A 113,535-nucleotide genomic window follows, 5' to 3' on the forward strand; every position below is an offset into this window, starting at 1 on the left:
GGTCCGCGTCCATGTAAAGACGTTGATTTGTGGCTTGGGGGGCAGGGGCCATAACACCGCCGCCAGAACCAACGGCAAGACGGGCGGTTTCAGCGGCCCGTTTTAGCGCGGCTTCGGTCAGTTCGGTGGAATGGGCATAGCCCGTTGTTTCCCCTTTGACGGCGCGCAGGCCAAACCCTTCGGCCGCGTCATAGCTGGCGGTTTTGAGGCGATTGTCGTCAAATAGCAGGGATTCGGAGCGCCGCCGTTCTAAGAACAGTTCGCCGTCATCTGCCCCGTCTGTGGCGTTGCGCAGGATTTTAAGTGCGGCATTTTCGTCAATTTGCGTATCGAACGGACGAAATGGGCTTTGATCGGTGGCCAAAGGGGCGATTCCTTCTATTTGAGGGGTGTGCGAGCGAAAATGCCACGGTATGCGGCAAATAGAACGCTTGTCCTTTAGCCCTTAATATTGTTTTTAGGGCGCAGTAGACAACAGGGGATTCTGGTGTGCGTTTTGCATGCCATGCCCAAGCGGCGCAACCGCCGCAGTAAGATAGGAATGGATCATATGCGAGCTGTGACCACATTTAACAAAATTGGTGTGACGCTAGCGGGCCTGATGGCTTCGGGTGCGGCATTTGCACAAGACGAAGTTTTGCCAGCTTTGGAAACTAAGGGTATCCCTGTTCAGGATGGCATTGGGTTCCAAGCACCAGCCACTGAATTGATGCGTGACGTGATCTGGTTGGACACGTTCTTGCTGTGGATCATCACAATCATTTCCGTGTTTGTTACGATCCTGCTGTTGATTTGTCTCTTCAAGTTCAACGAGAAGCGCAACAAAACACCAGCAACGTTTACACATAACTCCGCTTTGGAGGTTGCTTGGACTGTTGTTCCGATCATTATCCTTATCGCGATTATCCCACCGTCCCTGACATTGTTGTTCAAACAGCAGGAAATTCCTGAAGCGGACGTGACCATCAAAGCAACAGGCAACCAGTGGTACTGGACCCATGAATATGTGGATCATGATTTCGGGTTTGACAGCTTTATGTTGGCCAAAGACGAACTGGCGGACGCGGGTTACGAACAGGACGAGTATCTGTTGGCAACTGATACAGCGGTAGTTGTACCAACAGGCAAGACCATTGTTGTTCAGGTTACTGGGTCCGATGTGATCCACGCTTGGACCATCCCAGCGTTCGGCGTGAAGCAAGACGCGGTACCGGGCCGTTTGGCGCAGCTGTGGTTCGAAGTCGATGAAGGCAAAGAAGGTATTTACTTTGGCCAGTGCTCAGAGCTGTGCGGTAAAGACCACTCTTACATGCCGATCACTGTGAAAGCCGTGTCCCAAGCGGACTACGACGCCTGGTTGGCCGCAGCCAAGGCGGAATACGCCGAAGGCCCAGCAACAGTGAAAGTTGCTGACGCGAACATGACCAAAGTACTGGAAAACGAAGCAGCAAACTAAGCTGCTTCGTCCCCAATCCGAAAGCCAATGGACGATCCCATGAGCGACGCAACTGCAAATGATTATGGCGATGACAGCCAGTTCGAAGACTACTTCGCACTGCTGAAGCCACGTGTCATGTCGTTGGTGGTGTTCACGGCGGCGGTTGGGTTGTTGGTGGCCCCTGTTGGGGTCAACCCTGTGATTGGGTTTGCATCCATTCTGTTTATCGCATTGGGCGCTGGTGCATCTGGTGCGCTGAACATGTGGTGGGATGCCGATATCGACGCGATCATGAAGCGCACAGTGAAACGCCCTGTGCCTGATGGGCGCGTGACACCCAAGAATGCAATGATCGTCGGCTTGTGGTTGTCTGTGATTGCTGTTGGCATGCTCGCGCTGACGGCAAACTGGTTTGCTGCGGCGCTGTTGGCGTTCACCATCTTCTTTTACGCGGTGATTTACACCATGTGGCTGAAACGCTGGACCCCGCAAAACATCGTGATTGGTGGCGCGGCTGGTGCGTTCCCTCCGATGGTGGGGTGGGCCGTGGCGACAGGTGGCGTGTCTGTTGAAAGCGTGGCGATGTTCATGCTGATCTTTATCTGGACACCGCCGCATTTCTGGGCGCTGAGCCTGTTTATGAATGATGATTACACCAAAGCAGGCGTGCCGATGCTGACCGTGACCCATGGCACACGCGTGACGCGCAACAACATTCTTGGCTATACGGTTGTGTTGTTTGTTGTGGCCATTGCCACAGCCTTTACAGGCATTGGTGGACCGATTTATCTGGCAACGGCCCTGATCCTGAATGTGATGTTCCTGATGGGTGCGGTGAAGTTGTGGAAGCGCACGGATGCTGATGCGGATGGGGATGAATACGGTGCAGAGCGTAAGTTTTTCCGCCTGTCGCTGGTGTATCTGTTCGCGAGCTTTGCTGCCCTGTTGGGCGATGCGGCGCTACGCAAATTTGATTTGCTGAACGCATGGCCGGTGGTGATCTGATGGCGATTAAAGCGGAACATCCTTTGCATGGGCGGCGCAAGCGATCCAACATGTTGTTGGGCGTTGTGCTGGGTGGTTTTGTCGCCTTGGTCTTTGCCATTACAGTTGCGAAGATGATGAACGGGCACAGCATGGAAGCGTTCGATCACACGACACGCTATAGTATTGAGCCGAAAACAGACACAAACGAAGGGGCAAGCGAATGAGCAATCAGGCAAAACCGCAAAACCGTTCCTTGGTGTTTAAACTGGTCACTTTGGTGTCTTGTATGCTGGCTTTGTCGTTTGCGTCTGTGCCGCTGTATGACTGGTTTTGCCGCGTGACTGGGTGGGGTGGGGTGACGAACGTTGCATCTGGCCCAAGTGCAACCGTGTTGGATCAGACCGTAAACATCCGCTTTGACGGATCGCTAGAACGCGGCATGCCATGGACGTTCAAGCCCGTTGTGCGCGAAATGGAAATCAAGATCGGGGAAACAGGATTGGCGTTTTATGAGGCGCATAATCCAACAGATAAACCGATTGCTGGCACAGCCAGTTTCAACGTGTACCCGTATTCAACGGGGACATATTTCAACAAGATTGCCTGTTTCTGTTTTGAAATGCAGGTGCTGCAACCAGGTGAAACTGTGCAGATGCCCGTGACTTTCTTTGTTGACCCTGACATGTTGAACGATAAAGAAGCAAAATACGCAAAGACGATTACATTGAGCTATACGTTCCATGTGACGGATTTGCCCGAAGACGAAGTATCCGCGTTGTCTGACGACACGGATGCGCAAGTAAACTAAGAAGAATGCGATAATAGGGACGAACCACCATGGCGCATGAAAAAAACCACGACTACCACATTTTGCCGCCGAGCATCTGGCCGCTGTTTGGCGCGTTGAGCGCATTTGTTCTGCTGTCTGGCGGGATCTGGTACATGAAAGACCACTCCATGCCATGGATGCTGTTGATCGGCTTTGTCATGGTGCTTTACACCATGTTTGCTTGGTGGTCCGAGGTTGTAGATGAATCCCATGTTGGCGATCACACACCGGTTGTTGTGATCGGTCTGCGGTATGGAGTGATCATGTTCATCATGTCCGAAGCCATGTTCTTTGTGGCGTGGTTCTGGTCCTTCTTTAAGCATGCACTGTATCCGATGGGCCCAGATAGCCCAGCCATTGATGGTGTTTGGCCACCTGCAGGGATTGAAACCTTTGACCCATGGCATTTGCCGCTGATCAACACACTGATCCTGTTGTGTTCTGGCTGTTTGGCCACTTGGGCGCACCATGCGATTGCACATGACAACGACCGTGAAGGCCTCAAAAAGGGTCTGTGGGGCGCGGTGATCTTGGGCGTCATCTTTACGATTTTCCAAGCCTATGAGTACAGCCACGCGGCGTTTGGCTTTGCTGGAAACATTTATGGCGCGAACTTCTTTATGGCGACGGGTTTCCACGGTTTCCACGTTGTGATCGGGACTATCTTCCTCGCGGTGTGTCTGATCCGTGCCTACAAAGGCCACTTTACACCAGAGCGTCATGTTGGGTTCGAAGCGGCTGCTTGGTACTGGCACTTTGTGGATGTGGTTTGGTTGTTCTTGTTTGCAGCCGTGTACATCTGGGGTGGCTAAGGCCAGCCGCCTGTCACGGTTCTGACAGGGATAAGAGTTTAGGGGAGCGCGGGCTGAAGGGTTCGCGCTTTTCCTTTTGCGGGGCTGCATTTGGTGGCCGCATCTGATTTGAGTATTTGGAGACCAAAGAAACATGACTGTTCGAATGATCTTGCCGCTGTTGTTTGGTGTTGTGGGCGTTGCAGTTTTGTTGTGGCTGGGGTTTTGGCAGCTGGATCGGTTGGCGTGGAAAGAAGAGCGTCTGGCCGTGATTGCGGCCAAGATAGCCGCAACGCCCGAGCCGTTGATTGACCATTTCAAATCTACCGCGCCAAAATCTGAAACGAATTACACGCGGGTAAAATTCGAAGGCGTGCTGACCGACAAAGAGGCGCATGTTTTGACATCGGTGAAGTATTCAGGCCCTGGCAGCCAATCAGGACCTGGGTTTCGGGTGCTAAAAGAGGTGGTTTGGAACGGTAAGAACTTTCTGCTTGATCTGGGGTTTGTGCCAGAGGCGCAAAAGAACGATCCGCGGGCCACGGGACCCGTGCGGGTGATTGGCAACATCCTTGACCCTGATGATTATGATGCTTCGTTCACCCCTGACCCCGATTTGGAGGCGAACATCTGGTTCGCGCGGTATTTGCCACAGATGGCCCAAGAGCTGGAGGTTCTGCCGTTTATGGTGGTGGTGGAACAGGCAGAGGTGCTTAAAGATGACGTTTGGGTTCCATTTGATGACGTAACCCCGTTGCCCGTGTCGGTGAATATCCCTAATGATCACCGCGAGTATGCAATCACGTGGTTCTCACTTGCGTTCGTGTGGTTCGGGATGACCTGTTACCTGTTGTGGCGCATTCGGCAAAAAACGGTTTAAGCGATGAAATATATCTCTACTCGTGGGCAAGCGCCCGAGCTGACATTTGAAGAGGCGATGCTGACAGGGTTGGCGCGCGATGGCGGGTTGTATGTGCCGTCCGAGTGGCCAACGTTAAGCCGCGAACAGATTGCTGGGTTTGCGGGTAAACCCTACGCGGATGTGGCGTTTGAGGTGATGAAGCCGTTTGTGGGCGATACGTTCACGGATGCGGAGTTCCGCGAGATTATCGGCAAAGCCTATAGCAGCTTTGCGCATGATGCAGTGTGTCCCGTGAAGCAATTGGATAGCAATCATTTCCTGCTTGAGCTGTTCCACGGGCCGACGCTGGCGTTCAAAGATGTGGCGATGCAGTTGATTGGTCAGATGTTTGAAGTGGCGCTGAAGCGCAGTGGCAAGCGGGTGACGATTGTTGGGGCCACATCGGGGGATACTGGGTCTGCGGCGATTGAAGCGTTTCGAGGCTTGGACGCGGTGGATGTGTTTATCATGTACCCCCATGGCCGCGTGAGTGAGGTGCAGCGGCGCCAGATGACAACGCCTGTAGAAGACAACGTTCATGCGCTGGCGGTCGATGGGGATTTTGATACCTGTCAGGCGTTGCTGAAAGACATGTTCAACGATTTTGAGTTCCGCGATGGTGTGAAGCTGGCGGGTGTGAATTCCATCAACTGGGCGCGGGTTTTGGCGCAGGTGGTGTATTATTTCACGTCTGCCATTGCCATTGGTGCGCCTGAGCGGAAGGTTTCGTTTTCTGTACCGACGGGGAATTTTGGTGATGTGTTTGCAGGCTATGTGGCGAAACGCATGGGGTTGCCGATTGAACGATTGGTGATTGCGACGAACCAGAATGACATCCTGCATCGCACGTTACAGACGGGGGATCACACCAAGACGGGTGTGGAGCCGTCGATCAGCCCGTCGATGGATATTCAGGTGTCGTCAAACTATGAACGGTTGGTGTTTGATCTGTATGACCGCGAAGGCAGTGCGGTGGCGCAGTTGTTTGAGCAGTTGAAAGATGTTGGATCGTTCAAACTGTCCCAAGGGGCGCTGAGCCGAATGGCGGATGAGTTTGAATCTGGGCGGGTGGCCGAGGATGAAACATCTGCGGCGATTGCGGATTTCCACAAGCGCACAGGCGAAGTGTTGTGCCCGCATTCTGCTATTGGGGCCAAGATTGGCGATGAGATGGTTGGCGATGTGGCGATGATTACGCTCGCCACCGCGCATCCTGCCAAGTTTCCAGCTGCTGTAGAAGCCGCCTGTGGGGTGAACCCACCCCTGCCACCGCATATGGCGGATTTGTTTGAACGGGATGAGCGCGTCACGCGCGTTGCGGGTGATTTGGCGGCAGTAGAGGCCGTTATTCGAGAAGGAATACGTGGTTGAGCGTACAGATACACACATTATCCAACGGGTTTCGCGTTGTAACGGAACATATGCCAGGGCTGAAATCAGCAAGCCTTGGGATCTGGGTTGGGGCCGGTGGCCGGCACGAGCGGCCAGAGCAAAACGGCATCGCGCACTTCCTTGAACATATGGCGTTTAAGGGTACGAAAAAGCGGAATGCGTTGCAGATTGCCGAGGCGATTGAAGATGTGGGTGGGTACATCAACGCCTACACCAGTCGCGAGATGACGGCCTATTACGTGCGCGTGCTGGAGCCTGATGTGCCGCTGGCTATGGATGTGATTAGCGATATTGTGCTGAATTCTGTGTTTGATCCTGCGGAAGTGGAAATCGAGCGCGGTGTGATCCTGTCTGAGATTGGGCAATCGCTCGACACGCCAGACGATGTGATTTTCGATTGGCTGCAAGAGGTGTCTTATCCTGATCAACCGCTGGGGCGGACGATTTTGGGACCCGAGGAGCGGGTTCGGTCGTTCACGCGCGACGATTTGCAGGCGTTTGTGGCCGAACAATACACGCCCGATCAGATGGTTTTGTCGGCGGCGGGTGCGGTGGATCACGATCAACTGGTGAAAATGGCCGAAGCCGCGTTTGGCGGATTGCAGCGGCGCGATGCGCGGGTTTTGCAGCCCGCCCTTTACAGTGGTGGAGAGCATCGGGTGGTAAAAGATCTGGAGCAGGCGCATTTTGCCATGGCGTTTGAAACGGCGAGTTATCGCGATGATGAGATTTACACGGCGCAGGTGTTTTCACTGGCGCTGGGTGGTGGCATGTCGTCCCGCTTGTTCCAAGAGGTGCGGGAAAAACGTGGGCTGTGTTACACGATTTATGCGCAAGCGGGGGCCTATGCCGATACGGGCAGTCTGACCATTTATGCCGGCACGTCTGGAACAGATGTGGCGGAATTGTCCACACTGTGCATTGATGAATTGCGCCGTGCGGCGGATGACATGTCAGAGGCCGAGGTGAACCGCGCGCGCGTTCAGATGAAAGCGGGCATGTTAATGGGGCTGGAAAGCCCATCGTCGCGCTGTGAACGGTTGGCGCGGATGGTGATGATTTGGGGGCGTGTTCCATCGCTTGATGAAGTTGTGGCCAAGATTGACAATGTGAACACAAGCGGCGTGGCGGAGTATGCGGCGCGGTTGTGTGCCAAAGGTATGCCGTCGCTCGCACTTTACGGGCCAGTTTCTGAAGCCCCTGACGTTGGCATTTTGGCGGAGCGTTTGGCCGCGTAAATCGTGACATTGCGTTTTGAACATGTGTCCCTTTCGATAGAGGGGCGGGCGGTAATTGGGCCCATTTCACTGTCCCTGAGCGAGCGGCGCATTGGCGTTGTTGGCGTGAACGGTGCAGGGAAATCCAGTTTTATGCGGTTGATGGCAGGGTTGGTGAAGCCCGATGTGGGCCGTGTATTGCTGGATGGGGCAGATGTTTATGCGGATCGCAAAGCGGCACTGCGCGGCATTGGGGTGATTTTTCAAAACCCAGATCATCAAATTTTATTTCCCACTGTGATCGAAGAAATGGCGTTTGGATTGCAGCAGATGGGCGCGGATAAAGCATCGGCGCAGGACCAGGCCCGTGCGGTATTGCGGGATCATGGACGAGATACGTGGGCAGAGCGGAATTGTCACACGCTGTCAGGGGGGCAGCGGCATTTTCTGTGCCTTATGGCCGTGCTGGCGATGGCACCGTCAATGATTGTGTTTGATGAACCCTACGCAGGGCTGGATATCCCAACATCGGCGCAGTTACATCGCGCGATTGAAGCTCTGGATCAGCAAGTGGTGATGATTACGCATGATCCCCGATTGCTCGATGGGTTTGATCGGGTGATTTGGCTGGATGCTGGCAACATCGCTCAGGATGGGCCACCTGCGGAAGTGTTGCCTGTATTTGAACGCGAAATGGCGCGGCGGGCAGCATGTTAGCCCTTTCGATTGAACAGCACAGTTGGGCGCATCGCGTGCCTGTGGGGTGGAAGTTGGCTGCCCTGTTTTGTGCTACTGCGCTGGTGTTTCCACTAACGGATTTGCGCTTGTTGATGGGCTGTGTGGCATTGGCCATCGCGCTATACCTGAGTTTGGGGCGTGCAGCGCTGATGATAGGGGTGGCGGCGTTAAAACCTGTTTGGTGGTTTGTGGTTATTATCGCCCTTTATCATGGAGTTATCGGTGATTTCTCCCGCGGCATGGTGATTGTTGTCAAAATGATCGCGCTGCTGGGGCTGGCAAATTTTGTGACGATGACCAGCCGATTGAGCGACATGATGGATTGGGTGATTTGGGCGCTGGCCCCGTTGCGATTGGTAGGCGTGAAGCCCGAGCGAATTGCGCTTGCTTTTGCCTTGGTGATCCGCTTTATTCCCAGCCTGAACCAACGCGCAAGCGTGTTGCAAGAGGCATGGCGGGCGCGGGCAAAACGGCGTTTGGGCCTGCGGATTGTGGCACCTTTGGTGATATCGGCGCTGGATGATGGGGAAACAACGGCCGAGGCGCTGCGCGCGCGTGGTGGTGTGGAATAAAGGACCAAATTCATGGAACGAAATATCGTTTTTATCGCAGTTTTTGCAGCACTGATTGCCGCGCTAGGGCTGTTGCCTAAAATCACATTAGCAAGCGGCATTCCGATCACGGCGCAAACTATGGGGATTATGCTGGCGGGGACCGTTTTGGGCGCACGTAATGGCGCACTGTCCGTGCTGTTGTTCTTGGGTCTTGTGGCTATTGGTTTGCCGTTGCTGGCAGGCGGGCGCGGTGGATTGGGCGTGTTCACAACCCCTTGGGCTGGTTTTTTGTTTGGGTGGCCCATTGCAGCGTTTGTGACTGGGGCTGTCATGCGTGCCACGTGCGCAATGCCCGTGAGTTTGGCGGCGGTTTTCGCCTCAGTGGTTGGCGGCATCGGATCGCTGTATCTGATCGCAGTGCCGTATTACATGGTGATGACGGGTACGGGATTGATGGGTGGAATTGCCACTGCGATGGTGCCGTTTTTGCCAGGTGACTTTGCCAAAGCGATTGTGGCGGGTTTGATCACGGCTGCGATTTTCCGCGCGCGCCCTGCGGTTTTGATGTCCCGTTAAACCCGCAACAACAGGGCGCTGCCGATGCCGCCAGCGGCGGCGATGGCGGCGATGCCTGTGCCGCCATTTTGCAATTCGTAAAACAGGCGCACGGCGTTAATGGCCCCAGATGCGCCGATAGGGTGGCCCCGTGCCAACGCACCGCCCCCACGATTCATAGTTGCGGGATCAAGCTGTGCGCCGCGTTGGCAGGCGATGGCTTGCACGGCGTAGGCTTCCATAATTTCAGAAGTGCTTAGATCATTTGGGGTGAGGTTTGCCGATTGCAGCGTGTGTTTGATCGCAGCGACTGGGGCTGTGGCGGGCGTTTCAGGGGCTGCGCCAAGGGTGATCCCGCCGACGACTTCTGCGGGGTTTGCACCAGTACAACGGGCAGCGGTTTCTGCATCCACAATCAGGACAAAGGCGGCGGCGTCTGCTTTGATTGCGGTGTTTGCCGCTGTGAGCATACCTGTGATCGGCGTGGCGCGGGCAGTGGTTTTTGTGGTGAGATTGCGGGTGAAGGCATCGGTGGTGAGCCCTGCGGTTGGGACGATTTCACGGCTTAAATCGAAGGCGCGGGCTTTGGCGTGGCTTTCGATAGCAAAGGCGTCTTGTTCATCGCGCGTGATCCCGAGGGTTTGGGCCAATTGCGCGGCGCTGTCATGTAGATCTGGATCGCGGTTTGGCCATGGGGTGAAGGGCGGTCGGTCGTATGGTTCTGGGCCGTTTGGGGATTTACGGGCCCGTATCGGACGCATGGAATGGCTTTCGGCGCCTCCTGCCAGAACGGCGCGGGCGGCGCCAGATTGCACCATACGTGCGCCAAGCAGAATGGCATCAAGGCCACCGGCACATTGGCGATCTATGCTGAGACCTGCGATGGTTTCGGGCAGACCTGCGGCAAGTGCGGCCAATCGAGCAGGGTTACCGCCGCCATAAAGCGCGTTCGCAAGGATCACGTCTTCTGGTGGGATTGGGCAGTGGTCAATGCAGGCCTGTAGCACTGGTGCGGCGAGGTCATGGAGCGAGATATCCGCGAACGCGCCACCTTCTGGGGCAACGGGTGTGCGATAGGCGGCGATGATATAGGCAGGTTTCATGACACCCCCTTTGACAAGCTGGGGTAATCGGTTTTGCCAGAAGACAAGGTGGGAAGGCTTGGTACGGTGCGCTGGGTTTTGAGCAGCGGATGTTTTGGAACGTCTGTGGTCGTGAACCCGTGCAGGACATGACCGCGCAAGGGATCGGGCAGGGCGATCACCGCGGCGTTTTTTGCGCCTGACTGTATCAGTTGGGATTCGATGTCATCAAGGGACACGGATTGATCCGCGATGGTAACGATGCGATCTATGCGCCCCTTCAGGGTGAGAAAACCGTCAGTGTTTAAGGAACCAAGTTCGCCCACTGTAAGCCAATCGCCCCGCCAAACAGTGTGGGGGGCAGAGCCTTGCGCGTAATGGTCAAACAACATAGGAGAGCGCACCCAGACTTGGCCAGTTTGATCGGCGGGACACAGTGCGCCGCTGGGGGTTCGGATTTCGATTTCTGCCCCTGGGAAGGCTGTGCCAACGGAGCCAGTCGGAGCAGATGGCGAGGCGAGGGTGATAAAGCTTGTTTCTGCCGCGCCGTAAAATCGTGTGACCGTGGCGTTGGGAAAACGGGATGCCACATGGGCCTGAGTTGCGATATCCATTGGGCCACCGCCAACAATAACATGATTTACGCTGTGTACCGTCGTGCGGATCGTACGCAGTTGTGTGGGCGTTGCGTAAAGATGGGTTATGGCATGTGATCCGAGATCGCTGCCGCCAATCAAGTGCATTTTCGCGCCAGTGACCAATGCTTCGACCGTAGCGTAGAGAGTGAGGGAATGCGACAAATCCCCAACACTCGCCACCTGTGATGCGGGGGTGAGGGACAGATGCGATTGAAGGATGCGAATGGAGTGAAGCCAGCTGTTGGTGGATCGGCGGATCAGTTTGGGCGCACCCGTTGTGCCGCCTGTGCGGGTGAAAAATGCTCCTGCCGTATCTGGCGCAGTGTTGGCAGCGCCGATGACGGGGGACTGGCCTTTTGCAATAGCGTTAAAGAATCCAGCCAGTGCGATGTGCGGCGTGTCAGGATCATTTGTGCGTGCCGCGGGGATGTCAGTCGCCAATCGTGCGGTGGTGGTGCCCGATTTATCGCGTAACGTTGCAAGGGGATGCCAAGTGAAGCTGTTCATGGGCGCGGTGTACTTCGGTGCTGCGAAAGGCTCAAGCGGTGACGGTCTATGGTAGGCCAATGAAGTGTAAAAACGGTTTTAAACTGGGCGCGAGTGATTTAAGAGCAACCCGACCCAGATCAGAGGAGTGTCCCGCATGTTTTCCAACAGCTTTACCGACAAAGAGACTATGGCCGAATTGGCGGCGAAAATGTTGCTGGAAATTGAGGCGGTGAAGTTTCGCGCGGATGAACCTTATACGTTTGCTTCCGGGCTCGCGTCCCCTGTGTACATTGATTGCCGCAAGCTGATTTCTTACCCTGCAATTCGTCAGGCGCTGATGGACTTCGCGGTGGCCACACTGTACCGCGATGTTGGGTTTGACCAGTTTGATGCGGCTGCGGGCGGCGAAACGGCAGGTATTCCGTTTGCGGCGTGGATTGCAGACCGGATGAACCTGCCCATGCAATATGTACGCAAAAAGCCCAAAGGATATGGGCGCGATGCACAGATTGAAGGGGATATTTCCGAAGGCCAGCGCGTGTTGTTGGTGGAAGATTTGACCACCGATGGCGGTTCAAAGTTGCGCTTTGCCGAGGCAATCCGCAAAGCAGGCGCACATTGTGATCACACATTGGTGGTGTTCTATTACGACATCTTTAAGAATACCCATGAAATGCTGGCCGAGAATGGGCTGAAACTGCATTACCTCGTCACTTGGTGGGATGTTCTGAAGGTGGCCCGCGCTGAGGGTAAATTTGATGCGGCCACGCTCGATCAAGTGGAGGCGTTTTTGAATGCGCCGCTGGAATGGTCCAAAGCAAATGGCGGTGTTTATGAGCTGCCGTCAGCGGGTTAAGCGCCGATTCACCCCTTGGTACGAGAGCATTTTCCCCGCGCGGTGAAGTCGTCGTGAAATCCAAGTGGTTTCGCGTAAATCAGCAAAAGGTTTTTCTTTTTTAAGAATGTGCCTTTGTATTGCATTATTACTTCATCGCCCGATGAACTGCGCAAACGCCCCGTTTTCCATATGAAAATGGCCCGTTTGTCTGTGTTCACGCGCAACGGAACCGTGGGGGCCGTTTTGGCCGAATGGAGCGTATACGGATCGGCAACCGTTACGCTTTTTTGTGCTACGTCCAATTCAAATTGAACCGACTCTGGAACCCAGCCGTTGGTTTGTTTGGCATTGATTTTACAAAAATAAGACTGAGCCTGCGCAACGGTTGGCAGAGCCAAACAGATCAGGATTGCGGTGGTTTTAAGGGCGGTGGAATTGGCGAAAGTCATTATTGTAGGATCATTTTTCTCAATCATAGATGAAAAAGCTTAGGGCGCTATACCTCCTAGCACAAGGAGAAGTTGAATGTTTCGCAAGTGCCAAGAAAACTGTGGATAACGCGATGATTTCTGGGGATGACTTTGGAAAAGTCCAAAGTTTTTCTTTACATGAGGCCCAATAACGCACACCATATATTGTAAGGAAAGCGGGATTAACCCGTAAACCTTGTGACGGCCCCTAGTGGTGGGGCCTGCAAGAGCAGACAGTTGAGGGCAGCAACATGGCAAGCGTTGAGCAGTATCTTGAGGCATCCGACCTCCATCCGATAGACGTGGTTGAAACTCTGGCCGAGCATTATGACTGGGCGTTTGATCGGGTAGGCGAAGATCAAATCGCGATGGCCATTGAAGGGGCGTGGCGTACCTATTCCATCACGTTGGCGTGGTCCGCCTATGATGAAACGCTGCGAATGATTTGCACCTTTGAAATGGACCCACCCGAAGACCGATTGCCGATACTTTACGAGGCTATGAACCTTGCCAATGATAAATGTTGGGCCGGGGCGTTTTCCCTGTGGAAAGAACAGCGTTTGATGGTCTATCGCTATGGCTTGATGTTGGGTGGCGGCCAGATGGCAGTTCCTGAGCAGATTGACCAAATGCTGAGCGCCGCAGTTGTGGCCTGTGAGCGGTTTTATCCCGCGTTTCAATTGGTAGCATGGGGCAATGAGGCCGCGGAACCCGCGCTCGAAATTGCGATGTCAGAGGCCTATGGCCGCGCCTGATCCGGGCTAGTAGTCGTAGCCTGCGTATCGATTTGGTTTGTCCGCATCCGCGTCTTTGCCAATAAAGGATGCCCAGACTCCCCCTGGCCGCCAAATCCCATCCATTTGCGCCTGTTGCGTGTCTGGATCCAATCCCAATCCTTCGGCGGCGTAGCGATAAAAGAATGCTGAAACCCGCGCGTTATAGATGCAGTGTACGTGCAGTTTTTCCCCAGCATGAGCCTGAAGCGCGGCGACAAAATCTGTGAAATTGGTTTGTGTTGGTGCATCGAAGTCCACAGGGATGTAGGTGTAGCCAAGGCCAAGGTCCGCCAATGTTGCAGGTTCATCATCAAGCGCACCCTTGTTGTGGTGGGGGCCAAGATTGATCACATGCGTCACCCCTAGGGACTTGAGAGAGGCAAATTGTTCTTCGCTCGGTTGGCCAGAAGTGGTGATCCGTGGCGAGAGGATGCGAAAATTCAATATTTCGGTGTTGTGGGTCATGCGCGGGTCTTTGGGCTGAATTTGAGGATGGCTGGAAACCGTAGGAATGCAAAGGAAACCTTGGCTTTGGGGGGGATTCCTTAACAGAGTGTGAATCATGACGCGTCATACAACACGCGTCATAGACAACGCTTCTTAAACAACGCGTCGTGCATGACGCGTCTGAGTTAACGATTTGATAAGGTATTGTTTGGAAAGAGCCTCCGCGGCTGTTTCCAACGCATGTTCCATCGGGGCAGCGGGTTGATTTCCCTTTTGTCATCGCGCAGGGTCGCGGTCGCAACAGGCGCAGATTTTGGAGGAATATCATGTCTTTGGATCGGGTGAACAGCGGCGGCTTGGTGCTGCTTGGCTGTGGCAAAATGGGATCGGCCATGCTGCAAGGCTGGTTGGCTCAAGGGGTAGACCCGAAGGCGGTGGCGATTTTGGACCCGAACCCATCCGACTGGGTCCGTGGATTGCAACAGGAAGGTGTCGCGTTAAACGGAGATCTGCCAAAGGCCCCCGCTGTGTGTATCGTTGCGGTCAAGCCGCAAATGATGGGCGATGCCTTGCCCAGATTGCAAGCGCTTGGCAATGGAACCACCGTATTTATTTCTGTGGCTGCGGGCACGCCGATGTCTGCATTTGAAGCGGTGCTCGGTGCGCAAACCCCGATTATTCGCGCCATGCCAAACACCCCTGCAGCGGTTGGCAAAGGGATTACGGCGCTGATCGGAAACACTCTGATCAGCGAGGCGGATATGACAATGGCTGAAGGATTGTTGCAGGCGGTTGGGCAAACCGTGCGTTTGGATGAAGAAGGGCAGATGGATGCGGTCACCGGTGTGTCTGGATCAGGTCCTGCCTATGTGTTTCATCTGATCGAAACACTGGCAGCAGCAGGTGCGGCGCAGGGATTGCCAGAACCTTTGGCAATGAAATTGGCCAAGGCCACGGTTGCTGGTGCGGGCGTTTTGGCAGAGCAAGCAGATGAAAACCCAAGCCAGTTGCGCATCAATGTGACGTCTCCTGCGGGGACAACGGCGGCCGCCCTTGAGGTGTTGATGGATGCACAAAACGGTTTCCCTGCCCTTTTAAAACGCGGTGTAAAAGCCGCAACAGATCGAAGCAGGGAATTGGGCACATGAGTGATGACATCACATTTGACGACTTTCTAAAGGTTGATATCCGCGTCGGAACCGTGGTTCAGGCCGAGCCTTTTCCCGAGGCGCGCAAACCTGCAATCAAGCTTTGGGTCGATTTTGGCGACGAACTTGGCGTGAAAAAGTCATCTGCCCAGATCACCAAGCATTACACTGTAGAGAGCTTGATCGGGCGTCAGGTGATGGCGGTGGTAAACTTTCCACCCCGTCAAATCGGGCCGATGAAGTCAGAGATTTTGGTGCTGGGCTTGTCCGATTCTGAAGGGGGGATTGTATTGCTGCATCCTGATCAGGATGTGCCCAATGGGGGGCGGATGCACTGATGTGCGGCCATTGACGTTGAGTATTTAAGGACGAAGAAACATGAGCGGATTACCCACAGTTTACATCACGCGGCCTTTGCCAGATGCGGTTCTTGAAGAGGCGCGCAATCATTTTGATGTGACGGTGCGCACGCAAACCCTGCCCATGTCGGATGCAGAAACGGCGGCAGCTTTGGCGGGGTATGATGCGGTTTTGCCAACATTGGGCGATCCTTTGTCGGCGGGGGCCTTTGGCGGAACCATCCGTGCCAAGATGTTGGGGAATTTCGGCGTGGGTTATAACCACATTGATGTGGCCGCAGCGCAAAAGGCGGGCATGGTGGTGTCAAACACGCCAGGTGCCGTTACAGATGCCACTGCGGATATTGCAGTTTTGCTGATGTTGATGACGGCACGCCGCGCATCCATCGGCGAAGCAGCCGTGCGTGATGGCACTTGGGAAGGCTGGTATCCAACGCAATTCCTTGGGTTGCATGTGTCGGGCAAAACGCTGGGCGTGATTGGCATGGGGCGGATTGGCAAAGCGATTGCAAAGCGGTGTCATTATGGGTTTGGCATGGATGTGGTGTTTTACAACCGCTCCCGCGTGGCCGATTGCGGCGTTCCCGCGCGGCAATTGGATACAATCGCCGAAGTGATGTCTGCGGCGGATGTTGTGTCGCTCTCTGTACCTGGTGGCCCGGCGAACCATCATATGATCGGCGCGGCGGAGTTGGCGGCGATGCGCCCGCATGGGGTTTTGGTGAATACGGCACGCGGTGATGTGGTGGATGAGGCTGCGTTGATTGCCGCGCTGCAAAGCGGAGCGATTGGGGGAGCTGGGCTGGATGTGTACGAAAATGAGCCGTCCGTGCCAGAGGCGTTGCGTGCATTACAGAATGTGAGTTTGCTGCCCCATCTTGGTACGGCTGCATTGGAAGTGCGGGTCGGTATGGGCTTGATGGCCGTTGAAAACCTGCGAGCGTTTTTCGCGGGGGAAGATGTGCCAAACGCGGTTAATCCTTAGTAAGGGTCCCGCGATAGGCCGCGATAAGCCCTGTAAGAGGTGTCTTAAACTGTACATCAAAGGTGAATTTGCCCTCTGGGGCAGATTCATAGCTGCGCCCTTGCGGCAAAAGCGCGGTAGGGAGCGGTAGGCCAAAAAACGCCCAGCGGCGTGGGACCAAATCCAGTTCACCGTTTTTTAAAACCAGTGCGAGGGACACCGTGATCGGGCCAAACCGTTCGGTCAACAGGTGGGCGTTGCGTCCGTGGCCTTCTGCTTGGATGGAATGGAATGTTTGACCGCCGAAATTACGTTCCCATTTTTCGGTTCCGTTTTGTGGCGTGAAGGTGACGGTGACGGGGACGTCGCGGCCCGCTTTGGGCAATCTTAAAATCCATGCGGCCAGTTTGGCGAGTGGATTTGACCCTCGGGTCACTGTAGCGGTGCCAGACCATGACTTAATGCCCTTTGGTGTATGCAAATCTCGCAGGGGAGCTGGTAGCTCGTCAAAAGCGGGACCAAGGATGCGATGATAAAGCGGTGCAGTCTCGTGCAGTGTTTCACGGATGCCAGTGGTGATGCTACGACGGGTAAACAGTGCATCGTAGTCGGAAAGTTCGAGGGCATGGGTGGCCGCGCGGGCCCCAGTGGGTGGGAATTTCCCCTTTACCATATTGCGAATGATCGACTCGATCGCCATGGACGGGATCAAAGGGCCATCGTCCCCTTCGGCCAGTAGGTTCCAAGTGCGTTCGACTGGGCCACTGGGTCCTGTGCCTGTGACGCGCACGAACATGCCGCCACGATGTTCACCGAATTTCATCAGGTTCAGGATTTTGTAAAACAGGGGCGCCGCTGAAACGAGGTTTGGCAAGAGCCCACGACCGCGAACTTTGGCAAGGAGATTGAGCATACGATGTAGGATTTCAGGCACAGGTCCCGCGCCCATCCAGATGCTATCGAGGTTGGGATAATCAGGGGGGATGACCTGAAGGTCTGGCACATCCACAAGCGAAAAGTGGATGTTGTAAAGTGGCAGTTCACCAGGGGGCGCGATGGTGGTGCGTCGGCTTTCGGTGAGCCCTTTTGCGGTGGTGCGCGCGCCGTTTCGTGTTAGCGCAATGGGATGCCCTGCGTATCCAACAACCGCGCGCATAACGTTGAGCCCGATCCCTGCATAAGGGGAAGGCGCAATGCCACCAGTGATGGTTTCAACGGTGATGTCCTTGGCCAGTTCGCGCACCACAGCGGCGGTGAGGACAGGGAAAGAAGAGACACCAGAGAGGGCGAAAACCCCGGCGGTTTTGGCCTGTTCATTCAGCGTTGAGAGGCCCGCGACAAAGTCGGACGCATCGGCGAAATCCACGTAAGGCACACCGTGTTCGATTGCGGCGCGGGCCACAAAATAACGATCATCGCCGTAGTTTTGAAACGGACCCGACGCATCGACAATCAAATCAGGTGTGTCGATGCGTAGGTGCTGTGCGATATCTGCCCGATCAAGAAGGACCGGCGTGAGTTTCGATGCCCCTTGGTACGCGTCACAAAATGCCTGTGCTTTGGTCAAGGAACGCCCTGCGATCAGAAGGGAAAGCTCGGGCAAATCCGCAAGCAGTTGTACCAATCGCCCGCCAAAAACGCCGTATCCGCCGAGGATGAGGATTTTCATAGAACTCCCCTTTCAAAAGCAGATTACGCAGATCATATCGTGCAGACGATAGGGCGTTTGGGCGCAGGGTTGAATGATGGGCCATTGAAAAGGCTGGGAAATTTGAATTGAGACCCTGCAAATATGAAGCGTCTAAAAAAGCGTCATATATGAAGCTTCTATTTTAAGCGTCTAAAATGCAGGGTGTTCAAACGGCTTGGCGGCCCTGCACATTACACGATCTAAAGCATCCTGCCAAAAACTTGAATCATTCCCGTAATGCCACCTTTGGCAGGATGCTCAGTGTTGGTTCGCTGCCTTGTCGCGGGCCGTAACAACTGCGTGGCTCGGGATTAACGTTTGGTGCTATTGCGTTGTTGGCTTAAAACCTCTTCCACCCAAGTGGGGACCAGTTGCGTGGCGGGGCCTGTGCGGCTTTCGTCAAATGCACCAGAGCTGGTTTCCAGATTCAGTTCCAGCGTTCGCAGGCCTAGCGCGTTGGCCGATTGCACAAAGCCAGCGGCAGGATAAACCGTGCCAGATGTCCCGATGGAAACAAATAAATCGGCGGTGCGAAGTTTGCTTTCAATGCTATTCATACCTTGGGGGATTTCGCCAAACCATACGATATCGGGGCGCGTGGACGGGGCCGTGCATTTGGGGCAGGGATCTGTGGTGTGCATTTCTGTGGGTGCAGGCCATGTGTGGCCACAGGCCGAACACGTGGCACGATTGAGCGCACCGTGCATGTGCAGCACGTTTTGGCTTCCACCCCGTTCGTGCAGATCATCGACATTCTGGGTGACTATCAGCACGTCACCCGTGTGTTGACGTTCAAGTTTGGCCAGTGCGCGGTGTGCGGCGTTTGGCTCTGCCTGTGCCGCATTTGCGCGACGGGCGTTGTAAAACCGATGCACCAAATCAGGATCAGCGGCGAAGCCTTCGGGGGTTGCCACTTGTTCGATGGGGTATTGTTCCCAAAGCCCGCCTGCATCGCGGAACGTGCCGATGCCGCTTTCGGCGGAAATGCCTGCGCCAGTGAGGATGACTATGCTCATTGTTTGGGCCTGTGTGTATGTGTGGGAAAAGGAGTGTCTAATGACCTACCGTATTCAATTTGTCTGTCTTGGCAACATATGCCGATCCCCCACTGCCGAAGGCGTCATGCGTGGATTGGTAACGCAGGCTGGCGCGGATATTGAGGTAGAGAGTGCGGGGACCAGCGGGTGGCACAATGGCAAGCTGCCAGATGCACGCTCCATGGCAGAGGCAAAGCGGCGAGGGTATGATTTGTCGTCGCAGCGGTCATCTCAGGTGAGCCAGGCGGATTTCGACAGGTTTGATCTGATCATCGGTATGGATCATTCCAACATGGCAAATTTACGCGCCATTGCGCCTTGTGGGGCCAAGGCCGAGATGAAGATGTTGTTGGATTACTTACCCGAACAGCCGCTGCGCGAGGTGCCCGATCCCTATTACGAAGACGGGTTTGATCAGGTGTTTGATCTGATCGAAGCGGCTTGTCGTGCGGTGTTGGCGGATGTAACCGCTAAAGAATAAGGCCGAGCGCGAGGCCGATGACGCCCAAAAGATGGGACAAGATCGTCAGCATCATGCCACCGGCACGAAAGACGAGCGGTTTTTTTTCGCCAAAAAAGTGGATCGCGTGGGCGATGCGGCCCAGAACCAATAAGGCGGCCAAAACCATGGCCGTCGGGGCAGAGTTCATCGCTTCGTTCAAGCCAATTAGGATCAGGCCCAATGGGATTTGTTCGGCTGCGTTCGCATGGCCGCGTATCTTTTTGGCCAAAACAGGATCGCCATTGTCCCCCATTGCGATGCGTTCCTTGCCGCGCTGGAGGCCGATCTGAAAGGTCATAAAGATATACATCGCTCCAAGAATAACAGCGGCAGCGGCGGTCACGTTCAGGGGAAAGTCAGACATATGTGTTTCCTTTGCAGATACAAAAAAGCCGGGGTCGAGCCCCGGCTTTTCTTAAGATGTGTTGGCTTATTCTTGATTGCCGAACAGCTGTAGCAACATCATGAACATGTTGATGAAGTTCAGATACAAGCTGAGCGCACCCATGATGGCGGATTTGCCAAGCCATTCTGTGTCGCCGTGGTGGGCGTGAACAAGGTAAGTGTTTTTGATGTTTTGCGTGTCATAGGCGGTGAGGCCAGCAAACACGAGCACACCAATGATGTTCACAGCAAAAGCCAAGCCATCAGACTGCATCCAGATGTTGAGGATGGACACACCGATGATGCCGATCAGGCCCATAAACAGGAAGCTGCCCCAACCAGAAAGATCTTTCTTGGTGGTGTAGCCCCAAAGGCTGATGGAGGCGAACATGATCGTTGTTGCAAAGAAGATCTGTGCGATTGTGATTTCAGCGAAGACTGCGAAAATCCAAGAGATCGACAAGCCCATGACGGCCGCAAAGGCCCAGAACACGATTTGTGCTGTGCCCATGGACATGCGGTTGATCATGGCAGAAAGGCCAAACACAAAAGCAAGCGGTGCGAACATGATAATCCAGCGGATCGGGCTAGAGTACATGGCCTGAAGCATGCCTGTTGAGAAAATTGCGGTTTCTTCGCCGTTGATCGCGCGGGCAAAGTCTGTGCCCACGAAGTAAGCGACGATACCTGTGATGAACATGGCCACGGACATCAGCCCGTAAACTTTGTTCATGTGCGCGCGCAGCCCAGCGTCGATCTGGGTGGCATCGACACCCACACCTGCATTTGCGCGGCGGACTGTCTCGTATTGTGCCATTTGGTTTTCTCCTTGAAAAAACAGTTAAAACGACAGCCGAACAATTGCCCGACTGTTTCACTAATGAATATCGGCGTGTTCGACCATTTTTTCAAGGTTTTTCGTTGGATTTTCGCGAAACATTTTCCGAAACAAATCTTAACGCAGCCAATGGGTTGGAACGTCCCAAAAGGCGCGATTTGCTTCGTCTTGGGCCTCTGTTGGGGTGCGCCCAATGTCATTTAGACGTTCTGGGGGCAGGTTTTTGAGCGCATGGCGTTCCTGTGCCACGCGTAACATGGCACGCAGTTTGCGTGTGGGGCCTTTCGCGGGGGTTAGACTGCGCAAAATACCAAGAGTCGCGGAAGAAAACATAAGATCGTCCTTTCAGTTTGGCGATGCAAAATGAGTTTCGCATCAAATTTCTTGATATTGGTGTGACACAGGGGTATTCATTTGAAAAACGAATGTTTGTGAAGTTTTACATCAAGGAGCGTGATATGGCGCGAAATCTGGATTTAACCGCATTACGCAGTTTCGTGGCTGTGGCGGACACAGGCGGGGTCACACGGGCGGCGGCGCAGTTACACCTGACGCAATCGGCGGTGTCGATGCAGCTCAAGCGGTTGGAGGAAAGTTTGGGGCAAAGCCTGCTCGACCGATCCAATCGCAGTGTCACGCCAACGGCCCAGGGAGAGTTGTTGTTGAGTTATGGGCGGCGGTTGCTGGCGCTCAATGACGAAGTTTGGACCCGCATGACCGATCAAAAGTTCCAAGGGGAAGTAATCTTTGGCGTACCACATGATATTGTGTACCCGCATATTCCGATGGTTTTGAAGAAATTCTCAAAGGCGTATCCGCGGGTGAAGGTGAACCTCGTGTCGTCTTTCACCTCTGAATTAAAGGCGATGTTCGCCGCAGGGGATTGTGATGTGGTTCTGACCACGGAAACAGGCCGCGATGAGGGGGCGATCAAGCTGACGGATTTGGATCTGGTCTGGTACGGCGCCCCCAATGGCACCGCGTGGAAGGAACGCCCGCTGCGTGTGGCATCGGAAAAACAGTGTATCTTTCGGGCCATTTCGCTCAAGGCGCTGGATGATGCCAATATTGATTGGGAAATGGGTGTGGATACCAGTTCGTCCATGACGGTCGAAGCATCCCTGAGCGCAGATTTGGCAGTTCATGCACGGTTAAAAGGGACGGGGGCGCAGTATCTTGAAGAAATCGACCATGGGGGCGCTTTGCCCGAATTGCCAAAATTTCAGGTCAATATGATGGTGGCTCCCACATCCCAAAGCCTGATTGCGTCTGAATTGGCTGAAATGGTACGAGCGGCCTATTGCAAAGATGTAGACCGCGTGTCGGACGTGCGCTTGGCGGGGTAACGTGGGCTGATCTGGGCGAGCTCGCACGGGCAAAAGGAGCCATCTGTGGTGCAGATAATACAGACAGACCTGCCAAAAGATGCCTTGTTGGCGCGGTATGCGGAGCAGGGGCACACGGATTGTTTTGCTGCCGATGTGGGGCGCGATGTGGTGTTTGCGGACTTTGTTGAAGGGTTTTACACCAGTTGGTTGTTTAAGGTGGAGCGGGTCATCCTTCGGCTGGCAAACCATCCATCGATAGATGCTGAGGCCGTGGAATTGGCGGCGGGTACGCGCGAACAATTTGCGGCGTGGACTGTCGAGGACCGCGTGTCGGATCAGATTTTGATGTGCGATATAAGCGGGCGCACGCGATCTTGGCTGATGGTGGAACCGAGGGGTGGTGGCACGCGGCTGTATTTCGGATCGGCGGTGGTTCCAGATCAAAAAACAGGAAGGATGGGTTTCCTGTTCCGCGCTTTGATGGGGTTTCACAAACTGTATTCGATTTTGTTGCTAAAGACGGCCGCGCGCAATTTGTGAGCCGTGGGGTCACGGTTGGCATTCCACGGATCGGGGATTAACCTAAACTAACCTAACCTGATCGCAACGCAGGACGCCACAATGCTCCAGTTTTCGCTTCTCGATCTGTCGCCAATTCCCGAGGGAAAGACCGAGGCAGATGCTTTGGCCAATACAGTGAAATTGGCGCAGGCGGCGGAGCGGTTTGGCTATCATCGGTATTGGATGGCGGAGCATCACAACATGCCAGGCATCGCCAGTGCAGCCACATCTGTGGTGATCGGGCATGTGGCGGGGGCGACAAACACCATTCGTGTGGGGGCTGGTGGGATCATGCTGCCCAATCATGCGCCGTTGGTGATTGCAGAACAATTTGGCACGCTGGCCACGCTGTATCCTGATCGTATTGATCTGGGGCTTGGGCGAGCGCCTGGTACGGATATGGCCACCGCGCGGGCTCTGCGCCGTCATATGGCCCCAGAAGACAGCTTTCCCCAAGATGTGGCAGAGCTGATCGGATATTTCGGTGACTCGGACGGGGCGCGGGTGCAGGCGATTCCGGGGCGTGGGACGCATGTGCCAGTGTGGATTTTGGGATCAAGCCTGTATGGAGCGCAATTGGCAGCACATTTGGGGCTGCCCTATGCGTTTGCATCGCATTTTGCCCCTGCCATGCTGGAAGAAGCTGCCGAGATTTATCGGCGGTCTTTTCAACCGTCAGATTGGTTGGCACAGCCTTATTTCATGATGGCGGCAGGGGTTTGTGCCGCAGATACGGATGAAGAGGCGGTGCGGTTGCGGTCCTCTCAATTACTGGCGTTTGCGCGGTTGCGTACGGGCGTGCCTGGCAAGTTGCCTTTGCCCGTTGACGATATTGCTGAACACGTTCCAGCCCATGTGCTGGCAGGGGTCAATCAGGCGCTGGGTTGTTCGGCCACAGGATCAAGAGACACCGTGGCCGCACAATTGGCGCAGTTGGTCGATGCGTTTCAGCCAGATGAATTAATGGTAACTGGTATGATCCATGATCCACGCGCACGGGTGCGATCGTTTGAGATTGCGGGGGAGGTGTTGAAGGAGATGGTTGTGGGCGGATGAGGTCTGGAAGGCCGGACAACAAAGGGCGCGAGCTTGTTGACGAACGCCGTAGGGAGCAAAGACGATGTTTGCATTCTTCGCGCTTGTCGTCAGTCTTAAAATGACGGAACCTATTGGTTTAAAGAGAAAACGGATTCAATGTAGTTATGATCGTTCGACTGGCCAAAGAACAAGATCGCAAAAAGTGGGATGCTCTGTTCGAATCCTACTGTGAGTTTGGCGGAGGCGAACAGAAATCTGAAACGAATTATGGCGCCAGGGCAGTTTATGATCGGCACGCCACGAAAAGTAATTGGATCACCTACCACCTGAACACTTGAGCACCGTTACTTCGGTCGCCAAGCGGGCTTTCGTTCATTCCTCCTCGTCATTCCACCGTCACCACAACCTTACCCGTTGCTTTGCGGGTGCGCAGCAGATCTAGCGCTTCGTTGGCTTGATCGAGCGGTAGGACGTTGCTGACGTGGGGTTTGATTTTGCCTGCTTCGTGCCAGTCCAAAAGGGTGGCGAGGCTGTCGCCGAGGACTCTGGGGTTCACGCGTGAGTAGCCGCCCCAGTAATAGCCGATGACTGTCAGGTTTTTGACGAGTAGGTGATTGGCGGGGATTTGGGGCACGGTGCCAGAGGCAAAGCCAAGGGGGATCAAGCGGCCATCGGGGTTGGTGGCCCGCATCGCGGCGGTGAACTGATCGCCGCCCACGGGATCATAGACCACATCCGCGCCGCCAAGCGCTTTGACCGTGGTGCGAATGTCATCGGTTTCCGAATTGATGAGATGATCCGCGCCTGCCTGTTTCGCGATGTCGAGTTTTTCCGCGTTGCGGGCCACGGCGATGACTTCGGCGCCCATGAGTTTCCCAAGCTCAACGGCGGTCAGGCCAACGCCGCCTGATGCACCAAGCACCAATAGGCGTTCACCCGCTTGCATGCGTGCGCGGTAATCAAGCGCGAGGTGAGCTGTGCCATATCCCACAGGAAAGGCCGCTGCGTCGATCATGTCCATGCTGTCTGGGATCGGCAGACAGATATCGGCAGGAATCGCGGCATAGTCTGCTATTCCACCAAATCCTGTATAAGAAATGACCCGCTGACCAACGGAAAGATTGGTCACATCCGAACCGATTTTTTCGATTGTGCCCGACAATTCCATCCCCAGCGTAAAAGGCAGGGGTGGTTTTTCCTGATATGTGCCCTTGAGCAGCAACAGATCGCCAAAATTCAACGCACAGGCGGCCACGCGCACAAGCATCTGATCCGCACCAATATCAGGGGTGGGAATGGTTTGAAGGCTGAGAGGTTGGCCGTGTTCGGTCACTTGCATGGCACGCATTGGAAGGGTCCTTTGTGGGGTTTTCTTAAGGGTCGGCTTTGCTGTTGGCGAAGATGATCGTCAATATTGCAAATATTGAGACTTTATTTTGAGTTTATTTGAATGTTTCTTTGCAAAATGCAAAAATCCGTCAGTGAAATGCAAAAAAATGTCGAACATGTTAAATAACCACCTTTAGATTGTAGGGGAAATGCGATAGGCCTCTTTAGATTAATATCTGTTCGCATTTTCGTACCCGTACGTTCCGTCTGAACTTTGTATGGTCCTATAGCATTCAACAGTACGAATTCTAAAGAGGGACGGGCCCATTTTGTGCCCAAGAAATACGGCTGAGGGGCCGAGCAAGGGAGGAAGACATGAAACATCCAGTGGATATTCATGTGGGAAAGCGCGTGAGACACCGCCGTTGGATGCTGGGCGTCACGCAACAGCAGCTGGGCGATAGTGTTGGCATTAAGTTCCAGCAAATTCAAAAGTACGAAACAGGCATGAACCGCGTCAGCGCATCACGCCTGTGGGACATTGCAGAGGCATTGGATGTGCCTGTCAGCTTTTTCTTTGAAGGATTTGCAAAAGACGACGCAGACACCGAAAGCGTCGTGGCAGATGTAACCGCAAGCAAAGCCCAAGGGGATTTGCTGTCTGACAAAGAAGCGTTGGATTTGGTGCGGTCCTATTACGCTATTCCAGAAAACCAACGGCGCAAGCTGTTTGATCTGGCCCGCGTGCTGAGCGCATCTGATTGATCTGAGCCAGCGAATATGAAACATCGGTTGGGTGATCCCAACCGATGAGGCTTTTCGTGACTCAGAACGCCCCCTTGTCCCAAGACTTGCAAACTGAACTCTTGTCTGTGGCTCATGCCATGGCCGATGCGGCGCGCCCCATTGCGATGCAGTATTTCCGCGCAGATGGGCAGGGCATTGAAAACAAGCTAAAGGGCGATTTTGATCCTGTCACGGTGGCCGATCGGGCCATTGAGCGGGCCATGCGCGATATTTTGGCGGCGCGTCGCCCTGATGACGCGATTCTGGGTGAAGAATACGGTCAAAGTGAAGGCAGCAGCGGGCTCACGTGGGTGTTGGACCCGATTGACGGCACGCGGGGGTACATTTCTGGCACGCCCACTTGGGGTGTTTTGATTGCCGTGGGTGGGGCCGCTGGACCGCAGATCGGGATGATTGATCAGCCGTTTATTCAAGAGCGGTTTGTGGGCGCGCCTGAAGGGGCCAGTTGGCATTTCCGCGAACAGATTAGGCCGTTGGCTGTGCGCTCTTGTGCGGACCTCGCGTCGGCGATTTTGTTCACAACCTTTCCCGAAGTGGGCACGCAAAGCGAACGAGACGCGTTTGAGCGGGTGCGCGACTGTGTGCAGCTGACGCGGTATGGCACGGATTGTTATGCCTATGGTTTGGTGGCTGCGGGGCAGGTGGATTTGGTGATTGAGGCGGGATTAAATGCCTATGACATCCAAGGGCCCATGGCTGTGGTCGAAGCGGCCGGAGGTATTGTCACCGATTGGGAAGGCGGGCCCGTTCACGAGGGTGGGCGTGTTATTGCAGCGGGCGATGCACTGATGCACGCCGCCGCACTAGAACTGCTCAAGGGCTGTGATTAGGGCTGAATACCGCCCCAAATGTTTAGTGTTTCCAAGGAAATGGCCCCTGTCACGATAATCGCGACAAGAGCGGCCCAAATCACCAACGACGCCGCAGTAACGATCAATGCACGTTTGCCCAATTGTGGGTTTGCGGGGGCGGATGGGGATGTGCCAGGCACCACATCGCCTTTTTCTTCTTGGCTCGGTTGATAGAGCGGAAGGACCACAAACAGGGTCATAAACCAGACAACAGCAAATAGGACGAGAGCGGCTCCGATGGTCATTAGACTTGCTCCAACTCTACCAGAGTGCCTGTGAAATCTTTGGGGTGCAGGAACAAGACAGGTTTGCCATGCGCGCCGATTTTTGGTTCGCCAGTTCCAAGCACGCGTGCGCCTGATGCCTGCAATTTGTCACGGGCGGCGATGATATCGTCGACTTCGTAACAAATGTGGTGGATGCAACCTGATGGGTTTTTGTCCAAAAACCCTTGGATCGGGGAGTTTTCACCGAGCGGATAGAGCAGTTCGATTTTGGTGTTGGGCAGTTCGATAAACACCACTGTAACGCCGTGATCTGGTTCGTCTTGGGGTGGATTGACCTTGGCGCCAAGCGTATCGCGGTATTGTGCGCTGGCGGCCTCAAGGTCTGGAACGGCGATGGCAACGTGATTTAAGCGACCGATCATGGCGGGCTCCTTTGTCTGTGTTTGGCCTTGATATGGCGCGAGACAACCCGTTTGGCAACGTGACAAAGGGTGACACCGTGTAGAAACGGATTTTGAATCGCGCGAAACAGCGTTTTAAAACAAATCTTGTTAAAATAGCGGCTTGTTAGGAACCTGTTAGGGTTGTTGTCGTTGCATGAAAGTCTCGCACTCGCTCAGGGAATCAGTTCATGCCACTAGAGACAGACCCTTTTTCTGCCCCCATTTCCAAACGCCGCCCGTTGTTGGGCATTACAATTCTGTTGATCGAAGACAGTCGATTTTGTTCCGAAGCGGTTCGATTGATGACCATGCGCAGCGGGGCGCGGTTGCGCCGTGCGGATTGCGTGCGATCCGCCCATAAACATCTGGCCATGTATCGCCCTGATTTGGTGATTGTTGATCTGGGATTGCCCGATGGCAATGGGTTTGAATTGATCGCAGAACTTGTGGATCAAGATCTGTCCGTATTGGCGATCAGCGGAACCGTTTCCGAAGACACCCGCGCAAAAGTTATGGCGGTTGGGGCGGTGGGGTTTCTGCCAAAGCCCATTGGAAACATGAAACAATTTCAAGATGTCATCCTCGCGAGCCTACAAGGAACCGCCAGTGTTCCAGGCTTTGTGCCGTCGGTTGTGGATGCTGCGCCCGATTTGGATCAACAGGCGCTGTTGGATGATCTGGATCACATTCGCGATGTATTGGAAGAGGCATTGCCGAACGCCGACATGAGCAAAGTGACCTATTGCGCCCAATTTGTCGCCAGCATTGCGCGCACGGCGCAGGATCAAGAATTGATCAATGGTGCGGCGGCGTTTTTTCAAAACATGGAACAGGGCACTGCCACGATGCGCACGGGTAAAACCATGCTGGATTTGGTTCAAAAACGACTGGCGCGCATGCCACGCACGGTCACGGGTCGATCAAACGTTGCCTAAAGCCGCCGTTTGATTTCCCGTTCAAAGACAAAGAGCGACGAAACTTTGGTCATGGTGTCGGTTTAAGGATGGTTCTTTGAAGCAGAATCGCCGTTAATACGGCCCATGAAAACCGTAGAAAATCATCTGCGCGGCATTGGTATGCCTGCGCAAACAGGTTTGGCCGAAGGCGATATTACCGCTGATGCCAGCCTCGTCACTGCCTTGTTGGCCCATTGTCCCGTTCACGCGAAAACACCTTTGGTGGATTGTCCTGAACTGGCGGCGGACCTGGGTATCAAATCGCTGCATATCAAAGATGAACGCAATCGCATGCAGGTTGGCAGTTTCAAGGCGCTTGGCGCGGCATTTTCCATTGCCAAAGCGGCCCATAAGAAAATTGGCGATGCGATTGCTGATCCTGCGGTGGCGAAAACGGCCTTGAACGGCACCGTTTTTGTGACTTCGAGCGCGGGCAACCATGGTGTATCCGTTGCTGCTGGGGCCAATGTGTTTGGGGCCAAAGCGGTCATTTACCTGTCCGTGCATGTGCCATCTGGGTTTGCGGATCGGTTGCGGGCCATGGGCGCGCAGGTGGAAATTGCAGGTGATGATTACGAGGCCAGTATGGCCGCGGCTATGCAAGCCGCCGTCGACAACGGCTGGACCTTGCTGTCTGACAGCACATGGGTCGAAGACACCACAGGGCGCGATATCATGGAAGGGTATCTCGCGTTGTGTGAAGAAATGATCGACCAATACGGCGACGCGCCAAGCCATATGTTTTTACAAGCGGGTGTCGGTGGTTTGGCCTCTGCTGCGGCGGTGGCCGCACGCAAAGCTTGGGGGGATGGGCCGCATATCACGGTGGTGGAACCCACAGCCGCCCCTGCGTTGCAGGCCAGTATTGAGCAGGAAAAACCAGCCCTTACCGTTGGTCCGCCGTCTAATATGGGCCGTTTGGATTGCAAAGAACCATCCCATTTGGCACTGAAGGCGCTGGCGCGGGATGCAGATGCGTTTTTGACCCTGGATGACGATTACGTTGCCACGGAAATAGCGCGATTAGCGCCGTTTGATCTGGCCACCTCCCCATCGGGGGGGGCTGGGTTTGCGGCAACCGTTGCAATGGCAAGTGAACTGGGACCAGATGCACGGGTTCTCTTGGTGCTGTCAGAAGGCCCATCGGATGACTGATTTTCCTGCCGCAGAGTTTGGGGCGCGTCTCGCGCGTGCCCAAGCCGCGATGGCGGCGCAGGGGTTTGATGCGCTGTTGCTGAACACCGAAGCCGAAGTGCGGTATTTCACGGGATTTCGCAGCCTGTTTTGGCAAAGCCCGACGCGACCTTGGTTTGTGATTGTACCCCAATCGGGTGAGCTGATCGCGGTGATCCCGTCCATTGGGGCCGAATTGATGGGGCGGATGTGGGTAAATGACATCCGCACATGGCCCAGCCCACGGGGGGAAGACGAAGGTGTCAGCCTGTTGATCGAGGCGCTGGGCGGTTTTGATCGCATCGGTGTGCCGATGGGGGAAGAGGCGAGCCTGCGCATGAGCCTGACAGATTTTCGCAATGTCGAAGCGGGGATAAAAGGGCGGTTTGAAGATTGTTCGAGCCTGATCAAAGCCCTGCGCACGGTGAAATCCGCTGCGGAAATCGACGTGCATCGCAAGATTTGCCGTATCGGTTCGAACGCCTTTGCGCGGTTGCCCGATGTGGCGGGCGCAGGTGATCCGCTGGCCGAGGTGTTTCGCAAGTTTAAAATAACGCTGCTGGAAGAGGGGGCAGAGGATGTGCCTTATCTTGTCGGGGGCGCAGGTCAGGGCGGATATGGCGATGTGATTTCGCCGCCCGATTATACGCCGCTGGTGGACGGGGATGTGTTGATGCTTGACACAGGGTCCACGCTGCAGGGGTATTTCTGCGATTTTGACCGCAATTTCGCGGTTGGCCATGCCGTGCCTGACGCGCAAGCAGCGCACCAAAAATTGTGGGATGCGACCGAAGCAGGGCTTGAGGCCGCGCGGCCAGGTGTGACCTGTTCTGAATTGTTCACTGCCATGTCCAAGGTTCTGGGCGGGGCGTCAGATATCGGGCGGATCGGACATGGTTTGGGGATGCAGTTGACGGAATGGCCGTCCATCGCGGCCCATGACCATACGGAACTAAAAGCGGGGATGGTGATGACCTTGGAGCCATCTTTGATGATTGATGAGACGCGCATGATGGTGGTGGAGGAAAACATTCTGATCACCGAGGGTGCGCCCGAACTGCTGACCACGCGGGTCAGCCGAGATTTGGTGGTGATCTGATGGCACAGGCGTTTGAAACGGACACAGGGTTTGGCGGCGCTGGGCCGCTGGGGTTAATTGTGTTGACCACAGATGAAACGATGGAGCCTGAACTGGCGTCTGTTTTTGGACCAAGTCGCGTTCCTGTCTATCACAGCCGCATCCATTTTGAGGAAGAGGTCAGCCCAGAAACGCTCGGCCAGATGGAACAGGATTTGCCTGCCTCTGCGGGGATGCTGTCGCAAAATGTGGCGTTTGGGGCGATTGGTTATGGCTGTACGTCAGGTGCGACGGTGATCGGGCCTGAAAAGATTGCGCGCCTTGTGAACGGGGTGCATGCGGATGTGCCTGTGACAAATCCGATTTCGGCGGTGGTGGCCGCGTGTCGTGCGCTCCATGCGAAAAAGATCGGGTTTTTGACACCCTATGTGGCGGATGTTTCGGCGATGATGCGGCAGTTGTTGGAACGTGAAGGGTTTGAAATCGCCGATTTCCTGTCGTTTGAAGAAGGCCGCGACAGCGTTGTGGCGCGGATTTCCGAAGCATCCACCTTGGACGCGATCAAAAAGGTCGGGGCGAGCGATTGCGATGTGGTGTTTGCGTCCTGCACGAACCTGCGCGCCTTTGGGATCATCGAAGAGGCCGAAGCGGCCATAGGCAAGCCCGTGATATCAAGCAATTCGGCGCTGGCGTGGCATATGGCAAAACTGGCGGGCAAAGAGGTGCGCGGGCCTGGTCGACTATTTGCGGTTTAGGGGCGTGTTGCTGGGGCGGGTTTTGGATATTTGGACCAAGAAAAAGGCGTGATAGGCGCGATTACCCGTGCCTTTGCGCATTTCGCGGGTTTTCCTTGGGCGCGGCCGAGGCTAGATAGTCCTGAACATTAAATTTTCGGGACGACGACCATGCCGATGGAAAAGAATTTTGATGCCGCGCGTGCGGAAGCTGCCATTTTTAAGAAATGGGAGGATGCTGGCGCGTTTCGGGCGGGAGCGAACAAATCCCGTGATGAAAGTTTCACGATTATGATCCCGCCGCCCAATGTGACGGGGGCGCTGCATGTGGGCCATGCGTTTAACAACACGCTGCAAGATATCATGGTGCGCTGGCATCGGATGCGTGGCTTTGACACGCTGTGGCAGCCAGGCCAGGACCACGCGGGGATTGCCACACAGTTGCAGGTGGAAAAGCAACTGGCGGCAGACCAATTGCCCACTCGGGCTGAGATGGGACGCGAGGCGTTTCTTGAGAAGGTTTGGGCGTGGAAAGAGGAAAAAGGCGGCACGATTATTTCTCAGCTGAAACGCCTTGGGGCGTCTGCGGATTGGGAGCGCAATGCGTTCACTATGGATGAGAATTTCCATGATGCGGTGCTGAAGGTGTTTGTAGACCTATATAACAAAGGTCTGATTTATCGCGGCAAACGGCTGGTGAACTGGGACCCGCATTTTGAGACGGCGATTTCTGATCTTGAGGTGGAGAACATAGAGATCGACGGGCATATGTGGCACTTTAAATACCCGTTGGCGGGGGGTGAAACCTATGAATACGTGGAAAAAGACGAGGACGGGAATGAGACCCTGCGCGAAACGCGGGATTACATTTCCATTGCCACCACGCGGCCTGAAACCATGCTCGGCGATGGGGCGGTAGCGGTTTACACCAAGGATGAACGTTATGCGCCATTGGTTGGCAAGCTGTGCGAAATTCCTGTTGGGCCGAAAGAACATCGCCGTTTGATCCCGATTATTGTGGATGAGTATCCTGATCCTGATTTTGGGTCTGGCGCGGTGAAGATCACGGGCGCGCATGACGCGAATGATTATGGCGTGGCGAAGCGCAATAACATTCCGCTCTATCGGTTGATGGATACCAAGGCGCAGATGCGTGATGATGGTGGCCCCTATGCGGAAGCGGCGGCTAAGGCTAAGGCGATTGCTGAGGGCGCGGAATTTACCGAAGCTGAGGTTGAGCAGATCAATCTGGTGCCTGATGCGTACCGCGGAATGGATCGGTTTGAGGCGCGCAAGGCGGTGATCGCGGACATTGATGCCGAAGGCTTGATGATCGAAGTGGAAGACAAGAAGATCATGCAGCCGTTTTGTGATCGCTCCAAGGTCGTGATGGAGCCGATGCTGACGGACCAGTGGTATGTGGATGCGGCCAAGCTGGCGGTGCCTGCGCTCGAAAAAGTGAAGGACGGGACCGTTCGGATTCTGCCCGAGCGGGACACGAAGGTGTATTACCACTGGATGGAGAACATCGAGCCGTGGTGTATCTCGCGCCAGTTGTGGTGGGGACATCAGATACCGGTTTGGTATGGGCCTGCACTGACCCGACTTGAAGGCGGTGGGTGGCAACATGACTACGGTAATCCAGTTATGTTTTGTGCGCCATCGTTCGAAGAAGCGGTTTCTCAGGCAAAGACAAAGTATCAAGCGAGCGGTCAGAAGTTCGAAATCGTTGGAGAAGCAGTAGATTGGGTCGACTCACAAGAGAAGAGTCTTTTAGCCACGGATAGCACCTCTCGCTTTTTCCTTTGGCGCGACCCTGACGTCCTCGACACATGGTTCTCTTCTGGTCTTTGGCCTATCGGGACGCTCGGTTGGCCGAATGAGACTGAGGAGCTGGAGCGATATTTCCCGACCTCTACGCTGATCACGGGTGCGGATATTCTGTTCTTCTGGGTGGCGCGGATGATGATGATGCAGTTGGAGGTGGTCGACGAAGTTCCGTTTGATACCATCTACTTGCACAGCCTCGTGCGCGACGAGAAGGGCGTGAAAATGTCCAAGACGCTGGGCAATGTTGTGGATCCGCTGGATTTGGTGGATGAGTTTGGCGCGGATGCGTTGCGCTTTACCATGACGTCTATGGCGGCGCTGGGTGGGACGTTGAAGCTGTCTAAGGATCGTGTGAAGGGGAACCGCAATTTCGGCACCAAGCTGTGGAACGCTGCGCGGTTTGCGGAGTTTAATGAGGCGTCCCCTGTTGAGGGGTTCGACCCTGCATCCGTTGAGCAGACGTTGAACAAATGGATCGTGGGCGAGACCGCTAAAGTGCGTGAAGTGGTTGATACGGCGTTGGAACAGTATCGGTTTAATGACGCGGCCAACGGGCTTTATGCTTTTGTTTGGGGCAAGGTTTGCGATTGGTATGTGGAGCTGTCCAAGCCGTTGTTGCAGGGCGATGATGCGGCGGCGGTGGCCGAAACCAAGGCGACGTTGTCTTGGGTTTTGGACCAGTGTTTGATCCTGCTGCACCCGATCATGCCATTCATCACCGAACAACTGTGGGGTGATATTGCAGAGCGTCAGAAGATGCTGATCCATGCGGATTGGCCGACCTATGGCGCCGAGCTGGTAGATGCGGATGCGGACCGCGAAATGAATTGGGTTGTGAGCCTGATTGAGCAAATCCGATCTGTTCGCACTGAAATGCGCGTGAATGCTGGGGCGAAAATTCCGATGGTTCAGTTGGCGTTGGATGATGCTGGCAAGGGCGCGATGGAACGCAATCTGCCGATGATCATGCGTCTGGGGCGAATTGAAGCTGTCACCACAGCGGATGAAGCACCAAAGGGGGCTGTTACCTTGCCAGTGGAAGGTGGGTCGTTCTGCCTGCCGTTGGCCGATGTGATCGACATCGAAGAGGAAAAGGCCCGTCTGCAGAAAGGTATGGACAAGCTGACCAAAGAAATCGGTGGGCTGACAGGCAAGCTGGCGAATGAAAAGTTTGTGGCCAATGCGCCCGAAGCCGTGGTTGCAGAGAACCGCGAACGATTGGAAGCGGCTGGGGTTGAGCTGGATACGCTCAAGGCGGCGTTTGATCGGGTTGCTGCGCTGGGGTAATTCCAATCCGAATTGATTTAAAGAGGCGCTTTCGAGCGCCTTTTTTTGTTTTGGGACTGCTCAAAAAAAAGCCCCAGCACAAGGCTGGGGTGAAAGTGGGCTGCGAGCAGTCATGCAGCCGAGGCAGGGGTGGGACGAGCAGGTCCCACCGGACAAAACTTAGGTCAGGTTCGGGTCCCGTGGGACCAAGGCGCCAGAGTGCGGGTCAAAGCGCAGTGTTAGGATAGGACGGCCATCTTCGACTGGGGCCGCGTGGATCATGTTGTACTCGCGCAGATCGAGGACCGTTTTAGGGCGATGCAAACGCTTTGAGTGGTTCAGGTACTCGGTGGATTTGATCGGTGTCATTTCAATGTTCCTTGTCAGTTGGTGACACAATATATGGTATGTGGCAAAATTATGACGACAAGGGGTTGTGGGTAACATTTTTGAGATATCACATAAGTTATTGAAAATAAACAATTTTAATGTGAAATTAAATTATTTACCTTGATAAGCGTACATCTTGTGGGTGTGTAACGCGATTTGAAAAGACACCACTAGGGTGACTATTTGTTATGTTAACTGTCTGATTTGGCGGTGAGAATTGACCGAAATTTCTGCCGATTCCTAGCGCACCAACTTATCAATGGCCCGCATTCCGCCGAGCGCCTTGTCGTAAACCAGCGTCAAAATGCGACGCGGGGCGGGGGATTTCGCAACCTGTGGAATGGCACGCACGGATGCCACCGCGGCGGTGGTTGCAAGAAATGTTCGACGTGTGAGCATGATGGCCCCCTTTGATGCTTGTAACAGAGATGGGGAGTGGTGGCCCGATTTCAAGGTTTGCTGCCTCTTGAAGGGGCGCAACGGATGGTGTTGAAAGGGGCTAAGAGCATTGCAAAAGGAACATAGAATGGCAGGACCCGTGTACACAGATTTGGTGGCAGGATTGCCTGCGACCGTGCCATTTGTTGGCCCAGAAACGCAGGAACGGGCCCGTGGGCGCGGGTTTTCTGCGCGCTTGGGGGCCAATGAGAATGTGTTTGGGCCAAGTCCTTTGGCGATTGCGGCCATGGCGGATGCAGCGGCAGATGTATGGCAATACGGCGATCCAGAGAATTTCGACCTGAAGCAGGCGCTGGCGACCCATCATCGAGTCGGCATGGAAAACATCGTTGTGGGCGAAGGCATTGACGGTTTGCTGGGCTATCTGTGCCGCATGGTGGTAGAGCCGGGCGTAAAGGTTGTGACGTCTGAAGGGGCCTATCCCACATTCAATTTTCACGTGGCCGGGTTTGGCGGCGAGCTGGTAACAGTACCCTATGACGGAGATTACGAAGATCCCGTGGCGGTGATGCAAAAAGCCGCCCAAGTGGGTGCGCGGTTGGTGTATTTGGCCAATCCTGACAATCCCATGGGCACGGTGCATTCTGCCGAGGTGATCGAAGCGGCAATTGCGGCAGTCCCTGACGGGTGTTTGTTTGTTCTGGATGAGGCCTATGTCGAATTTGCGCCTGATGGTCATGCGCCCAAGCTGGATATTGATGATCCGCGTGTGATCCGAATGCGCACGTTTTCAAAGGCCTATGGCATGGCGGGAACGCGTGTGGGCTATGCCATTGGGCATGAGGACGTGATCACAGGTTTTAACAAAATCCGCAATCATTTTGGTGTGTCGCGGATCAGCCAAGCGGGCGCGTTGGCGGCGTTAAAAGATCAGGCGCATCTGCGCAATACAGTGGCCGCTGTGGCCGCTGGCCGTAAGCGAATTGCAATGATCGCCGAAGAACAAGGATTGTCTGTTGTGCCGTCCGCGACCAATTTTGTTGCGATTGATTGCGGGCAGGACGGTGTCTTTGCCAAGGCGGTTCTGGATCAGTTGATTGCACGCGACATTTTTGTGCGTATGCCATTTGTGGAACCGCAAAACAGGTGCATTCGGGTGTCGGTCGGCCAGCAGGCGGATTTATCCTTGCTTGAGCTGCAATTCCCACTGGCGCTTGAAGCGGCGTCTGAAGGCTAGGTTATAAGATCGTCGTGAGCATCGCGAGCGCGGCGATTTCCGCGATTTGCTGACAACCGCCGAGCACATCGCCTGTGTACCCTTCAATGCGCCGCCATGCGAGCCAGCACAGCGGCAGACAGGCAAGGATCATCACAATCAGCATAGGAAGAGCCAAGAGGCCAATGCTGATGACACACAGAATAACGGTGAGCAGGGTTGCTATAATGGCAATAGGAGCCGTGACGAGCCCAACAGTAGCCGCGAGCCCGTCTGGCCGTGACAGGGGCATACCGTACATCACCAAAACCATTGGCAGGCGCGATGCCGTGCCAACTGCCACAAAAGCCCACAGCCAATCCACCGTAATCACCGCATCATACCCCGACCAGCGGGCCAGCAGCGTTACACCCAGTGCCGCCGCACCAAAAGCACCGATGCGGCTGTCCTTCATAATCTCGAGCCGTTTTTTCAATGTGGTGCCGCCACCAAGCCCATCTGCACAATCAGATAGTCCATCTTCGTGCAATGCACCTGTCAGCAGCATCAACGTGCCAAGCGCCACAGCCGCAGCGATTCCCGTTTGCACGCCAAAGGCCGCAAGAGACAAGGCAATGACACCCGCAATAAGCCCGAGAACCGCACCCACAAAGGGATAGGCCCAAGCGGCCCGCGCAGCCCGTTCGCCCGTTTTGGCGTGATCGACGGGCAGGGGCAGGCGGGTCAACAGAGTAAATGCAGCAGGGATGTCGATGGGTTGTACATCTAATTGGGTCAGCCAGTTCTTTGTTTTATCCATAATCTGTCCCTTTTGGCGCCAATGGTTGGCTTGTGTCGTGCAAGGTGCAAAAGCCTTCGCGAATCTGATTTCCCTGCTTTGAATTTATGGGTAAAGACGGGGTCAAACAATGATACTTCTGTGCCCGAACGCGCGCACAGTCAAAGGGACACCGACCATGACACAGCCATTTTCGAGCCTGAGCGATTTTGAAGCCATTTTAAAGACCGCTGCGGGGCCAGATGAACAGGCATTGGGCGCGGCTGAGGCCCGCAATGGCCAGTTAACAAAACCTCCAGGGGCGCTCGGTCGTCTGGAAGATATTGCCATTTGGTATGCGGGCTGGCGCGGGGAAGCTGCGCCTAAGATCACGTCTCCGCAGGTCGTTGTGTTTGCTGGAAATCATGGAGTAGCGGCACGTGGTGTTTCTGCCTTTCCAGCCGAGGTAACCGCGCAAATGGTGCTGAACTTTCAACACGGTGGTGCTGCGATTAACCAATTGTGTGAAACCTTTGGCGCCACGTTGGATGTAATTGCGCTTGATCTTGACTCACCAACGGCGGATTTCACGGCGGGCGCAGCGATGGGCGAGGACGACGTCGTAGCGGCACTGTTGGCAGGCTGGAACGCGGTAAAGCCAGATGCGGATTTGCTGGTGGCGGGTGAAATGGGCATTGGCAACACCACATCAGCGGCGGCGATTTGCCATGCACTTTATGGGGGCGAGGCCGAAGACTGGGTTGGTCGCGGCACAGGCGTTGATGATGCAGGGCTGGCGCTAAAGGCCAGGGTTGTACGCGAAGGTTTGGCCGCCAATCCAGAAGCTGAAAACAATGGCTTGCAGGCGTTGCGCTGTTTGGGTGGGCGCGAATTGGCAGCCATGGCTGGAGCGGTAGCTGCGGCGCGGCATCATGGCATCCCCGTTGTGATAGATGGGTTTATTTGCACCGCGGCGGTGGCTTGTTTGGAGGTCGCACAAATAGGTGCGCTCGATCACGCCGTGGCTGGGCATCAATCCCATGAAGCCGCTCACGCGCGGGTTTTGGCTGCCATCGGCAAGGAGCCGATTTTGTCGCTCGGCCTGCGGTTGGGCGAAGGATCGGGCGGGGCGTTGGCCATTGGTGTGATGAAGGCGGCGCTGGCCTGTCATTCTGGCATGGCCACTTTTGCCGAAGCAGGCGTGTCTGAGGGATAATTCCATAGACCCTAGTCAGAGTTTATTAAGGTTGACACCCTAAAGTCAGCGCAAACGTCTTTGTTTGGGCTGTATCCCGTTTCATTGAAACAGAACGGCCCGTCACATGGTGCGCGGGGCTCGGGCCCTGCGCAACAGCAGCGCGAAGGGCCTTTGGTGAACCAAACAAGCAAAAAACGATACGATACTTTGAAAAAGTTTGACGCGGCCTATGCGCCGGCCGGGATGTTGCGCCGATATGCAAAGGCGCGCAGTGGCACGATTTGGATGCGAGTGTGTGTTGTCGGCGCGGCTTGTTTGCTCTTGGCGATTGCGGCGTCACCGTTGACATCTTTGCTGGTGGCGTTGGTGGCGGTTCCGTTGGATTTCGTGGAATATTGGGTGCTGCGTAAATGGTTGAAACGGGATGTTTTTGATCAAAAAATTGTTGGGCGCAGCATAATAATTGCTAGTTTTGTGCAATCCATTGGCATTGGGTGCGGGCTGTTTTTGACTGGCATTTACTCCAATGAAATGCGTTTGCTGGCTTGGACCGTGTTGATGGGTGCGGTGATCAATTCCATGCTTTTGGCTCAATATCACCGCCCTTCGCATCATCTGCGAATTGTCGGGCTGAGCGGCTTTGCTGGCGCGGTTTTGGTGCAGTCTTGGATGATTGGTAACATATCGCTAGTGATGATGGTGTCAGAGGCTGCGATGCTTGCCGCGATAGGGGGGATGTTGTGGGGGTTGTTTACACATTTGGCCCATCGCGAGCAGCGAATGCGCCATGCAGAACGGGCGTTGCTGAGCCGATCTGAATATGCCGAACGGTTGGCGTTGGTGGCCAAACACGCATCTGATTCCATCATCCTGATGGATGCCGCTTTGAACATAAAATGGGTTAACCCGCAGTTTACCAATGTAACGGGCTATGCTCCCGAAGATGCCATTGGGCGCACGCCTGCACAGCTGTTGAACCATCCAGATACCTCGCCTAAAGCGATCCAAAAATTGGTCGAGGCGGGGCGCAATAAACGACCCGTGCGGCTGCGTATTTTGAACCGCACCAAAGACAATCGGGCCATATGGGTGGAAACCCACCAAACACCTGTGATTGATTCAAACGGCTCTATCGAGGCATTTATTGCGGTTGAACGGGATGTCAGTGATGTGGTGGCGCGAGAAAATCAATTGCGTGTGGCCCTGCTCGCGGCAGAAGATGCGGATCGCGAAAAGACCGCTTTTCTTTCGCGTATGAGCCATGAGTTGCGCACCCCTGCCAATGGTATTTTAGGGGGGATTGAGATGTTGCAAGAAACATCATTTGATCTCAAGCAGACCGAAGCGCTTGATATCATTGACGCTTCTGCGCACCGCTTGATGAGTCTGGTAGACAATATCGTTACAATTGCAGGCACGCAAAGCAACAGTATCGAAACCCAGTTTGAAGACATCGACGTGGATGAAATTGTTGGTTCGGTGCTGGGTAAATATCAGATGATCGCGGGGGAAAAAGGGATTGATATGATCGCAAACGTGACCGAAACGGCGCGGGTCACACTGCGCACGGACCCTTCGTTTGTGCATGGAATCTTGGATCGGCTGGTCAGCAATGCGGTGAAATTTACCGCCAAAGGATCCGTGACACTTAAGGCTTGGGTGGAACAGGACAATTGGCTGCACATCGCGGTGGAAGACACCGGCGTTGGGATACCCGATGAAAAAATTGGTGAAATATTCAAACCGTTTGAGCAAGTGGACGAGGCAGACACGCGCAATTTCGATGGTGCGGGGTTGGGGCTGGCAACGGCTAAAAATCTGGCCACATTGTTGGGCGGCCGTATTGTGTTTCGCCAAGGATCGAACGGTGGCAGCCGATTTAAGCTAAAGATTCCAGTGTTTGTGGATCAGGAGCGCCCCCATCGATCCCGGTACGTGCCGAAATTGAATGAGCAAACTACGGCTGTGGTCATGACGGGAGAGCCATTGGTTGATGGCGTTGAGTGTGCGGTCCCTAAAAAAGGGGTCGTCCCATCAATCAAGGAAGCACCCGCACCGCAAATGCGACTGCTGGTGGCAGAGGACAATCGCACCAATCGTTTGTTGATCAAATCCATGTTGAAAAACGCGGGTCACGCCATTGAATTTGCACAGGACGGGGTGGAAGCCGTTGAGCGATATGTTGAAAACCGCCCTGATTTTGTGCTGATGGACCTGAGTATGCCGAACAAAAACGGGTTTGACGCAACACGTGAAATTCGCGCCCTAGAAGCCAAAGACAGCCTGCGCCGATGCCCGATTGTGGCGGTGACCGCGAATGTCACCGAAGCCGACCGGCGCAAGTGTTTTGATGCGGGCATGGACGCGTTTCTGCCAAAACCGTTGAAAAAGGCACTGCTGTTGGAAACCATTGGCACGGTATCTGCCTGAAGCTGGTGATTTTGGCTCATGCCTTTCGCAGTGTCGCATGAAAGAGAGTTGACAGTATCGCCGCTTTCGCGATTTATTAGTGTGCAAACGATCTTTCGCCAGAGTCTGTATGTATCTTCAGCCAACATCTCTCGATCAAGCGGTGCGCGATGCCCAGACGAAGGGTGTGAAAATATTGGCGGGCGGGACAGATTTTTATCCCAGCCACGGCGATGTATTACCTGATTTCCCCATTCTTGACATAACTCGAATTGAAGAGCTGGCAGGGATCGCGAAAACTCCAAATGGGTGGCGGATCGGGGCGACCACAACGTGGAGCCAAATCGTTCATGCGGACCTGCCCCCTGTATTTGACGGGCTGAAACTGGCGGCACGGGAAGTTGGCTCTGTTCAAATTCAGAATGCAGGCACGATTGCGGGAAACCTGTGCAATGCAAGCCCTGCTGCGGATGGGGTGCCGGCACTCTCAACGCTGGATGCGCGTGTGGAACTGGCGGGGCCCGACGGCACGCGTCTTTTGCCGCTTGATCGGTTTTTAAGGGGCGTGCGCCAAACTGATTTACGACTTGGCGAAATTTTGACCGCGATTCACATTCCTGATCTGGGCGATGCGGTGTCGAGCTTTCTCAAACTTGGCAGTCGCAGCTATTTGGTGATCTCCATAGCGATGGTGGCTGTTGTTTTGCGCATAGAAAACGGATGCGTCGCAGATGCGCGCGTGGCCGTTGGAGCCTGCGCCCCCATCGCACAGCGGTTGCATCTGCTTGAGGCGGATTTGATCGGAATGAGTGAGGCAAATGGCGTTGTCCAGCCCCTGCATTTAAACGGGTTAACGCCCCTCACAGATGTGCGCGGATCGGCGGAGTACAGGCTCGACGTGGTGGTGACTTTGATTGAACGTGCGATACATGCGGCGCTGGAGTCGGCATAATGGATGGTTCGGGCGTACCCTTGATCCGATTTGTGTTAAACGGTGAAGATGTGTCCTTTGACGCCCCAACAGGGGAACGTTTGTCGGCCAGTTTGCGCGAACGATGCGGCGCAAAAGACGTTAAAATCGGATGCAACGCGGGGGATTGCGGAGCTTGTACCGTGCTTGTGGATGGGGCGCCAACCTGTGCGTGTTTGATGGCCAGCGCACAGGCATCTGGCCGAACTGTGGAAACCGTGTCGGGCCTGCGCAACGGCGATGAAGGCAAAGCACTGGCCGAGGCTTTTCAAAATCACGGTGCTGCGCAATGTGGGATTTGTACTCCTGGTATGATCGTGTCTGCCGTGGCTTGGATGCGCTCTGGTGTCGGGCGTGCCGAAGACGCGCTTGGCGGCGTATTGTGCCGCTGCACGGGGTACCGCAAGATTTTGGATGCGGTAAACGAAGCCGCCCAAGGCGGGGCGCCTGCTTTGAACGGATCGGGCGAAATGGGCAGCGCGATCCGCCGATTGGACGGCGCGGATAAGGTTTCAGGATCCGAAAAATTCGGTGACGATGTTGCTGGGCGAAATGCGGCTGTGGTGCATGTGGTGCGCGCGCCATTTGCGCGTGCTGGTTTTCGTTTTGGCGATTTAGAAGGATTTCGCACCAATACCGATGGGATTTTGGCGGTCCTAACGGCGGCGGACGTGAAAGGGCGAAATTGTTTTGGAGTGATCCCGCCTTTTGCCGATCAACCAGTCTTTGCCGTGGATGAAACACGATTTCGCGGGGAAGCGGTGGCCGCCGTTGTCGGTACAGCTGATGCCATTGCGCGGTTTAATGACAGTGAGTTTCCAATCACTTGGGAGGAACTGCCAAGCGTCACAGACCCCGTAAAAGCCATGCAATCAGACGCACCAAACCTGCATTCGGGGCGCAAAAACAACGTGATGATCAAAGGATTTGTTGAATGTGGCAACAGCGATGCTGCACTAAAAAATGCCGCCCATCGCGTGTCTGGCAGCTTTGAAACGGGGTTTGTGGAACACGCCTATATCGAACCCGAAGCTGGGTTTGCCGACAGTGTTGACGGCCGCGTTGAGGTGCATGCCTGCACGCAAGCTCCAGTGATGGACCTCGAGAGCCTTGAAGACATTCTTGGCATGGATCGCAGCCAAATTCGGGTGGTGCCAACTGGGGTGGGTGGCGGTTTTGGCTCAAAGCTCGACCTTTCGGTTCAGCCGTATTTGGCGTTAGCGGCCTTGGCCGTGCAGGGACCTGTGCGGATCAATTATTCGCGCCGCGAAAGCATGCAAAGCACCACAAAACGGCATCCTGCGACCATGCGCGTTGAAATCGGCGCGGATGCGGATGGAATGGTTTCGGGAATGCGGTTTGATGGGATTTTCAACACAGGCGCCTATGCGTCATGGGGGCCCACGGTGGCAAATCGCGTGCCGGTCCATGCCTCTGGCCCGTATGTGGTGCGGGATTACCGCGCAGAGGCGGTGGGCGTACATACCCATTGCCCACCAAGTGGTGCGTTTCGCGGGTTTGGCGTGCCACAGGCCGCGATTGCGCAGGAGGTTTTGTTCGATGAGCTGGCTGCCAAATGTGGGATTGATCCGCTGGAATTCAGAGTTCGAAATGCGCTGAAAAACGGTGTGCCGACAGTTTGTGGGCAGGTTTTTGACCAAGGAGTCGGCATTGGCGCGTGTTTTGAGGCGTTGCGAAAGCCATGGCACGATGCGCTGGCCGAGGTGGCAACATTCAACGAAACCGCGAGTAATGTGCGGCGCGGTGTTGGCATCGCGGCGGGATGGTATGGATGTGGGAATACGTCTTTGCCCAATCCATCGACGATCAAAGCGGGTGTGCGAAAAGATGGTACATTTGTGCTGCATCAAGGGGCAATGGATATTGGGCAGGGGGCAAATACCGTTATTTCTCAGATATTTGCGCAGGCGTTTGGCTGTGATGTGCATCGATTGGAATTGATTGGCGCAGACACGGATGTGACGCCAGATGCGGGAAAAACCAGTGCATCGCGCCAGACGTTTGTGTCTGGCAATGCAGCGCGGTTATCAGGGCTCGCCTTGCGGGCAGAGATTTTGCGGCACTGCAATATGGACAGCGCGACAGCACGTATTGCGGCAGGTGACGGTGTGGTTTTGGTTTCTGATGGTTCAATGGTGAACGAAATACCACTCGCATCGCTGACCATGGACACAGATGGATATGTGTTTCGGGCCGAAGAAACCTATGATCCACCGACCAAACCGCTCGACGAAAATGGTCAAGGTGTTCCTTATGCGCAATTTGGCTATGCGGCCCATCTGGCGGTTGTTGATGTGGATATGGATCTGGGCACGGTGACACCTGTTCGTTTTGTTGCGGCCCATGACGTGGGTCATGCGGTCAACCCGATGTTGGTTGAGGGGCAAGTTCATGGGGGCATTGCGCAAGGGCTCGGTATGGCATTGATGGAAGAGTATTTTCCAGGCCGAACCGAGAATTTGCATGACTACCTGATCCCGACAATTGGGGACATCCCCCCCATTGAAACGGTGATTGTAGAAGAGCCAGATGCGCACGGTCCTTATGGCGCAAAAGGGTTGGGAGAGCATGTTTTGATCCCAACAGCGCCCGCATTGATGAACGCGATTAACAATGCGGCGGGGGTTCAGATGCGGCGCGTGCCTGTCACACCGTCGCGATTGCGCGCGGCAATTCTGGAGGCGCAAAATGGCTGATCGGCCCGAAAAAATCCGCTGTGATGCCTGCCCTGTGCTGTGCTTTATTGCCGAGGGGCGAACGGGTGCTTGCGATCGTTATGCCAATCACGGCGGAGATTTGGTGCGGCTCGACCCGTTGACCGTGATCGAAAATGGTGGTCCCGCTGTGCCCTTTATGGGTGCGGATTGGGATGGAGATATCGTACAGGGGCATCGCCCGTTTGTGACGGCGATTGGGGCGGGTACCACCTATCCTGATTACAAACCTGCCCCGTTTATTGTGTCCGCTGAAACCCGTGGTGTGGACATGGTCACGGTCGTAACCGAAGGAATTTTCAGCTATTGCGGCGTGAAAGTGAAGATCGACACGGACCGCCATATCGGCGAAGAGCGCGCCATTGTCCGTGCAAACGGAGAGGCCATTGGCCATGTCATGACATCCGAATATGGCAGCAAAATGCTGTCCCTCGGTGGTGTAGATCACCTGACAGGTGGGTCCAAAAAGGAAGGGCGGGTCACTTGTGATGCTTTGTTGTCTTTGTGCAATTGTGAACCTGTTGAATTAACGATTGACGATGGTGCAGTCGTAATTGTGCAAGCTGGGAAAGCCCCTGTGATTGACGGCGCGCGTGAAAACTTGATGCGAGTGGGCTGTGGCTCGGCGGCGATTGGTATGTTCGCGGCACAGTGGAAAGGCCACGCAGATGAGGTGATCGTGGTAGATGATCACATCACTGGCGTTCTGTCGGAACATCAGGCGGGCGTATTGTTGGACATCCCGCCAAGTGGCATTCGTGTGGTCGGGCGCAGATCGACGCCAGGGCGATATTTTCAGGTGGCAGAACCAGGCACGGGGTGGGGCGGAACAGATATCGAAGACCCGCTGAAAGTGATCAAATCTATCAATCCAAAGGTGGCTTGGCCGGGATTGCGGTTGTTCATGGTGTCCACAACGGGTGAGCAGTGGGCCTATTTCGAACTCGATACCGATTTGGTGCCCCAAGTGGCAGAACCCTCTGCAGAATTGCGTGCGAGTGCAGAACGGGTTGCGGAGAATTGCGAGCCATCGGTGTGTTCGGTGGTGTTCATGGGTGGCGCGGGCGGGTCTTTGCGCGCAGGGGTGACAGAGAATCCGGTGAAACTGACACGATCCGTGCGCGAAACGTTAACGCAAGTGACCATTGGCGGTGCGGATGCGTATTTGTGGCCAGGGGGTGGGATCACCGTGATGGCAGATGTAACGCAAATGCCATCAAACGCGTTTGGGTATGTGCCAACCCCTGCGCTGGTCGCCCCCATAGAATTCACCATGCGTCGCGAGGATTACGCGGCGCTTGGCGGGTTTATTGATGAAATTCGGGATGTGGATGACATTCTGAACGGGCAAGAACGCCGTGTTGGCGCAAAGGCTGCTGAATGATTGCCGCGCGGATTTCTGGTGGGCGGTTGCATTTGCAGCATGGGCCGATTGACCTGATTATCGGGGCGGACGGTGCGCGCGAGGCTGCTTTCGCGGCGGCAGAGGCGCGGTTTTCAACTGTTTTACAAGAATTGGTGGCGGAATTGCCCCTTTTGCGCACAGCCATGCCCGTTGCGCCCAAAGGCGATGTGGCACGGCGGATGGCACAGGCAGCATCAGGCCATATGGGGTTCGTGACCCCGATGGCAGCGGTGGCTGGTGCGGTGGCGGATGAAGTTTTGTCGGCCATGAAACCATTCGATATATCAAAGGCTTATGTGAACAACGGTGGGGACCTCGCCATACATCTTGACCATGGACGCTTTGACGTTGGAGTGGCGGGGTTGGACGCGACAGCGCTGGGGAAAATGACGATCCAAGCGGGCGACGGCATTGGGGGCATTGCCACAAGTGGGCGCGGAGGGCGCAGCTTGTCCCTAGGGATTGCCGATAGCGTTACGGTTTTGGCGAAAACGGCTGCTGCGGCGGATGTGGCGGCGACTTTGATCGCAAATGCGGTGAATGTTGATGCACCGCAAGTGGAACGCTGCAAGGCCTGTGAACTGGATCCTGATAGCGATTTAGGGGAGCAATTGGTTGTCACAGGTTGTGGTGATTTAACGTTAAACCAAATTGACACAGCCTTGAACGCGGGGGAGGCATTTGCGAAAAACTTGGTTCGGTCCAAGCGTATCCAATCTGCCTTTATTGTGTTGCAGGGGCAATCTCGTGTTTTTGGAACAAAGGAGTTGGCCCATGCCTGATGTGGTGGTTCGAAAAATCGTAACTGTGGTCGAAGAGATTCACCACGAGTTTGGCCCAATCCCCGAGCTGCCTTTGCGCAGAGCGGCTGCGATTGCGGTGATTAAAAACCCCTACGCCGGTGCCTACCATACTGATATCGCGGAGTTTATGGAGGATTTGAAGCCTTTGGGCTTGCAAATGGCACAAAAGGGGTTGGAGGCACTGGGCGATGAACCGTCTGCCGTTGAAGGCTATGGGAAAGGGTCCATTGTCGGCGTTGATGGGGAATTGGAGCATGGGGCGTTGTGGCATGTTCCAGGCGGCTATGCGATGCGCGAACTGCTTGGTAATGCGGCGGCGATTGTGCCGTCGACCAAGAAAGTTGGCGCGGTTGGCACGCGGTTGGATGTGCCGATTACCCACATCAACGCAAGTTATGTGCGCAGCCATTTTGACGCCATGGAAATCGGTTTGAACGATGCACCGCGCGCTGATGAACTGCTGTTTATTTTGGTGATGAGCACGGGGCCGCGCATTCATGCGCGTGTCGGTGGTTTGGCCGCAAAAGATGTTGAAGGAAAGGATGGTCTGCGATGAGTGCAAAGATCAGAAAGACCGCCGTTTGGGTGGAAGAAACGCACATGGAAATGGGCAAAACCATTGATCCAAACACCCGCAAAGCGGTGGCTGTCGCCGTGATCGAAAACCCGTTTACGGGCCAATATGTTGAGGATTTAGAACCGCTTATGGAAATTGGCGCTGAGCTGGGAGCCCTGCTGGGGGATAAATGCGTTGCAGCGCTTGGGATCAAACCCGAACAGGCCGAAAGTTACGGAAAGGCGGCGATGGTGGGCGAAAACGGAGAGTTGGAACATGCGGCTGCGATCCTGCATCCACAACTGGGTGCGCCGTTGCGAAAAGCGGTGGAAAAGGGCGCGGCGCTGGTTCCGTCATCCAAGAAAATGGGTGGACCAGGGCAGGATTTGGATGTGCCGCTGGGCCACAAGGATGCTGCCTATGTGCGCAGCCATTTTGACGGAATCGAAGTGCGGATGAACGATGCACCGCGCCGCAATGAAATCCTTGTGGCGGTGGCAGTCACTGACAGCGGGCGCCCGCTGCCGCGTGTGGGCGGACTGACGCACCAAGACGCCGAGGGCAAGGATGGGTTGCGTTGATGAGCTATCGGCTGGATGAACAGGTCGGATATATTCTGCGTTTGGCGAGCCAGCGCCACGCGACCATTTTCAACAAACATTCTGAGCTGGGTCTGACGCCAACGCAGTTTTCTGCACTGGTGCGCGTGGCAGAAATGGGCAGTTGTTCGCAAAACCTGCTTGGGCGGCGCACGGCGATGGACGTGGCCACCATTAAAGGGGTGGTTACGAGGCTGAAAGCAAAGGGTTTTGTTGCGCTGGGAGCGGATCCTGGGGATAAGCGACGCACGGTGGTTTCTTTGACCCCAAAAGGGCAGGAAATGATCGAAGACTTGCATAAATTTGGCCAAGCTGTAACGGATGAGACGCTGGCCCCCTTGACGGCGGACGAGCGCAGGGTTTTTCTGGATATGCTGACGCGGTTGACGTGACGCCGCGCGTAAGGAGTGCGCTTATGGCCGAAGAGTTTCCGCTGACATCGACCCATTGGGGTGTTTACCGATCCGAAGTGCAGGACGGTAAGTTGGTTAAGCTGCACAATTTCGAAGATGACGACGACCCAAGCCCGATTGGCAACGGAATCGTTGATGCACTTGATGCGCCGAGCCGGGTTACCGCTCCAATGGTGCGCAAATCGTGGTTGGAAAATGGTCCGGGGTCCCGTGGTGATCTGCGTGGCAAAGATGCTTTTGTCGAAGTGACATGGGATGAAGTGAACCGTTTGGTGGCCGATGAATTGCGCCGTGTGCGCAAGGATTTTGGCAATAAGGCGATTTATGCGGGGTCTTATGGGTGGGCATCGGCAGGGCGGTTTCACCATGCGCAAACCCAAATGAAGCGGTTTTTGAACTGCATCGGGGGGTATACGTCATCCAAGAACACTTATTCCTTTGCGGCGGCCGAGGTGATTGTGCCCCATGTTTTGGGAAATTATCGCGATAACATGAACCGCACCACCAGTTGGCGTTCCGTTGCAGCAGAGGGTGAATTGGTTGTGGCTTTTGGCGGAATTCCCGTGAAAAACGGCCAGATCGAAGCAGGTGGAACAGGCCGCCACGTACAACGCGAAGGCCTGCACATGGCGCGGGATGCTGGCGTCGAATTTGTAAATATCAGCCCACTGCGATCCGATATGGAAGCGGAATTGGATGCGGAATGGTGGGCGGCACGGCCCACATCTGATGTGGCAATCATGTTGGGCATGGCCCATACGATTTACACCGAAGGGCTGCATGATACAGCGTTTTTGCGCGATTATTGCAGCGGTTTTGATCGGTTTGTGCCGTATCTAATCGGGGAGTCAGACGGGCAGCCTAAAGATGCGGATTGGGCGAGCGCATTGTCGGAGATTCCAGCGAATGATATTCGCAATCTGGCCCGTAAGATGGCCCGCAAACGCAGTATCGTTTCTGTCAGCTGGTCGCTGACGCGCAGCCATCACGGCGAGCAGCCTTTTTGGATGGCAATTACCTTGGCTGCGATGCTGGGTCAGATCGGGCTGGAAGGCGGTGGCGTGGCGTTTGGCTTTAGTGCTGAGAACTCCATCGGGAGCGATGCGCATCTGACCCCGATTGAAGAATTACCGAAGGGCAGAAACGGCGTGGGGGATTATATCCCTGTGGCCCGTGTTGCAGAATTATTGGAAAATCCAGGTGGAAAACACCATTATGACGGTGAAACCTTGCAGTATCCTGACATTAAGGTGGTTTGGTGGTCTGGCGGGAACCCGTATCACCACCATCAGGATTTGAACCGTTTGGCCCGTGCGTGGGAAAAGCCAGACACTATTATCGTGAATGATTGGTGTTGGACGGCGACGGCGAAACGGGCGGATATTGTGCTGCCTGTGACAACACATGTGGAGCGTGAAGACCTGCAACTGGCACAGCGTGATCCCTATATTGTGGCGATGAAAAAGGTGGTGGAACCGCCTAAAGATGTGCGCAACGATCATCAGATATTCAAAGGAATTGCCGCCGAACTCGGGGCCGAAGAAGACTTCACGCAAGGCCGTTCTGAAGAGGAATGGTTGCGCTGGATGTGGGACAAAACGCGGCAAAACCCAGAGGCCGAGGGTTTGGGTTTGCCCGATTGGGACGAACTGCAAAAGATGGGGTGGTATAAGACGCCAAAGCAGGAAAAACCAACGGTGATGTTGCGGGCGTTTCGTGAGGACCCATTGGCAAACCCTTTGGGCACGCCATCGGGCAAGATCGAGATTTATTCCGATGTTGTTGCAGGGTTTGGCTACGACGATTGCCCCGGTCATGCGGTCTGGCGCGTGCCTTATGAATGGCTTGGGGATGTGGGCGACCATCCGTTGCATATGATTAGCAACCAACCCCGCAACAAACTGCATTCGCAGTTGGATCAGGGCAATGTGTCTGCTGCGGGCAAGATCAAGGATCGCGAACCTGTGGTATTGCATCCCAAAGATGCGCAATCCCGTGGGATTTCTGATGGGGACGCGGTAAAGGTGTTTAACGCGCGCGGTGCCGCGTTGGGCGTCGCAGTTGTTTCAGACGAAGTGCGCAGCGGCGTGATTGTCATGTCCACAGGGGCATGGTGGGATCCAGATGAAAACGGCATGTGCCGGCACGGAAACCCGAATGCGTTGACGCGAGATGTGGGAACATCGCAGTTGGGGCAGGGACCAACTGCCCATTCCTGTCTTGTGGATGTAGAAAAGTTTAATGCTGAACTACCTCGTGTGCGGGCCTTCGACCCCCCTGAAATCATTTGGAGAGAGTGATGACACCCGGCAAAGCGTTTTTAACCCCAGAGGAAATACGCAGCTTTAACGGGCGGTCAGATTGGTGGGGGCTTTGGCTGGTTGTGCATTGCTGGGGTGTGATTGCATTGGCGTTGGCGGGCTTTGCCTTTTGGCCGAATGTTCTAACGTTTATTCTTGCGGTTATGGTAATTGGATCGCGTCAATTGGGTTTGGCCATTTTGATGCACGAGGCGGCCCATGTGGCGTTGTTCAAAACGCGAACATACAATGAATTTGCGGGGGAATGGCTGTGCGGGCGGCCCATTCTGGCAGATGTGTTTGAATATCGCCGCTATCATTTACAGCACCACCAGCACACGCAAACGGATAAAGACCCTGATCTGAACTTGTCACGTCCATTTCCCACGACAAAGGCCAGCATGTGGCGCAAAGTGTGGCGGGATATTTCTGGGCAAACGGGTTTCAAACAGCGTTCTCAGCAGGTCATGATGGCGTTTAAGCTGGCGGGTGACACAGATGATGTGAACGCGGATGATCTCGCGCAGGCGTTTTCAGGGCCTGTTTTGGGCCGCGCGATCATCGCAAATGCCGTGATTTTTGCGATCATGTGGGCGGTTGGTGCATGGTGGTGGTGGTTTGCGTTCTGGATGCTGCCACTGTTGACGTGGTTTCAATTGGTTTTGCGCATTCGCAATATTGCCGAACACGGGGTGGTGGAGTTTTCAAACGATCCCTTACGCAATGTGCGCACCACACAGGCGGGGCCGATCATGCGGCTGTTCTTGGCGCCTTATTACGTGAATTACCATCTGGAACATCATTTGATCATGCATGTGCCGTGTCGTCATTTGCCCCGATTGCATCAGTTGATGATTGAAAAGGGGCACGGGGATGCCATGCGAATTGGGCGCAGTTACTGGGATGTGATCAAACTGGCGGCGTCAAAACCTGCGTGAGCGGATCAGTTGTGTGAGTCTTTCGTGCAACGTTGCAGATTTTCGATTTTCTTGCCTGTTGTTTGACGCGTCTTCGTCTTTCATTGTGATCTTGTCCGATTAAGAGACACATAACAAAAAATTGGTCCGGACCTGATACAGGAACAGAGACCAACAAGACGAGGCAGAAATGACACAAAACCCTTATGCGCAGTTGCCTGCGCACAAGTTTTGGCGAACAGGTGTATCCCAAGTAGGTGTTTCTGAGTACGAGAGTTTTTGGCGTTCAAAGTGGGATCTTCCTGAAAACGCAAGATTTAGCACCTATGGATCGTGCTTTGCACAACACATCAGCCGTGAACTCCGCGAACGTAAAATGGATTGGGTGAACACAGAACGTGCGCCCGCCCGCACGCCGCCCCCTGTGGCGCAGGCGTATAACTATGGTGTGTTTTCATCACGCACGGGTAACATTTATACAACGCGGCAATTGCTGATGTGGTTGGTCTTGGCCAACGATCCATCCCAATGTGCATTGATCGAAACATGGGAACAGGACGGGCGCTTTTACGACAGTCTGCGCCCTGCCATTGAACCCGATGTGCCCTGGCACTGTGGCAGGTTCGTTTGATGCGAATGTGCATGTGTTTAAAAACTATCGCTACCCCGAAATTGTGGCCGACTTTGACCATGCGCTAGTGATGATGCAAGGCATGAACCCAGACATCAATGTGTTGCTAACTGTGTCCCCCGTGCCGTTGACAGCGACCGCGTCCGACGATCATGTTCTGGCCGCGACAACCTATTCAAAATCGGTGCTGCGTTCGGTTGCAGGGGATTTGGCTCACGGCCATGACTGCGTGGATTATTTCCCATCTTACGAGGTTATTTCCGGAACCCCGACCAAGGGCATGTTTTACGAACAAAACTTACGATCTGTGGCACGTGAAGGCGTGGATGTGGTGATGGGATATTTCTTTGGCGGGTTGCGGCTCGGCCAAGACGCCGTTGAACGTGTGGATGATGTGGCCGCGCGTATTGATGCGATGATCGAACAGGAAGAAGCGGACGAATTGGTCTGTGAAGAAATGGCGTTGGAGTTGTCAAATGCAAGCTGAGGTTTTGATTATTGGCGACAGCCACACCGACACACTGGCGCGCGGCTGTGAGCGTTTGGGCATAGAATACCACCATGTGCGGGCCAGTGGTGGCGCGTGGTTTGAGGGCAAATATGCTTTTCATCCTGGCCGTGGGTTGATTGCACAACCCGGCCCACCGAAGAAAAAACTGAACGCCGTCAAAGAACAGATGGGTGTTGATAACATCTTTGATGCGGGATTGCCTGTGATTGCGTCCTTTGGGTTTAACATGGGGATGCTGATGTCAGCGGTTTCGGCGTTTGACCATGGTATTGCTGCGGCAGATGGCAGTTGCGGAGAAAACGCGCAAACGGTTTTGTCGCGCGGATTTGCGCAGCAATATATTGAGGCGAGCAACGGTAAAAACTTTCGTATTATCAAGAATATAGCGAAAGTAGCAGATTTAACGATGGTGGTGCCACCACGGGCCGATGCACGGCACAATCGGTTGCAATTTGTTGAGCTGATCTGTGATCGGATGGTGCAATTGGGCGCGGATGTGTTTGACCCAAGCGTGATGATCACAAAAGATATGACCACGGCGCTTGATCGCAAATGGCTAAACGAAGACGGCGTTCACGCCTGTCCAGACTATGGTGAATTGGCCGTAAAGACCCTTTTGGACCACGGCGTGTTTGGGCAAAAAAAAGCGGCCGCGTAAGGCGAGGTAATTGCCCACAGGCCCCAATGATGGCAATGGGGCGGCGGCGTGAAACGCCCCCCTATGCCTGACTGTTGTGTTGCCTTTGGAATGGTTTCCAAAACGGGGTTAACGTTTGTAGGCTTTCATGGCGTCTGTCACCGCATCAAGGGACTGGATTGCGCCAGATTGCAGGTATTCCATCGCCTTGAGCGATGCGTTGTGCGCCTCGATGCTTGACCCTGCAACACAGTCTTCAATCACACGGCAAAAATAATCGGATTGATGGGCATCAACAAACGTATAATGCACGCAAACATCTGTAAGCCCGCCAACAAGGATAAGTGTTTCCGCCTTTAACCCTTTGAGAAGTATTTCAAAATCAGTTCCAAAGAAGGCAGAGTAACGGCGTTTTCGGATCAGAAAATCATCGGGACGAAAATCCATCTCTTTGACAGCGATGGCGGTTTTGGGATTGTCTTCAAGGCAATGAATGTCTTCGTCCCCGTCCAGTTCGCGGCCAAAATCAACGAGGCTTGGGTGATGCACCTCTTGAATGAAGATCACGGGGATATCGGCAGCGCGGGCCGCATCAATGGCTTTGCGGGCCTCTAACATGCGGTCTTTGTAGCCAGGCATATTGTCGATGCTGCGCACTGCGCTGTCGTCGATAAAGGTCGAGGCCTGAATGTCGATGACGATTAAGGCGGCGCGACCTTCGATCAGGGCGCGTTTTGGGGTGTTTGCGTTTGCCATTGTGTGTCGGTCCTGATTGTGAGGCTAGGGGGTTCACACCCCCAGATCGCAGTGGGAAATATTGAAAACAAAAAAGTTGTTTCAGTTTTTTAACCTTAGGAAGGTGATGTCACAACTTCTGGTATGCGGTTTGCAGGGGGCGTGTTGCGCGACCGTCCGCTGGTGACTTTGCCGTCGATGATGGTCATGCCAACACCAGGCAGATTACCGAGTTGGATGCTTTCCAGAATGTTTTTGCCAGGTGCGTGCTGCGCTTGATCCATCAGCACAAAATCCGCGGCTTTGCCGACCTCGAGTAGTCCTGTGTCCAATTCTCGGCGGCGTCCTGTGTTGCCATTGGCAAAGCAAAAGGCGGTTTCTGCGGCGACATTTCCAAGGCTTGAGAGCATGGCCACCATGCGCAAAATGCCAAGGGGTTGCACACCTGATCCTGCAGGGCCATCAGTGCCAAGGATGACTTGGTCGAGTTTGCCCAATTCGCGTGCGGTGTTGAGCGTGAGCAGAGCAGCGCGTTCGTTGCCGTTATGGACGATTTCAAGCGCCGCCGTGCAGTTTTCGCACAGGCAAACGATTTGATCGTCAGGCAGGGCCGAGTGCCCACCATTGATGTGGCCAACAACATCTGTACCCGTTTCAAGCACCATATCCGCGTCGATCAAGCCTGAGCCAGGGATGGACGGGCCGCCCGTGTGGATCGTGGATTGGATGCCGTATTTGCGCGCCCAGCCAACCATTTCTTGGGCGGTTTTGCCGTCTTTCACGGTGCCAAGGCCCACTTCACCAAGCAGTTTCACGCCCGCATCGGCCAAGTCTTTGAAATCCTGTTCGACCATGCCGTGTTCGATCACGGGCGCACCAGCGTGGACTTTCATACCTGAGGGGCGGAAATTTTCGTACCAACGCTGTGCTGCGATGGCCATCGCTTTTAGGCCGACAATGTCTTTCGGGCGGCCTGGCATGTGGACTTCGCCAGCGGAAATAAGGGTTGTGACACCGCCGTTCAGCGTTGAATCGATCCAGTGGAGCTGCTGTTGGCGTGGGGTGTAATCGCCCACGACCGGGTGAATGTGACTGTCGATCAAACCAGGGGCGCAGGTCACACCCATGGCATCAATCAGTGTGTCGGCTTGGTCGATATCCATATCCTTGCCATAGCCGATTTCCGTGATCTTTCCGTCCATTGCGATAATGCAATCCGCATCCGCGATAGGGGCCTCGATTTTGCCCGAAAGCATCAGGCCGATGTTTTTGATCACGGTTTTTGTCATCTTAGGCTCCTGAGGCGCGGAAAAGTTCAAAGGTCAACGTGTCGCCGCACAGCTCTGGATCAAAATGTGCGGTGGGTTCACCAGCGGCGGCCATTAACCCGCATTTGTGCCACCGAGCGACCCGTTTGGCCGCAGGTTTGGCGCGCGCATCGCCCAATTCAGCATAGGTGTCTGCGATGGCAGGGGCCACCATGCCTATGCCAAATCGCGCGTCATAGCTGTTGATCTCCAAAAGCGTCTTTTCAAGTTTTTCCAACGCGGTTTGATAATGATTGAGAGCGGTTTTCGCATCGCCCGCATCGCGTGCTTCATGGCCTTTGATCACATCGGCACGGATGGCATCCAGCAGGGCTTTGTCGCGCACTTGTTCGGGGGTGGGGTCGTAAATGCTCAGCCGTTTGATTTTAATGGGTTCATCATTTACGGATTCGCTTGGAATTTCAAAAACCACCCTTGGGGCGGCTTTGGGCTTTGGCTCTGTTGTTTCGCCGTCAGATTGCGCGAAGCTGGCTGTGGGAAGTGCAAGAAATACTGCGGAAACGGTGGAAAAAGTGACTTTTTTGAGCATGTTACACTCCTAAATAGCGGTGTAGTTTTTCTGGTTCCGCCCGCAAGTCTGCGGTGTCGGTTGTTTCCAGACTACGGCCATTTTCGACAAATACAACTTGATCGGCGATATTTAGAACCGCATCGACGCGCTGTTCCACAAGGACCACAGCAAGGTTCTGTGCCTTCATCTTCAGCACCACATCGCGGATGAGATCAATCATAGACGGTTGTAAGCCTTCGGTTGGTTCATCAAGCAGCAGGACAGATGGTTTGATCGCCAGCGCACGGGCCATGGCGAGCATTTGTTGTTCCCCCCCTGACAGAGTATCCGCCTGTTGTTTCAAACGATCCCGCAGACGGGGAAACAAGGTGAGGAGCTCTTCGCGCACATCCGATTTGTTGGGCGTGTGCAAAAGGCCCACATCAAGGTTCTGCGCCACAGTGAGTTCGGAAAACAGGCGGCGGCCTTGGGGAACATAGGCGATGCCGTTTTGCGAGATTTTGTGCGGAGGGATAGTGGACAGGTCAGTGCCGTTGAGGGTGATTTGCCCTGATGTGAGCGGCAGCAAACCCATAATGGTTTTCAGCGTTGTGGTTTTGCCCGCGCCATTGCGCCCCATGATGCAGGTGATTTCGCCCGCATTGGCGGTAAGCGAAAGGTCAAAGAGGACCTGCACCGCGCCATAACCCGATTGGATGTGAGAGAGGCTAAGCATGACCCGTCCCCAAATACGCCTCTTGCACGGTTGCATTGGCGCGGATTTCGGACGGGGTGCCGTTGGCAAGCACCATGCCTTGATCCAACACAGTGATGTATTCCGCCACGGCCATGACGACATTCATGTTGTGCTCGATCAGCAGGATCGTCGTTTCTGCATCCATGGATTTGATCAGCTGATTGAAATCTTCAACCTCGGATTCCGCTAGCCCTTGGGTGGGTTCATCTAGGATAAACAGGCGGGGGTCTTGGGCCAGTCCCATGCCGATTTCAAGGATGCGTTGGTGGCCGTAGGACAGATCGCTGGCCAATTGGTCGGCGCGATCTGTGATGTTCAGGCGTTGCAACACTTCGTCAGTTTTCGATTGGACGGCGCGTTTGTTGCGGCCCAATCGCCGCCGCGCGGCGAGGTTGATGTTTTCGCGTACTGGCAAGCCAGGAAAAACCGATGTGATTTGAAAGGTATAAGCCATGCCAGCGCGGATGCGTTCGTGGGCGGGCAGGGTGGTGATGTCTGTGCCATCAAAGATAACGCTGCCGCGTGAGGCAGGAATGCGGCCGCAGACCATGCCGACGAATGTGGATTTTCCTGCACCATTTGGGCCGATGATCGCACGGGTTTGGCCCGCTGGTAGATCGAAATCCACGTCTGTGTTGGCGGCAACACCTGCGTAGGTTTTGGTCAGGCCACGGGTAGACAAGATCATGGCAGCCACCCCGCGTATTTGTTGCGCAGAGTGCCCACAATGCCGTGGGGCAGAAACAGGGTGACAAGCACAAGCACCACGCCGACAACGATTAGGTAAGCGGTGGTTTGGCCCGAGGCATAGTCGATGAGATAGGTCATAAACAGCACGCCGATGAACGGACCTGTGGTTGTGCCCGCTCCGCCAACCAAGACCCAAAGGAGCGGTAGGATCGAGAATTGAACGGTGGCGAAAGTGGCCCCTGTGTTTCCAAACAATAGGGCGTAAGCACCGCCGCTTGCGCCTGAGATAACGCCAGACAGGATCACCGCCTTGAGCTTGATCGCGGTGACATTGTAGCCAAGCATTTTGGCGCGTTCCTCATTTTCGCGGATGGCGATGAGGGTGCGCCCAAACGGCGAGCGGATGAAGTAAGCGAGCAAGAGGAGCGTGGCGGAGAAAAGGATGAGCGCGGTGTAGTAGCGAATTGTCTGGTCTGTTAGGTCAAGGCCCATCAATTGGCGGGTGGCTTGTTGCAGGGCAAAGCCTTCGTCGCCACGGGTATATGTGCCGAAATAAAGGATGGTGAGGTAGCCTGCTTGCGCAAACATCAGCGTGACGATCATAAAGGCCACCCCGCTCGTGCGCAGGACCAGAAAGCCGATCACTGTGGCCACAACCGCCGAAGCGAGGAGTGCGGCAAGGAATGCAGGGGCAGGGGTCCACCCGCCTAAGTGCATCGTCAGGCCGAGGCCGTACATACCCGCGGAAAAAAACAGCGCATGGCCAAGCGAAAGGAGCCCTGTGTAGCCAAACAGGATGTTGTATCCCATGGCATAGATCGCCAATACCATAACCCGCGCGAGGTTACCTGAGTGGTATTGGGGCAGGATCATAAAGGCGATGGCGAGGATCGCTAGAAGGCCATAATGCAGTGCGTGTGTTTTTGTGGTGTTCGTCATGCGGTGGACTTCCCCATCAACCCCGTAGGTCGGAACACAAGCACAGTAGCCACCAACAATGTGGCAAAGATTTTCGCCAGTGTGGGCGTGAAGAATACCGAAATGATGCTGTCTGCCATGCCGATCAGGATCGCGGCGATGATGGTTCCAGGCAAGGAGCCTAGGCCGCCGATAATCACGACGATGAAAGCGAGGAGCAGCGGGTCATGACCCATAAGGTAATAGGCCTGTTGAATGGGAACGACGAGAACCGCACCAACGGCGGCAAGCCCTGCGCCAAGGCCAAAGACAACGGAATAGACGGTTTTGACGGGGATGCCAAAGGCCTGAGCCATATCGCTGTCTTGTTGGGTAGCGCGCATAATAAGCCCTGCTTTGGAGCGTGTGATCGCAAGCCAAAGCGTGATCAGGATAACGCTGGCGGCAACGATAACAAACAGTTTGTAAGAGGTGATCGACAGACCCCACGGATAATAAAACTCCAGCCCTTTATCGCTCCATTCAAACCACGGCAGTGCGATGCGGGTATTAAACGGCGGTTCAACGGGGCGCGGGTTGGGGCCAAAGGTCATCAGCGTGGTTTGTTGCAGGATGTAAAGCGTGCCAATGGTGGCCACGATGGTGCGTTCTGGATCGTAATTAATACGGCGCAGAATCAGCCGATCCACACCTGCGGCAAGCGATCCAACGAGCAAGGGGGCGACGATGATCGCCGCCACAAATCCAAGCGCGGGATTACCCCCAAGCGCGGTGGCGATGTACCAAGCCAGCACCGCACCCACCATGTAAAATTCGCCATGGGCCACGTTCACCACGCGCATCACGCCAAACACAATGGAGAGGCCCATCGCGGTGAGTGCGAGAACCGCAGCCGTGACGCCGCCTTCCAAGATAGCCAGCAAAAGGTGGGGGCCGAAATCCATGATTTAACTTTTCATGTGGAGTTAAAAAGGCCCACCGCACGGGGAGAAACATGCGGTGGGCTTGGCAGCATCACCCGCAGATTAGAAGCTCTGCGTGGTGTAATCGACTTCGTCTTCGTACATCGTATCTTCGATGGACGTAGTATGAGCGAGGGCCAGTTTTCCGCCTTCAACCTTGGAAATATATTGATGCCCAAAGGTCTGGTGCGTTTTGCCATTGAAGATTTTTGCACCCTGAGGGTGGTCATCAGATAGGTCCATATTGGACATAGATTCCACGGCCTCAATCAAGGCTTGGCGGTCGCCCGCGCCTTTGTAATCGGCCATTTCCATGCCGCGTTTGACGATGTTGAGTGTTTCCCAGCAGCCAAACATATGAGCATATGTGGATACGTCCTTGGAATCAGAAACAGAGGCACCGTTTTCGTCGACGCCGACCGCTTTGCGGTAGTTGGCATCAAAATCGTGGTTGGTGTCTTGGGCATAGCGTGGGTTGCCTTCCCAGAAGTAGGTGCCTTCGAGGAATTCGAGGCCGGGGGAGGCGATATCGACCGCTTCCAAGCTGTCGATGAAGCCAAAGATTTCTGGTTTGCTTGGGCCAAAGAATTCGCCCATTTCCTTTACAAACGTCAGAACGGCAGGGCCGACCATGACATGGTAAATCACATCGGTATTACGCGGGATTTTCGGGAAATATTTGGTAAACGACGTTTCGGTGGGGGGGATCGCGATTTTTGCAACGACTTCGCCGCCCTGAGCTTCGATTGCTGCAGAAAAGTAATCGCGGTGATCATGGCCAAAGGCAAAGTCAGGATAGATCATCGTGACCTTCTTGCCCAGATTTTCCGCCACAAACGGCGCCATGGCCTGTACCTGTGATTTCACGTCCGTGATGCCAGGCTGCATGGTCCAGCGATTGAGCGCGCCAGACGCCACATGGTGGCCTTCTGAAACAACAAAATACGGCATTTTCAATTCCCCTGCACGAGGCGCAGAGCCGTAAACCACGTGGGAAAACAATGTACCAAAGGCGATGTCGGTGTTGTGTTGTGTTGCGAATTTCTCAACAACTTCGGCACCGCGTTTCGGATCCGTTCCATCGTCCTCGGAAATCACCTCAACAGGGCGTCCGTTGATGCCGCCCATGTCGTTGATGCGTTTGACGGCGGCTTGCGTGGTGCGATCATACCAACGGCCGTAGGACGCGCCGATGCCCGTGCGGTGAACCTGAAAACCGATTTTAATAGGTTCAGAGCTTTGCGCTTGGGCATATCGGCCCAGAAGGGGTGTGCTGGCCAATGCTGCGGCCCCAGTGCCAAGCAGTTTGCGGCGGGTGAGAGTTGGCTTAATCAGTTTTGTCATTGTGACCTCCCGAGTCGGCTGCTGATCGCTGCTTTTTCTGAAGTTTGTATGTGTGCTAACAATTTGTCTACTTTTTTTTCGCCAAACTGGAAACTGTGATGGGGCCGTAGCGTCATGCTAGCCTGTTGTTTTAATGCGGATTAGCCTGATCGATATGAGGATCAATCAAAGATGACAACGCAACGGCGTGATCTGCGGCGGGGGGCCACAATTTGGGGCGGCGCGGTGTTCCTCGTCTGTGTTTTGCCGCTAATTTTTTCGTCTAACAGCGCAATTCTTGTTTTGACCCAGATGGCAATTACTATTGTCTTTGCAATGTCTTACAACATGGTTCTGGGGCAAGCTGGATTGCTGAGCTTTGGTCATGCGGTTTACATGGGCGTGGGTGGTTTTGCCGCTGTGCATGTGATGAACGGGGCGCTGGGCAGTGCGGTGTATCTGCCGATTTTACCCTTGTTTGGCGGGTTGTTTTCCCTTGGCGTTGCAACGGTGATCGGCGGGTTTTCGACTCGGCGTGGCGGCACATCTTTTGCGATGATTTCCCTTGGTGTGGTGGAGTTGGTGGCATCCTTCTCCATCATCGTCGTGGCTTTCTTTCGCGGTGGTGGCATGTTGTGGGACCGTACAGACGGGCCGCAGATCCTCGGGTTGGATTTTGCGCAACACCTAGACGTGTATTTTCTGGTGACAGGCTGGATGCTGATCAGTGTGGCGGCCATGTATGTGTTCACCCAAACCCCTATGGGGCGGCTGGCAAATGCAGTGCGCGACAATCCTGAACGCGTTGAATTTGTGGGGTATTCAGCAAGATGGGTGCGGTTTATTTCGTTTTGCGGGGCTGGATTTTTTGCAGGGGTCGCAGGGGCGCTTTCTGCCATTGCTTTTGAAATTGCCAGTGCAGAAAACCTGACGGTTCAGGCCTCTGGCACCATTTTGTTGATTACGTTTCTGGGCGGCATTGGCGTGTTTTATGGTCCGATTTTAGGGGCCATTGTGTTCACGCTGTTGCAAACCGTTCTTAGCCTGCACACAGACTTATGGGAGCTGTATGTGGGCGTGTTGTTCTTGGCCACGGTGATGTATTTTCCAGGTGGGTTGGCGGGGCTGTTGGCTTTGCACTTGTTGCCTGTTCGACTTGGTAAAATGGGAATGTTGTGGGGGCCATACCTGCGCGTTTTGCTGCCATCGGGGATTGGCGTGTTAGGCTGCGCCGCGTTTGCAGAGATGCTCTATCATTCGCAGAAATCAATCGTAGATGGCAGTGAAATGCCGCTGTTTGGGATGGTGGTTGATACGGATCACTTTCTGCCGTGGGCGGGTGCCTGTGGTGTTGCAATCCTTGGAATAGCGGTGGCACGGCGGCAACGACCGATCCTCGCGGATGCGTGGAATAGGGCGACAATTGTGGATTAAGCACCTTTGGGTGTGGCAAGCAACCACAAGCCCAAAACCGTGTAGCCAATCATGAAAACCGACAAGGGAATTTGGCTGATCAACACGCCACGCCGCGTTGAAAAATAATCTGCGGCCACGCGATGGGACAGCAGGATCGCGATGATGTGGCCGATGACAATTGCTCCTGCTTGGGTAAGGAAAATTACCCGCTGTGTGGCCAGTGTGTTGAAAAATCCAGTGGTGACATAAAATTGGCCAAGCCCAAGGAAATCCGCCCCTGTTTGCCATGGATCGGACAAAGCTTTGACGGTGTATTGAATGTCTACAAGGAGGCTCGGTAAAAAATGGGCAAAGTGGTACACGAAGGCAATGGGCAGGATGGTCAACGCTTGCCGGCAAAACATTTCGCTGCGGTGTGATGCAGGGGTGGTCAGGTATATCAGGCCGTAAAACAACGCAATCAACAGCAGATTTGCCGCCAGCAACCCTGCGATTGTTTCCCCAATGATGGCGGATCGTCCTGGAAATTCCAGCGGGTTCAGGCCCAACTGCGCCAGCCAGAAAAACGTTTCGTTAAAACCATCAAATGTCCCTGTGCCAAGCAGAGTAAGCGAAAACAGCGCGAGTGTGATGGGTGGTGTTTTGGCGGCCACAATGCGCCAGCCCGGAAAGCCGAAATGAAACCGTTCATCGCGGCCAAAGGCGGAAATCTGTGCAAGTAGAGCCAGAAACACGGTGATAAATTCGCCCCGTTTCAGCCAATCCCGCCCAAAGATCACCATCATCAAAAACGTGAAAATCCAATAAAGGCTGCCAAGGATCGCAAGCTGGATCGGATCCGTGGCCGCGGGGTTGGAAATGCCGAAGGCGTTGAAAGCAAACAGCAACCAGATTGCGGGCCAATACCCCAAACTGGTGGGCAGTTTGGCGGGTGGGTCTCCATCCCCCATCAGCACAGAATAGAGCCCCGCCCACGGGTTCACCCAATCCCAAAGTTGGCCAAACTTGCCACAGAAAATCACGAATAGGATCCAAAACAGGGTCCAGGTTGTAAGCGACATCAGGTTTGCCAACGGATCACTCGGCCCAAACAGACCGATCCAAATGAGGCAAGCGAAGATCATGCTCGACACAAGGCTTGGCAAAACGGTGAAGGGGGCTGGGGCACGACCAAAGGTCAGCGGCGTGAACAATCGGGTCAGTTGTCCATGATTAAGCCCTGCAGCAAGCAGGATCGTAACAACCACCGCGATTGCGCCTGCGGTGATGTAAATTTCTGTTGGTAACAACAGGATCAACCCTTGAGAGCCTGCATGGGCGAGGACCAAGGTGGGCAGCAAAAACAACAAAAGAGTACAGAGCGCGCGCATCATGGGGCGACGTTAGGGGAGTTTGCCTGCGATTTGAAAGGTAAAAACGATGGATGGTGTTTTGCATCTGACCACGCGGCTTGCGCAGCGCATATTCTGTGTTACGGATTTCAAAGTAATTTCTGAAAGGACTCGACATGGCACAGGGGCTCTATCCAAAACAGGCAAAGCGGTCTTCTTATGACGTGGTCATTGTGGGCGGGGCCATGTACGGTGCGTCTGTGTCGTGGTGGCTGACCGATTGTGCGGGGTTTGATGGCACAATTTTGGTGATAGAACGGGACGCGAGTTACGCGTTTTCCTCCACCGCGCACACCAACAGCTGTATTCGCCAGCAATTCAGCGCACCGATCAACATTAAAGTGTCTCAATTTGGGGCCGAGTTTATTAAAAATTTTCGCAGTTTTATGGGCGGGGATGAGCGCGTGCCCGACATCCTGCTGCAAAGCTATGGCTATATGTACATGGCCAATACCGAGGCTTTTGCGAACACTTTGCGCGATGTGCAGGTTATTCAACAGGCCGAAGGGGCTGGGACTAAGTTTTGGTCGCGCGACGAAATTGCTGCCGCCTATCCGTTTTACAATCTGGATGGGATTATTGGAGCCAACCACAATTTGGTGGATGAAGGGTATTTCGATGGGGGCACGATTTTTGATTGGTGGAAACGATCAGGGCGCGAGCGGGGTGTGGAATACATCGAAAACGAAGTGGTTTCGATGCAGAAAAACGCCGCTGGCACGGCGGTGGACAGTGTAACCTTGAAATCTGGCGAGGTAATTTCTTGTGGCACGGTCGTGAACGCATCAGGGCCGCGCGCGGCCCGTACCGCAGCGATGGTTGGCGTTCCTCTGCCCGTTGAGCCGCGCAAAAGGTACACTTATATTTTTGATGCGGAAAAACCGCTCGATCAGGATTTACCCCTTACGATTGATCCAAATGGGGTGCATATGCGCACCGATGGGGCCTATTATCTGGCGGGGGGCGGTGCGGATGAACACACCGAGGAGGCCGCAGACTATGATGATTTTGAGCAGGACCATTCCTTGTGGGAATCAAAATTCTGGCCTGCCATCGCCAACAGAATTCCGCAGTTCGAAGCCATCAAGTTGGTGAATTCGTGGGCAGGGCACTACGCCTATAACCTGCTGGATCAAAACGCCATCATCGGGCGGCACACAAAGATTGATAACTTTGTATTTGTGAACGGGTTTTCTGGCCATGGCTTCCAGCAATCCCCCGCCATGGGGCGCGGCGTGGCCGAATTGATCGCCTATGGCGAATATCGGTCCTTGGATTTGACGCCCTTTGAATACAAACGGATCGAAGACAACGCGGCGTTTTTGGAAAAAGCCGTGATCTAGGGCAGGGTAGAACTGCTTTACAATCCCTATGTGTCGTGCGTTACTAGGTCAGTCTTTCTGACACATCTTATCATCGTTTGTACCCTGTTGGACAGGGAGGGGCGACTTGGCTGGAGGGTTTGGCATGCAGATTTTTATCAATGGGTTTGGGCGTATTGGGCGCACGTTGATGCGCCAGCTGATGACGGATGCGCATAAAGATATTGAAATCGTTGGGATAAATGACATCGCGGCGCTTGATATGTGTGCATATTTGCTGCGTTACGATTCCGTTTTTGGGCCGTTTCCACAGTCAGTTGAAATGGCCGAGGGGGCGATTGTGATTGCGGGTCGGCGCATTCCTTTCACATCTGAACGGGATATTTCGCGGTTAAACTTGTCAGGCGTTGACGTGGTTTTAGAATGTGCAGGCACGGCGCAAACACGTGATGTGGCGGAGCGGGGGCTACAGGCAGGAGCCAAAGCGGTGTTGATTTCTGGCCCATCTGCAGCAGCGGATAAAACCGTTGTGCTCGGGGCGAACGAGCAGATTTTGGGGGATGCCAAGATCGTGTCGAACGCCTCTTGCACCACCAACGCCATTGCCCCGTTGTTACAGGTGCTTGAAGGCCATTGGGGTGTGGCGCGTGCGCATATCACCACGATCCATTGTTATACGGGCAGCCAACCCACCGTTGATGCGCCCGCAGCGAGTTTTGCGCGCAGCCGCGCGGCGGGGGTGTCGATGGTTCCCACAAGCACCAGCGCAGCACAGCAGATTTTTGGGGTGCTGCCTGCGTTTTCTGATCGCTTGAGCATCGCAGCCGTGCGCGTGCCAGTGATCAGCGTGTCCGCCGTTGACGCGGTGGTTCAGCTGAAAACGCCGCTGGCAGACCCTGTTGAAACAATAGCGCGCGCCATTGCAGAGCGATCCGACGTGATTGGGGTGACGGATGATCCCGTTGTGTCCACCGATATGCGCGGGCGGCCTGAGAGCCTGATCCTTGCGGCGTTAGAAAGTCAAATTGTCGGGGCCAATCAAATCAGGCTGTATGGTTGGTATGACAATGAATGGGGGTTTTCCGCACGAATGATCGACATGGCAAGGCTGATAGCAAAACGGAAGTGATGCCTGAGAGCGAACGCTCATTCAGTTTGACATGTTCAGTTGGTCCGTGTCGGTCAAGGCAAGCCATAAATCCATACACTGACGTTCGATCGTTTCGAGGTCTTTTACAGGGTCAACATCAGGGTGTTCGATTGACGTGCGCAGCAACTGTGTATCCTGCAGGATTTTGGCGATCCGCGGTTGCAGGGTATGTGCGTAATTCGCAACGATCACTTCGGTTAAATTGTCCACATTTTCGCGCCAGCGCCCTTCGTCAGAGTTTTTGAACCCTGATTTTTCAATGGCGGTTTGCACCTTGGATTTCAGCTCCCCCGCAGACAGATCAGATTTGGTCACATAATCTTTGCAACCCGTTTTCATGGCCTCAACCGCGATGGTGGATCGGTCATCCCCAGTAATCATGATCGTAGCAGCATTGGCGTTTTTGGGATGACGTTGGATCAGTTTCAGCGCGTCCAAACCCGTGCCATAAGTCAGGTTATAGTCGATCAGAACCACATCAAATTCCATCGCATCCAAACACTGTTTGAGCGATTTGAGCGTGTCAGCCTCGTTCAGAACAAATGGAAGACCAGCCATGTTGAACAGCCGGCGGATTTTGGCGCGGTCGAATTTGTCATCGTCCAAAATCAGCGCATTGATTGTGTTGTTGGTGGGAATACTCACTGCATTTGAACTGTTGGTTTGGATCGCACTCATCAGAAATCACCTCTGTTTAAACACCATTTGGCCAAGCAAACTGAGGCCATAGGGACGCCGAATTTCACACACCGCGTGCCACCCCTTCATGCCGTTCCCCGCGTTGCGTTATGTCTTGGATGACAGAACTGTGCCGCAAAAACGTTAACGAGGCCTTAACTTGCGCATTATTCGCCGTGGCCCCAACGAGGTATTCCCTTAAATTCATTGAAAATTCCGCCTAAATGGCGGCGTTGGTTTGAGGCCGATGGGCACGATCCATTAACTTGGCAGCTCGACAACTTTGGAAAACGCGTCAATCATATCGAGCGCTTTGACAAAGCTGTCACCGAGATCGTCTTTGACGATGTACCCTGCGATATTGTTGGAATAGGCAGCGGCCACATCTGTTGGGGCGTCTGACGTGGATAAAACAAAGATGACAGCGCGGTGAAGACGGCTGTCTTTGCGGACTTCTTCAAGAAATTCAAAGCCGTTCATACGGGGCATGTTCAGGTCTAAAATAACAAGAAATGGGGGCAGAAATTCCCGTTCGCCCTGTTCACCGCGCAAGATTTCCAATCCTTCTAAACCGTCCTTGGCCACCGCAATCGGATTGACGATTTTGAGCTTTTTGATTGCCCGTTTGACCGCCATCACGCTGACCATATCATCGTCAATGATCAGAAACTTAACGGCGGTTAAATCTTTGGGGTCTTGCATGGCTGGCTCCTTGGCGCGGGTTAGGCAGCGGTTTTAAGATCAGTGCGAATGATGGAACGTTTTGGCAGGTCGAATACAAAAGTGGCTCCGCGCCCCGTAGTGGGATCAGAATGCAGTTCGATGGTGCCATCATAGTGTTCAACAGATTTACGAATGATTGACAGGCCCAGCCCCGATCCTTCGACTTCGTCCCGCGGTTTGAGCGTTTCAAACAGGCCAAACACGCGGTCTTGAAATTCTGCTGGGATGCCTGGACCATCATCTGTCACGGATATCTGGATGCGGTTTTGTTCAATTCCCGCATGCACGGTAATCGAGCCCGTTTTCTGGTCATGATGTTTGACGCTGTTGCTGATCAGGTTCAACAGAATTTGCCGCAATGGCGTGGCGTAGGTCAGTACTTTGTCAGGGGTGCCAGTATAGGTGACATTAAAATTGCCCTCTGGATCGACAAAATCTGCAATCTCTTGCACCACGTCTTTGATAGACAGGTGAATAAGGTCTTTTTCCTCTTGGCCGACGCGGGAATATTCCAGCAAATCGGACAGCAAAGCATTCAGCCGTTCCACCCGATTTTTCAACAGCGCCATATTGGCCGCGCCGTCTTCGGAAAAGACGTTTTCGTCGTCTTCCAATGTCCATTCCAATAAGTCCTGAATGGCACGAAGCGGGGAGCGTAGATCATGGGCCGCCGCATAGGCAAATTTTTCCAGCTCTTGATTGGACCGATGCAATTCGGTCGCGTTCACCTTAAACACATCCAGCGCTTCGGCGATCGCGGCAAGTTCGTCTTTGCCTTGAACTTGCACATCGTATTGCGTGTTGCCCTCTGCAATAGAGGTCACAGCTTTGGTCAGGCGGGCCATGCGTTGGCTGATTTGGCGTTCAAGAATAACCAGTGTCGCGCTGCCGATGACGACAAAGGAAATGAACAGCGTGAACGCCATGCCGATGATCAAGGTGCGGGCGGATTTTGATAAATCGGTCCGCGCCGCAGACAATTGCTGGCCTGCATTTGCATTCAACAGTGCAGATAAATCGGAAATCTGGCGGATCGGCGCGTCTTGGGCCAGCAAAAGCGCATCTAAACGGTCTTGCTCGGCTTTCTTTTCATAAACCTCTTGAACCAATCCGTTTTCAGAAAACAGGGTGCTGCGCAAATCTGACAAAGAGCGTGCAAGGGCAAGACGCGACGGGTTTTGGGGCAATTGCCCTGTCAAAACAACGATGTTTCGCAAATCAAAGCGCAGCGTTTGCACATTGGTTTCGATTGCACGGCGCGAGTCGAGGTTTTGCAACGTGTCTGCCTTGGCCAACAGCGCATCAACCTGCAGTGTTATGGCAGTGATTGTATTGGCAATGGCCAGATCATTGCTGATGTTGCGCAACAAAAATGCCCCCTGTTGATCCGTGGTGCGTTCGGCCTGTGCCATGGTGTTTTCGGTGCGCTGAGCGGCTTCAAAACTTAGGGTTTCCAGATCGGAACGCATGGTTTCACGCAAGCGATTTAACTGGTCCGTTAGGGCTGCAAGATGCCCTGCATGCAACAAATTGGCCTTTTTTGCAGCGATGCTTTGTTCAGCACCTTGGTCAATCTCTTGCAACGCGGTCGCCATGGCACGACTGTCATCGGGGGACAAATCTGTTTTCGCCATTTTTGCAATTGTTTCGCGCAGTTTAATCAAGGTTGTTTCAAGGTTTGATTGAAACGGCGCAAGGTCCGCCAATGACTTTGCCGTGTTCGCGCGTTGGAGCAAAAGAAGCATGTTCTTCAACTCTCGCTCGGTGGTTTCGGTCAACAGAAACACCCCAACAGCAGATTGGGTGAGGTCCGCAACAGAGCGATTGAGCGTGCGCATCTGGTACATAACAACAGCCATTTGAGCGATTAGCACGCAAATGATAATGCAAAACGTGATGCGCAACCGTGGCACAATGCCCGAAGAGATCAGCTGAAAACCTTGCCGCACGTCAAATCACCCGCCCAAATTTCCCTAAAAGTTGAGTATTACTGAAGCGTTAAGGTTTGGTTAATTGTCTTGGGTCATAGATTGCGGATGATTTCCCAAGGGCTGCTCTCATGATCAAACGCAGGGTGAACGTGTATCACATGCCCCAAAATATGCCACGTCGCCGCGTTTTGGGTGCGCTGGCCGCTTGTGTTGCTTTGCCGTTCACAGGGGGGGGCACACGGGCCACGACACCCCCTGATTTCGAACAAAAGATTGCGGATCGCGTGCGGCACTTGGCAGGAGAGTCTGCGCCACAGTTGCGAATATTGCTGCCCAACGGGGCAGGGGGAAACGTGTGGCCAGTGATCCAGAAATTTGTGGATATGACTGGGGTTGCGGTCACAGTCAAAGAAACTCCTGTAGATGATATTAACACTGAATTGCTGTTGGATTCGTTTAGCCAAGCCAAGCGGTTTGATGTGGCTCTGCCTGCCACCTTTGGCCTGCCAGATTTGGCCTCTGCAGGGGCGATATTACCGATCACGGCGTTTGCCAACATTTATGAACCTGCGGGATTTCGGGATGATATCCTGTATGGTGTCGGCGACAAGTTTGACGAAGAAATCTATGGATTTCAAACGGATGGCGATGCCTATGTGATGTTTTATCACAAAGAATGGTTACAAGATGAAACCGAACAGGCGCGGTATGCGGATCGTTTCGGGGCCCCGTTATCCCGCCCAGACACTTGGGGCGAATTGGATCAGCAAATGGCATTTTTCAACCGCCCCGACGATGGGATGTGGGGGGGCTTGTTGTTTCGCACGCCTGCCTATGTTGCGTGGGAATGGTGGGCACGCTTTCATGCCAAAGGGGTTTGGCCGTTTTCAACAGACATGGAGCCACAAATCGCAACAGATGCGGGGGTGGAAGCACTCGAAGATATGGTGCGGGCCAGTGCGCATTTATGCCCCGACAGCACACGCCTTGGGCTGTTTGAAAACTGGGAACGGTTCGCGCGCGGGGATGTGTATTGCAACATTGGATGGGGCGGATCACAAAAGTATTTCAACGGGTCCAAATCTCAGATGCGCGACAATATGGTTTTTGGCCCCTTACCTGGTGGGCAGGTTGACGGGCAACCGCTGGCTACGCCATATTTCAACTGGGGGTGGAATTACGTTGTAACCCGCAACAGCCCGTTGCCAGAAATATCGTATTTGTTTGCGTTGTTTGCCTCGACCCCGTCTATGTCCACGCTCGCGGTGCGCCAGACCGATGGGTATTTCGATCCGTTTCGCCCCGAACATTACGAAGATGCTGGCATTCAAGCGGCGTATTCCAAGGCGTTTCTCAAAGTGCATCGTCATAGCATGGAAAACGCGATCCCCGATTTGTACCTCCAAAACCAGGGCGAATATTTCCGTGCCTTGGGGGATTGGGTGCAACGGGCCCTGCGCCAAGAGGTATCTCCAAAAGTTGCGATGGAACGCGCGGCCATGCGCTGGCGGCTGATTACAAACCGGTCGGACAAAACCAAACAGAAAAAACGCTGGGCGGAGTTGCGCCAAAAATACCCAAAAAATACGCGTAAACTGTTGAAAGATATTACCTAATACATGGATCACGAAGGAGAGCCAAATGGACGGACAGATGGAGCCGAAATCCGACAATTTTGACGAGTTTATCTATGTTCTGAGCCATGATGTACGGGCCTCCGTTCGCGCCTTGGCCGAAATCCCGCAATGGATCAGCGAAGATTTAGAAGCCGAAGGTCAGTCTATTCCAGAGGCTGTAAGCGAATACTTGGGATTGATGAAAACCCATGCAAGGCGAGTGGATCAGATGCTGCTCGATCTGCTGACCTACTCACGGGTCGGGCGCAAACAAGACATCAAGGAAGTGATCCTGTCAGAGGCGTGGCAAAAAGCTGTGCGCTTGTGTCATGTGCCCGACGGGTTTGAATTGGATGTAGCCTTCGAGCATGAAACACTCTGGATGGGAACCCGTGATTGCGAAGTGATGTTGGTGGCGCTGCTGTCAAACGCGATAAAGCACCATACTGGGCCAAACGGGCGCTTTGCTATTCGCTCTGTGGGGGAAGGGGTGCGCGTGGCGCTGCATGTGTCTGACGATGGTCCTGGCATTCCTGAAAACCAGCGCACACGCGTGTTCGAGGTGATGAAAACACTGCGTCCTCGCGATGATGTGGAAGGCAGTGGCATGGGCCTGCCCACGGTGCAAAAGATTGTTGAGTTTTATGGCGGTGAATTGGCGTGGACCCCACCTGACACGGGCCATGGCACAGGATTTACGTTGTATTTCCCGATGTGAGCCGCCCGTTACAGGCGCGTCGTCATTTTGTAATCACGGGCAAAATACAGCCGTGCGAATGTGACACTGACATCGGCGAGCCATGTGGTGCGTTCCACCGTAAACAGGGCCGCATTCACGGGTGCGCCCAAAAACGCGGCGATATCTTCGGTGGCATTGGTGGCGGAAAATTCCAAATTGCCATCCGTAAACGGCACTTCTTGCACCAACCATTCATTGGGGCCAATATCTTTAAACGCATAGCTTTCGGCCTGTGGAACTGCGGCAAGGTTGATCCAACGATCTTCGAACTGATAAGGCGTGTTGCCTTGGTAATGCATACATTTCAGGTGCAAAACGGATGCGGACTCTGGTAAATCCAATCGGGATCGCAGCCAGTTTGGGGCGGGCAGGACATGCCGTTCCACAAGATCATACCGATAGGGCGCACCCGTATCTTCGATTTCGGTGCGAATGATTGGAATGGCAAATTGCGCCCGCCGTGTAGGCGAGGATTTCACCCGCGTGCCCGCTTTGCGTTTGCGTTCTAATATACCCTCATCCACCAGTTCGCGCATGGCACGGCTGACGGTGGCACGCGCACAACCAAAGCTTTCAGCCAGATCAATTTCCCCTGGAAGCAATGTGCCAGGTGTCCATACATTGCTGCGGATTTGGTGCAGGATGTGGTCTTTAATATCCTGATACCCTGTGCGCATCAGACGTCCCTAATCCGCGATGTCAGGTCTTTGATCGCATGTCTGTAACGCTCAAGGATGGCGTCTTCCTGAATGTGACGGCCCTTCTGAACATTGTGGCGTCCCGCGGACCATACATCGGTGACAACACTGTCGTTTGCGCCAAACACCAACCCGTCAAACAGTTGAGACGGGGGCAAGGCACAGAGGCGTTGGTCATTACTGTTGATCGCCACAAGATCAGCGAGTTTACCAACCGCGATTTCGCCATTGTTTCTGGCGAGCGCCTGCGCACCGCCTTTAGCGGCTTGGGTATACAGCGTTGTGCCCGTTGATCCGCCTTCTGGGGCTAAAACATTGCGCGCTCGGTGGTGGAGCCGTTGGGAATATTCAAACAAACGCAGCTCTTCCGTTAGCGAAATATTCACGTTGCTGTCGGTGCCCACCCCAAACGCACCGCCCGCGTTTAGATAGGACTTTCCGTTGAAAATACCGTCGCCTAGGTTTGCTTCTGTCACAGGGCAAAGTCCCGCCACCGCGCCGCTGTGAGCCATGGCGGTGGTTTCTGCATCGCTCATGTGGGTGGCGTGGATCAGGCACCAGCGGTCGTTTACATCCGCATGATCCAGCAGCCATTCAACAGGGCGCGCCCCAAGCGTGGCCTGAACGGCGTCAACTTCGGCGGTTTGCTCTGCAATGTGAATGTGGATAGGCCCGTCAGGCGTTTGGCCGAGGATTTGGGCAAGGTCCGCAGGGGTCGTGGCACGCAGGGAATGGGGCGCGATGCCGACCGCTGTGTCATTGGGCATGTCACGGACCAGTGTTTTACAACGGTCCACCAGCGCGGCAAATTCATCAACAGAATTGCCAAACCGCAATTGCCCCCCAGCCAATGGTTTGCCGCCAATATCCCCGTAGGAATACAGTACCGGCAGATGGGTCAGGCCAATCCCCGTGTCTTGCGCGGCTTTTATGATACGCGAAGACAGTTCGGCTGGGTCATCGTATTTCGTGCCCCCAGCCGCGTTGTGGATATAGTGAAACTCCCCAACCGCCGCATAACCTGCTTTTTGCATTTCCATAAACGCGAGTGCCGCAATTGCACTGATGTGATCTGGGGTCAGATGGTCCAGAAACGCATACATCAGCGTGCGCCAGGTCCAAAAACTTTCGCGGCCTTTTTCACGAAATTCGGTCATACCCGCCATGGCCCGCTGAAAGCTGTGACTGTGCAGATTGGACAAGGCAGGCAGCAGGGTGTCGACACGGGTGTCACCCGTTTGCGGCGTTGCGTTTGATGCAATCGCAGTGATCTCAGTGCCGTCAAGGGTCAGTCGCACATCATTTGACCACCCATCGGAAAGATAGGCGCGGGAAGCAAAAATATTCATCAGCGTCACTTTTTATGTATAGACATAATATTAATAAGACCATACGAAATGGAGAGCAAGAGAGAATCCTATCGGAGGCCGTTGTGACCCAAACCCTTTTGAAAAACTGCCGTATTGCGACAATGGCCGTGGGCGACGCTGCCTATGGATTGGATGGTTCGGATGCCTTGGTGATGGACGGTGAACAAATCGCATGGGTCGGGGTCGTGGCCGATCTGCCTGCACAATATGCGGATATTGAAGCGGTTGATCTGGGCGGGCGTTTGGTGACGCCCGCGTTGATTGATTGCCACACGCATTTGGTGTTTGGCGGCCATCGTGCGATGGAATTTGAAATGCGCTTGAATGGCGCGTCCTACGAAGAAGTGGCCCGCGCTGGGGGTGGAATTGTGTCCACTGTTTCTGCCACACGCGAGGCAAGCGAGGCGGAATTGGTGCGCGGCGCGTTGCCACGGTTAGACGCGCTGATTGCAGAGGGTGTGTCCACGGTAGAAGTGAAATCGGGATATGGTTTGGATGTGGAAACCGAGCTGCGCATGTTGCGTGCGGCTCGTGCGTTGGCAGAACAACGCGACGTGACCATCAAAACCAGCTTTTTGGGTGCCCATGCGGTGCCTGCCGAATATACTGGCCGCGATGATGCGTTCATTGAAGAGGTGTGCATTCCCGCCCTGCACGCCGCGCACGCCGAAGGTTTGGTGGATGCGGTAGATGCGTTTTGTGAAGGCATCGCGTTTCAGCCAGATCAGGTGGCGCGGGTGTTTGATGTGGCGGTGGATTTGGGCTTGCCTGTGAAAATCCATGCAGATCAATTGTCCAACCTTGGTGGGGCCAAAATGGCAGCAGGGTATAAGGCGCTGTCAGCAGATCATATCGAATATCTGGACGAAGCAGGCGTGGCCGCGATTGCAGCATCGGGCACTGTGGCGGTCATTTTGCCTGGTGCGTTTTATACCCTACGCGAAGAACAGGCACCGCCCATCGAATTGCTGCGCAAACATGGGGTGCCGATGGCGGTTGCTACGGATGCGAACCCTGGATCATCACCGATGACGTCTTTGTTGCTGGCCATGAACATGGCGTCCACCCTGTTTCGGGTAACCTGCGAAGAGGCATTGGCTGGCACGACACGGGTTGCGGCCCAAGCGCTGGGCCTGACAGATCGCGGCGTGATCGCGGCTGGGCTTCGTGCGGATTTGGCAGTTTGGGACGCGGAAACACCAGCTGAACTGGTGTATCGCATTGGGTTTAACCCACTACATAAACGTATTGTCGGAGGTGCGCTATGAGCGTGATGGAATTAACGCCAGGGGCTGTGACGCTGGCTGACTTGGCAACTGTTCTGCGCGAAGAGCGTGCGGTCACACTCGATCCAGCGTGCAAGCCAGCGGTCGAAGCGGCAGCAGCGCGCATCGCGCAGGCGGCAGCAGGGGACGCGGCGGTGTATGGGGTGAACACAGGGTTTGGCAAACTGGCCAGCCTGAAAATCGCACCCGAAGATACCGCCACATTGCAGCGCAATTTGATCCTGTCCCATTGCTGTGGTGTGGGAGAGCCGATTTCACGGGCCCATGCGCGGTTGATTATGGTTTTGAAACTGCTGGCGCTTGGGCGTGGTGCATCTGGCGTGCGGTGGGAGTTGATTGCCCTTTTGCAAGACATGCTGGCACGTGGCGTGACACCTGTGATCCCATCGCAAGGTTCGGTCGGCGCTTCGGGTGATTTGGCACCGCTTGCTCATATGACAGCGGTTCTGATCGGCGAGGGTGAGGCAGAATTTGAAGGCAAGGTGATGTCAGGTGCAGCGGCGCTTAATGCGGCGGGTCTAACGCCAGTGCCACTCGGCCCCAAAGAAGGTTTGGCCTTTATTAACGGCACGCAATTTTCCACGGCTTTTGCCCTGTCTGGTCTGTTTGGGGCATGGGATGCAGCACAAGCGGCGTTGATCACATCGGCCCTGTCTACAGATGCGATCATGGGCTCAACGGCACCGTTGCAGCCTGAAATCCACGATCTGCGCGGCCATCGTGGCCAGATAGAAGCCGCCACAACAATGCGGACACTTTTGGATGGATCGGAAATTCGCGAAAGTCATCGCGAAGGGGACAGCCGTGTGCAAGACCCGTATTGCATTCGCTGTCAGCCTCAAGTGACAGGAGCGGCGATGGATATCCTGCGCCAAGCGGCCATGACCCTGCAAATCGAAGCCAATGCCGCAACGGACAACCCTTTGGTTCTGACCGATGCGGATATGATCGTATCAGGGGGCAATTTCCATGCGGAACCCGTTGGTTTTGCAGCGGATATGATTGCGCTGGCGGTGTCTGAAATTGGCGCAATATCGCAGCGACGCATTGCGTTGATGGTGGACCCAACGCTCAGTTTTGATCTGCCGCCGTTTCTGACACCAGAACCTGGGTTGAACTCTGGCCTTATGATTGCAGAGGTGACAACCGCGGCCTTGATGTCTGAAAACAAACATCTGGCAAACCCCTGTGTGACCGACAGCACGCCCACATCCGCAAACCAAGAAGACCATGTCAGCATGGCCGCCCATGGGGCGTTCCGATTGCAAAAAATGCTGGGCAATCTGCATGGAATTTTGGGTGTGGAACTGCTGTGCGCGGCCCAAGGGATCGAATTCCGCGCACCGTTGACCACAAGTGGGCCAATGGCCGCCAGTATCGCACGGCTGCGCAAAGATGTGGCGCGTTTGCAAGAGGATCGCTATTTGGCCCCAGATATTGCGGCAGCCTCTGAACTGGTTGCTTCCGGCGCGATGATCAAAGCAGTGAACGTTGAAATGCCCCAGTTGTGGGCCTGAATTGGACAAGAGGATTTGACAGATGAACGATCGTAAAAACACCCGCGATGTATTTCCGCCAACAGGGCCGGACCTGAACGCGAAAAGCTGGCTGACCGAAGCCCCTTTGCGCATGTTGATGAACAACCTGCATCCAGATGTGGCTGAAAACCCGCATGAATTGGTGGTGTACGGCGGCATTGGCCGCGCGGCGCGGACATGGTCTGACTTTGATGCGATGGTGGCCACGCTGAAAGACTTGGATGCGGATGAAACCATGATCGTGCAATCTGGGCGGCCAGTTGCAGTGATTAAAACCCACACCGATGCCCCGCGCGTGTTGATCGCAAACTCTAACCTCGTGCCCCATTGGGCTACATGGGATCACTTTAACGAGTTGGATAAAAAAGGGTTGGCCATGTATGGCCAAATGACAGCGGGATCGTGGATTTACATCGGCTCGCAAGGCATTGTGCAAGGCACATACGAAACCTTTGTCGAAGCAGGGCGCCAGCATTACGATGGGGATCTGACGGGTAAATGGATTCTGACAGGTGGTCTGGGCGGCATGGGTGGCGCACAGCCATTGGCAGCGGTGATGGCAGGGGCATGCTGTTTGGCGGTTGAATGTAATCCTGAAAGCATCGATTTCCGTCTGCGCACGAAATACGTGGATGAGCGGGCCGATACTTTGGATGAAGCGCTCGCCATGATCGACAAATGGACCAAAGCGGGCGAAGCAAAATCTGTCGGCCTGCTCGGCAATGCGGCGGATATCTTCCCTGAACTGGTGAAACGCGGTGTGCGCCCTGATATCGTGACCGATCAAACATCAGCGCACGATCCGATCAACGGGTACTTGCCACAAGGGTGGAGCATGGCGCAGTGGCGTGAAAAGCGCGAAAGTGATCCCAAAGCGGTGGAACAGGCTGCGCGGGCATCCATGAAAGTGCATGTGAAAGCCATGGTGGATTTCTGGAATGCTGGTGTGCCAACGCTCGATTACGGCAACAACATTCGCCAAGTTGCTCTGGAAGAAGGGCTGGAAAATGCCTTTGCTTTCCCTGGCTTTGTGCCTGCCTACATCCGACCTTTGTTCTGTCGGGGGATTGGTCCGTTCCGTTGGGCCGCGCTGTCTGGCGACCCGGAAGATATTTATAAGACGGACCAAAAAGTGAAGGAATTGGTGGACGACCCGCATCTGCACAACTGGCTGGATATGGCGCGTGAGCGGATCAGTTTCCAAGGTTTGCCTGCGCGTATTTGTTGGGTTGGTTTGGGGGTGCGCCACAAGCTCGGCCTTGCCTTTAACGAAATGGTTAAGAACGGCGAACTGTCCGCACCTGTTGTGATTGGCCGCGATCATTTGGACAGTGGGTCGGTTGCATCGCCAAACCGTGAAACTGAATCCATGAAAGACGGCTCTGACGCCGTATCCGATTGGCCGCTGTTGAACGCGATGATCAATACAGCATCGGGGGCCACATGGGTTTCCCTGCATCACGGGGGCGGGGTCGGTATGGGCTTTAGCCAGCACGCAGGTATGGTGATCTGCGCCGATGGCACGGATGAGGCCGCGGCGCGGTTGGAACGAGTTCTGTGGAACGATCCCGCATCTGGTGTGTGGCGTCATGCGGATGCAGGCTATGAAGAGGCGGTGGCCTGCGCGCGTGAACAAGGGCTGCGTTTGCCGACGATCTTGGGGAATTAAGGCAAAAGCTGAGGGGTGTTTGCAAATATAGCCTTGTGTTTCACAAGGCTATGGCGTGCGATGCCTCTCACAACCTTAACAAATTCCTAACTCAGACGCGTCATACGAGACGCGTGTTAAACGACGCGTCTAGGTTAAGGGTTTGTTTACTATTCCAACAAACCGACAAAAAAAACGGCGCTGAACCTCAGCGCCGTTTTTCATTGTTTTACGAAGTGATGAAACGCCCTACAGGCCCCACTTCTCCGCTGTTTTTTCAAAGAACCCTTGGGTCTTTTTCAATTCAATCCAGCTGTTCACATAATTGATCCAAACCTGATCGGTCTGTGGCAACAGCATCGCAATTGGTGTTGGCGCGCGCGCTGCATCAACGTTCACCTGACCCACATTTGGGAACTTGGACGTCAGTGTGGAGCCTTCGATGTTGGATGTTACAAACACATCCGCACGGCCAGACAGCACTTCTTGATAGCCACGAGCAGGGGCCTCAACCACAACGATTTCTGCATTCGGGAACCATTCGCGCACCAGTTTTTCAAACGTTGTGCCAAGAGTTGTGGCCACTTTGACGTCTGCTTGGTTGATGCTGTCCCATCCGTTGAAACGATCCGCTTTGTCAGAGGTCGTGAAAGGCAGAATTTCCACAGAAATATAGCTTGAGGAATACCCCGCCGCTTTCAGGCGTGCCGGGCTGATAGAAGCAGACCCTGTCATGTGATAGTTGCCCGCTACAACACCGTTCACCAGTGTTTTCCAGTCTGTGGCTACAAACTCCAGTTCAACACCCATGTCGGTGGCCAATTGGGTCATCACGTCAATATCGTAACCCTTGTATTTGTTTGTGGCGGGGTCGCGCACTGACATAGGGTTCCAATCGCCTGTTGTGCCAACTTTCAAAACGCCATTGCTTAAAATATCGTTTAGCGCCGATTGAGCGGTGGCAGGTGCCCCCATCAGAGCCGTCGCAGCCGCGAGCGCGAGGCCCAGTTTTTTCAAAATACGCATGATTTCTCCTAGTTTTCGCGCGGTCAGCCAGATAGGTCTGTGGTGGCGCGAGTTGTTTCCCTTACAGGTTAGGGCTCAAAAGCTAATGTATTTGAGCAGATGTTCAAGGAGCTATTCTGGATGAGTAACGCCAACGCGATTGAGATTAAGGGCCTGAATAAATGGTACGGCGATTACCAAGCACTGCGCGACATCGATTTGACCGTGGCCCACGGAGAGCGTGTGGTCGTTTGCGGGCCGTCTGGTTCGGGGAAATCCACACTGATCCGATGTGTAAATTCGCTTGAGGAGAAAGACACTGGCACCATCATGGTGGACGGCATTGAAATGGTTGACAATCAATCCATCGACGCAATCCGATCCGAAGTGGGTATGGTGTTTCAACAGTTCAATTTGTTTCCCCATCTGACGATTTTGCAAAACCTGACCCTTGGCCCGATCAAAGCACGGGGCATGTCACGCGCTCAAGCCGAAGAACGGGCAATGCAATACCTTGAACGGGTGCGCATCCCAGATCAGGCCCACAAAAAACCAAATGAACTGTCAGGCGGGCAACAACAGCGTGTGGCCATTGCACGGTCTTTGTGCATGGAGCCAAAGATCATGCTGTTTGACGAACCCACATCCGCGCTTGATCCTGAAATGATCTCAGAGGTGCTCGATGTGATTGTTGATCTGGCCGAAGACGGAATGACCATGGTTGTGGTGACCCATGAAATGGGGTTTGCCCGCAAAGCAGCGGATCGCATGATCTTTATGGACGAGGGGGCCATCGTTGAAACGGGCCCACCTGACACGTTTTTCGAAGCACCGAAATCAGAGCGGTGCAAACAATTCCTCAGCCAGATTTTACAGCACTAAGGACGACGTGATGCAGACTAAAACCGTTCTTTTATGCGTTTCGCTTTTGGCACTGACGGGGTGTTCGGCCAGCGGCAACTGGGGCTGGTATGTGATCGACCCAACCACGCAATCGGGCTACAACAACATCCGATTTTTGCTCAACGGATTTGGTGCCACAATTCTGCTGTCGATCATCGCCGCAGTTTTGTCGATGGTCATTGGGCTTCTGGTGGCGTTGCCAGGCATGTCTGCCAATCGTTGGATTCGCCTGCCATCGCGTGTGTACATCGAATTTGTTCGCGCTATTCCTCTGTTGCCGATGTTATTCTGGGTGTTTTACGGCCTGCCTGTTGTGCTGAAATCCTTTGGTATCAACGTCAGCATTGATGCGTTTTGGGGGGCAATCATCACGCTTGCCATTTCGGACAGCGCCTTTACCGCCGAAATCTACCGATCTGGCATTCAATCCATCAACAAAGGCCAGACCGAAGCGGCCAAAACAGTAGGCCTGAATTACGCTCAGACCATGCGCTATGTGATCTTGCCCCAAGCGATCAAACGCATTCTGCCGCCCTTGGCGAACCAATTTATCTATATCGTGAAAATGTCCGCCTTTGCGTCCGTGATCGGGATGCAGGAATTGACCCGCCGCGCAAACGAGTTGGTGGTGACAGAATATCGCCCGCTTGAAATTTATACCCTGCTGATCCTTGAATACCTCGTGCTTGTGCTGATCATCAGCTCAGGCGTGCGGTGGCTGGAACGCAAAATGGGATCAGATGAAAGCAAATAACAGGAGGCCACGACATGAGCTGGACCAAATTTTTCAATGAAACAGTTGGGCGCATTGGCGCGTTGCAAAAAGAAACCCCAGAGATGTTCAAAGGGTTCAACACAATGTCCGCCGCGGCCAAAAAGAACGGTGTGCTAAGCGAGCAAACCAAAGAGTTAATCGCGCTTGGTATCGCCATTTCAACCCGCTGTGACAGCTGTATTGCCTTTCACGTGAAATCCCTCGTGCGACTAAAACTGACGCGTGAAGAATTATGCGAAGCCTTGGAAATGATCGGTTACATGGGGGGTGGACCGTCGATCGCATATGGGGCTAAGGCCTTGGAAGCATACGACGAATTTACCAACGGATAGGTTGCTGGGCGCGAAAGGCCAAAACACGCATGTTGATGGGGCTGCTGAAAGATGGGTTTTGGTTGGCTGCGCTGCGGATTGCAGGGGCGGTTTTGTCCTTTGGTATGACGGTTCTTTTGACCCGCGTTCTCGATATCGCGGCCTTTGGGGCTTATGCCTATGCTTTGGCGTTAATCATTTTCGGGCAGGTTTTTATCACCAATGGCTGGGGCACGATGCTGGTGAAATATGCCTCCCAAAGCCATCAAAGCGGCGCGTGGTCCCAAACGCGATCCATCGCGCATCTGGGGGGGCGTTTGTCTTTGTGTTATACGGGCGCACTGGCGGGGGTGGCCGTCATTTTCTGGCTTGTCCCAGCGCAAATTTTTCCCATTAATCTAAGCTTAATTGGGGTCGCAGCCGTCTTGCTTTCGATCCTGATTAGCCAAAACGCCGCGCTGCGCATTGCGATTTTGCGTGGTTTGAATCGCCCCGTACTGTCACAACTTACCGAAACCATTGTACGGCCAATCTTGATTTGCCTGCTGATTTTCGGTGGGCTGGTCTGGTTGCCAAGCATCACACTTGACGCGGCCCTCGTGATTTATTGCATCGCGACTTTCATCAGCTATGGGATCGGACTGTGGCTGTTGAACCGTGTTACCCCGCCCGCGCTGACATCGGCGCGTGTCAACCTACAGCCCAAGGTTTGGATTCCTCAAAGCCTGCCGTTTGTAGGCAGCGCAACCCTGACGTTGGGATTGGTGTATGTGGATATCCTCGTTCTTGGATTTTTCGCAGACTTAGAACAGGTTGGGCAATATCGGCTGGCTGGTCAGATCGCCATTCTATCGAGCCTGGCTTACGCCGCGCTGAACATGATTGCGAACCAGCGATTTGCCTTTTTCCACAAAGCAGACGATTGGCGCAGCATTGCACAGACAGCGCGCACTTTGGCGCGGATTTCCTTTGTTGTGTCTTTGATTTTGCCCATCTTTTTTTATGTGGCAGGGCCTTCGCTGATCGCGTTGATTTTTGGAGCGCAATATAAGCCCGCATTTGGCCCGATGATGGTTTTGTTCGCGTTGCCTGTGATCAACAGCTTTTTTGGGATGCCACGCGCACTTTTGATGATGGTAGGGCAGCAAAAACGCGAACTGATTTTGACAGGGTTTGCCATTGCGCTGAATCTGTTCTTGTGCCTGATCTTGATCCCGAAATTCGGCATTTGGGGCGCATCAGTCGCCGTTGTCTGCGCCACTTTCATCTGGTGCGCCGCCCTGTGGTATCAAGCGCTGCGCACTTTGAACGTGGACACCAGCGTCATGGGGATGTTGACGCATTCGCAGGCTAAGCGAAACGTTACACGGTGACGCTTAGGCTCTGCTCAACACCAGCAAGTGTAAAAGCGCGTTCAAAAACATGGCTTTGAATTATGGTCGGATCAGTTTGGCAATCATGAAGGAGGCGGTCACGATCCAAAACGGTGGAAAGGCTGCGTGATTCAGCAATGAGATCCGTTAGTTGGCGCTTGTTGTGTTCGCGGAAATTCTGGGATTGCCAATTGAATCCTTGTTTGTCTGATCGCCATTGTGTCGGAAGTTCGTGGAAATGCGAAAATGCCCTTCGCAATTCCATCTTATTAAAATTGCCTTGAAATTTATGCGCGTACCCTGTGTTGCAATACGCAGAAAGACGAAAATCCATCAAAGGGCTGCGGGCTTCAAGTCCAAAGGACATGGCATTCCGATCGTTTTGCCAGAGCCAATCGCTCATTCTGCCACCGATTAAGTCTTGTGCTAACGCTTCGTCAAAAGACAGACGTCCATCGGCAAGTGGACATCCCGAAGACGCAGTTTTCTTATGAGCATATTTCAAAACTGAGGGCGGAACATACTGGGACGGGGGCTGTATCATCTGTTTAAATGCCCGCGCAATACGGCGCCAATCAGAACCGTTTGAGCGCAAGAACGAGCCAATCCATGGCAGATTTCCAGACTTTAGCGCGGCCCGCAAAGCAAGCGGAAACTGTCTGTCCCAGTACCCGCCAAACACTTCGTCCCCCCCCGTTCCATCCAAGACCACTTTACAATCTGTTTCGGCAATAGCTCTGTACATTGCGGACATGGACATCATGCCATGATTGGCGAAGGGAGCTTCTTGATTTTTGCAAAGGTGTAAAAACTGATCAAATGCAGTTTTGTCCGTTTCAATTTTGATCGTCTTGGCTGACAATCCTAACTGATCGACACAGGCCTGTGCGTACTGCGCGTCTTCGGTTTTACCGCTGTCGCCAATAAAACAGGTCACATTATCCATCATATCTTGAGCGTGTAGAATTGACAGGATCAAGCTGCTGTCGATGCCACCAGACAACAACAGGCTCACAGGGCGATCCGACACCATGCGAGACACAACCGCATCCACCAATAGATCAGGCAAATGTGCAGGCTTAAGATCAGATTGTGCAACATGCTCGGTCATATCGAAATAGGGGACCGTCTCAAAATGCCATTCCCCAAGATCAAGCTCCAAAGAATGCGAGGGCTTTAGTTGTGAAATACCAACGTAAGGGGTTCTTTCTTCGTGCAGAAGCGTACTCTCAAAATGAAGAAAACTGTTTAAATAGCTGTGATCAAATCGAAGCGCCGATTTGCTTGCCAATGCGACAGCCTGACAGGTTGAAGCGGCGACAAATTGTTGATCGTTCTTGGTGAAAAAGAAGGGTTTTTTGCCGAAACGATCTCGGGCAGCAAGTATTTTGCTTTTTTGTTTATCCGCATGAACAAAGGCCCATTGACCGTTCAAGCGTTTCAAAGCATCGCGCCCTACGGTTTCGATCAGCGAGCATAAAAGCTCCGTATCACCTGTCGTTGCAAACTGATGACCTGCCGCAGTAAGTTCAGATTTCAGCGCCTGAAAGTTAAACACTTCCCCGTTGTAAACCATAATACTCTTAGCGGTTTTATAGGGTTGGTTCGCACGTGGGTTGGGATCAAGAATAGAAAGGCGCGCGTGGCCCATTCCGATACTAACCTGGCCACCTGGAACGTTCAGCGTTTCGATGTGGTAATCGACAGCATCTGGTCCACGATGCACCAATGCCTCCATTGCCGTTTGCAATTCTGCTAGTGTAACGGGCGCATTCCTGCGAACGATGGTGACAAAACCACACATGATACTCACAAAATAGTAACCTCTTCTTTGTCATTACTTTAAGTGCGCAAAAAATCAAATTGGAAATCAATGGCCTGCGCTGCCTGTTTGAAGGCGGGATTAGAGCGCTTCGCGAAAAACCTGAGACATAAGCCTTTCGCGAAACGCATAACAACGCATGTGCTACGCTGACGGATTTCAATGCTCGGAAAAAATGGAGGCGAGTACCGGAATCGAACCGGTGTACACGGATTTGCAATCCAATGTTTTATCGTTATTTGACAGGCTATTAGGTGGAAATAGGTATCACGACAAATCCAGAACTATCGGCGAACATGATACCGGTAAAATCGGGGGCATTCCTGCGGTTCTGACGCCGGTTTGGGGCGCTCAATGAGCCGCCATAGCTTTGATCCTGACATCGCCGCACTGGTAGGGCTGAACGCAGCGGTGATTTTCCAGAATATCACCTTCTGGATCGAGAAGAACCAAGCCAACCGGCGCAATTTGCGGGATGGGCGCTATTGGACCTACAACTCAATCTCCGCCTTCGCCGAGTTGTTCCCGTATTTGACAGAAAAACAGATCCGCACGGCGTTGGATAAGCTGATCAAATCAGAGCTGATCCTGAAGGGGAGCTTCAGCGATGATCGTTATGATCGAACATGCTGGTACGCGTTGGGCGATTGCATTTGCCCAAATGGGCAGATCGAGTGGGCCAAAGGGGAAAATGATACATTTGCCCCTGAGGGCAAGCCGTCTGCCCCTGAGGGCAAATCCTATAAGAACAGATATAAACCAAATATAAATCCATATCCTTCGCGCGGGGTGGTGGATGATGAAGCTGAGAAAATCTTGGCGGCATATCCCGAGGATCGCATCCGCCGGAGAGCGGATTGCTTGTTGGCGATCCGGGAGATCCTGACGAGTGGTATCACTGCTGCCGATCTGATCGAGGCTGTTCAATCCTATGCCAGTGAAAGCGCGGGTTTCACCCGTTCCAAGGTTTGCTTTTCGGACAATTGGTTCAGCTCTGAGCGTTGGCAGCGGTATGTCTGCGATGCCCAGATACAGCGTGAGGCCGCGAAAGCCAAAGAGGCCGAGGCGCTGAAAGGGCTGGCGGTTTGGATCGCAGATCGCAGCCCGCTTTGTCGGCATATTTCGCCCAGCCAAATCACGGCGCTTTTGGCGGCTGAACTGGTGACGCCGTTGCAAATTCAGGCGGCAGGGCTTGGCTGATGGGGAAAACAGAACCGTCTTCAGTGCAAAGAGCAAGGCGACCCATGTCATACGCTGGCGCATCTGACACGGGACCTTGCGAGGGGTGGCAAGCCTCCCCTTCGAACCCCACCGGCGGGGGCAAGCCCCACGCCAAAGCAGCCCTGACCGAGACATTTGTCTTTCGGTGCAACGCGGCTGAAAAGGCAGAACTACGCGCCAAGGCTGAGGCGGCTGGCGTTCCCGCTGCGACCCTCTTGCGTGAGGCGCTTGGCCTGACGGAGGCGCGCCGCCGCAAGCCAATGCCACGCGTCGATCCGGCCTTGAGGCTGGCGGTCGGGCGCATCGGCGGTAACCTTAACCAGATCGCTCGGGCTACGAACCGAGCTTTGCTGGCGGGGCGAATAGAGCTCGACACGCTGGCCCTCGCGCGTCAGCTCGTGGTGATCGAACGTCAGCTTGCCCAGCTCCTCGATGAGGTGCGGCAATGCTGATCAAGTTCTTTCCCAATGGCAAAGGCGTGGGGGCCGGTCCTGTCGGCTATCTGATCGCGGATGAGGTGCTGGCCTATGATGACAACCGCGACCTGATCCGCGATGCCGATGGCCAGCCCCAGACAGTCACGCGGCATCCGCTGCCGGAGGTTTTGCGGGGCAATCCTGATCGCACCGAGGCGCTGATTGACGCCAGCAACAATCAATGGACCTATCGCGCGGGTGTCATCAGCTTTGCTATTGAGGACGCACCGACTGAGACCCAGCAGCTCGAAGTCATGGACGCCTTCGAAGGGCTGGCCTTTGCGGGAATGGACCCTGAGCAATATGATATGCTCTGGGTCCGCCATACCCACGAAGATCGCGTTGAGCTGCATTTTTGTACGCCTCGGCTGGAACTGACCACAGGCAACAGTCTGAACATTGCACCACCCGGCTATCAGAATGCCTATGACAGCCTGCGTGACCTGATGAACAAGACTCACGGCTGGGCCGATCCGATGGATTTGGAGCGCACCCAAGAGGTGCAGGTGGTGGCTGAGGCTCCAACTCGTGCGCAGGGCCGCGATGAGTTGCATGACTGGATTCTTGATCAGATCAGCATTGGCAGCATCACTGACCGTGCCAGCATGGTCGATGCTCTGACAGATGCGGGCTTCGATATTCCCCGCGCCAGCAAAAACTACATCACCGCCAAAGACCCGGAAACCGGCGAACGCTGGCGGCTGAAAGGAGAGATTTTCAATGAAAACTGGCAAGCCACCCCGGCTGAGCGAGAAATTGAACGCGGATCTGGACTTGATCCGACAGGAACATGCCACCTTGATGAATTCTCAATTGGAGATCTTCAGGACCGATTTCAGCGACATTGCGACAAGCGCGCTGAATACAATCGAGACCGATATCCGCTATTTTCTGAGCGACAGCAGGAGCGAATTGCAGAGGCGCAGCGAGACGATCCGGCGTTGGCTGACGATATCGCCTTGGGTGATCGCAGGGCTGATCTTGGTGTGGATCACCTCGACCGTGGCGGTGAGCTGGCTCTGGATGACCTTTTTGACGCGTTCGGAGCTGACGGAACTGGGCCTGACACGGATCGAACAGGCGGGGCAGATTTGGCTGACGCTGGATCCCGATCAGACCGAAATGAAAACCTGCACGATGGCGGGAACACCGATCATCTGCATCGAAATCAGGGGGCAATAAATGACGACACCCCTGACAGCCTTGGAACGCGATTTGCTCGCCTGCGTCGAGCGGTTGGTGACGGCCTGCGAAACCTCAGCGCAGGAATTGCGCGCCTTGGAAGCACGCTCGACGAACGGGATCGAGAGCAAAGTGAATGGGTTGGCGCATTGCGTGGCGCTGCTGATGAAATCGCATCTCTTGTCGGTCGCCACATTGGCCGACTTGCTGACAGAGGAGCAGACCTACGAGACGCTTCAAGAGGGCTTAGAGGCCAGCTTGAAGTTAGCGAAACGCGCCGAACAACGGCTGAACGAGACCTGAATGAACAAGAGCGCGGCCATAGTCATGGCCTTTGAAACGAAAGGAAAATAGATGAGTTTACCCTTTGATCACTTTACCATGTCCTACGGGCAGTCCCGCGACTATGGCATCGATTACCGAACGTTTGAAAAGGTGGCATGTTTGCCCGAAGGCGTTCCGTTGATGGCCCTTGCAGGGGTTTGGGGTGACTACAGCAACATCCGTTGTCTGTTCATCGACGAGGAAGGCAACGGGTATTGTCGAAATATCAGTGGCAGAGGTGGTGAATATATCATCCGAGAACTGGGCCTGAACGCCAAGGATCTAAAAGTGGGGCAGATGGTCATGTCAGTAGCGCCGCCACCGCAGCTATGATTTGTGTCATATAATGTTGAAATTTTAGCTTTGGAGGGCTATGTGAATGGCAGTAAAGGGATGGTCTAACCGTCCGAATATTAGGCCAGCTATGGCCTGCCTTTTGATTTCTTGGCTATGTGCAGAGCGTTAAAACTGGGAAGTCGAGCGCGCGGCGTTAATTGACAGGTAACGCATTTGAACCTATATTCCTCCCCATAAGGATACCAGATCGACTGTGAGGTTCCTTCCGCAACGCAAGTTGTCCAACTGGAATAGTGGATAAGGCCTAGGCCGAAGAGAGCGTCGAGATAGCCAAGGAGTTGCCTGCAAAGGTGGCTCCTTCGGTCGTTCTAGCGCCTGAAATATTTGACCTTTTTGCCTTTGAGCGCCTGACCGATGACGACTGCAATTTTCACTTTCTGACCGTTTTCTGGCTGCGGTCGATGGTGGGCGCTTTCGACAAACAGGCGCAGTTTGTGCCGGATGCCGTCGAATCTGCCCTTGTGGGGGCGAAGCGTGAAAAAGGCGGTGTAGGCCGTTCCATCACCCAACATCATCGTGGCGTTATATGTGCCATAATTTCGGTCTGATGGCGTAAGGTAAAGGCGGTTTTGCGGCAAGGTTCCAAGCAGTTCCGCCAGATCCGTTGAGGCCGCAAACCGATGCGGGCAAAATACGCGAGGGCGTATGCCGTCCATGATTTGCACCTGGCCCGCGTGTTCTGCGGTTTCAAAGGCTCTGGTCCAGCAATGGCAGGAATATTCGACAAGAATATTAACCCGGTCGCCCTTGGGCAAATCGACCGTCAATATATGTGGTGTGAGGTGAGCGACATGTAGGCGGGTGCTGTCGATCACCTGCGGCGTTACCGCCACGCCGCTGGTGTCGGTCAGGGTGCCGTCAGCCGCCACAAGATGCCGCGTCATATGTTGGCCTCAAGACGCTTGGCTTCAGTGGCTATGCGCGCGCGGAAATAGTAGATGCGGAATTCGGAAGATTTGTTCATGGGGTGCTTGTGCGGTAGGAACCTTATTCTGGATGGGAGCGGGAATATGCGTGGAGAGCCGTTTTGCAATTCAACGGAAACGCCACCCACATTTTTTTTATAGGAATGTGGAGGCGTTTCCATAAATTGATTTTTGGTCAGGTTCCCAACAGATGTGCTAGCTCAACAATCTCTGCGGCATCTGCGCCAGTGGAAACACGATTGCCGAACATTTGCCCAATGACAGCCCGTAGGCCTTCGACATCGTTAGATTGCACAGCTTCGATTCCAGCTTGAATAAGGCGTTCATGAAGCTCGGGATCCACTGCTAGTGTATGCTCCTCAGCTAGTTGTTTGAAGATGGCGATCAGGAAGTCCGGGGTTTCAGAAAGAACCTTCATGCGGATGCCCTGCATTTCGTCCAAAGAACGGCGTGCAGCGTCATAATTTTTCTCACGAATCTCACGGCGGGCGGAAACAAGCAATTTGTCATGGCGTTCTGCATCGACGCCCTGAGCATTATCGCGAAGCTCATCAAAAGAGGTTTCTGCCTTGGATACTTCTTCAGTAAGAACCCTTTCTTCATTCTCAGGGGCCATTTTCAGCAGTGCGATATCTTGTCTGATCTTACGCGCTTCTTCTGCTACGGAACGATGTGTGTCAGCATCTACAGAAGTGGAAAGTGCAGAATGTTGGCGCTCAATACGCTTCCTAATGTTACCACTGGGATCGGCATTTTCATCCAAGGTACCATCCAGATCTTCCAAGTCGCCTTCCGCGCGAGCCAGCATGGTTGCCGCCAGCTCTGCGCCGCGCTCTCCATCGTACGGGATACCGCCATCGGCTGAACGGTATAGGTTGGTGGCATCGACAACGCGCCCCAGAGAAGGAAGTTCCACGGCAAAGCTCAGGGTGCCATTGTCACTCATTTGCCAATCAATGACAAAATCATCACCACGATTAATCCGTTCCCCGCGCTCAAGTTCGTCACGACAGCTCAGATGAAAGTTTCCTATGTGCAGATTATGTTCCGGCGTGTCTATTTCCTCGACCATGTCGTAAAATTCCACGGCGATAAAATCATCTTCTCCACCGGTCAGTGTTTTGCCCGCACGGAAAGATTTTTTACCCCGTGCAGGCAAGGCAGTTCCTTTTTTGACAAGTACTTCTAGTTTATTGCGCTCATACCCAACGAGGCCGTGCTGAACCTTAACAGCCAGCGTATAGGTCATCGGAACACTTGCTGCGCTTGCCTGGGATTTGCTGATTACGATTTCGCGGGATGCATCTGGCACCGTCTTTCCATGCGGATCAAATACCGTAATCTTGAAACGGTTGTCACCATCTTTCCGGGCGGTAACGTTGATGCTGAGCGGGCCAGAAAGGGGAATGCGTCCAGTAGAAGAGCCTTCTTCATCCAAAATTTCCACCTCATGCCCCGCCGGCATATCTGGTGCAGGTTTGAGACGGACTTTTGCTGTTTCGCTCGAGACGCGGGACTTATAATCGATTGCCAAAGAAACACTGCCTGTCACAGTTTCTTTTTGCTTGCCACTTTTTTGGGAGGAGCTTTCTCCATCCCATTCGCGGCTTTCGGCAAAAATGGCAGCTCCTGTTGCGACTGCGGTCATAGGGTCAAGGCCTCTTTCAACCCTAATAGCTAATTCGGCCTCTAGCATGTCCCAAATAACAGGCATCTTAGAGGGGCCGCCAATTGGAACGATTTTTGAAATGTCTTCGTTCCTGTACCCATTGTCAGATATGATCTTTCGGCACAGATCAATTGATTCATCCACTCGGTCTCTGATTAAATCGTTGATTTGGTTGCGGGTAAGATCAATCGAAACATAGATTTCCTCTCCGTCTTCGTCGGTCATTCTAATTTCATCTTCGGTGGCGAAAACGGACGTAGTTGGCGAGGCTGAGAGAAGAATTTTCGCTTTTTCAACAGCATGCTTACACATTGTCGAAAGGTGGTTGTATTTTTCATGGCGTTGAAAGTCTGTCGGAAGGGAAAAGTTTTCCAATAGCCATGGGCGTACAATGCTATCAAAAATTATCCGATCAAAATCACGCCCGCCCAGCATGTTGATCCCTTCATGAGCGATAACGTTTACAACACCTGCGGTACTCATCACGAGTGCGAGGTCAAAAGTACCCCCGCCGAGATCATAGACGAGGAAGACGCCATCTTTTTGCTTACTGTGAGAGATTGCCGCGAGGGCGGCCGCTACGGGTTCTTGTAGCAAACTAACTTGCTCCAGCCCCGCCAATCGTGCAGCAGCAATCGTATCTTCACTTTGCATCTGATTGAACGCGGCTGGCGTTGTGATAACAACCCCTTCAATATCTTGGCCACCGGCTTCGGTCATCGCTTGCCCGACCAGTGCTTTGATTATTTCCGCGCTACATTCAACCGGTGTCCACGTTTGCCCTGCAAAGGTAACGGGGTTTTTTGTTCCCATTGAACGTTTGAACCCGGCAGCAACATTTTTGGGAGCTGACAAAAGGCGGTCATACGCAGACTTACCGATGAAACGGTGTCCGCGTTTGTCGAGATATATCACACTGGGCAGTACATCCGTGCCATCCGCTGTTTTGAATAGGCGCGTCGATCCATCCATATGGCCGACAACTGCTGAGTTTGAGGTTCCAAGATCAATGCCGAGATACAATTTTCATTCCTTTTCATTTTTTACGGGCTGGACGAGAATACGACCCAACCTGATTATTTTCATGTCTGCCAAAATCGCGGGTTCGATCGTTTTGGAAACGATCAACTCAACGTCATCAGCGTAGTCGCCAGCATTGTCAGCAGAAGCGGCGATCCCATCATGAAACGCTTCGCCATCGAAATCGACAACTTTGACCCCGAGCTGGTTACTCAGAAGGGAAAGCTGCCGGTCGGAAAAGGTCAACTGAGCACGCAGCCTGCGCGCCTCTTTTTCTGGCATTGCTTCAACAGCTTTGAGGGTTGTTTTCGTCAATTTCCAGTAGTCGACGCAAAGCTGTGATACAGCTTCCATTTTGTGTTCAAAATCCAGTTCATCACTCATGATTTTTCCAATTTGCGTTTTGGAGATTCAAAATTACCCACCAAAAATTATCAAAAGCAGGATGATGCCGCCAATGACGACCCAATATCCAATTTTCTCATTTTTCTTCTGAGTGATCTTTTCCTTAAGTTGGACCAGCTCCAGCTTGTCATTACCCCTTGCGTATACAAGCATTTCATCGACGACTCGCGACATCCCAGAAACGTTTCCCCTGTTTCTTTCAAGCTCTTCCATTTTCCAGTTGCGATGCAAAACAGCGCGTTCTTCGTCAAGCTTTTCCCGAACTTCGGCAGACGGTGCAGCACGTGTGAAATGTATCAGGCCATTGATAATTCCAAATGCTGTTTCTGGGTCGTTACGTTCGTTGTTTATGAACAGCGCTAAGTCTCTGATAATGAGGAACGCAACAGTGTGATCACCCGGTTGTGATGTAGCTGAAACAAGCGCGGAATAGATATCAGTAACAGGCCCCCGCCGTGCCGTGGAAAAGCTGCTTTTTGCAAGATCTCGTTTTACTTTAGGCAGTTGACTTTTAGCCGCTTCACAGGCCGCGACCAAAGGCTCCAATTGTTCGCTTTGCTGTTTTTGCTCAACCAGTGTTTCCAACTGTGCAACATCGCCTCGCAAAACTTCGGCTACGGATTCAAGCTCTGGAAATGTGTGCAGTAGCGCTGCGGATAAGCGCTTTGCGTGATCATACTCGCCACGTTCGTTTGCCAAGGTTAGGCAGAGCTGCCGGAGCTTTTCATATACTCTCTTCGAGCGCCCTTCTTCATGCCCTTGTTGTTGTTCATAAACTTGGACAGGTTGATTTATTTCATCCCATTTGACCAGAAGTTCAGAAGCTGCATCGACAATAATGTTTAGATTAGCGCCCTCTTGTTCAGCACTTTTTATGACGTCGTCAATTTGATTGTTGAGCGTTGCCAAATCCGGTTCGCTCAATAGATCATATTGCCGAACAAACTGCGCTAGAAATGGGCTTGATGGGTCTCGATTGACCTCATACTCAACAATCTGATCCATGGTTTCGCCGGGCTTTTCTAGGGCCCACACGCCAATAGCAGCGGTTTTGGCCTGCATGGTCATTAACCGCCGCAAGGCCCCTTCAAGTTGGGCTGTGTCTATATTCGGAAAGCCCGCCTTTGAGCGATTTTCATTGAGGAAATCGAGCGTTTCGGAAATATCAACTTCCTCCCATGTTTTGATCAACTTGTGAAAGACATCATTGCTCCCTCTGGAGAACTGAGTGAGGTGAGAAAGAATGTTGCTTTTGGCAAGTTCGGGAAGATGTTCTGTCGCGCCAAACAGATTGGAATAATCCCCCGAAACCATCAGGGCGGTGATACTTGATATCTGCTCATCGCTCAGCTCCGGCAACCAAGAAATCTCCATTTCCAGCCTGGCAAGAGGTGCCAGAAGATTTTGCTGGGCGCGCTGAATTTGCGGCAAAGAAAATGTTTCTTCAAACTCGGCATCGTCAGCTAAGTCTGTGACTTCTGGGTGTGATGATGTGTAGTTAGCTTTCAAAATATGAAAGGCATTCTCAAGAATACTTTGTGTTTGGTTGTCCATTTTGTTTCTTATCGGTTTGTCAAAAAATTCTAAGCTCTTTGTGGCGATGCTTCATGAGTGTTCGCACTAAACGATGCCCGATCAAAATTCCGATCGGACCTGCTGCAACCAAAAGCAAGTAAAGGGAGCGCGAAACATCCCATGTTGTTTGGCCAGAAGTCGCGATTAAACCCGTTGCGCCAACGATCAATGAGACACCACCGGCAATGGCAAGTCTGCGGGCGAATTGGAAAATCTCCCGATCACATAGGTCGAGTTCCGATTCCTGGCTGTTATAATTGACGTCTGTCATATTCGTTCTCGCAATTCATAAGGTATCGAAATATTTTTTTGCCAGATCCGTTTCTGGCTCTCCGGTTTGCGCTGCTTGGTCAGCGACATAACCGATGATCTTGGACAGCTTTTCAATCGGAAGGTTCGTCCCCCTCTCGCTGTCCTCTGCAAGCACGGCATATGACGCTCTTTCAGCAAGATCCGGGCTGTCGCCTTTTTTGACCTTCCCACGTCCAGCGAGAAGCCATTCCAAGCTTACGTTAAATGAATCACAGATCGTAATGGCTGCGGCTGCGGGCAGGTCACGCTTTTCCTGCTCATAGTTTTTATAGGTCCTATCTGTCACCTCGATGGCTGCGGCCATGACCTGCTGTGTAAGGTCATTTGCCTTGCGAACCTCGCGCAACCGCAGGCCTATTCCTGACAATTCTGTTGACAACAGGTGATTCCGTTCATTATTGGTGAAAATAATTTCACTTTGCTGCGATTTGTTTTCTTTTGTTCACTTTGCAGAGCTGCTTCCTGAAACACAACAAAAAGGTGAATTGTGACCAAAACTCTCGAAACACCCAAAGAACTGGCCGAGCGTGTCGGGCTGCCTGTCACCAACATTCGGTATCTGATCCGCGAGGATATGCTGGATCATATTTTCACCGCCCCCGGCAAACGTAACCCCAAGATCCCGAACGGTGCGTGGGAGAGGTATATTGCGCAGTTTACGGTCAAGGCGCAGGTAAAGGGGGCGGGATCATGAGGCCGAAGACCCCGCTCATGGCCAGTGAAACCACCGCCGCGCGCCTGCTGGATCTGGGGGCAAAGCAGTTCAGATATTTGGTGGATGAAGGGTATTTGCCGAAAGGGTATGAAATCGCCCCCGGCGTCGTGCGTTGGGACACAGATACGTTGAAGCAGATCTCAAATGGTGAGGTTGGTGAAGTTCAGGGATCAATTGAATGGTGATCCGGCGCAAGAAATACCTGTGGCGGCATTCGTCCGGTCGCTGGTATGTGCGCAAATGCGTCAACGGCAAGATGATCTATCTTGGGCGCATCACGGCGGAGGAAGGCACCGCCGATTTTGACCACCAGTATTGGGAAATCGTGAGTGGCAAGAGGGCGGAGGTGAAAACCTCATGGACCGCACTGATTGCCGCTATGCGCGAAACCGACAAATGGGCAGGCTTCTCGCCCCGGTATCGCAAGGATTTGGAACCTGTTTTTGAATATTTGACCGAGAAAATTGGCAAGGCGGACGTAGCTCGTCTGACACAAGCTGATATTTACGATGCGATGGAAAAGAACCGGCACCGGGTTCGGTTCGCGAATTACATCCCGACCGCGATCAGCATGTTGTCCAAGCTGGCGATCCGCAAACGGTGGCGCAGGGACAATCCCGCGATTGATATCGAACCGCTCAAAGTTCCGAAGGCGCGCAAAAAGCCGCATATCCCTTGGGCCGATTGGGCGGTGGAGAAGATGCGGGAGGAAGGGAAGCCACTGCCTCTTCTGATTTTCGAGATTGGCGTGGGCAGTGTGCAGCGCCCCGGTGATTGGGTGGATTTCCAGTGGGGCGATTATGATGGCGAAACTCTGAAGCTGCGCCAGAACAAAACCGGCAAACCTTTGTTGTTGCCGTGCACTGAGGCGTTGAAGAAAGCCTTGGATCAGGCGAAGGCCGAGCTGGGATTCGCCCCGCATCCTTCACGGCACATCCTGACGCGCGCAGATGGTTCTGCGATGGATTATCACGCGATGGCGCGGGTAATGGTGCGAGAGCGTAAGCGGCTGGGCCTGATGGACTTTGATCAACACGCGTTGCGCTATCGGGGTGTGATGGAACTGGCGTGGGCTGGCTGCACCGACGACGAGATTGCCAGCTTCAGCGGCCATACATCCAAAGCCATGATCATCAAATATGCAGGCGAAGCGCGGCAAATCATGCGAGCGCGTCAGGCGGCAGCAAAGCGCAAATGACCCCGAACAGAACAGGCACAGAACGTGAAACTGATACTAGAGGTGATACCCAATGAGCAGAAAAATCCATAACACATTGATTTTATTGGAGGCGAGTACCGGAATCGAACCGGTGTACACGGATTTGCAATCCGCTGCGTCACCACTCCGCCAACTCGCCGCCGTATGGTGTGGTTTGGCTATAGCAATGGCAAAAAGGGGTGGCAAGGGGAAGTTAGGCTTGGGGTTTGAAAAGCGCTATGGACGCGGACCAGTGGGTCGTTGACATGCCTTAACTGCCAAAGCCCATGATCAGGTTGAACACCACAAATGGCGCGATGGTCAATAAGGCTGCGCTCATCAAAACGGCGCGGGGGAACGGTGTTGGAAAGCGCCGCCACAAGACGCCGAGCAAAACACAGACCAGCAATATTTCGATAACTGAAAAGATATCGCCGTGGTGGTTCGGGTCCCAATAGCTCACAGGGCTTTCGAATTTCCACATGGTAAAGGGCCAGAAATGGGCGCGTGCATCATCCACATGCAGGGGAAAATCACATAGCAGATGGATAAATGCGGCCCCCGTTAGGGCAATCATCCAGTTGTTTTTCAGCCAAAGCGCAAAACCGAGCAAAACACCCCAAACAACAAAGGAATTGTCGATGGCAAAAACCTTCTGCCAATAGTCCGAATAATACAGGTCGCGAAAAATCTCATTTGTTGACGTATTTAGAACAAACCTGTGCCAAAAGAACATAAAATAAAGGGAAAAATCTGGTATAAACCCACCGATGAGGGCAGCCGTTGTCACTTTGCGTTGCATCGGCTTGGCAAAGAGCGCGGCGGCCAGTATCAGGTGAGTTGGTGTGTTCATCGGGGTATGCGCCTGCTGGGTGCAATTGAGTATAGGGTGTGGGATGGCGAAGTCCATTATGATCCAAGGTGCTGGATCAAACGTTGGGAAATCCATGATTGTTGCTGGGCTGTGCCGCGCTTTTGTGCGCCGCGGCCTTAAGGTGCTGCCATTTAAACCCCAAAACATGAGCAACAATGCCGCTGTGACGGCGGATGGGGGCGAAATTGGCCGCGCACAGGCCTTGCAGGCACGGGCGTGTAACGTGCAGGCCCACACAGATATGAACCCCGTTTTGCTGAAACCTGAAACCGAAACTGGGGCGCAGGTGGTGGTGCAGGGCAATCGCGTCGCCACGGTAAAGGCACGTGAATACGGCAAAATGAAATCCACACTGATGCCCAAGGTGCTGGACAGTTTTCACCGCCTCGCGGCGCATTGCGATATTGTTCTGGTCGAAGGGGCAGGCAGCCCCGCCGAAGTGAACCTGCGTGAAGGGGACATCGCGAATATGGGGTTCGCACGGGCCGCAGAAATTCCTGTTTTGCTCACGGGGGATATTGATCGGGGCGGGGTGCTGGCCCAATTGGTGGGAACGCATGTGCTGATGGAACCCGAAGATGATGCGCTGATCAAAGGGTTTTTGATCAACAAATTTCGCGGCGATGTCAGCCTGTTTGACGAAGGTTTGCAGGTCGCAGTGGAACATACAGGCTGGCATGCGCTCGGCGTTTTGCCGTGGTTCGCGGATGCTGGGAAACTGCCAGCCGAGGATGCGACAGACTTGGGGGGCGGGGGCAATGGTGCGTTTAAAATCGCCGTGCCACGGCTGTCGCGCATTGCAAACTTTGATGATCTTGACCCGTTAAAGCTGGAACCTGGTGTCAGCGTTGTGATGGTGCAACCGGGCGAACGCATTCCTGCGGATGCAGGGTTGATCCTGATCCCAGGCAGCAAATCCACCATTGGCGATCTGGCATTTCTAAGCGCGCAGGGCTGGGATGCGGATATCCTAAGCCATGTGGAGCGGGGCAAACCCGTGTTGGGAATTTGCGGCGGGTATCAAATGCTTGGCTCTGTGATCAAAGACCCTGAAGGCATCGAGGGCCCAGCGGGGCAGGTCCAAGGGCTGGGGCTGTTAGAGGTGGAAACCACCATGACACCGCAAAAGACCCTAACCGAAGTGGACGGTGTGGAATTAGCGTCAGGCGCAGCTGTGGAAGGCTATGAAATCCATATTGGCCGCACACAGGGTCCAGATTGCCTGCGTCCGTGGTTGCAGATCGAAGGCGTGGATGAAGGCGCAACAAGCAAGAACGGCCTTGTGCAAGGCTGTTACGTCCACGGCGTCTTTGCATCAGATGCGTTTCGCAGTGCCTATCTGTCACGGCTGGGGGTAGAGCCGAGCGACTTGGTGTTTGACGATCTGATTGATGAAACGCTCGACGCGTTGGCGGACCACATCGAAGAGCATTTGGATGTGGAAATGATTTGGGCGCTGGCGGCAGAAGTTGCCCCGCCGCCAGCGGCTTAACCTTAAACTTTATTCAAAGTCGCGCGATGCTAGGGCGCGGTGAATCTCGCGGCGCACCAGTTTGCGCACATTGCGTGTGATCCGATCGCCCAGTTCACCCTGCAACTCAGACCGCACCATATCCGACACCATTTCACGAAGGGTTTCTTCGTCTAGGAATGTGTCGTCTTCGGTGTAATCAAGCGGCTCTTCATAAGCCGCCGTCCCCATAGAAGGCGTGGGCTCGGGCTCGGGTTCTGGTGCGCGCAGCGGCGGCTCGCGGTTCACGATGGTGTCGCGTACGATGTCCTCTGCTTCAACTTCGGTGTCGTCCGCCTCGATTTCGTCTTCAAGGCTGGCTTCAACGGCATCCACGGCTTGCACCGCTTTCATGAATTCTGGCTCTGGCGGAACGTCGTCCAAGTCGGCCTCAAAGGGGCTGTCGCTTGGAAAAGAAATATCCTCTGCAACCGCGTCCAATGTGGCTTCAACCTCGGCTTCTACGACATCTTCGGCCGCATCAACGGTGTCATCCACAGATGGCGCGGCGGACAAGTTTGCGGTTAATGGCGGCTCAGCACGCGCGAAGTCTTTCATAGACAAGTGCAGGGCGGACATCATTTCAGATGTGGCATCGGTGCTAACGTCTTCGGATTCATCTTGGGCAACGTCTTCCACCATCTCTGCGAAAAACGCGGACTCTTGCCCTGCGTCAGATGGAATGTCTTCTATGTCTTGCACATCTACATTTTGTGCCACGTTGGATTGCGCGTCTTCGACGGCTTCGGACATGACAAGAGATTCGATATCGGCGATCCGTTGTTCCAATTCCGCCGCAGCGGAGGAAGGTTCTTCGGTTTCTGGGACCCGCAAAGAGGGGGTCAGGACCAGCTTATCGCGCTCCATGTCGTTGCTCTGTTGCAACAAACTTGGGTCTGTTTGATCGGTGTTTTCACCCGCAGTTTCCGCGTCTGAAGCTGTTCTCGCTTCTTCTGACACCAACCGACGAATGGATGACAAGACGTCCTCGACGTCCATTTTTCTGCCTGTTTCGGACATTTGTCCACTCCTATTGCCTCAGCGCGGAGTTTACTCAGAATCGCATCTTCGGGCAACTGTTCTAAAAGATCAGTCGCCTTTTCTTTTTTTCAGCTTGTCGAAAAGTTTTATGCGCTTCTCGCCCAGAATGCCCAATTGCTTATTGGTTACCGCGCGGGCGTTAACGTCTGGGTTATAGATTGGCACACCCAAATTCAGGTGCTGCGCGGTCAACAAACCCATTTCAGAAAGGACCTGATACTGTGCCACATATTGATCGCGAATGGCGTTCACCAATTGGGATCGCGCAGACAGCAGTTCTTGTTCCGCGTCCAAAGCGTCAAGCGTTGTCCGTGCGCCCAACTTGGCCTCTTCCGTTACCCCTTCAAAGGCAACTTGCGCGGCACGGACCTGTTCACGGTTGGATTTAATCGACGCACTGGCGGTTTTCCAACCCACCCAAGCATCGCGCAAACCTTGGCGGGTGATATAGCCAGATTGCTGCACGTTCGTCAGAGCCTGTTGGTACAACGCCACATCGCGGCGGCGGTCACTGTCCAAACGCCCGCCTTGATAGATGTTGATTGTGCCTGTGATAGAGGCCGTCACATCATCGGTGGTCAAACCGTTTCTGCTAAAGTCGCTGCCAAATGTGTAATCCACCTGACCGTTAATTTGCGGATCGCGGTTTTTAAACGTGGATTTAGCAGTCAGTTCAGCCGCCTTCGCGTTAAACTGCGCTTGCATCACGCGGGGGTGTTTTTTGATGGCAACCGCTTCGGCCTTTTCCAATGTATTGGGCAGCTTTGGCGCAGCAGGCGGATTGCGAAGGTTGCGTGGTGGCACACCCACAACCGCCGTGTAAGCGTTTTCGGAACGGGCTAAATTGCCACGATTGGTTTCCAACTGTGACAAGGCGGCAGCCAGCCTTGCTTCGGCCTGAGACACATCGGTACGGGTCACTTCGCCCACTTCGAAACGGTCTTTGGCGGCACGCACCTGCTCACGCAAAACCCGCACGTTGTTTTGGGCCAGTCGCACAAATTGCTGGTCCCGGCGAACATCCAAAAAGGATTGAACGGTCGACAGCAAAACGGCCTGTTCCACCTGCAACAACGCTTGACGTGCGGCCAGCACACTCATGCGGGCGGCTTCGATGTTCAGGCGATCTGCGCCGCCATCGAACAGTTGAATGGTCAACCGTGTGTTATGGGTCCATTGACCACTTGGATCACGAAACGCGCTTAGCCTGTTTAACTGTGCGGCGCGTCTCACTTGGATCGTTTGTGTCAGTGTGGGCAAAAGCGCAGATCGCGCTGCAATCACGCTTTCATCCGTGGCACGCAGGGCATATTGCTGCGCCAAAATCTGCGGGTTGGTCTGATAGGCGAGCACCAGCGCGTCTGCCAAAGTGGTGGCAGCTGCGGGCAGGGACAGGGCAGCAAATGCAATGGCAGCGCCCGTGGTCTTTAGAAATCTAATCATCCGCGTGTCCCCAAGAACTGTGATTGGTGTGGCATCCGTATGAACGCCACGTCCGATTAGCCAAATGTGAATTCAGCTTCTTTTTCAAACCCTGGCAGTGTGGGTGCTGCAGCAGAAAACGCACCGCGCCAGTCCATTCCGTTTTCGCGTTTCAGGCCGATTTTGCATTGGCCCATACCGCCTGTTTGACGAATGGCCACGATACGCCCGCCAACCTTAAGCTGGTCTAAAATGGCAGCTGGGATCGTTTCAGCGGCCCCTTGCAACACAATCACGCAATAAGGGCCGTGTTTCGCCGCTCCTTTGGCCAGTTCACCATGAACGACCATGGCGTTGTCCGCACCGTTCGCAGCCAACAATTCAGCGGCTTCGTTGGCCATCGCCTCGTCAGGTTCAACACCAACCACGGCTTCGGCCATTTTTGCCATCACCGCGGATGAATATCCGTACCCACAACCCAGATCGAGAACCAGTTCATCAGGTTGGATGTTCACAGCATCGAGCATTTTGGCAAATGTACGAGCATCCAGAATCACGCGTGAGCGATCCAGCGCGATATGCTCGCCCATGTAGGCGACAGATCGTTTGGCCGCTGGCACAAATTCTTCGCGTGGAACGGTCAAAAGCGCATCGATAATTGGGTATTTGGTCACGTCTGACGGGCGAACCTGACAATCAACCATTGTTGTGCGTGCTGCGGAAAAATCCATCATAGCAGGACCTTTGAATCATGTTTGTAAGCAGTTTGTACTTCTCTGCCATAATGCACGCTGCGCTGCAACGCCATAGGCCGCAAATTGCCGCGTTTATAGGGGTGATACGGATGACTGTGTGGTTTCCGTCGCGGGTGCGGACAATGGGATCGCACTGCCTGTGCTGGAATGCATGTATTCAAACGGTTTTTCGCCCTGCTTGCGTTGGGTGCGCAGCAAAAAGAATTTTCCAATACCTGCGCGCGATCCCACCATCGGTGCGCTTGCATCTGTTGGGAACCGCGATTGCCATCCTTTAGGCAGGCGCAGCCCATGTTTTTCGGCGTTTTCCCCCATCCAAATCAATGGAATGTTGGATAATTTGCGCGATGCGGGGTATTTCCAGACATGCCCGCCGATATCGGCATGGGCCCCTGTGAACCAGACTTGTTCCAAATGCCCCTGCCAGCCAGGGTCCACATCCCACAACACAGGGCGATAGGCCGTGCGATCTTCGTCGAGCGCCAATGCCTGATATCCAGATTTCACAGGCTCTGAGATATTGGTGGAATGAAACTCTGTTGCCATAGGGGCCAGATAGGTCAGGATCGGATAGGGCAGGCCAAGTGCTTTGACCGTGTCCCACACCCCAATCATTTCGATGGTCGTTGTGTCGTGACAATGGATAGATCGAAACGTACTTCGCGCCGCAGGACTGGCCTGCGATTCATAAAGCTGGAACGCAAATTGCAGTTTGTCCTTGGTGGCATTGTGACAGCGCAACAGACCCACCGTGCCAATCATTCCAGAAATGGAGCGCACCGCATAAGCCCCACGGGAAAAACCAAACAGATAAATCTTGTCGCCGGGGTTATAATTCTCGGCCAGTTGGGCATAACCGTCAAAGATCACCTGATTGATGCCCCAGCCCGAGGCAATCGTGACCCAGTTCCAAAACCCATGCCCTTGAATGCCAGGATGGTACCACAGCGTGCCGTCTTCGGGCCGATGCACCTCGCGCAGCAGTTTGTACAAAATCCCTGCGTTGGTTTCTTCGTTTTCGCTCAGGCGACTTTGTGTGCCGTCGATGATCAGAATATGGGCCCGCGGTGGGCGGCTGTGATCCGGGGGCGGGCGATCCCGATCCACCCGCGAAAGGGAGGATTTTAGCCGCGCGGTAAAGCGCCGCCATAGGGATTGGCGGTCGCTACTCATTTAGCCTCTTGCAGCCATGTCCACATCCGTAACGGCGTCACTGGCATGTCCACGTGATGAATGCCCTTGTCCCAAACCGCATCCTGCACGGCGTTCATCACCGCAGCAAGCGCACCAACCGTTCCTGCCTCGCCACAGCCTTTCATGCCAATTTCATTGGCCGTAGACGGAATCAGCTCTGCATGAAAATCCATCATCGGAACATCGCTGGCGCGGGGCATGCCGTAATCCATGAAGCTGCCCGTCAGCAGTTGGCCCATTTCATCGTAAACCGTGTGTTCTGTGATGGCTTGGCCAATGCCTTGGACCACACCGCCATGCACCTGCCCTTCGGCCAGCAACGGGTTAATCAGCAGACCAAAGTCATCGACCACAGTATATTTCACCACCTGCGTGTGGCCTGTCTGTTCGTCGATTTCCACCTCGCAGTAATGCGCCCCATTGGGGTAACTGCGCCCGGGCAGATCGTATTCAACGGAATGGTCGAGCAGATCATCCATGCCCTTTTCACGCGCCTTTTCAACCACTTGAGGCAGGGTAATTCTGCGATCCGTCCCAACAATGTTAAACGCGCCATTTGCAAAATCCATGTCATCGGCGCTCACTTCCAACGCGTGACTGGCCAGCGGTTTCAGTGTATCAATCACCAAATCAGAGGTCTTGAAAATGGAATTGCCCTGCATGGTCACAGACCGCGATCCCCCCGTGCCACCCCCAACAGGAATGGCATCGCTGTCCCCTTGAATGATGTTCACTTTCGCGGGATCCCAACCCGTCTTTTCGCACACCAATTGGGTGTATGCGGTTTCATGCCCTTGGCCGTTTGATTGTGTCCCCACATACAGGTTCATTACTTCATCGCCCGCAAATTCAATCCGTGTGGTTTCCTGCGGCGCGCCAAGGATGGATTCGATATAAAAGCACAGCCCCAATCCACGGATTTTCCCGTTCTTGGCGCTTTCGGCTTTGCGGGCATCAAACCCAGCGATATCCGCTTCGGCTTCTGCACGGGTCAATACTTTGTCAAAATCTCCCGTGTCATACAGTTCCCCTGCAAGCGAGGTGTAGGGCATCTGATCGGCGCGGATGAAATTCTTGCGCCGCAACTGGGATTGATCCATCCCAAACTGACGTGCGGCATGATCCATCAGCCGTTCAATCACATAAATCGCTTCGGGCCGCCCCGCACCGCGATAAGCATCGACGGGGGTCGTGTTGGTATAAACACCTTTGACCCCGAAAAAACCCTGCTGCACATCGTAAACCCCTGGAAACACCTTTTGGGCCAAGGTGGATTGGATGTTTTGCCCAAACCCACTGGAATAGGCGCCTAGGTTTGAAATGGAATTGATCCGAATGGCAATCAGCTTGTGATCCGCATCAAACGCGCCTTCGGCGAGCGTGGTCAAATCGCGACAGGCGTTGTCAGACAGCATTGCTTCGGATCGGTCCGGGTTCCAGCGCACTGGCTGGCCGAGTATTTTGGCCGCGAAAACCGCCATCATATATTCAGGGTAGGCATGCACCTTCATGCCAAACCCACCGCCCACATCAGGGTTGGTCACACGCACATTCTCTGCATCCACCTTAAACGCGCCAGCGATGGTGCGTTTCAGCCCCCAAACCCCTTGGCCCGAAAAACACAAATGCAGCTTATCGCCCTCGGCCTCTGCATAACAGGTGCGCGGTTCCATCGAATTGCAAATCACGCGGTTATGGACGATATCAAGACTGACCGTATGCGCCGCTGATTCAAACACCGCATCCGTGGCCGTCTCATCCCCGAACCCCCAGTCATAGGCAAGGTTATTGGGCGCTTCAGGGTGTAATTCTTCGCCGCCAAACGCCAGGTCCATCGTTGTGGGAAGATCATCGTAGTCTACCCAGATCAATTCCGCCGCATCGCGGGCCTGTTGCAGGGTTTCGGCCACCACCATGGCCACGGCTTCGCCCACAAAGCGCACCCGATTGCTGGCCAAAACTGGGCGATGTGGAATGGGCGCTGTCGTTCCATCGCGATTTTCCACAGGGATGCCTGACATTTTGTTGTCCATGACCCCTTCAAAATCTGCCGCCGTGTAAACCGCATGCACCCCATCGGCGGCCTTTGCTTCGTCCACATCAATGCTCGTGATGTCCGCATGGGCTACTTGGCTACGTACCACATACATATGCAACGCGCCTTCTGGTGCGATATCGTCGGTATAGCGCCCATGGCCTGTCACCAATCGCACATCTTCAACACGGGCAGCAGGTTGTGAAATTCCAAATTTTGCAGCGGGGATATTCATGTTGCGTCCTAAACACTGAGCTTTCCGCTAGGGTATTGCAATCTGAGCAGAGGTCCAGATCAAACGCCACGCAATTTCCCGTGTAATACGCAAAAAACGAACAAATTAGGGTCGGTTTTGGTTCGACAGACTGGCTCAGATTGGGCAGGGTAATAGCTCTAAACGAAGGACAAATGATGGACCACGTCAGCTTTACCGCCATGAAAGACGGCACCAAGGAAGATTACGAATTCCTGACGGAACATGAAACGGAATACACCAAAGGCACGGCAGATCGGCTGCTGCACGCGCTAGAGCATTTGGACGAAGGCCTCTCTGGGTATAAAATCACCCGTCTTGGCCATTCCGTTCAATCCGCCACCCGCGCGTGGCGCGATGGTGCGGATATCGACTGGATCGTTTCCGCGTTGCTGCACGACATCGGGGATATCTTTGCGCCCTATAACCACGATGAATATGCCGCCACGATCCTTAAACCTTTCGTGCGTGAACAATGCCGCTGGGTGGTGGAAACCCACGGGGATTTCCAGATGATTTATTATGGGGATAAAATCGAAGGCGGCGACCAACACAAACGCGACCGCCACAAAGGCCACCGCTTTTTCAACGATTGCGCCGAATTTTGCGAACGTTGGGATCAATCCAGTTTTGATCCCGAATACGACACACTGCCGCTCGATTTCTTTCGCGATATGGTGCGCGAAGTTTTTGCCCGCGATCCCTATGATCCTGCGGTCATGAGCGCGGCAGCACAGCCGTTAACAGATGCAAAACGCGCGGCAGAGCGCGCGGCCTAGCACCTTCTTTTATCCAAAAATATCCCCGCCGGAGGCTCCCAAACTTCCGGCAGGATCCTTAGCTCACAAAAAATGACGCGCAATCTCAGCGCTCGCCGCGTCAAGCGCACCAGACCCATGCTGGATGTTCATCGCTTTAAGCCCTGCATCAATTGTGCCAAGGGCTCCCATTAGCATCACAGGGTTTAAATGCCCCATATGCCCAATGCGCATGGCATTGTTCCAACCAGGCTGCCCAGGTTCTGCCAAACCCAACCCGATCCCCAGCGTTAGCCCAGCCTGATGTTCGCACCATTCACGCAAACGCCCGCATTCGTCATTCTGCGACAACACCGTTGTCACCGCTTGGGATCGTTTAGCAGGGTCTTTAATGTTCAATTCCAAACATCCCCATGCCTCAACTGCGGCCCAAACCGCACGGGACATGGTTAAATGGCGTGCCCACGCGGCCTCGATTCCTTCTTCATGCACAAGGATATTCAGCGCCTCGCGCAGTCCATACAGATGATGGGTCGGGGCTGTGCCGCAGAAATGCTGGTAATAGGCTTGGGGATTGGCGCGGGGATGCCAATCCCAATAGGGCGTTTTTAAATCCGCTTGGGCCTGCGCGGCGGCGGCCTTGTCGTTGAAAAACACAAATGACATGCCCGCAGGGGTCATGAGCCCTTTTTGACAGCCCGTCACCATCACATCGACGCCCCAGGCATCCATTTCAAACCGATCACAGCCCAAAGAGGCGATGCAATCTACCAAAAACAGGGCAGGGTGGTCCGCCGCATCGATGGCTTTGCGCAATGCGGGAATGTCGTTCTGCACCGACGTGGACGTATCTGTTTGCACGGTAAAGACGGCTTTAATCTTGTGGTTTGTATCTTCTTGCAAAGCTTTGGTCACAGCGGCGGGGTCCGCATCCGAGGTCGTGCCAAAATCCAGAATTTGGGTTTCAACACCCATGCCATTGGCCATTTCTCCCCAGCCTTCGCCAAAGCGGCCTGTGACCAGAACCAAAATCGTATCGCCTTTGGAACAGGTGTTGGCAATCGCGGCTTCCCACGCGCCATGCCCGTTTGAAATGTAAATTGCAGCGTTATGTTTGGTTTGTGCCACAGTTTTCAGATCAGGAAACAGGCTGTGCGTCAGGTCGATCAACTCGCCTTCATAAATGTTGGGGGATGGGCGGTGCATTGCGGCCATCACCCGTTCTGGCATGACCGAAGGGCCAGGAATGGAGAGCTGTTCGCGACCAAATTTCAGCGACATGTGGCACACTTTCATGAGAATTCGATGCCCAAGACCTAGACCCGCACGTCAAGAAGGTCAAAAGCAATTTCAGGTTATCATAGACAGGGGGGCGCAACATGGTACAAGGTCGGCCCCACTGGCCCTGCGGCTGTCATTTTAGAAGGCTTTAATGAGCGCATCTGAAACACCACGTTTGAACGCCCGTCAGGCCTATGGCCGATTGTGGCGTGATTGGCTCGCTCCATATTGGCCTGCGATGCTTTTGGCCCTGTTTTTTATGGTGATTGTGGCCTTTGCCACCGCTGGCTATGCCAAATTTATGGAATGGGTCATCGCCGCTCTGGAAACAGAAAATTTCACTGTCACATGGTGGGGGCCCGTTGGCATTATCGCGCTGACCTTTACCAAAGGACTGGGGCACTATTTGCAACAAGTGGTGCAAAATCGTGTGCTGAGTCGTGTTCAAGCCGAGATGCAAAAGCATATGTTCGATCGGCTGGTTTACATGGATTTGGCCCATCTTTTGGCCGAAGCCCCCGCTGCTTTGGCTGCTCGTTTTTCTGCAGATATCGAACTGGTGCGCCAAGCCTCGATCCTTGTGTTTGGCTCGGTGCGCGATGTTTTGACCTTGATCGCCGCAATTGTGGTGATGCTCTCTATTGATTGGGCCATGGCCATTGGGTTGGTGTTGGTCTTTGCACTGGCATTTGGCCCCATTGGAATCGCAGGCGCGCGCATTCGCCGAATTGCTGCAGAAACGCAGGGCGAAATCGCCCATATGACCGAAAACGTGAATGAAGGCCTGTCTGGCATTCGGATGGTGCGGACGTATCAGCTCGAAGAATGGCTTAAAGGATCATCAAACGGAGTGTTTGATAAACTTTATGGTTTGCGCGTGTCTTTGGTGAAATGGCAGGCGCTGATTACCCCGATGATCGAAGTTCTGGCAGGGGTCGCGATTGCCGTTTTGTTGTTCCTTGTGGCGTGGCGTTTGCAATCAGGGGCCATTGAACTGGCTGGGTTTATTGGCCTGATCACGGCGCTCGGCGTGGCGACAAACCCTGCGCGTAAACTTGGTGGCGCCTATGCTGTTGGTCTGCAAGGGATGGCGGCGCTTGAACGGGTTTATGCGCTTTATGATGCCGAAAATGACATTTCCGATGGGGACTTCGTTTATGAAAATGGCGCGCGTCCTAAAGGGGATATCGCATTCAAAAACGTCAGCTTTGTTTATCCTGATGGATATGCAGCCCTGCATGATATCAATCTGAACATCAAAGCGGGCAAAACATATGCTTTTGTCGGGCGCTCTGGCGCGGGGAAATCCACGATTTTCAACCTGCTGCCGCGTTTGTTTGACGCCACGCAAGGGCAGATCAGCATTGATGGCCGCGATATCACCCAGCACACGCTGTCATCCCTGCGCGATCAAATTTCGGTGGTATCCCAAGACAGCGTTCTGCTGACAGGCACGGTTCTGGAAAACATCGGTTTTGGCCGCGAAGGGGCTAACAAAGACGCCTGCATCGCCGCCGCCAAGGCCGCCGCAGCGGATGAGTTCATTACCGCGCTGCCCAAAGGCTATGAAACACACATCGACCCAACGAAAGCCAGCTTTTCAGGGGGGGAACGCCAACGCCTGTCCATTGCGCGCGCGATTTTGCGCGATGCGCCGATCCTGATGCTCGACGAGCCAACATCCGCTCTTGATGCCCAATCCGAAGCCGCCATTCGAACAGCACTCGATACACTGTCCAAGGATCGCACAACACTGGTGATTGCGCACCGCTTGGCCACGATTATGGATGCAGATCAGATTGTGGTGATGGATCACGGGCGCATTATTGACCAAGGCACGCACGAAGAATTGCTGGCGCGCGGCGGCATATACACCGAGCTTTATAACCTGCAATTCGACATGAAAGCCGAAAATAGAGATGGCCAGCGGGCGCGATCCTTTGCAGGCTCAAATCGGCGGCGTGGATTGATGGAAATGTTCGGGCGTTTCATGGGGTTTGGCAACCCGACAGATCCGCTTTAGGAATTGTTCACAGGCCCTAGTATTTCTTTGCAAGGGTTTCGGGGGACGCCCCCAGCAGATATTTGCCCAGCGTCAGCAGGTTCTTACTGCCACGTTTCAGGTATCCGTCCTGTTCATATTTCGCGGCGCTTGTTGTGGCTGTCGCAGGCAGTTGCACCAACTGGCGGCGTAATTTGCGCACCAAGGCCACATCTTCCATCAACGGGATATCTGGGTAGCCCCCAACGGAGCCGTAAAGCGAGGTCGAAATCAGCAAACCCTGATCCCCATATGGCAGCCCAAACAGGCGCGAGCGCAAATTGGCCCAACCCGCCGTGCGCTTGGCCGCCGGCGATGGGCTGTCAAAGGCCAGCTGAAAATACCCAGCCTTTTGCGATGTTGTAATGTGGTGGCGCACCACGCGCGGCCAATCCGCGGATAACTCCGTGTCAGCATGTACAATCAGCATCCACGGCGTTTTCACACTGCGCGCCGCAGTGGCCAGCTGCGTCCCACGCCCTGGATCACTGTCCACCAAACGCGCCCCAACATCATCCGCGATCTGCGCCGTGTCGTCCGTTGATCCTCCATCGGCAAACACCAGCTCCCCGATCAAACCAGCATCCACCCCGTGATACAGGCTCGCAAGCGTTGGCCCGAGCATCGGGGCCGCGTTCAGCGTGGGCAGAATAACAGTTAACGGTGCGGGCATTGGGGCGCTGGCCTTTGATGGGTTCAAGGTCTACATATCGGATCAAACGCCCAAGGGCGAGCAAGAGTATAAGGCGGCAAAATGGAACGCACGGTTTTACGGTTGTCTGGGTCCGATACCCATAAATTTCTAAACGATTTGGTCACAAATGATCTGTCAGGGCTGAAAGACGGGCTTGTTTATGCAGCGATTTTAACGCCGCAAGGCAAGTATCTGTTTGATTTCTTTTTGGCCACTGACGGGGATGCCATTCTGCTGGATGTTGCGGCGGCACGGGCGCAAGCGCTGGCACAGCGACTGACTATGTACAAACTGCGTGCGGATGTAACCATCGAAGACAGCGGCTTGCATGTGCATCGCGGTTTAGGGGCGGCACCTGATGGTGCTCTGGCGGACCCACGCCACGCTGCGCTCGGGTGGCGCATGTTTGCAGATGTGGCCCAGCAAGGGGATAACGTGGATTGGGATGCCATTCGCGTGGCGCACTGTATCCCCGAAACGGGTGTGGAACTTATTGCGGATGGATCGTTCATTCTGGAATGTGGGTTTGAACGGTTGAACGGTGTTGATTTTCGCAAAGGCTGTTATGTGGGCCAAGAGGTAACGGCGCGCATGAAACACAAAACTGAACTGCGCAAGGGACTGGTGCGTGTTGATGTGGACGGTTCTGCGGACGTGGGAACAGAGATTATGGCCAATGACAAAGTGGCGGGCACACTGTTCACACAGGCGAACGGTCAGGGCATCGCCTATCTGCGGTTTGATCGGGCAAACGGTGAGATGCGCGCAGGGAGGGCCGCAATCACCTGGTCCAAAGACTAACCAAACCCTAACGTCGACACGTCTATTTGGACGTGTCGACGTTAGGGAATTGTTAAGATTTATGACACGGGGACGCCGTGCAGCGACTGCGACACTTATTCAAAATTTCAGCTAAATCTAAACGGCTTAGTCGTTGCGGACCAGTTTGCAGAAGCGATCAAAAACCTGTTCGTTGGCGGCAATAACAGTGCCGTCATCAATCGGGTTGCTACCCTTTTCCATACTGTCGATCAGGCCACCGGCCTCTTTTACCAACAACAAACCAGCAGCCATATCCCAAGGTTTCAGGTTGCGCTCCCAAAACCCGTCGTACCGACCCGCAGCCGTATACGCCAGATCGAGCGATGCTGCACCCCAACGGCGCACACCCGCACAACCGGGCAGGATACGGGCCAAATCTGCCAGTGTTTCTGGCAGATCAGACCGTCCCGCAAACGGCAAGCCCGTTGCAAAAATCATCTGAATCATGTCGCGGCGGCCAGACACCCGCAGACGACGATCGTTCATCCACGCACCAGCGCCTTTTTCAGCGGCAAACAATTCTTCCCCTGCAGGGTTAAACACCACGGCGGCAACGATTTCGCCTTTGTGCTCCAGCGCAATGGAAATCGCCCAATGGGGCAGGCCGTGCAAAAAGTTGGTTGTCCCATCCAGCGGATCCACGATCCAGCGCCGTGTGGGGTCATCCCCAGCAATCTCTTTGCTTTCTTCTGCCAACCAGCCGTAATTCGGGCGGGCTTCCATCAGCTCTTCTTTCAGAATCTCTTCGGCTTTCAGGTCCGCTTTGGACACGAAATCACCAGGACCCTTGGTGCTGACTTGCAGGTTTTCCACCTCGCCAAAGTCGCGCATCAAAGAGCGGCCAGCGCGACGCGCGGCTTTGATCATAATATTAATATTTGCAGACATTTGCGACATGGGAGCAGTCCTGTAGCTGGGGTTGGCTGCTCTTTATGCCGCTGCGTGCAGGATGCCAAGCAAATTTTAATCGTTGGCCTGTCTGTCGCGCGTGATCATCACAAAATCGCGCATATAGCCGTTGTCCACCTCACTGGATCGGATCGCCGCATACAACCGCCGCGTTAACCCATTCGGCGTCAGCGGTTTGGCCACAAAATCATGCCCGTATTTTTCCTCTGCAATCACCCAATCTGGCAAAACTGCCACCCCACGGCCAGAGGCAACAAGCAGCATGATAACTGCGGTCAATTCAACCTGGCGCAAGGATTTGGGTTCCACGCGGGCAGGGGTCAGCAGCTCGGTAAACACATCAAGGCGTGTTTTATCAACGGGGTACGTGATCAGCGCCTCATCGCGAAAATCTTCCGCCTCAACAAAGGATTTCTCTGCCAGCGGATGGTTTCGGGCGCAGACAAATGTGGGTGCGTAATCCAACAGCGGGATAAATTCGACCCCGTCCAAATCTTCGGGATCGGCGGAAATCACCAAATCCACCTCTTCACGCTGCAAAGCGGGCAAGGCATCAAACGCAAGCCCTGGGCGAATATCCACATCCACATTGGGCCAGGTTTTGCGAAATTCTTCAAGCACGGGAAACAGCCATTCAAAACACGCGTGACATTCAATGGCAATGTGCATGCGGCCTGCTTTGCCTGCAATCAGATCGGCAAAGTCATCTTCTAAGGCGTCAATTTGGGGCAGCACTTTTTCTGCGAGTTTCAACAGCTTATGCCCTGCTTTGGACAGTTTCAGCGGCTTTGACCGGCGCAAGAACAGCTCCATCCCGACCTGTTCTTCCAAGGCTTTAATCTGATGGGATAGGGCGGATTGCGTAACATTCAAAACCTCGGCCGCGCGGGCTAGGCCGCCTTGCTCGTGAATGGCGCGGATGGAGCGCAGATGGCGAAATTCAAGATACATGATGGGCTCAATATGAATGGTTCGCGTATTTATTATTAGAATTATGAATTTGATTCAATCATATTTCTGGTGTCCTTGGACAGGGCAAACCATGAAAGAGACCCGCCATGCCCCGTGACTTCGATTTATCCTTTGAATTTTTCCCACCCAAGTCTTTGGACGCCAGCTTTCGTCTGTGGGCAGCGGTAGAAACCTTGCAGGTATTTTCCCCCGATTTCATGTCCATCACATATGGTGCGGGCGGCTCCACACGGGATCTGACCTGTTCTGCGGCGGGTGTGATCGCAAAAAACTACGGTGTGCCTGTGGCAGGGCACCTGACTTGTGTGAATGCCAGCACAGACGAAACCCTGTCCGTGGCACGGGCCTATGCGGCCAAAGGCATTCGGCGCATCGTTGCACTGCGCGGTGATGGAACGGGCCCAAATGGCCAGTTTTCCCCTCATGCGGATGGATTTGCAGGTTCGGTTGACCTGATCGCGGCGCTCAAATCTCTTGGAGATTTTGACATCACGGTCGCGGCTTATCCCAATCGCCACCCAGATGCAGGGTCTGACACAGCAGATGTGGATCATCTAAAGGCCAAATTCGATGCTGGGGCGGATCGCGCCATCACACAATTTTTCTTTGAGTCAGAGGATTTCCTGCGCTTTCGCGATAAATGCGCGGCGGCAGGCATTCACCAACCGATTGTGCCTGGCGTTCTGCCTATCGAAAATTGGGCCAAAGCCCGTAAGTTTGCGAAAGGCTGCGCCATCCCAATCCCATCTTGGTTGGAAGAAGGCTTTCGTCATGCCAAGGCTGCGGATACCGAACGCCTGTTCGCAACGGCTCTTTGCACAGAATTGTGTGACGACCTGCTGCGCGAAGGGGTGACGGGGCTGCATTTTTACACGCTTAACGATCCAACACTCAGCGCAGATGTGTGTCGCGCCCTTGGCAGAACGCCGCGTCATTTGGCTCTGCAAGCCACCGCTTGATCCTTGAAGGATAAGGGCGCTTGGCCGTAGGCTCTGGCAAAGACCAAAATGCCGGAGCCAACTCATGCGTGATCTAAAACCTGCCAAATCCCCTGCGGACTTCCCAAAGCCCGAAGACGTGGCAAATTGGACAGGATTGGAATACCTGCAAAAAACCCTCACAGGCGAAGTGGCCGCACCCCCCATCGCGGGCCTGATGAATTTCC

Annotated in this window: 115 protein-coding genes and 1 tRNA gene (2 of these 116 cut by a window edge); 66 read left to right on the forward strand and 50 right to left on the reverse strand. The window is 54.1% G+C overall.

The window, feature by feature from the left end:
* A protein-coding gene (gene tldD / locus QBD29_RS06185) for a metalloprotease TldD (protein WP_280100437.1) crosses the window boundary here: on the reverse strand, positions 1-364 show its start. The gene continues 1,064 nt to the left of window position 1, outside the view; only the first 364 of its 1,428 coding nucleotides appear in the window; the start codon lies at positions 362-364; its stop codon lies off the left edge, out of view.
* 177 nt (positions 365-541) lie between these two features.
* Between tldD and coxB the strand changes: the two genes are divergently transcribed.
* From coxB to QBD29_RS06240, 11 genes are all read left to right on the forward strand, one after another.
* Positions 542-1,456 carry a cytochrome c oxidase subunit II gene (gene coxB / locus QBD29_RS06190; protein ID WP_280100438.1) on the forward strand — a complete coding sequence of 305 codons (915 nt, stop codon included), beginning with the start codon at positions 542-544 and terminating at the stop codon, positions 1,454-1,456.
* 39 nt (positions 1,457-1,495) lie between these two features.
* Entirely contained in the window at positions 1,496-2,443 is a 948-nt protein-coding gene (gene cyoE / locus QBD29_RS06195) for a heme o synthase (RefSeq protein WP_280100439.1), read from the forward strand.
* Positions 2,443-2,649: a hypothetical protein gene (locus QBD29_RS06200; protein WP_280100440.1), complete on the forward strand. Its 207-nt coding sequence runs from the start codon at positions 2,443-2,445 to the stop codon at positions 2,647-2,649. Before cyoE ends, QBD29_RS06200 begins: the two co-directional genes overlap by 1 nt.
* Positions 2,646-3,233 (forward strand): cytochrome c oxidase assembly protein, encoded by a 588-nt coding sequence (locus QBD29_RS06205; RefSeq protein ID WP_280100441.1) that lies wholly within the window; start codon positions 2,646-2,648, stop codon positions 3,231-3,233. Before QBD29_RS06200 ends, QBD29_RS06205 begins: the two co-directional genes overlap by 4 nt.
* Positions 3,234-3,262: 29 nt before the next feature.
* Complete coding sequence (locus tag QBD29_RS06210; protein WP_280100442.1) at positions 3,263-4,066, forward strand: cytochrome c oxidase subunit 3; 804 nt, start codon at positions 3,263-3,265, stop codon at positions 4,064-4,066.
* A 133-nt stretch (positions 4,067-4,199) separates the two neighbouring features.
* Positions 4,200-4,925, forward strand: a complete 726-nt coding sequence (locus QBD29_RS06215; RefSeq protein WP_280100443.1) for an SURF1 family protein — start codon at positions 4,200-4,202, stop codon at positions 4,923-4,925.
* A 3-nt stretch (positions 4,926-4,928) separates the two neighbouring features.
* Complete coding sequence (gene thrC, locus QBD29_RS06220; RefSeq protein ID WP_280100444.1) at positions 4,929-6,317, forward strand: threonine synthase; 1,389 nt, start codon at positions 4,929-4,931, stop codon at positions 6,315-6,317.
* Positions 6,314-7,576 (forward strand): pitrilysin family protein, encoded by a 1,263-nt coding sequence (locus tag QBD29_RS06225; protein WP_280100445.1) that lies wholly within the window; start codon positions 6,314-6,316, stop codon positions 7,574-7,576. The genes thrC and QBD29_RS06225 overlap by 4 nt, the downstream gene beginning before the upstream one ends.
* Positions 7,577-7,579: 3 nt before the next feature.
* Positions 7,580-8,272, forward strand: coding sequence for an ABC transporter ATP-binding protein (locus QBD29_RS06230; RefSeq protein WP_280100446.1), 693 nt, complete (start codon positions 7,580-7,582; stop codon positions 8,270-8,272).
* Complete coding sequence (locus tag QBD29_RS06235; RefSeq protein WP_280100447.1) at positions 8,266-8,865, forward strand: energy-coupling factor transporter transmembrane protein EcfT; 600 nt, start codon at positions 8,266-8,268, stop codon at positions 8,863-8,865. Before QBD29_RS06230 ends, QBD29_RS06235 begins: the two co-directional genes overlap by 7 nt.
* Positions 8,866-8,877: 12 nt before the next feature.
* Entirely contained in the window at positions 8,878-9,423 is a 546-nt protein-coding gene (locus tag QBD29_RS06240; protein ID WP_280100448.1) for a biotin transporter BioY, read from the forward strand.
* Here QBD29_RS06240 and QBD29_RS06245 read toward each other — a convergent pair.
* Both QBD29_RS06245 and QBD29_RS06250 read right to left on the reverse strand, forming a co-directional pair.
* Positions 9,420-10,505 carry a thiolase family protein gene (locus QBD29_RS06245; RefSeq protein ID WP_280100449.1) on the reverse strand — a complete coding sequence of 362 codons (1,086 nt, stop codon included), beginning with the start codon at positions 10,503-10,505 and terminating at the stop codon, positions 9,420-9,422. The genes QBD29_RS06240 and QBD29_RS06245 overlap by 4 nt on opposite strands.
* Entirely contained in the window at positions 10,502-11,629 is a 1,128-nt protein-coding gene (locus tag QBD29_RS06250; protein WP_280100450.1) for an AMP-binding protein, read from the reverse strand. Before QBD29_RS06250 ends, QBD29_RS06245 begins: the two co-directional genes overlap by 4 nt.
* Before the next feature lie 136 nt (positions 11,630-11,765).
* Here QBD29_RS06250 and QBD29_RS06255 point away from each other — a divergent pair, with 136 nt between their 5' ends.
* Positions 11,766-12,467 carry an orotate phosphoribosyltransferase gene (locus QBD29_RS06255; protein WP_280100451.1) on the forward strand — a complete coding sequence of 234 codons (702 nt, stop codon included), beginning with the start codon at positions 11,766-11,768 and terminating at the stop codon, positions 12,465-12,467.
* Between the two features lie 8 nt (positions 12,468-12,475).
* Here the strand turns inward: QBD29_RS06255 and QBD29_RS06260 are convergent, their stop codons facing one another.
* A complete protein-coding gene (locus tag QBD29_RS06260; protein ID WP_280100452.1) occupies positions 12,476-12,898 on the reverse strand; it encodes a hypothetical protein in 423 nt (140 codons plus the stop codon).
* 272 nt (positions 12,899-13,170) lie between these two features.
* Here QBD29_RS06260 and QBD29_RS06265 point away from each other — a divergent pair, with 272 nt between their 5' ends.
* Positions 13,171-13,674, forward strand: a complete 504-nt coding sequence (locus QBD29_RS06265; RefSeq protein ID WP_280100453.1) for a YbjN domain-containing protein — start codon at positions 13,171-13,173, stop codon at positions 13,672-13,674.
* A 6-nt stretch (positions 13,675-13,680) separates the two neighbouring features.
* On the opposite strand, the gene QBD29_RS06270 is transcribed toward QBD29_RS06265, so the two are convergent.
* Complete coding sequence (locus QBD29_RS06270; protein WP_280100454.1) at positions 13,681-14,160, reverse strand: protein tyrosine phosphatase family protein; 480 nt, start codon at positions 14,158-14,160, stop codon at positions 13,681-13,683.
* A gap of 308 nt (positions 14,161-14,468) precedes the next feature.
* Between QBD29_RS06270 and proC the strand changes: the two genes are divergently transcribed.
* From proC to QBD29_RS06285, 3 genes are read left to right on the forward strand one after another with little or no spacing between them, the layout of a single operon-like run.
* Positions 14,469-15,290, forward strand: coding sequence for a pyrroline-5-carboxylate reductase (proC, locus tag QBD29_RS06275; RefSeq protein ID WP_280100455.1), 822 nt, complete (start codon positions 14,469-14,471; stop codon positions 15,288-15,290).
* Entirely contained in the window at positions 15,287-15,628 is a 342-nt protein-coding gene (locus tag QBD29_RS06280; protein WP_280100456.1) for a tRNA-binding protein, read from the forward strand. The genes proC and QBD29_RS06280 overlap by 4 nt, the downstream gene beginning before the upstream one ends.
* A gap of 40 nt (positions 15,629-15,668) precedes the next feature.
* Positions 15,669-16,634, forward strand: a complete 966-nt coding sequence (locus tag QBD29_RS06285; RefSeq protein WP_280100457.1) for a D-glycerate dehydrogenase — start codon at positions 15,669-15,671, stop codon at positions 16,632-16,634.
* On the opposite strand, the gene QBD29_RS06290 is transcribed toward QBD29_RS06285, so the two are convergent.
* Positions 16,624-18,282, reverse strand: a complete 1,659-nt coding sequence (locus QBD29_RS06290) for an SDR family oxidoreductase (protein WP_280100458.1) — start codon at positions 18,280-18,282, stop codon at positions 16,624-16,626. The genes QBD29_RS06285 and QBD29_RS06290 overlap by 11 nt on opposite strands.
* 332 nt (positions 18,283-18,614) lie before the next feature.
* Entirely contained in the window at positions 18,615-19,319 is a 705-nt protein-coding gene (locus QBD29_RS06295; protein WP_280100459.1) for an NAD-dependent deacylase, read from the reverse strand.
* A gap of 40 nt (positions 19,320-19,359) precedes the next feature.
* Here QBD29_RS06295 and QBD29_RS06300 point away from each other — a divergent pair, with 40 nt between their 5' ends.
* Complete coding sequence (locus QBD29_RS06300; RefSeq protein WP_280100460.1) at positions 19,360-19,821, forward strand: low molecular weight protein-tyrosine-phosphatase; 462 nt, start codon at positions 19,360-19,362, stop codon at positions 19,819-19,821.
* On the opposite strand, the gene QBD29_RS06305 is transcribed toward QBD29_RS06300, so the two are convergent.
* The 3 genes from QBD29_RS06305 to QBD29_RS06315 form a co-directional block, all read right to left on the reverse strand.
* The gene (locus QBD29_RS06305) at positions 19,811-20,206 is read right to left on the reverse strand and encodes an MAPEG family protein (protein ID WP_280100461.1); all 396 of its coding nucleotides are present in this window, start codon (positions 20,204-20,206) and stop codon (positions 19,811-19,813) included. The two genes, QBD29_RS06300 and QBD29_RS06305, sit on opposite strands and share 11 nt — an antisense overlap.
* Before the next feature lie 66 nt (positions 20,207-20,272).
* A complete protein-coding gene (locus tag QBD29_RS06310) occupies positions 20,273-21,043 on the reverse strand; it encodes a Bax inhibitor-1/YccA family protein (RefSeq protein ID WP_280100462.1) in 771 nt (256 codons plus the stop codon).
* Between the two features lie 138 nt (positions 21,044-21,181).
* Positions 21,182-21,397, reverse strand: coding sequence for a hypothetical protein (locus tag QBD29_RS06315; protein ID WP_280100463.1), 216 nt, complete (start codon positions 21,395-21,397; stop codon positions 21,182-21,184).
* Positions 21,398-21,522: 125 nt separating this feature from the next.
* Here QBD29_RS06315 and QBD29_RS06320 point away from each other — a divergent pair, with 125 nt between their 5' ends.
* The 3 genes from QBD29_RS06320 to QBD29_RS06330 all read left to right on the forward strand — a co-directional run bounded on the left by QBD29_RS06320 (position 21,523) and on the right by QBD29_RS06330 (position 24,009).
* On the forward strand, positions 21,523-22,410 hold the full coding sequence (locus tag QBD29_RS06320) for a LysR family transcriptional regulator (protein ID WP_280100464.1): 888 nt from the start codon (positions 21,523-21,525) through the stop codon (positions 22,408-22,410).
* A 45-nt stretch (positions 22,411-22,455) separates the two neighbouring features.
* Complete coding sequence (locus tag QBD29_RS06325; RefSeq protein ID WP_280100465.1) at positions 22,456-22,932, forward strand: hypothetical protein; 477 nt, start codon at positions 22,456-22,458, stop codon at positions 22,930-22,932.
* A gap of 81 nt (positions 22,933-23,013) precedes the next feature.
* A complete protein-coding gene (locus tag QBD29_RS06330; RefSeq protein WP_280100466.1) occupies positions 23,014-24,009 on the forward strand; it encodes an LLM class flavin-dependent oxidoreductase in 996 nt (331 codons plus the stop codon).
* Between the two features lie 367 nt (positions 24,010-24,376).
* Here the strand turns inward: QBD29_RS06330 and QBD29_RS06335 are convergent, their stop codons facing one another.
* Positions 24,377-25,339 carry an NADPH:quinone oxidoreductase family protein gene (locus tag QBD29_RS06335; protein ID WP_280100467.1) on the reverse strand — a complete coding sequence of 321 codons (963 nt, stop codon included), beginning with the start codon at positions 25,337-25,339 and terminating at the stop codon, positions 24,377-24,379.
* Between the two features lie 356 nt (positions 25,340-25,695).
* Here QBD29_RS06335 and QBD29_RS06340 point away from each other — a divergent pair, with 356 nt between their 5' ends.
* Positions 25,696-26,085 carry a helix-turn-helix transcriptional regulator gene (locus QBD29_RS06340; protein WP_280100468.1) on the forward strand — a complete coding sequence of 130 codons (390 nt, stop codon included), beginning with the start codon at positions 25,696-25,698 and terminating at the stop codon, positions 26,083-26,085.
* A gap of 56 nt (positions 26,086-26,141) precedes the next feature.
* Positions 26,142-26,957, forward strand: coding sequence for a histidinol-phosphatase (gene hisN / locus QBD29_RS06345; RefSeq protein WP_280100469.1), 816 nt, complete (start codon positions 26,142-26,144; stop codon positions 26,955-26,957).
* Here hisN and QBD29_RS06350 read toward each other — a convergent pair.
* Both QBD29_RS06350 and mce read right to left on the reverse strand, forming a co-directional pair.
* Positions 26,954-27,223, reverse strand: coding sequence for a DUF1467 family protein (locus QBD29_RS06350; RefSeq protein WP_280100470.1), 270 nt, complete (start codon positions 27,221-27,223; stop codon positions 26,954-26,956). The two genes, hisN and QBD29_RS06350, sit on opposite strands and share 4 nt — an antisense overlap.
* On the reverse strand, positions 27,223-27,627 hold the full coding sequence (gene mce, locus QBD29_RS06355) for a methylmalonyl-CoA epimerase (RefSeq protein WP_280100471.1): 405 nt from the start codon (positions 27,625-27,627) through the stop codon (positions 27,223-27,225). The genes QBD29_RS06350 and mce overlap by 1 nt, the downstream gene beginning before the upstream one ends.
* Before the next feature lie 209 nt (positions 27,628-27,836).
* Here mce and QBD29_RS06360 point away from each other — a divergent pair, with 209 nt between their 5' ends.
* From QBD29_RS06360 to QBD29_RS06380, 5 genes are all read left to right on the forward strand, one after another.
* The gene (locus QBD29_RS06360) at positions 27,837-28,583 is read left to right on the forward strand and encodes a response regulator (protein WP_280100472.1); all 747 of its coding nucleotides are present in this window, start codon (positions 27,837-27,839) and stop codon (positions 28,581-28,583) included.
* A gap of 105 nt (positions 28,584-28,688) precedes the next feature.
* Complete coding sequence (locus QBD29_RS06365) at positions 28,689-29,759, forward strand: pyridoxal-phosphate dependent enzyme (RefSeq protein ID WP_280100473.1); 1,071 nt, start codon at positions 28,689-28,691, stop codon at positions 29,757-29,759.
* Positions 29,752-30,876, forward strand: coding sequence for a Xaa-Pro peptidase family protein (locus tag QBD29_RS06370; RefSeq protein ID WP_280100474.1), 1,125 nt, complete (start codon positions 29,752-29,754; stop codon positions 30,874-30,876). The genes QBD29_RS06365 and QBD29_RS06370 overlap by 8 nt, the downstream gene beginning before the upstream one ends.
* Complete coding sequence (locus QBD29_RS06375) at positions 30,876-31,610, forward strand: aspartate/glutamate racemase family protein (protein ID WP_280100475.1); 735 nt, start codon at positions 30,876-30,878, stop codon at positions 31,608-31,610. The genes QBD29_RS06370 and QBD29_RS06375 overlap by 1 nt, the downstream gene beginning before the upstream one ends.
* Positions 31,611-31,760: 150 nt before the next feature.
* A complete protein-coding gene (locus QBD29_RS06380; protein WP_280100476.1) occupies positions 31,761-34,706 on the forward strand; it encodes a valine--tRNA ligase in 2,946 nt (981 codons plus the stop codon).
* Between the two features lie 159 nt (positions 34,707-34,865).
* On the opposite strand, the gene QBD29_RS06385 is transcribed toward QBD29_RS06380, so the two are convergent.
* Together QBD29_RS06385 and QBD29_RS06390 are read right to left on the reverse strand one after the other, a co-directional pair.
* Positions 34,866-35,054: a hypothetical protein gene (locus QBD29_RS06385; RefSeq protein WP_280100477.1), complete on the reverse strand. Its 189-nt coding sequence runs from the start codon at positions 35,052-35,054 to the stop codon at positions 34,866-34,868.
* A gap of 261 nt (positions 35,055-35,315) precedes the next feature.
* Positions 35,316-35,474, reverse strand: coding sequence for a Tat pathway signal protein (locus QBD29_RS06390; RefSeq protein ID WP_280100478.1), 159 nt, complete (start codon positions 35,472-35,474; stop codon positions 35,316-35,318).
* 127 nt (positions 35,475-35,601) lie between these two features.
* Here QBD29_RS06390 and QBD29_RS06395 point away from each other — a divergent pair, with 127 nt between their 5' ends.
* Positions 35,602-36,711: a pyridoxal phosphate-dependent aminotransferase gene (locus QBD29_RS06395; protein WP_280100479.1), complete on the forward strand. Its 1,110-nt coding sequence runs from the start codon at positions 35,602-35,604 to the stop codon at positions 36,709-36,711.
* A gap of 1 nt (position 36,712) precedes the next feature.
* On the opposite strand, the gene QBD29_RS06400 is transcribed toward QBD29_RS06395, so the two are convergent.
* On the reverse strand, positions 36,713-37,489 hold the full coding sequence (locus QBD29_RS06400) for an adenosylcobinamide-GDP ribazoletransferase (RefSeq protein WP_280100480.1): 777 nt from the start codon (positions 37,487-37,489) through the stop codon (positions 36,713-36,715).
* Between the two features lie 157 nt (positions 37,490-37,646).
* Here QBD29_RS06400 and cobT point away from each other — a divergent pair, with 157 nt between their 5' ends.
* From cobT to QBD29_RS06470, 14 genes are all read left to right on the forward strand, one after another.
* The gene (gene cobT, locus QBD29_RS06405; RefSeq protein WP_280100481.1) at positions 37,647-38,663 is read left to right on the forward strand and encodes a nicotinate-nucleotide--dimethylbenzimidazole phosphoribosyltransferase; all 1,017 of its coding nucleotides are present in this window, start codon (positions 37,647-37,649) and stop codon (positions 38,661-38,663) included.
* A 189-nt stretch (positions 38,664-38,852) separates the two neighbouring features.
* The gene (locus QBD29_RS06410; RefSeq protein WP_280100482.1) at positions 38,853-41,075 is read left to right on the forward strand and encodes a response regulator; all 2,223 of its coding nucleotides are present in this window, start codon (positions 38,853-38,855) and stop codon (positions 41,073-41,075) included.
* A gap of 109 nt (positions 41,076-41,184) precedes the next feature.
* Complete coding sequence (locus tag QBD29_RS06415; protein ID WP_280100483.1) at positions 41,185-42,006, forward strand: xanthine dehydrogenase family protein subunit M; 822 nt, start codon at positions 41,185-41,187, stop codon at positions 42,004-42,006.
* The gene (locus tag QBD29_RS06420) at positions 42,006-44,741 is read left to right on the forward strand and encodes a molybdopterin cofactor-binding domain-containing protein (protein WP_280100484.1); all 2,736 of its coding nucleotides are present in this window, start codon (positions 42,006-42,008) and stop codon (positions 44,739-44,741) included. Before QBD29_RS06415 ends, QBD29_RS06420 begins: the two co-directional genes overlap by 1 nt.
* Positions 44,734-46,143, forward strand: a complete 1,410-nt coding sequence (locus QBD29_RS06425) for a 6-hydroxynicotinate reductase (protein ID WP_280100485.1) — start codon at positions 44,734-44,736, stop codon at positions 46,141-46,143. Before QBD29_RS06420 ends, QBD29_RS06425 begins: the two co-directional genes overlap by 8 nt.
* Positions 46,140-46,946 carry a UPF0280 family protein gene (locus QBD29_RS06430; RefSeq protein ID WP_280100486.1) on the forward strand — a complete coding sequence of 269 codons (807 nt, stop codon included), beginning with the start codon at positions 46,140-46,142 and terminating at the stop codon, positions 46,944-46,946. Before QBD29_RS06425 ends, QBD29_RS06430 begins: the two co-directional genes overlap by 4 nt.
* Positions 46,939-47,523, forward strand: coding sequence for an amino acid synthesis family protein (locus QBD29_RS06435; protein ID WP_280100487.1), 585 nt, complete (start codon positions 46,939-46,941; stop codon positions 47,521-47,523). Before QBD29_RS06430 ends, QBD29_RS06435 begins: the two co-directional genes overlap by 8 nt.
* On the forward strand, positions 47,520-48,104 hold the full coding sequence (locus tag QBD29_RS06440) for an amino acid synthesis family protein (RefSeq protein WP_280100488.1): 585 nt from the start codon (positions 47,520-47,522) through the stop codon (positions 48,102-48,104). Before QBD29_RS06435 ends, QBD29_RS06440 begins: the two co-directional genes overlap by 4 nt.
* Positions 48,104-48,514 carry a MarR family winged helix-turn-helix transcriptional regulator gene (locus QBD29_RS06445; protein WP_280100489.1) on the forward strand — a complete coding sequence of 137 codons (411 nt, stop codon included), beginning with the start codon at positions 48,104-48,106 and terminating at the stop codon, positions 48,512-48,514. The genes QBD29_RS06440 and QBD29_RS06445 overlap by 1 nt, the downstream gene beginning before the upstream one ends.
* A gap of 23 nt (positions 48,515-48,537) precedes the next feature.
* Positions 48,538-50,835: a molybdopterin guanine dinucleotide-containing S/N-oxide reductase gene (locus QBD29_RS06450; protein WP_280100490.1), complete on the forward strand. Its 2,298-nt coding sequence runs from the start codon at positions 48,538-48,540 to the stop codon at positions 50,833-50,835.
* The gene (locus QBD29_RS06455) at positions 50,835-51,773 is read left to right on the forward strand and encodes a fatty acid desaturase family protein (RefSeq protein WP_280100491.1); all 939 of its coding nucleotides are present in this window, start codon (positions 50,835-50,837) and stop codon (positions 51,771-51,773) included. The genes QBD29_RS06450 and QBD29_RS06455 overlap by 1 nt, the downstream gene beginning before the upstream one ends.
* 169 nt (positions 51,774-51,942) lie before the next feature.
* Entirely contained in the window at positions 51,943-52,383 is a 441-nt protein-coding gene (locus tag QBD29_RS06460) for a GSCFA domain-containing protein (protein ID WP_280100492.1), read from the forward strand.
* On the forward strand, positions 52,367-52,870 hold the full coding sequence (locus QBD29_RS06465; protein ID WP_280100493.1) for a GSCFA domain-containing protein: 504 nt from the start codon (positions 52,367-52,369) through the stop codon (positions 52,868-52,870). The genes QBD29_RS06460 and QBD29_RS06465 overlap by 17 nt, the downstream gene beginning before the upstream one ends.
* Positions 52,860-53,552 (forward strand): hypothetical protein, encoded by a 693-nt coding sequence (locus QBD29_RS06470; protein ID WP_280100494.1) that lies wholly within the window; start codon positions 52,860-52,862, stop codon positions 53,550-53,552. The genes QBD29_RS06465 and QBD29_RS06470 overlap by 11 nt, the downstream gene beginning before the upstream one ends.
* 108 nt (positions 53,553-53,660) lie before the next feature.
* Here QBD29_RS06470 and QBD29_RS06475 read toward each other — a convergent pair whose 3' ends face one another.
* The 8 genes from QBD29_RS06475 to QBD29_RS06510 all read right to left on the reverse strand — a co-directional run bounded on the left by QBD29_RS06475 (position 53,661) and on the right by QBD29_RS06510 (position 60,755).
* A complete protein-coding gene (locus QBD29_RS06475; protein WP_280100495.1) occupies positions 53,661-54,287 on the reverse strand; it encodes a cysteine hydrolase in 627 nt (208 codons plus the stop codon).
* 95 nt (positions 54,288-54,382) lie between these two features.
* Positions 54,383-55,555, reverse strand: a complete 1,173-nt coding sequence (locus tag QBD29_RS06480; RefSeq protein WP_280100496.1) for an amidohydrolase family protein — start codon at positions 55,553-55,555, stop codon at positions 54,383-54,385.
* A 1-nt stretch (position 55,556) separates the two neighbouring features.
* Positions 55,557-56,123 (reverse strand): hypothetical protein, encoded by a 567-nt coding sequence (locus QBD29_RS06485; protein WP_280100497.1) that lies wholly within the window; start codon positions 56,121-56,123, stop codon positions 55,557-55,559.
* 1 nt (position 56,124) lies between these two features.
* Positions 56,125-56,820 carry an ABC transporter ATP-binding protein gene (locus tag QBD29_RS06490; protein ID WP_280100498.1) on the reverse strand — a complete coding sequence of 232 codons (696 nt, stop codon included), beginning with the start codon at positions 56,818-56,820 and terminating at the stop codon, positions 56,125-56,127.
* Positions 56,813-57,529 (reverse strand): ABC transporter ATP-binding protein, encoded by a 717-nt coding sequence (locus QBD29_RS06495; protein ID WP_280100499.1) that lies wholly within the window; start codon positions 57,527-57,529, stop codon positions 56,813-56,815. Before QBD29_RS06495 ends, QBD29_RS06490 begins: the two co-directional genes overlap by 8 nt.
* Positions 57,526-58,470, reverse strand: coding sequence for a branched-chain amino acid ABC transporter permease (locus QBD29_RS06500; RefSeq protein ID WP_280100500.1), 945 nt, complete (start codon positions 58,468-58,470; stop codon positions 57,526-57,528). The genes QBD29_RS06495 and QBD29_RS06500 overlap by 4 nt, the downstream gene beginning before the upstream one ends.
* Entirely contained in the window at positions 58,467-59,393 is a 927-nt protein-coding gene (locus QBD29_RS06505; protein ID WP_280100501.1) for a branched-chain amino acid ABC transporter permease, read from the reverse strand. Before QBD29_RS06505 ends, QBD29_RS06500 begins: the two co-directional genes overlap by 4 nt.
* A gap of 81 nt (positions 59,394-59,474) precedes the next feature.
* Positions 59,475-60,755, reverse strand: coding sequence for an ABC transporter substrate-binding protein (locus QBD29_RS06510; RefSeq protein ID WP_280100502.1), 1,281 nt, complete (start codon positions 60,753-60,755; stop codon positions 59,475-59,477).
* A 171-nt stretch (positions 60,756-60,926) separates the two neighbouring features.
* Between QBD29_RS06510 and QBD29_RS06515 the strand changes: the two genes are divergently transcribed.
* The gene (locus tag QBD29_RS06515; protein WP_280100503.1) at positions 60,927-62,168 is read left to right on the forward strand and encodes a branched-chain amino acid ABC transporter permease; all 1,242 of its coding nucleotides are present in this window, start codon (positions 60,927-60,929) and stop codon (positions 62,166-62,168) included.
* Here the strand turns inward: QBD29_RS06515 and QBD29_RS06520 are convergent.
* Positions 62,165-63,523: a hypothetical protein gene (locus tag QBD29_RS06520; protein ID WP_280100504.1), complete on the reverse strand. Its 1,359-nt coding sequence runs from the start codon at positions 63,521-63,523 to the stop codon at positions 62,165-62,167. The genes QBD29_RS06515 and QBD29_RS06520 overlap by 4 nt on opposite strands.
* A gap of 134 nt (positions 63,524-63,657) precedes the next feature.
* Here QBD29_RS06520 and QBD29_RS06525 point away from each other — a divergent pair, with 134 nt between their 5' ends.
* The gene (locus QBD29_RS06525; RefSeq protein WP_280100505.1) at positions 63,658-64,884 is read left to right on the forward strand and encodes an FAD-binding oxidoreductase; all 1,227 of its coding nucleotides are present in this window, start codon (positions 63,658-63,660) and stop codon (positions 64,882-64,884) included.
* Positions 64,885-65,008: 124 nt separating this feature from the next.
* The gene (locus QBD29_RS06530; protein ID WP_280100506.1) at positions 65,009-65,992 is read left to right on the forward strand and encodes a glyceraldehyde 3-phosphate dehydrogenase NAD-binding domain-containing protein; all 984 of its coding nucleotides are present in this window, start codon (positions 65,009-65,011) and stop codon (positions 65,990-65,992) included.
* Positions 65,993-66,013: 21 nt separating this feature from the next.
* Here the strand turns inward: QBD29_RS06530 and QBD29_RS06535 are convergent, their stop codons facing one another.
* The 3 genes from QBD29_RS06535 to QBD29_RS06545 all read right to left on the reverse strand — a co-directional run bounded on the left by QBD29_RS06535 (position 66,014) and on the right by QBD29_RS06545 (position 69,363).
* The gene (locus QBD29_RS06535) at positions 66,014-66,691 is read right to left on the reverse strand and encodes a response regulator (RefSeq protein WP_280100507.1); all 678 of its coding nucleotides are present in this window, start codon (positions 66,689-66,691) and stop codon (positions 66,014-66,016) included.
* Positions 66,692-66,952: 261 nt separating this feature from the next.
* A complete protein-coding gene (locus QBD29_RS06540) occupies positions 66,953-67,393 on the reverse strand; it encodes a response regulator (protein WP_280100508.1) in 441 nt (146 codons plus the stop codon).
* 20 nt (positions 67,394-67,413) lie between these two features.
* Complete coding sequence (locus QBD29_RS06545) at positions 67,414-69,363, reverse strand: HAMP domain-containing sensor histidine kinase (protein ID WP_280100509.1); 1,950 nt, start codon at positions 69,361-69,363, stop codon at positions 67,414-67,416.
* Between the two features lie 110 nt (positions 69,364-69,473).
* On the opposite strand from QBD29_RS06545, the gene QBD29_RS06550 reads away from it, so the two are divergent.
* Both QBD29_RS06550 and QBD29_RS06555 read left to right on the forward strand, forming a co-directional pair.
* Positions 69,474-70,961 (forward strand): extracellular solute-binding protein, encoded by a 1,488-nt coding sequence (locus tag QBD29_RS06550; protein ID WP_280100510.1) that lies wholly within the window; start codon positions 69,474-69,476, stop codon positions 70,959-70,961.
* Positions 70,962-70,986: 25 nt separating this feature from the next.
* Positions 70,987-71,679 carry a HAMP domain-containing sensor histidine kinase gene (locus QBD29_RS06555; protein WP_280100511.1) on the forward strand — a complete coding sequence of 231 codons (693 nt, stop codon included), beginning with the start codon at positions 70,987-70,989 and terminating at the stop codon, positions 71,677-71,679.
* An 8-nt stretch (positions 71,680-71,687) separates the two neighbouring features.
* On the opposite strand, the gene QBD29_RS06560 is transcribed toward QBD29_RS06555, so the two are convergent.
* Positions 71,688-72,377: a GntR family transcriptional regulator gene (locus QBD29_RS06560; RefSeq protein ID WP_280100512.1), complete on the reverse strand. Its 690-nt coding sequence runs from the start codon at positions 72,375-72,377 to the stop codon at positions 71,688-71,690.
* Complete coding sequence (locus tag QBD29_RS06565) at positions 72,377-73,750, reverse strand: formimidoylglutamate deiminase (RefSeq protein WP_280100932.1); 1,374 nt, start codon at positions 73,748-73,750, stop codon at positions 72,377-72,379. Before QBD29_RS06565 ends, QBD29_RS06560 begins: the two co-directional genes overlap by 1 nt.
* A 119-nt stretch (positions 73,751-73,869) precedes the next feature.
* On the opposite strand from QBD29_RS06565, the gene hutI reads away from it, so the two are divergent.
* Genes hutI through hutU form a run of 3 tightly spaced genes read left to right on the forward strand, consistent with a single transcriptional unit; the run spans position 73,870 to position 78,261 of the window.
* Positions 73,870-75,036 (forward strand): imidazolonepropionase, encoded by a 1,167-nt coding sequence (gene hutI / locus QBD29_RS06570; RefSeq protein WP_280100933.1) that lies wholly within the window; start codon positions 73,870-73,872, stop codon positions 75,034-75,036.
* Between the two features lie 5 nt (positions 75,037-75,041).
* Entirely contained in the window at positions 75,042-76,571 is a 1,530-nt protein-coding gene (gene hutH / locus QBD29_RS06575; RefSeq protein WP_280100934.1) for a histidine ammonia-lyase, read from the forward strand.
* 22 nt (positions 76,572-76,593) lie between these two features.
* Entirely contained in the window at positions 76,594-78,261 is a 1,668-nt protein-coding gene (gene hutU / locus QBD29_RS06580) for a urocanate hydratase (protein ID WP_280100513.1), read from the forward strand.
* A 228-nt stretch (positions 78,262-78,489) separates the two neighbouring features.
* Here the strand turns inward: hutU and QBD29_RS06585 are convergent, their stop codons facing one another.
* Complete coding sequence (locus QBD29_RS06585) at positions 78,490-79,266, reverse strand: transporter substrate-binding domain-containing protein (protein ID WP_280100514.1); 777 nt, start codon at positions 79,264-79,266, stop codon at positions 78,490-78,492.
* Between the two features lie 120 nt (positions 79,267-79,386).
* Here QBD29_RS06585 and QBD29_RS06590 point away from each other — a divergent pair, with 120 nt between their 5' ends.
* From QBD29_RS06590 to QBD29_RS06605, 4 genes are read left to right on the forward strand one after another with little or no spacing between them, the layout of a single operon-like run.
* A complete protein-coding gene (locus QBD29_RS06590; protein WP_280100515.1) occupies positions 79,387-80,127 on the forward strand; it encodes an amino acid ABC transporter ATP-binding protein in 741 nt (246 codons plus the stop codon).
* 10 nt (positions 80,128-80,137) lie between these two features.
* Positions 80,138-80,902, forward strand: a complete 765-nt coding sequence (locus QBD29_RS06595; protein WP_280100516.1) for an amino acid ABC transporter permease — start codon at positions 80,138-80,140, stop codon at positions 80,900-80,902.
* A 14-nt stretch (positions 80,903-80,916) separates the two neighbouring features.
* Positions 80,917-81,255: a carboxymuconolactone decarboxylase family protein gene (locus QBD29_RS06600; RefSeq protein ID WP_280100517.1), complete on the forward strand. Its 339-nt coding sequence runs from the start codon at positions 80,917-80,919 to the stop codon at positions 81,253-81,255.
* 29 nt (positions 81,256-81,284) lie between these two features.
* Complete coding sequence (locus QBD29_RS06605; RefSeq protein WP_280100518.1) at positions 81,285-82,607, forward strand: oligosaccharide flippase family protein; 1,323 nt, start codon at positions 81,285-81,287, stop codon at positions 82,605-82,607.
* Here QBD29_RS06605 and asnB read toward each other — a convergent pair.
* On the reverse strand, positions 82,597-84,411 hold the full coding sequence (gene asnB / locus QBD29_RS06610) for an asparagine synthase (glutamine-hydrolyzing) (protein WP_280100519.1): 1,815 nt from the start codon (positions 84,409-84,411) through the stop codon (positions 82,597-82,599). The genes QBD29_RS06605 and asnB overlap by 11 nt on opposite strands.
* 372 nt (positions 84,412-84,783) lie before the next feature.
* On the opposite strand from asnB, the gene QBD29_RS06615 reads away from it, so the two are divergent.
* The gene (locus QBD29_RS06615) at positions 84,784-85,629 is read left to right on the forward strand and encodes a hypothetical protein (protein WP_040180095.1); all 846 of its coding nucleotides are present in this window, start codon (positions 84,784-84,786) and stop codon (positions 85,627-85,629) included.
* A 191-nt stretch (positions 85,630-85,820) separates the two neighbouring features.
* Here the strand turns inward: QBD29_RS06615 and QBD29_RS17305 are convergent, their stop codons facing one another.
* On the reverse strand, positions 85,821-86,096 hold the full coding sequence (locus QBD29_RS17305) for a hypothetical protein (RefSeq protein ID WP_347936361.1): 276 nt from the start codon (positions 86,094-86,096) through the stop codon (positions 85,821-85,823).
* On the opposite strand from QBD29_RS17305, the gene QBD29_RS06625 reads away from it, so the two are divergent.
* Both QBD29_RS06625 and QBD29_RS06630 read left to right on the forward strand, forming a co-directional pair.
* Positions 86,096-87,646 carry a relaxase/mobilization nuclease domain-containing protein gene (locus tag QBD29_RS06625; protein ID WP_040180093.1) on the forward strand — a complete coding sequence of 517 codons (1,551 nt, stop codon included), beginning with the start codon at positions 86,096-86,098 and terminating at the stop codon, positions 87,644-87,646. The two genes, QBD29_RS17305 and QBD29_RS06625, sit on opposite strands and share 1 nt — an antisense overlap.
* A 16-nt stretch (positions 87,647-87,662) precedes the next feature.
* A complete protein-coding gene (locus tag QBD29_RS06630; protein ID WP_040180092.1) occupies positions 87,663-87,965 on the forward strand; it encodes a hypothetical protein in 303 nt (100 codons plus the stop codon).
* Between the two features lie 332 nt (positions 87,966-88,297).
* Here the strand turns inward: QBD29_RS06630 and QBD29_RS06635 are convergent, their stop codons facing one another.
* The 6 genes from QBD29_RS06635 to QBD29_RS06660 all read right to left on the reverse strand — a co-directional run bounded on the left by QBD29_RS06635 (position 88,298) and on the right by QBD29_RS06660 (position 94,275).
* Complete coding sequence (locus QBD29_RS06635) at positions 88,298-88,858, reverse strand: hypothetical protein (RefSeq protein ID WP_175304821.1); 561 nt, start codon at positions 88,856-88,858, stop codon at positions 88,298-88,300.
* A 232-nt stretch (positions 88,859-89,090) separates the two neighbouring features.
* Positions 89,091-91,607, reverse strand: coding sequence for an Hsp70 family protein (locus QBD29_RS06640; protein ID WP_040180089.1), 2,517 nt, complete (start codon positions 91,605-91,607; stop codon positions 89,091-89,093).
* Positions 91,608-91,610: 3 nt separating this feature from the next.
* Positions 91,611-91,988 carry a hypothetical protein gene (locus QBD29_RS06645; protein WP_040180088.1) on the reverse strand — a complete coding sequence of 126 codons (378 nt, stop codon included), beginning with the start codon at positions 91,986-91,988 and terminating at the stop codon, positions 91,611-91,613.
* Positions 91,989-92,021: 33 nt separating this feature from the next.
* On the reverse strand, positions 92,022-93,563 hold the full coding sequence (locus tag QBD29_RS06650; RefSeq protein WP_040180087.1) for a hypothetical protein: 1,542 nt from the start codon (positions 93,561-93,563) through the stop codon (positions 92,022-92,024).
* 19 nt (positions 93,564-93,582) lie between these two features.
* Positions 93,583-93,855 (reverse strand): hypothetical protein, encoded by a 273-nt coding sequence (locus tag QBD29_RS06655; protein WP_139044774.1) that lies wholly within the window; start codon positions 93,853-93,855, stop codon positions 93,583-93,585.
* 15 nt (positions 93,856-93,870) lie between these two features.
* Positions 93,871-94,275, reverse strand: coding sequence for a helix-turn-helix transcriptional regulator (locus QBD29_RS06660; protein ID WP_175304820.1), 405 nt, complete (start codon positions 94,273-94,275; stop codon positions 93,871-93,873).
* A 108-nt stretch (positions 94,276-94,383) separates the two neighbouring features.
* Here QBD29_RS06660 and QBD29_RS06665 point away from each other — a divergent pair, with 108 nt between their 5' ends.
* The 3 genes from QBD29_RS06665 to QBD29_RS06675 are packed head-to-tail and all read left to right on the forward strand — an operon-like array spanning position 94,384 to position 95,809.
* Entirely contained in the window at positions 94,384-94,590 is a 207-nt protein-coding gene (locus QBD29_RS06665; RefSeq protein WP_040180084.1) for a hypothetical protein, read from the forward strand.
* Entirely contained in the window at positions 94,587-94,796 is a 210-nt protein-coding gene (locus QBD29_RS06670) for a hypothetical protein (RefSeq protein ID WP_040180081.1), read from the forward strand. Before QBD29_RS06665 ends, QBD29_RS06670 begins: the two co-directional genes overlap by 4 nt.
* Positions 94,790-95,809, forward strand: coding sequence for a tyrosine-type recombinase/integrase (locus QBD29_RS06675; protein ID WP_040180079.1), 1,020 nt, complete (start codon positions 94,790-94,792; stop codon positions 95,807-95,809). The genes QBD29_RS06670 and QBD29_RS06675 overlap by 7 nt, the downstream gene beginning before the upstream one ends.
* Positions 95,810-95,895: 86 nt before the next feature.
* Here the strand turns inward: QBD29_RS06675 and QBD29_RS06680 are convergent.
* A tRNA-Cys gene (locus QBD29_RS06680) sits at positions 95,896-95,969 on the reverse strand.
* Between the two features lie 111 nt (positions 95,970-96,080).
* Complete coding sequence (locus QBD29_RS06685) at positions 96,081-96,662, reverse strand: cobalamin biosynthesis protein CobQ (protein ID WP_280100520.1); 582 nt, start codon at positions 96,660-96,662, stop codon at positions 96,081-96,083.
* Positions 96,663-96,705: 43 nt separating this feature from the next.
* Between QBD29_RS06685 and QBD29_RS06690 the strand changes: the two genes are divergently transcribed.
* Positions 96,706-98,175: a cobyric acid synthase gene (locus QBD29_RS06690; RefSeq protein ID WP_280100521.1), complete on the forward strand. Its 1,470-nt coding sequence runs from the start codon at positions 96,706-96,708 to the stop codon at positions 98,173-98,175.
* A 9-nt stretch (positions 98,176-98,184) separates the two neighbouring features.
* Here the strand turns inward: QBD29_RS06690 and QBD29_RS06695 are convergent, their stop codons facing one another.
* From QBD29_RS06695 to QBD29_RS06715, 5 genes are all read right to left on the reverse strand, one after another.
* The gene (locus QBD29_RS06695; protein ID WP_280100522.1) at positions 98,185-99,213 is read right to left on the reverse strand and encodes a hypothetical protein; all 1,029 of its coding nucleotides are present in this window, start codon (positions 99,211-99,213) and stop codon (positions 98,185-98,187) included.
* Between the two features lie 69 nt (positions 99,214-99,282).
* Positions 99,283-100,677, reverse strand: a complete 1,395-nt coding sequence (locus QBD29_RS06700) for a TolC family outer membrane protein (RefSeq protein WP_280100523.1) — start codon at positions 100,675-100,677, stop codon at positions 99,283-99,285.
* 56 nt (positions 100,678-100,733) lie between these two features.
* Positions 100,734-101,390: a protein-L-isoaspartate O-methyltransferase gene (locus QBD29_RS06705; RefSeq protein WP_280100524.1), complete on the reverse strand. Its 657-nt coding sequence runs from the start codon at positions 101,388-101,390 to the stop codon at positions 100,734-100,736.
* Between the two features lie 93 nt (positions 101,391-101,483).
* Complete coding sequence (locus QBD29_RS06710; protein WP_280100525.1) at positions 101,484-102,584, reverse strand: DUF2235 domain-containing protein; 1,101 nt, start codon at positions 102,582-102,584, stop codon at positions 101,484-101,486.
* Positions 102,581-104,875, reverse strand: coding sequence for a xanthine dehydrogenase family protein molybdopterin-binding subunit (locus QBD29_RS06715; RefSeq protein ID WP_280100526.1), 2,295 nt, complete (start codon positions 104,873-104,875; stop codon positions 102,581-102,583). The genes QBD29_RS06710 and QBD29_RS06715 overlap by 4 nt, the downstream gene beginning before the upstream one ends.
* A 176-nt stretch (positions 104,876-105,051) precedes the next feature.
* Between QBD29_RS06715 and QBD29_RS06720 the strand changes: the two genes are divergently transcribed.
* Positions 105,052-105,672 carry a peptidase gene (locus QBD29_RS06720; protein ID WP_280100936.1) on the forward strand — a complete coding sequence of 207 codons (621 nt, stop codon included), beginning with the start codon at positions 105,052-105,054 and terminating at the stop codon, positions 105,670-105,672.
* 63 nt (positions 105,673-105,735) lie between these two features.
* Here the strand turns inward: QBD29_RS06720 and QBD29_RS06725 are convergent, their stop codons facing one another.
* Positions 105,736-106,932, reverse strand: coding sequence for an aminotransferase class V-fold PLP-dependent enzyme (locus QBD29_RS06725; RefSeq protein ID WP_280100527.1), 1,197 nt, complete (start codon positions 106,930-106,932; stop codon positions 105,736-105,738).
* Between the two features lie 151 nt (positions 106,933-107,083).
* Between QBD29_RS06725 and QBD29_RS06730 the strand changes: the two genes are divergently transcribed.
* Positions 107,084-108,955, forward strand: a complete 1,872-nt coding sequence (locus tag QBD29_RS06730; protein WP_280100528.1) for an ABC transporter ATP-binding protein — start codon at positions 107,084-107,086, stop codon at positions 108,953-108,955.
* A 16-nt stretch (positions 108,956-108,971) separates the two neighbouring features.
* Here QBD29_RS06730 and QBD29_RS06735 read toward each other — a convergent pair whose 3' ends face one another.
* Positions 108,972-109,646, reverse strand: a complete 675-nt coding sequence (locus QBD29_RS06735; RefSeq protein WP_280100529.1) for a TIGR04283 family arsenosugar biosynthesis glycosyltransferase — start codon at positions 109,644-109,646, stop codon at positions 108,972-108,974.
* 81 nt (positions 109,647-109,727) lie between these two features.
* Between QBD29_RS06735 and QBD29_RS06740 the strand changes: the two genes are divergently transcribed.
* Positions 109,728-110,468 carry a folate-binding protein gene (locus QBD29_RS06740; RefSeq protein WP_280100530.1) on the forward strand — a complete coding sequence of 247 codons (741 nt, stop codon included), beginning with the start codon at positions 109,728-109,730 and terminating at the stop codon, positions 110,466-110,468.
* Between the two features lie 126 nt (positions 110,469-110,594).
* Here QBD29_RS06740 and QBD29_RS06745 read toward each other — a convergent pair whose 3' ends face one another.
* Positions 110,595-111,386: an inositol monophosphatase family protein gene (locus QBD29_RS06745; RefSeq protein ID WP_280100531.1), complete on the reverse strand. Its 792-nt coding sequence runs from the start codon at positions 111,384-111,386 to the stop codon at positions 110,595-110,597.
* Between the two features lie 66 nt (positions 111,387-111,452).
* Complete coding sequence (locus tag QBD29_RS06750) at positions 111,453-112,349, reverse strand: LysR family transcriptional regulator (RefSeq protein WP_280100532.1); 897 nt, start codon at positions 112,347-112,349, stop codon at positions 111,453-111,455.
* A 107-nt stretch (positions 112,350-112,456) separates the two neighbouring features.
* Between QBD29_RS06750 and metF the strand changes: the two genes are divergently transcribed.
* Both metF and QBD29_RS06760 read left to right on the forward strand, forming a co-directional pair.
* Positions 112,457-113,329, forward strand: a complete 873-nt coding sequence (metF, locus tag QBD29_RS06755) for a methylenetetrahydrofolate reductase [NAD(P)H] (protein WP_280100533.1) — start codon at positions 112,457-112,459, stop codon at positions 113,327-113,329.
* Between the two features lie 64 nt (positions 113,330-113,393).
* Positions 113,394-113,535, forward strand: partial view of a PaaI family thioesterase gene (locus tag QBD29_RS06760; RefSeq protein ID WP_280100534.1) — the start only. Its footprint extends 341 nt past the window's final position; 142 of the gene's 483 nt are visible here — the first part of the coding sequence; the start codon lies at positions 113,394-113,396; its stop codon lies beyond the right edge, outside the window.

The organism is Amylibacter sp. IMCC11727, assembly GCF_029854195.1.
In the GTDB taxonomy this organism is placed as follows: domain Bacteria; phylum Pseudomonadota; class Alphaproteobacteria; order Rhodobacterales; family Rhodobacteraceae; genus Amylibacter.

Coding starts and splice junctions, on each gene's coding strand:
- QBD29_RS06730 (WP_280100528.1), top strand. CDS start 107,084: ATGAGCGCATCTGAAACACCACGTTTGAACGCCCGTCAGGCCTATGGC.
- QBD29_RS06330 (WP_280100466.1), top strand. CDS start 23,014: ATGCTCCAGTTTTCGCTTCTCGATCTGTCGCCAATTCCCGAGGGAAAG.
- QBD29_RS06320 (WP_280100464.1), top strand. CDS start 21,523: ATGGCGCGAAATCTGGATTTAACCGCATTACGCAGTTTCGTGGCTGTG.
- QBD29_RS06370 (WP_280100474.1), top strand. CDS start 29,752: ATGACTGATTTTCCTGCCGCAGAGTTTGGGGCGCGTCTCGCGCGTGCC.
- QBD29_RS06265 (WP_280100453.1), top strand. CDS start 13,171: ATGGCAAGCGTTGAGCAGTATCTTGAGGCATCCGACCTCCATCCGATA.
- QBD29_RS06295 (WP_280100459.1), bottom strand. CDS start 19,319: ATGAGCATAGTCATCCTCACTGGCGCAGGCATTTCCGCCGAAAGCGGC.
- QBD29_RS06595 (WP_280100516.1), top strand. CDS start 80,138: ATGCAGACTAAAACCGTTCTTTTATGCGTTTCGCTTTTGGCACTGACG.
- QBD29_RS06645 (WP_040180088.1), bottom strand. CDS start 91,988: ATGAGTGATGAACTGGATTTTGAACACAAAATGGAAGCTGTATCACAG.
- hutH (WP_280100934.1), top strand. CDS start 75,042: ATGGAATTAACGCCAGGGGCTGTGACGCTGGCTGACTTGGCAACTGTT.
- QBD29_RS06705 (WP_280100524.1), bottom strand. CDS start 101,390: ATGATGGATTTTTCCGCAGCACGCACAACAATGGTTGATTGTCAGGTT.
- QBD29_RS06255 (WP_280100451.1), top strand. CDS start 11,766: ATGTTTTCCAACAGCTTTACCGACAAAGAGACTATGGCCGAATTGGCG.
- QBD29_RS06455 (WP_280100491.1), top strand. CDS start 50,835: ATGACACCCGGCAAAGCGTTTTTAACCCCAGAGGAAATACGCAGCTTT.
- QBD29_RS06745 (WP_280100531.1), bottom strand. CDS start 111,386: ATGTCGCAAATGTCTGCAAATATTAATATTATGATCAAAGCCGCGCGT.
- QBD29_RS06685 (WP_280100520.1), bottom strand. CDS start 96,662: ATGAACACACCAACTCACCTGATACTGGCCGCCGCGCTCTTTGCCAAG.
- QBD29_RS06385 (WP_280100477.1), bottom strand. CDS start 35,054: ATGACACCGATCAAATCCACCGAGTACCTGAACCACTCAAAGCGTTTG.
- QBD29_RS06650 (WP_040180087.1), bottom strand. CDS start 93,563: ATGGACAACCAAACACAAAGTATTCTTGAGAATGCCTTTCATATTTTG.
- QBD29_RS06495 (WP_280100499.1), bottom strand. CDS start 57,529: ATGATCTTGTCTACCCGTGGCCTGACCAAAACCTACGCAGGTGTTGCC.
- QBD29_RS06715 (WP_280100526.1), bottom strand. CDS start 104,875: ATGAATATCCCCGCTGCAAAATTTGGAATTTCACAACCTGCTGCCCGT.
- QBD29_RS06625 (WP_040180093.1), top strand. CDS start 86,096: ATGCTGATCAAGTTCTTTCCCAATGGCAAAGGCGTGGGGGCCGGTCCT.
- QBD29_RS06430 (WP_280100486.1), top strand. CDS start 46,140: ATGATTGCCGCGCGGATTTCTGGTGGGCGGTTGCATTTGCAGCATGGG.
- QBD29_RS06445 (WP_280100489.1), top strand. CDS start 48,104: ATGAGCTATCGGCTGGATGAACAGGTCGGATATATTCTGCGTTTGGCG.
- QBD29_RS06315 (WP_280100463.1), bottom strand. CDS start 21,397: ATGTTTTCTTCCGCGACTCTTGGTATTTTGCGCAGTCTAACCCCCGCG.
- QBD29_RS06200 (WP_280100440.1), top strand. CDS start 2,443: ATGGCGATTAAAGCGGAACATCCTTTGCATGGGCGGCGCAAGCGATCC.
- QBD29_RS06530 (WP_280100506.1), top strand. CDS start 65,009: ATGCAGATTTTTATCAATGGGTTTGGGCGTATTGGGCGCACGTTGATG.
- QBD29_RS06740 (WP_280100530.1), top strand. CDS start 109,728: ATGGAACGCACGGTTTTACGGTTGTCTGGGTCCGATACCCATAAATTT.
- QBD29_RS06360 (WP_280100472.1), top strand. CDS start 27,837: ATGCCACTAGAGACAGACCCTTTTTCTGCCCCCATTTCCAAACGCCGC.
- QBD29_RS06560 (WP_280100512.1), bottom strand. CDS start 72,377: ATGCGCACAGGGTATCAGGATATTAAAGACCACATCCTGCACCAAATC.
- QBD29_RS06365 (WP_280100473.1), top strand. CDS start 28,689: ATGAAAACCGTAGAAAATCATCTGCGCGGCATTGGTATGCCTGCGCAA.
- QBD29_RS06305 (WP_280100461.1), bottom strand. CDS start 20,206: ATGTCTGACTTTCCCCTGAACGTGACCGCCGCTGCCGCTGTTATTCTT.
- QBD29_RS06375 (WP_280100475.1), top strand. CDS start 30,876: ATGGCACAGGCGTTTGAAACGGACACAGGGTTTGGCGGCGCTGGGCCG.
- QBD29_RS06215 (WP_280100443.1), top strand. CDS start 4,200: ATGACTGTTCGAATGATCTTGCCGCTGTTGTTTGGTGTTGTGGGCGTT.
- QBD29_RS06585 (WP_280100514.1), bottom strand. CDS start 79,266: ATGCGTATTTTGAAAAAACTGGGCCTCGCGCTCGCGGCTGCGACGGCT.
- QBD29_RS06395 (WP_280100479.1), top strand. CDS start 35,602: ATGGCAGGACCCGTGTACACAGATTTGGTGGCAGGATTGCCTGCGACC.
- QBD29_RS06350 (WP_280100470.1), bottom strand. CDS start 27,223: ATGACCATCGGAGCCGCTCTCGTCCTATTTGCTGTTGTCTGGTTTATG.
- QBD29_RS06520 (WP_280100504.1), bottom strand. CDS start 63,523: ATGATGCGCGCGCTCTGTACTCTTTTGTTGTTTTTGCTGCCCACCTTG.
- QBD29_RS06735 (WP_280100529.1), bottom strand. CDS start 109,646: ATGCCCGCACCGTTAACTGTTATTCTGCCCACGCTGAACGCGGCCCCG.
- QBD29_RS06235 (WP_280100447.1), top strand. CDS start 8,266: ATGTTAGCCCTTTCGATTGAACAGCACAGTTGGGCGCATCGCGTGCCT.
- QBD29_RS06725 (WP_280100527.1), bottom strand. CDS start 106,932: ATGTCGCTGAAATTTGGTCGCGAACAGCTCTCCATTCCTGGCCCTTCG.
- QBD29_RS06435 (WP_280100487.1), top strand. CDS start 46,939: ATGCCTGATGTGGTGGTTCGAAAAATCGTAACTGTGGTCGAAGAGATT.
- QBD29_RS06750 (WP_280100532.1), bottom strand. CDS start 112,349: ATGTATCTTGAATTTCGCCATCTGCGCTCCATCCGCGCCATTCACGAG.
- QBD29_RS06340 (WP_280100468.1), top strand. CDS start 25,696: ATGAAACATCCAGTGGATATTCATGTGGGAAAGCGCGTGAGACACCGC.
- QBD29_RS06425 (WP_280100485.1), top strand. CDS start 44,734: ATGGCTGATCGGCCCGAAAAAATCCGCTGTGATGCCTGCCCTGTGCTG.
- asnB (WP_280100519.1), bottom strand. CDS start 84,411: ATGTGTGGTTTTGTCACCATCGTTCGCAGGAATGCGCCCGTTACACTA.
- proC (WP_280100455.1), top strand. CDS start 14,469: ATGTCTTTGGATCGGGTGAACAGCGGCGGCTTGGTGCTGCTTGGCTGT.
- QBD29_RS06400 (WP_280100480.1), bottom strand. CDS start 37,489: ATGGATAAAACAAAGAACTGGCTGACCCAATTAGATGTACAACCCATC.
- QBD29_RS06490 (WP_280100498.1), bottom strand. CDS start 56,820: ATGCTTAGCCTCTCTCACATCCAATCGGGTTATGGCGCGGTGCAGGTC.
- QBD29_RS06285 (WP_280100457.1), top strand. CDS start 15,669: ATGAGCGGATTACCCACAGTTTACATCACGCGGCCTTTGCCAGATGCG.
- QBD29_RS06555 (WP_280100511.1), top strand. CDS start 70,987: ATGGACGGACAGATGGAGCCGAAATCCGACAATTTTGACGAGTTTATC.
- QBD29_RS06475 (WP_280100495.1), bottom strand. CDS start 54,287: ATGGCAAACGCAAACACCCCAAAACGCGCCCTGATCGAAGGTCGCGCC.
- QBD29_RS06480 (WP_280100496.1), bottom strand. CDS start 55,555: ATGACAAAAACCGTGATCAAAAACATCGGCCTGATGCTTTCGGGCAAA.
- QBD29_RS06510 (WP_280100502.1), bottom strand. CDS start 60,755: ATGACAAAACTGATTAAGCCAACTCTCACCCGCCGCAAACTGCTTGGC.
- QBD29_RS06500 (WP_280100500.1), bottom strand. CDS start 58,470: ATGACGAACACCACAAAAACACACGCACTGCATTATGGCCTTCTAGCG.
- QBD29_RS06670 (WP_040180081.1), top strand. CDS start 94,587: ATGAGGCCGAAGACCCCGCTCATGGCCAGTGAAACCACCGCCGCGCGC.
- QBD29_RS06485 (WP_280100497.1), bottom strand. CDS start 56,123: ATGCTCAAAAAAGTCACTTTTTCCACCGTTTCCGCAGTATTTCTTGCA.
- QBD29_RS06310 (WP_280100462.1), bottom strand. CDS start 21,043: ATGGCACAATACGAGACAGTCCGCCGCGCAAATGCAGGTGTGGGTGTC.
- QBD29_RS06335 (WP_280100467.1), bottom strand. CDS start 25,339: ATGCGTGCCATGCAAGTGACCGAACACGGCCAACCTCTCAGCCTTCAA.
- cobT (WP_280100481.1), top strand. CDS start 37,647: ATGACACAGCCATTTTCGAGCCTGAGCGATTTTGAAGCCATTTTAAAG.
- QBD29_RS06615 (WP_040180095.1), top strand. CDS start 84,784: ATGAGCCGCCATAGCTTTGATCCTGACATCGCCGCACTGGTAGGGCTG.
- QBD29_RS06720 (WP_280100936.1), top strand. CDS start 105,052: ATGGACCACGTCAGCTTTACCGCCATGAAAGACGGCACCAAGGAAGAT.
- QBD29_RS06690 (WP_280100521.1), top strand. CDS start 96,706: ATGGCGAAGTCCATTATGATCCAAGGTGCTGGATCAAACGTTGGGAAA.
- QBD29_RS06710 (WP_280100525.1), bottom strand. CDS start 102,584: ATGAGTAGCGACCGCCAATCCCTATGGCGGCGCTTTACCGCGCGGCTA.
- QBD29_RS06535 (WP_280100507.1), bottom strand. CDS start 66,691: ATGAGTGCGATCCAAACCAACAGTTCAAATGCAGTGAGTATTCCCACC.
- QBD29_RS06290 (WP_280100458.1), bottom strand. CDS start 18,282: ATGAAAATCCTCATCCTCGGCGGATACGGCGTTTTTGGCGGGCGATTG.
- QBD29_RS06245 (WP_280100449.1), bottom strand. CDS start 10,505: ATGAAACCTGCCTATATCATCGCCGCCTATCGCACACCCGTTGCCCCA.
- QBD29_RS06505 (WP_280100501.1), bottom strand. CDS start 59,393: ATGGATTTCGGCCCCCACCTTTTGCTGGCTATCTTGGAAGGCGGCGTC.
- metF (WP_280100533.1), top strand. CDS start 112,457: ATGCCCCGTGACTTCGATTTATCCTTTGAATTTTTCCCACCCAAGTCT.
- QBD29_RS06380 (WP_280100476.1), top strand. CDS start 31,761: ATGCCGATGGAAAAGAATTTTGATGCCGCGCGTGCGGAAGCTGCCATT.
- QBD29_RS06300 (WP_280100460.1), top strand. CDS start 19,360: ATGACCTACCGTATTCAATTTGTCTGTCTTGGCAACATATGCCGATCC.
- QBD29_RS06415 (WP_280100483.1), top strand. CDS start 41,185: ATGTATCTTCAGCCAACATCTCTCGATCAAGCGGTGCGCGATGCCCAG.
- QBD29_RS06525 (WP_280100505.1), top strand. CDS start 63,658: ATGGCACAGGGGCTCTATCCAAAACAGGCAAAGCGGTCTTCTTATGAC.
- QBD29_RS06700 (WP_280100523.1), bottom strand. CDS start 100,677: ATGATTAGATTTCTAAAGACCACGGGCGCTGCCATTGCATTTGCTGCC.
- QBD29_RS06460 (WP_280100492.1), top strand. CDS start 51,943: ATGACACAAAACCCTTATGCGCAGTTGCCTGCGCACAAGTTTTGGCGA.
- QBD29_RS06630 (WP_040180092.1), top strand. CDS start 87,663: ATGAGTTTACCCTTTGATCACTTTACCATGTCCTACGGGCAGTCCCGC.
- QBD29_RS06450 (WP_280100490.1), top strand. CDS start 48,538: ATGGCCGAAGAGTTTCCGCTGACATCGACCCATTGGGGTGTTTACCGA.
- hutI (WP_280100933.1), top strand. CDS start 73,870: ATGGCCGTGGGCGACGCTGCCTATGGATTGGATGGTTCGGATGCCTTG.
- QBD29_RS06240 (WP_280100448.1), top strand. CDS start 8,878: ATGGAACGAAATATCGTTTTTATCGCAGTTTTTGCAGCACTGATTGCC.
- QBD29_RS06540 (WP_280100508.1), bottom strand. CDS start 67,393: ATGCAAGACCCCAAAGATTTAACCGCCGTTAAGTTTCTGATCATTGAC.
- QBD29_RS06250 (WP_280100450.1), bottom strand. CDS start 11,629: ATGAACAGCTTCACTTGGCATCCCCTTGCAACGTTACGCGATAAATCG.
- QBD29_RS06420 (WP_280100484.1), top strand. CDS start 42,006: ATGGATGGTTCGGGCGTACCCTTGATCCGATTTGTGTTAAACGGTGAA.
- QBD29_RS06205 (WP_280100441.1), top strand. CDS start 2,646: ATGAGCAATCAGGCAAAACCGCAAAACCGTTCCTTGGTGTTTAAACTG.
- QBD29_RS06210 (WP_280100442.1), top strand. CDS start 3,263: ATGGCGCATGAAAAAAACCACGACTACCACATTTTGCCGCCGAGCATC.
- QBD29_RS06470 (WP_280100494.1), top strand. CDS start 52,860: ATGCAAGCTGAGGTTTTGATTATTGGCGACAGCCACACCGACACACTG.
- QBD29_RS06605 (WP_280100518.1), top strand. CDS start 81,285: ATGTTGATGGGGCTGCTGAAAGATGGGTTTTGGTTGGCTGCGCTGCGG.
- QBD29_RS06550 (WP_280100510.1), top strand. CDS start 69,474: ATGATCAAACGCAGGGTGAACGTGTATCACATGCCCCAAAATATGCCA.
- QBD29_RS06675 (WP_040180079.1), top strand. CDS start 94,790: ATGGTGATCCGGCGCAAGAAATACCTGTGGCGGCATTCGTCCGGTCGC.
- QBD29_RS06600 (WP_280100517.1), top strand. CDS start 80,917: ATGAGCTGGACCAAATTTTTCAATGAAACAGTTGGGCGCATTGGCGCG.
- QBD29_RS06270 (WP_280100454.1), bottom strand. CDS start 14,160: ATGACCCACAACACCGAAATATTGAATTTTCGCATCCTCTCGCCACGG.
- QBD29_RS06655 (WP_139044774.1), bottom strand. CDS start 93,855: ATGACAGACGTCAATTATAACAGCCAGGAATCGGAACTCGACCTATGT.
- QBD29_RS06440 (WP_280100488.1), top strand. CDS start 47,520: ATGAGTGCAAAGATCAGAAAGACCGCCGTTTGGGTGGAAGAAACGCAC.
- QBD29_RS06515 (WP_280100503.1), top strand. CDS start 60,927: ATGACAACGCAACGGCGTGATCTGCGGCGGGGGGCCACAATTTGGGGC.
- coxB (WP_280100438.1), top strand. CDS start 542: ATGGATCATATGCGAGCTGTGACCACATTTAACAAAATTGGTGTGACG.
- thrC (WP_280100444.1), top strand. CDS start 4,929: ATGAAATATATCTCTACTCGTGGGCAAGCGCCCGAGCTGACATTTGAA.
- QBD29_RS06695 (WP_280100522.1), bottom strand. CDS start 99,213: ATGTCCGAAACAGGCAGAAAAATGGACGTCGAGGACGTCTTGTCATCC.
- QBD29_RS06260 (WP_280100452.1), bottom strand. CDS start 12,898: ATGACTTTCGCCAATTCCACCGCCCTTAAAACCACCGCAATCCTGATC.
- QBD29_RS06390 (WP_280100478.1), bottom strand. CDS start 35,474: ATGCTCACACGTCGAACATTTCTTGCAACCACCGCCGCGGTGGCATCC.
- QBD29_RS06590 (WP_280100515.1), top strand. CDS start 79,387: ATGAGTAACGCCAACGCGATTGAGATTAAGGGCCTGAATAAATGGTAC.
- QBD29_RS06280 (WP_280100456.1), top strand. CDS start 15,287: ATGAGTGATGACATCACATTTGACGACTTTCTAAAGGTTGATATCCGC.
- mce (WP_280100471.1), bottom strand. CDS start 27,627: ATGATCGGTCGCTTAAATCACGTTGCCATCGCCGTTCCAGACCTTGAG.
- cyoE (WP_280100439.1), top strand. CDS start 1,496: ATGAGCGACGCAACTGCAAATGATTATGGCGATGACAGCCAGTTCGAA.
- hutU (WP_280100513.1), top strand. CDS start 76,594: ATGAACGATCGTAAAAACACCCGCGATGTATTTCCGCCAACAGGGCCG.